At 62.3% G+C, this 83,635-nt stretch carries 77 protein-coding genes and 1 tRNA gene; 42 read left to right on the top strand and 36 right to left on the bottom strand.

Annotated features, from left to right (window positions below; all coding sequences use genetic code 11):
- Window positions 1-704: transaldolase (locus RT582_RS14890; protein ID WP_313478188.1), on the top strand; the 704-nt coding region annotated here is incomplete at its 5' end.
- Here the strand turns inward: RT582_RS14890 and rssC are convergent.
- Together rssC and rssB are read right to left on the bottom strand one after the other, a co-directional pair.
- Window positions 705-1,187, bottom strand: a complete 483-nt coding sequence (gene rssC / locus RT582_RS14895) for an anti-sigma factor antagonist RssC (protein WP_003301853.1) — start codon at window positions 1,185-1,187, stop codon at window positions 705-707.
- On the bottom strand, window positions 1,184-2,368 hold the full coding sequence (gene rssB / locus RT582_RS14900; RefSeq protein WP_014820050.1) for a two-component system response regulator RssB: 1,185 nt from the start codon (window positions 2,366-2,368) through the stop codon (window positions 1,184-1,186). The genes rssC and rssB overlap by 4 nt, the downstream gene beginning before the upstream one ends.
- A 193-nt stretch (window positions 2,369-2,561) precedes the next feature.
- On the opposite strand from rssB, the gene RT582_RS14905 reads away from it, so the two are divergent.
- The gene (locus RT582_RS14905; RefSeq protein ID WP_014820049.1) at window positions 2,562-2,861 is read left to right on the top strand and encodes a PilZ domain-containing protein; all 300 of its coding nucleotides are present in this window, start codon (window positions 2,562-2,564) and stop codon (window positions 2,859-2,861) included.
- Window positions 2,862-2,900: 39 nt separating this feature from the next.
- Here RT582_RS14905 and RT582_RS14910 read toward each other — a convergent pair whose 3' ends face one another.
- Window positions 2,901-3,602, bottom strand: coding sequence for an MlaA family lipoprotein (locus RT582_RS14910; RefSeq protein ID WP_313478190.1), 702 nt, complete (start codon window positions 3,600-3,602; stop codon window positions 2,901-2,903).
- Between the two features lie 229 nt (window positions 3,603-3,831).
- Between RT582_RS14910 and RT582_RS14915 the strand changes: the two genes are divergently transcribed.
- Window positions 3,832-4,098, top strand: coding sequence for a DUF4404 family protein (locus RT582_RS14915; RefSeq protein WP_011912816.1), 267 nt, complete (start codon window positions 3,832-3,834; stop codon window positions 4,096-4,098).
- 39 nt (window positions 4,099-4,137) lie between these two features.
- Here the strand turns inward: RT582_RS14915 and queF are convergent, their stop codons facing one another.
- The 8 genes from queF to RT582_RS14955 form a co-directional block, all read right to left on the bottom strand.
- A complete protein-coding gene (gene queF, locus RT582_RS14920; protein ID WP_313285741.1) occupies window positions 4,138-4,968 on the bottom strand; it encodes an NADPH-dependent 7-cyano-7-deazaguanine reductase QueF in 831 nt (276 codons plus the stop codon).
- 93 nt (window positions 4,969-5,061) lie between these two features.
- A complete protein-coding gene (locus RT582_RS14925) occupies window positions 5,062-5,841 on the bottom strand; it encodes an ABC transporter permease (protein ID WP_014820047.1) in 780 nt (259 codons plus the stop codon).
- Window positions 5,838-6,767 carry an ABC transporter ATP-binding protein gene (locus RT582_RS14930; RefSeq protein WP_023447139.1) on the bottom strand — a complete coding sequence of 310 codons (930 nt, stop codon included), beginning with the start codon at window positions 6,765-6,767 and terminating at the stop codon, window positions 5,838-5,840. The genes RT582_RS14925 and RT582_RS14930 overlap by 4 nt, the downstream gene beginning before the upstream one ends.
- 92 nt (window positions 6,768-6,859) lie before the next feature.
- Window positions 6,860-7,852 carry a succinylglutamate desuccinylase gene (locus RT582_RS14935; RefSeq protein ID WP_313478193.1) on the bottom strand — a complete coding sequence of 331 codons (993 nt, stop codon included), beginning with the start codon at window positions 7,850-7,852 and terminating at the stop codon, window positions 6,860-6,862.
- A gap of 12 nt (window positions 7,853-7,864) precedes the next feature.
- On the bottom strand, window positions 7,865-8,146 hold the full coding sequence (locus tag RT582_RS14940; RefSeq protein ID WP_003282913.1) for a hypothetical protein: 282 nt from the start codon (window positions 8,144-8,146) through the stop codon (window positions 7,865-7,867).
- Between the two features lie 57 nt (window positions 8,147-8,203).
- Entirely contained in the window at window positions 8,204-9,424 is a 1,221-nt protein-coding gene (locus RT582_RS14945) for an aspartate aminotransferase family protein (RefSeq protein WP_221103160.1), read from the bottom strand.
- Between the two features lie 139 nt (window positions 9,425-9,563).
- The gene (locus tag RT582_RS14950) at window positions 9,564-10,253 is read right to left on the bottom strand and encodes a crotonase/enoyl-CoA hydratase family protein (RefSeq protein ID WP_312143461.1); all 690 of its coding nucleotides are present in this window, start codon (window positions 10,251-10,253) and stop codon (window positions 9,564-9,566) included.
- A 130-nt stretch (window positions 10,254-10,383) separates the two neighbouring features.
- Window positions 10,384-11,670, bottom strand: coding sequence for an HD-GYP domain-containing protein (locus tag RT582_RS14955; protein WP_221103158.1), 1,287 nt, complete (start codon window positions 11,668-11,670; stop codon window positions 10,384-10,386).
- Window positions 11,671-11,876: 206 nt separating this feature from the next.
- Between RT582_RS14955 and RT582_RS14960 the strand changes: the two genes are divergently transcribed.
- Both RT582_RS14960 and RT582_RS14965 read left to right on the top strand, forming a co-directional pair.
- Window positions 11,877-11,966: transfer RNA gene (locus tag RT582_RS14960), tRNA-Ser, on the top strand.
- Window positions 11,967-12,120: 154 nt separating this feature from the next.
- Window positions 12,121-12,558 (top strand): DUF1810 domain-containing protein, encoded by a 438-nt coding sequence (locus RT582_RS14965; RefSeq protein WP_090518902.1) that lies wholly within the window; start codon window positions 12,121-12,123, stop codon window positions 12,556-12,558.
- Window positions 12,559-12,570: 12 nt separating this feature from the next.
- Here the strand turns inward: RT582_RS14965 and RT582_RS14970 are convergent, their stop codons facing one another.
- Window positions 12,571-13,083, bottom strand: coding sequence for a hypothetical protein (locus RT582_RS14970; protein WP_312918108.1), 513 nt, complete (start codon window positions 13,081-13,083; stop codon window positions 12,571-12,573).
- Between the two features lie 348 nt (window positions 13,084-13,431).
- Between RT582_RS14970 and RT582_RS14975 the strand changes: the two genes are divergently transcribed.
- The 7 genes from RT582_RS14975 (at window position 13,432) to pdeM (ending at window position 23,991) form a co-directional block, all read left to right on the top strand.
- Window positions 13,432-13,788, top strand: coding sequence for a rhodanese-like domain-containing protein (locus tag RT582_RS14975; protein WP_014820040.1), 357 nt, complete (start codon window positions 13,432-13,434; stop codon window positions 13,786-13,788).
- Between the two features lie 132 nt (window positions 13,789-13,920).
- Window positions 13,921-15,060 carry a mechanosensitive ion channel family protein gene (locus tag RT582_RS14980; protein WP_046621128.1) on the top strand — a complete coding sequence of 380 codons (1,140 nt, stop codon included), beginning with the start codon at window positions 13,921-13,923 and terminating at the stop codon, window positions 15,058-15,060.
- A gap of 113 nt (window positions 15,061-15,173) precedes the next feature.
- Window positions 15,174-17,618, top strand: a complete 2,445-nt coding sequence (locus tag RT582_RS14985; RefSeq protein WP_313478200.1) for an acyl-CoA dehydrogenase — start codon at window positions 15,174-15,176, stop codon at window positions 17,616-17,618.
- A gap of 120 nt (window positions 17,619-17,738) precedes the next feature.
- Window positions 17,739-18,755: a ligase-associated DNA damage response exonuclease gene (locus RT582_RS14990; RefSeq protein ID WP_313478202.1), complete on the top strand. Its 1,017-nt coding sequence runs from the start codon at window positions 17,739-17,741 to the stop codon at window positions 18,753-18,755.
- A 79-nt stretch (window positions 18,756-18,834) separates the two neighbouring features.
- The gene (locus tag RT582_RS14995; protein WP_313478205.1) at window positions 18,835-20,544 is read left to right on the top strand and encodes an ATP-dependent DNA ligase; all 1,710 of its coding nucleotides are present in this window, start codon (window positions 18,835-18,837) and stop codon (window positions 20,542-20,544) included.
- Window positions 20,541-23,273 (top strand): ligase-associated DNA damage response DEXH box helicase, encoded by a 2,733-nt coding sequence (locus tag RT582_RS15000; RefSeq protein ID WP_313478207.1) that lies wholly within the window; start codon window positions 20,541-20,543, stop codon window positions 23,271-23,273. Before RT582_RS14995 ends, RT582_RS15000 begins: the two co-directional genes overlap by 4 nt.
- Before the next feature lie 28 nt (window positions 23,274-23,301).
- The gene (gene pdeM, locus RT582_RS15005) at window positions 23,302-23,991 is read left to right on the top strand and encodes a ligase-associated DNA damage response endonuclease PdeM (protein ID WP_044315303.1); all 690 of its coding nucleotides are present in this window, start codon (window positions 23,302-23,304) and stop codon (window positions 23,989-23,991) included.
- On the opposite strand, the gene RT582_RS15010 is transcribed toward pdeM, so the two are convergent.
- Entirely contained in the window at window positions 23,969-24,202 is a 234-nt protein-coding gene (locus RT582_RS15010; RefSeq protein ID WP_313478210.1) for a hypothetical protein, read from the bottom strand. The two genes, pdeM and RT582_RS15010, sit on opposite strands and share 23 nt — an antisense overlap.
- A gap of 192 nt (window positions 24,203-24,394) precedes the next feature.
- Here RT582_RS15010 and RT582_RS15015 point away from each other — a divergent pair, with 192 nt between their 5' ends.
- Window positions 24,395-25,729 (top strand): erythromycin esterase family protein, encoded by a 1,335-nt coding sequence (locus RT582_RS15015; RefSeq protein WP_313478213.1) that lies wholly within the window; start codon window positions 24,395-24,397, stop codon window positions 25,727-25,729.
- A 62-nt stretch (window positions 25,730-25,791) separates the two neighbouring features.
- Here RT582_RS15015 and RT582_RS15020 read toward each other — a convergent pair whose 3' ends face one another.
- The 7 genes from RT582_RS15020 to RT582_RS15050 form a co-directional block, all read right to left on the bottom strand.
- Complete coding sequence (locus tag RT582_RS15020; protein ID WP_023447123.1) at window positions 25,792-25,953, bottom strand: hypothetical protein; 162 nt, start codon at window positions 25,951-25,953, stop codon at window positions 25,792-25,794.
- A 108-nt stretch (window positions 25,954-26,061) separates the two neighbouring features.
- Window positions 26,062-26,601 (bottom strand): DUF2058 domain-containing protein, encoded by a 540-nt coding sequence (locus tag RT582_RS15025; protein WP_014820031.1) that lies wholly within the window; start codon window positions 26,599-26,601, stop codon window positions 26,062-26,064.
- A 111-nt stretch (window positions 26,602-26,712) separates the two neighbouring features.
- On the bottom strand, window positions 26,713-27,543 hold the full coding sequence (mazG, locus tag RT582_RS15030) for a nucleoside triphosphate pyrophosphohydrolase (RefSeq protein WP_313478215.1): 831 nt from the start codon (window positions 27,541-27,543) through the stop codon (window positions 26,713-26,715).
- A 180-nt stretch (window positions 27,544-27,723) separates the two neighbouring features.
- Window positions 27,724-29,967, bottom strand: coding sequence for a GTP diphosphokinase (gene relA, locus RT582_RS15035; RefSeq protein ID WP_313478217.1), 2,244 nt, complete (start codon window positions 29,965-29,967; stop codon window positions 27,724-27,726).
- A 106-nt stretch (window positions 29,968-30,073) separates the two neighbouring features.
- Window positions 30,074-31,426: a 23S rRNA (uracil(1939)-C(5))-methyltransferase RlmD gene (gene rlmD / locus RT582_RS15040; protein WP_313478220.1), complete on the bottom strand. Its 1,353-nt coding sequence runs from the start codon at window positions 31,424-31,426 to the stop codon at window positions 30,074-30,076.
- Window positions 31,427-31,511: 85 nt separating this feature from the next.
- Window positions 31,512-32,414 (bottom strand): cysteine synthase CysM, encoded by a 903-nt coding sequence (gene cysM, locus RT582_RS15045; protein WP_003303986.1) that lies wholly within the window; start codon window positions 32,412-32,414, stop codon window positions 31,512-31,514.
- A gap of 115 nt (window positions 32,415-32,529) precedes the next feature.
- The gene (locus tag RT582_RS15050) at window positions 32,530-33,423 is read right to left on the bottom strand and encodes an HTH-type transcriptional regulator ArgP (protein WP_125897253.1); all 894 of its coding nucleotides are present in this window, start codon (window positions 33,421-33,423) and stop codon (window positions 32,530-32,532) included.
- A gap of 140 nt (window positions 33,424-33,563) precedes the next feature.
- Between RT582_RS15050 and RT582_RS15055 the strand changes: the two genes are divergently transcribed.
- The 5 genes from RT582_RS15055 (at window position 33,564) to RT582_RS15075 (ending at window position 40,674) form a co-directional block, all read left to right on the top strand.
- Entirely contained in the window at window positions 33,564-34,190 is a 627-nt protein-coding gene (locus RT582_RS15055) for a trimeric intracellular cation channel family protein (RefSeq protein WP_023447120.1), read from the top strand.
- Window positions 34,191-34,281: 91 nt separating this feature from the next.
- Entirely contained in the window at window positions 34,282-37,029 is a 2,748-nt protein-coding gene (locus tag RT582_RS15060; RefSeq protein WP_313478224.1) for a response regulator, read from the top strand.
- Between the two features lie 71 nt (window positions 37,030-37,100).
- The gene (gene mnmC / locus RT582_RS15065) at window positions 37,101-39,083 is read left to right on the top strand and encodes a bifunctional tRNA (5-methylaminomethyl-2-thiouridine)(34)-methyltransferase MnmD/FAD-dependent 5-carboxymethylaminomethyl-2-thiouridine(34) oxidoreductase MnmC (protein WP_313478227.1); all 1,983 of its coding nucleotides are present in this window, start codon (window positions 37,101-37,103) and stop codon (window positions 39,081-39,083) included.
- Between the two features lie 104 nt (window positions 39,084-39,187).
- Window positions 39,188-39,745: a Tll0287-like domain-containing protein gene (locus RT582_RS15070; protein ID WP_014820024.1), complete on the top strand. Its 558-nt coding sequence runs from the start codon at window positions 39,188-39,190 to the stop codon at window positions 39,743-39,745.
- Window positions 39,746-39,918: 173 nt separating this feature from the next.
- Entirely contained in the window at window positions 39,919-40,674 is a 756-nt protein-coding gene (locus RT582_RS15075) for a sulfite exporter TauE/SafE family protein (protein ID WP_044315309.1), read from the top strand.
- Here RT582_RS15075 and RT582_RS15080 read toward each other — a convergent pair.
- The gene (locus RT582_RS15080; protein ID WP_313478312.1) at window positions 40,668-40,904 is read right to left on the bottom strand and encodes a DUF1127 domain-containing protein; all 237 of its coding nucleotides are present in this window, start codon (window positions 40,902-40,904) and stop codon (window positions 40,668-40,670) included. The two genes, RT582_RS15075 and RT582_RS15080, sit on opposite strands and share 7 nt — an antisense overlap.
- Window positions 40,905-41,000: 96 nt before the next feature.
- On the opposite strand from RT582_RS15080, the gene RT582_RS15085 reads away from it, so the two are divergent.
- Window positions 41,001-41,855: a LysR substrate-binding domain-containing protein gene (locus RT582_RS15085; protein WP_313478236.1), complete on the top strand. Its 855-nt coding sequence runs from the start codon at window positions 41,001-41,003 to the stop codon at window positions 41,853-41,855.
- A 12-nt stretch (window positions 41,856-41,867) separates the two neighbouring features.
- Here the strand turns inward: RT582_RS15085 and RT582_RS15090 are convergent, their stop codons facing one another.
- The gene (locus RT582_RS15090) at window positions 41,868-42,245 is read right to left on the bottom strand and encodes a transcriptional regulator (protein WP_313478239.1); all 378 of its coding nucleotides are present in this window, start codon (window positions 42,243-42,245) and stop codon (window positions 41,868-41,870) included.
- A 144-nt stretch (window positions 42,246-42,389) separates the two neighbouring features.
- Here RT582_RS15090 and RT582_RS15095 point away from each other — a divergent pair, with 144 nt between their 5' ends.
- On the top strand, window positions 42,390-42,683 hold the full coding sequence (locus RT582_RS15095) for a hypothetical protein (protein ID WP_313478242.1): 294 nt from the start codon (window positions 42,390-42,392) through the stop codon (window positions 42,681-42,683).
- 16 nt (window positions 42,684-42,699) lie between these two features.
- Here the strand turns inward: RT582_RS15095 and RT582_RS15100 are convergent, their stop codons facing one another.
- On the bottom strand, window positions 42,700-44,031 hold the full coding sequence (locus RT582_RS15100; RefSeq protein WP_003303968.1) for a DEAD/DEAH box helicase: 1,332 nt from the start codon (window positions 44,029-44,031) through the stop codon (window positions 42,700-42,702).
- A gap of 149 nt (window positions 44,032-44,180) precedes the next feature.
- Here RT582_RS15100 and RT582_RS15105 point away from each other — a divergent pair, with 149 nt between their 5' ends.
- Window positions 44,181-44,615, top strand: a complete 435-nt coding sequence (locus RT582_RS15105; protein ID WP_313478245.1) for an anti-virulence regulator CigR family protein — start codon at window positions 44,181-44,183, stop codon at window positions 44,613-44,615.
- 46 nt (window positions 44,616-44,661) lie between these two features.
- Here the strand turns inward: RT582_RS15105 and RT582_RS15110 are convergent, their stop codons facing one another.
- Window positions 44,662-44,982, bottom strand: coding sequence for a hypothetical protein (locus tag RT582_RS15110; protein WP_023447110.1), 321 nt, complete (start codon window positions 44,980-44,982; stop codon window positions 44,662-44,664).
- A gap of 61 nt (window positions 44,983-45,043) precedes the next feature.
- Between RT582_RS15110 and RT582_RS15115 the strand changes: the two genes are divergently transcribed.
- From RT582_RS15115 to RT582_RS15125, 3 genes are all read left to right on the top strand, one after another.
- On the top strand, window positions 45,044-45,952 hold the full coding sequence (locus RT582_RS15115) for a LysR family transcriptional regulator (protein WP_014820018.1): 909 nt from the start codon (window positions 45,044-45,046) through the stop codon (window positions 45,950-45,952).
- 28 nt (window positions 45,953-45,980) lie between these two features.
- Window positions 45,981-46,535 carry a peptidylprolyl isomerase gene (locus tag RT582_RS15120; RefSeq protein WP_003303960.1) on the top strand — a complete coding sequence of 185 codons (555 nt, stop codon included), beginning with the start codon at window positions 45,981-45,983 and terminating at the stop codon, window positions 46,533-46,535.
- Between the two features lie 96 nt (window positions 46,536-46,631).
- The gene (locus RT582_RS15125) at window positions 46,632-47,054 is read left to right on the top strand and encodes a DUF6306 domain-containing protein (RefSeq protein ID WP_125878048.1); all 423 of its coding nucleotides are present in this window, start codon (window positions 46,632-46,634) and stop codon (window positions 47,052-47,054) included.
- 9 nt (window positions 47,055-47,063) lie between these two features.
- On the opposite strand, the gene RT582_RS15130 is transcribed toward RT582_RS15125, so the two are convergent.
- The 3 genes from RT582_RS15130 to tcdA all read right to left on the bottom strand — a co-directional run bounded on the left by RT582_RS15130 (window position 47,064) and on the right by tcdA (window position 50,548).
- Window positions 47,064-48,194: a GNAT family N-acetyltransferase gene (locus tag RT582_RS15130; RefSeq protein ID WP_313478247.1), complete on the bottom strand. Its 1,131-nt coding sequence runs from the start codon at window positions 48,192-48,194 to the stop codon at window positions 47,064-47,066.
- Window positions 48,195-48,277: 83 nt separating this feature from the next.
- Window positions 48,278-49,570 carry an OprO/OprP family phosphate-selective porin gene (locus RT582_RS15135; RefSeq protein WP_313478250.1) on the bottom strand — a complete coding sequence of 431 codons (1,293 nt, stop codon included), beginning with the start codon at window positions 49,568-49,570 and terminating at the stop codon, window positions 48,278-48,280.
- 168 nt (window positions 49,571-49,738) lie between these two features.
- Entirely contained in the window at window positions 49,739-50,548 is an 810-nt protein-coding gene (gene tcdA / locus RT582_RS15140; protein WP_179484444.1) for a tRNA cyclic N6-threonylcarbamoyladenosine(37) synthase TcdA, read from the bottom strand.
- A 127-nt stretch (window positions 50,549-50,675) separates the two neighbouring features.
- Between tcdA and dapE the strand changes: the two genes are divergently transcribed.
- Genes dapE through RT582_RS15155 form a run of 3 tightly spaced genes read left to right on the top strand, consistent with a single transcriptional unit; the run spans window position 50,676 to window position 53,052 of the window.
- Window positions 50,676-51,824, top strand: coding sequence for a succinyl-diaminopimelate desuccinylase (gene dapE, locus RT582_RS15145; protein WP_313478254.1), 1,149 nt, complete (start codon window positions 50,676-50,678; stop codon window positions 51,822-51,824).
- On the top strand, window positions 51,818-52,624 hold the full coding sequence (locus RT582_RS15150; RefSeq protein WP_313478257.1) for a putative RNA methyltransferase: 807 nt from the start codon (window positions 51,818-51,820) through the stop codon (window positions 52,622-52,624). Before dapE ends, RT582_RS15150 begins: the two co-directional genes overlap by 7 nt.
- A gap of 56 nt (window positions 52,625-52,680) precedes the next feature.
- Window positions 52,681-53,052, top strand: a complete 372-nt coding sequence (locus tag RT582_RS15155) for a hypothetical protein (RefSeq protein ID WP_003303949.1) — start codon at window positions 52,681-52,683, stop codon at window positions 53,050-53,052.
- A gap of 99 nt (window positions 53,053-53,151) precedes the next feature.
- Here the strand turns inward: RT582_RS15155 and RT582_RS15160 are convergent, their stop codons facing one another.
- The 4 genes from RT582_RS15160 to RT582_RS15175 form a co-directional block, all read right to left on the bottom strand.
- Window positions 53,152-53,361 carry a cold-shock protein gene (locus tag RT582_RS15160; protein WP_003283763.1) on the bottom strand — a complete coding sequence of 70 codons (210 nt, stop codon included), beginning with the start codon at window positions 53,359-53,361 and terminating at the stop codon, window positions 53,152-53,154.
- A gap of 204 nt (window positions 53,362-53,565) precedes the next feature.
- Entirely contained in the window at window positions 53,566-55,401 is a 1,836-nt protein-coding gene (locus tag RT582_RS15165; RefSeq protein WP_313478260.1) for a GldG family protein, read from the bottom strand.
- Window positions 55,402-55,411: 10 nt separating this feature from the next.
- Window positions 55,412-56,143: an ABC transporter permease subunit gene (locus RT582_RS15170; protein ID WP_014820009.1), complete on the bottom strand. Its 732-nt coding sequence runs from the start codon at window positions 56,141-56,143 to the stop codon at window positions 55,412-55,414.
- Window positions 56,140-57,063 (bottom strand): ABC transporter ATP-binding protein, encoded by a 924-nt coding sequence (locus RT582_RS15175; protein WP_313478263.1) that lies wholly within the window; start codon window positions 57,061-57,063, stop codon window positions 56,140-56,142. Before RT582_RS15175 ends, RT582_RS15170 begins: the two co-directional genes overlap by 4 nt.
- A gap of 270 nt (window positions 57,064-57,333) precedes the next feature.
- Between RT582_RS15175 and RT582_RS15180 the strand changes: the two genes are divergently transcribed.
- The 5 genes from RT582_RS15180 (at window position 57,334) to RT582_RS15200 (ending at window position 61,347) form a co-directional block, all read left to right on the top strand.
- Window positions 57,334-58,668: a serine hydrolase domain-containing protein gene (locus RT582_RS15180; RefSeq protein ID WP_376785690.1), complete on the top strand. Its 1,335-nt coding sequence runs from the start codon at window positions 57,334-57,336 to the stop codon at window positions 58,666-58,668.
- Between the two features lie 40 nt (window positions 58,669-58,708).
- Entirely contained in the window at window positions 58,709-59,278 is a 570-nt protein-coding gene (locus tag RT582_RS15185) for a GNAT family N-acetyltransferase (RefSeq protein ID WP_313478265.1), read from the top strand.
- 95 nt (window positions 59,279-59,373) lie between these two features.
- Window positions 59,374-60,156 (top strand): class D beta-lactamase, encoded by a 783-nt coding sequence (blaOXA, locus tag RT582_RS15190; protein ID WP_313478267.1) that lies wholly within the window; start codon window positions 59,374-59,376, stop codon window positions 60,154-60,156.
- Window positions 60,157-60,225: 69 nt separating this feature from the next.
- Window positions 60,226-60,936, top strand: coding sequence for a class I SAM-dependent methyltransferase (locus RT582_RS15195; RefSeq protein ID WP_313478270.1), 711 nt, complete (start codon window positions 60,226-60,228; stop codon window positions 60,934-60,936).
- Between the two features lie 48 nt (window positions 60,937-60,984).
- Window positions 60,985-61,347, top strand: coding sequence for a hypothetical protein (locus RT582_RS15200; RefSeq protein ID WP_313478272.1), 363 nt, complete (start codon window positions 60,985-60,987; stop codon window positions 61,345-61,347).
- A gap of 17 nt (window positions 61,348-61,364) precedes the next feature.
- On the opposite strand, the gene katG is transcribed toward RT582_RS15200, so the two are convergent.
- Complete coding sequence (katG, locus tag RT582_RS15205; RefSeq protein WP_313478274.1) at window positions 61,365-63,596, bottom strand: catalase/peroxidase HPI; 2,232 nt, start codon at window positions 63,594-63,596, stop codon at window positions 61,365-61,367.
- A gap of 414 nt (window positions 63,597-64,010) precedes the next feature.
- Here katG and plsB point away from each other — a divergent pair, with 414 nt between their 5' ends.
- A complete protein-coding gene (gene plsB, locus RT582_RS15210) occupies window positions 64,011-66,509 on the top strand; it encodes a glycerol-3-phosphate 1-O-acyltransferase PlsB (protein ID WP_313478275.1) in 2,499 nt (832 codons plus the stop codon).
- Window positions 66,510-66,514: 5 nt separating this feature from the next.
- On the opposite strand, the gene RT582_RS15215 is transcribed toward plsB, so the two are convergent.
- The gene (locus RT582_RS15215) at window positions 66,515-66,943 is read right to left on the bottom strand and encodes an N-acetyltransferase (protein WP_313478277.1); all 429 of its coding nucleotides are present in this window, start codon (window positions 66,941-66,943) and stop codon (window positions 66,515-66,517) included.
- A 191-nt stretch (window positions 66,944-67,134) separates the two neighbouring features.
- Between RT582_RS15215 and RT582_RS15220 the strand changes: the two genes are divergently transcribed.
- A complete protein-coding gene (locus tag RT582_RS15220; protein WP_278400126.1) occupies window positions 67,135-67,806 on the top strand; it encodes a DUF4197 domain-containing protein in 672 nt (223 codons plus the stop codon).
- Window positions 67,807-67,831: 25 nt separating this feature from the next.
- On the opposite strand, the gene RT582_RS15225 is transcribed toward RT582_RS15220, so the two are convergent.
- Entirely contained in the window at window positions 67,832-69,448 is a 1,617-nt protein-coding gene (locus tag RT582_RS15225; RefSeq protein ID WP_313478280.1) for an ATP-binding protein, read from the bottom strand.
- 11 nt (window positions 69,449-69,459) lie between these two features.
- Window positions 69,460-70,176, bottom strand: a complete 717-nt coding sequence (locus tag RT582_RS15230; protein WP_110777546.1) for a winged helix-turn-helix domain-containing protein — start codon at window positions 70,174-70,176, stop codon at window positions 69,460-69,462.
- A 700-nt stretch (window positions 70,177-70,876) separates the two neighbouring features.
- Here RT582_RS15230 and RT582_RS15235 point away from each other — a divergent pair.
- From RT582_RS15235 to RT582_RS15255, 5 genes are all read left to right on the top strand, one after another.
- Window positions 70,877-73,759 (top strand): ribonucleoside-diphosphate reductase subunit alpha, encoded by a 2,883-nt coding sequence (locus RT582_RS15235; protein WP_313478284.1) that lies wholly within the window; start codon window positions 70,877-70,879, stop codon window positions 73,757-73,759.
- Between the two features lie 190 nt (window positions 73,760-73,949).
- Window positions 73,950-75,155 carry a tyrosine-type recombinase/integrase gene (locus RT582_RS15240; RefSeq protein ID WP_313478286.1) on the top strand — a complete coding sequence of 402 codons (1,206 nt, stop codon included), beginning with the start codon at window positions 73,950-73,952 and terminating at the stop codon, window positions 75,153-75,155.
- Window positions 75,148-76,605 carry a site-specific integrase gene (locus tag RT582_RS15245; protein WP_313478289.1) on the top strand — a complete coding sequence of 486 codons (1,458 nt, stop codon included), beginning with the start codon at window positions 75,148-75,150 and terminating at the stop codon, window positions 76,603-76,605. Before RT582_RS15240 ends, RT582_RS15245 begins: the two co-directional genes overlap by 8 nt.
- Entirely contained in the window at window positions 76,598-78,706 is a 2,109-nt protein-coding gene (locus tag RT582_RS15250) for a hypothetical protein (RefSeq protein ID WP_313478291.1), read from the top strand. The genes RT582_RS15245 and RT582_RS15250 overlap by 8 nt, the downstream gene beginning before the upstream one ends.
- Window positions 78,707-79,117 carry a hypothetical protein gene (locus tag RT582_RS15255; protein ID WP_313478294.1) on the top strand — a complete coding sequence of 137 codons (411 nt, stop codon included), beginning with the start codon at window positions 78,707-78,709 and terminating at the stop codon, window positions 79,115-79,117.
- A 6-nt stretch (window positions 79,118-79,123) separates the two neighbouring features.
- Here RT582_RS15255 and RT582_RS15260 read toward each other — a convergent pair whose 3' ends face one another.
- Window positions 79,124-79,924: a hypothetical protein gene (locus RT582_RS15260; protein WP_313478296.1), complete on the bottom strand. Its 801-nt coding sequence runs from the start codon at window positions 79,922-79,924 to the stop codon at window positions 79,124-79,126.
- Window positions 79,925-80,693: 769 nt separating this feature from the next.
- On the opposite strand from RT582_RS15260, the gene RT582_RS15265 reads away from it, so the two are divergent.
- From RT582_RS15265 to RT582_RS15275, 3 genes are all read left to right on the top strand, one after another.
- On the top strand, window positions 80,694-81,941 hold the full coding sequence (locus RT582_RS15265) for a ribonucleotide-diphosphate reductase subunit beta (RefSeq protein WP_101274155.1): 1,248 nt from the start codon (window positions 80,694-80,696) through the stop codon (window positions 81,939-81,941).
- 122 nt (window positions 81,942-82,063) lie between these two features.
- Window positions 82,064-82,489, top strand: coding sequence for a hypothetical protein (locus RT582_RS15270; protein WP_313478300.1), 426 nt, complete (start codon window positions 82,064-82,066; stop codon window positions 82,487-82,489).
- A gap of 141 nt (window positions 82,490-82,630) precedes the next feature.
- Window positions 82,631-83,332, top strand: a complete 702-nt coding sequence (locus RT582_RS15275; protein ID WP_313478303.1) for a hypothetical protein — start codon at window positions 82,631-82,633, stop codon at window positions 83,330-83,332.
- Window positions 83,333-83,635: the final 303 nt, after the last annotated feature.

The following is an 83,635-nucleotide window of genomic DNA, read 5'->3' on the forward strand; positions in this document are numbered from 1 at the left end:
GCAAGCAGATTCTGGAACTGATCCCCGGGCGCATCTCCACCGAGGTCGACGCGCGATTGTCTTTCGACACTCAAGCCATGGTCCAGCGCGGTGAGCGCCTGATCGGCCTTTACGAGCAGGCTGGCATCAGCCGCGAGCGCGTTCTGATCAAGATCGCTTCGACCTGGGAAGGCATCCGCGCAGCCGAACAGTTGGAGAAAGCCGGCATCCAGACCAACCTTACCCTGCTGTTCTCCTTCACCCAGGCCGTGGCATGCGCCGAGGCCGGCGTCTTCCTGATCTCGCCATTCGTTGGCCGCATCTATGACTGGTACAAGAAGCACGAAGGACGTGATTACCAAGGCGCGGAAGATCCGGGCGTGCAGTCGGTCAGCCGCATCTACGACTACTACAAGGCTCACGGATACAAGACGGTAGTGATGGGCGCGAGCTTCCGCAATGTCGGACAGATCGAGGCACTGGCCGGTTGCGACCGGCTGACCATCAGCCCGGAACTGCTCGGCGACCTGGCCGCAGCCAGCGGCGCGCTGGAACGCAAACTGCAGCCCGGCTGCGAGTCAGAAGCGCGTATCAGTCTGGATGAAAAGAGCTTCCGCTGGGGCCTGAACGAGGATGCGATGGCGACCGAAAAGCTTGCCGAAGGCATCCGTCAGTTCGCGCGGGACCAGGAGAAACTCGAAGCCCTGCTGGCCAAGCTGGCCTGATCAGGACCGCTCCAATGCGGTGACGAGGTCATGGAAGGCCTCGCGGTTGGATTCGTTGAGGCTCATCAGGATGCGGTGAGCCTCGAGCACCTTGGCCTTCACCACCTCTTCGGACTGATCCTGCGATGGCAGATCGGCCAGGCATTCCGGGCAAGGCAACGGCGTATCGACGATATTGAACACCTGATCAAAGCCCATAGACTGCAACAGCCGGGTGATGTCCGGGTGGGTGGTGACCAGCGTCGGCAACATACCCACCTTCTGCCGCGACAGTATCGACAGCTTGGCCAACAGGCCCAAGGTGGTGCTGTCAATGCTTCGGCTTTCGGTCAGATCAATGACAATCGAAGAAAAATTGCGCGACGAGAAGATCTTCTCGATCGTTGCATCCAGCGCCGAACAGAGCGTCAAACGGATTTCACCTATGAACTTCAGAACAAAGGTGCCATCCATCTCGGCGAACTGGATTCTACCAGTACTCATGCAAGGTTCCTGCTCAACACCAGCAAGGCGATATCGTCGGGCATGTCAGCCAGCTCGGCCAACCCGAAGACTCGACGTAATCCATCCAGCGTGCCACCGGCATCGGTAATCAGACCGGGCAGCGCGGACTCTTTTTCTTTGAGTGTGTCGCCGGGCAAAAGGTCCAGAATGCCGTCGGAGAGCAAGGTCAAGCTAAAGGTCTCGGGCAGCTTCAGCTCGAAATTCTGATAGGTCGCCTCAACGAACAACCCGACCGGCAACCCGCGCCCTTCTAGATAGTGCGCGCCCTCTCCCGTGTACAGCACCGGCATAGGCAGATGACCGCCAATGCTGTAGTGCAGCACGTCATGCTCCTGATCGATAACGCCGCCCAGCATGGTCACGTGCTTGCCCAGCTTGCAATTGATCAGCCCGCGGTTGATGTGATCTAGCACTTCCGACGGTTTGAACTCGCGCAGCGTGCCGCCACGGCGCGACTCGTACAGCAGGCGGGTCGTCATGAACTTGAGCAGCACGGTCACGAACGCCGAGGAGGCACCATGGCCGGAAACATCGGCCAGGTAGAAACCGATGCGCCGCTCATCCACGCGAAAATAGTCGACGAAGTCACCGGACAGGTACAGCGATGGGATGATCTGGTGGGCGAAGTCGAAGCCATCGACGCTCCAGGGCGTCACCGGCAGCATGTTCATCTGCACTTGGCGACCGGCGTCCTGGTCTTCCTGCAACAGGTGCAGGCTGGCTTGCAAATCACGATTGGCCGTCTCGAGCTGTTCACGATAGCGGCGATTTTCCAGCCGCAGACGAGAACGGTCCAGCGCCCGGCGTACCGAATGCTCAAGCATCGCCAGGTCTTCGAGTGGCTTGATCAGGTAGTCGGCAGCACCCAAGCGCAGGGCCTCCACCGCGTCGCTCATCACGCCGGCACCGGAAACCACGATCACGGGGAGGTCGAGCTGGCGCTCACTGATCTGACGGATCAGCTCAAGGCCATCCATCTGCGGCATGCGCAGATCGCAGATCACCAGATCGGGCTGCTCCGACTCGAAGAGCTCCATGCCCTGCGGGCCATTGCCGGCCTGCAAGACACGAAAACCACTGTCATCCAGATAGGCAGCCAGACTGGCTCGAACCACATCGTCGTCATCTATGATCAGCAGCGTCGCGCTTGGTTTATGCATGTTCCTACCAGGCGGGGTCGCCAGGATGATTGGCGAAAACATTGGCCCCGCATGACGCCGGGCTTGGGTTCGTTTCAAGGCGCAGACGGTACTCCCATACGATCGGGGTTTCAAGCCGACCGGCTGGCGCCTTTACAGGTCGAATTGAGGGGAGCTATAAGAATGCCGCAGCCATATATAAAAGGTTGAAACCATGAGCCAGAAAGACCGCGATTACAGTGAAAAACGCGATTTCATCCGAATGCAAATCGAAACCACCGTTGCGCTGGAACATGGCGATACAAAACTGAGCGGCACCTGTATCGACCTCTCCAGTACCGGCATGCAGGTTCTGGCCAGCGCCCAACTACGCATGGGCGACAAGGTCCGCGTACTCATTCCATCCGAGCACAGCGAACTGAAAGGACTGGACGCGCAGACAGAAGTCGTACGCGTCAGCCAGCTCGACGATGGCCGGCAGAGCCTGGGTCTGGCAATCCTTTCGATGTCCTGACCCTGCTCCAGCGATGGCCGCAGCAAATGCGGCCAGGCTTCAGAAGTCGTCTTCGACTTCCCCGTCCTTGACCCGGAATTCGCGATTCTGAAGGTAGGCGTTGCGTACGAATATGTAGCGATCACCCTGAATCATCTTCTCGGCTGACAGCAGCCCTGCGCGCGTATCGATCAGGTCCACACTCCGCGTCACGTTGCGGGTCGGCACATGATCCATGTGCGGATACGGTTCGAGGAAGGAATCCGGCACCCGGCCGACGGCATCACGCACCGTGCTTGGCCCAAGCAGCGGCAGCACGACATACGGCCCACTTCCCACCCCCCAGGCACCCAGCGTCTGGCCGAAGTCCTCATCGTTCTTGTGCAGCCCCATACGGGTGGCAACGTCGAAGAAACCGAGCACGCCGAATGTGGTATTGAACAGGATGCGACTGGTGTCGATGCCGGCATCGCGGACCTTGCCCTGCAGCAGGTCGTTGGTCAGCACCACCACATCACCGAGATTACTGAACACATTGCCGATGCCGTCCTCGAGGAAGCTCGGCGTCACTTTCTGGTAGCCCTGGGCCAAGGGCTTGAGGGTGTAGGTGTCAACGGTGTCATTGAAACGAAACACCGCGCGGTTGACGCCTTCCCACGGATCTTCTTCGGCCGCTAACGCAGGCGCTGCGCCAAGCGTGGCGATCGTAGCGACGAAACTGGCCTTGAGCACGGCGATCCAGGCCGTAGCGATCTTGGGCATCACTTTTCTCTCCCTTAGGTATTTGGTGCATGCGGCGCACCGACGCAGACCGCGCAGTATAGAGTGAACATCCTGTTTTCGGCAGTCAGCCGGATATTCGGCTTTCGTGGCACAGGCCGGCGCTTGCGCCAGCGCCGGTAAAGGCACAGACAAGGCCTGGCCGCTGGTTTAACCTTCAGCTATCGACGTTCATTACACGCCGCCCGTAAACCCATGAGAGGGAAGCAAAATGCCGGAACATGATCTGCAGTCGCAGCTCGAAGAGCTGCGTTATCAACTGGCCCAGGACACGCCGCTGACCGATGAGGAGCGGGCTTCGCTGCAAGCGATCGCCCAGGACATCGAAGTTCGCCTGGCGACGCAGGGCAGCACCGACCACAACGACTCGCTGGTGGATGGCGTCAACCTGGCCGTCGAGCGCTTCGAGGTCAGCCACCCAAGCATGGCCATGACGCTGCGCAACATCATGCAGACCCTGGCCAACATGGGCATCTGAAGCAGGTCACGGGTCGCGCTGCGACCCTGACTCGCTGCGTTACTGGCGCACCAGACGGCGATTGTCCACGACCATCGCCTCGGTACTGCGGTACGGATTGATGTCCAGCCCGCCGCGGCGCACGTAACGCGCATAGACGGTCAGCTTCTCCGGCTGCAGCAAACGCTGCAGATCGAGAAAGATGCGCTCCACGCATTGCTCGTGAAAGTCGGCATGCTGACGGAAGCTCACCAGATAGGCCAACAGGCTCTCCGCCTGCAACGCCGCGCCACGGTACTCGACGACTACGCTGCCCCAGTCCGGCTGACCGGTCACCGGACAGTTGGACTTGAGCAAGTGGCTGTGCAGCGACTCCTCGACCATATGCCCGGCATCACAGGCCAACAGTCCCGGTTGAGGATGGTCGTAATGCTCGATGGTCACGTCCAGATCGTCGACGCAGCGCCCCGGCAGCGTCGCAACACCCTCGGCCGCCACCTCATCCAGCGTGCGCAGGCGCACCTTCACCGGCTTGCCGACTGCCGCAGAAAGATCGCTGCTCATCACCTCGGCCAGCGCTTCCCGCGACTCGAACACCGACTGGTTCAGCGAGTTCAGATAGAGCTTGAACGACTTGGATTCGATGATGCTCGGCGAGTCCGCCGGAATCTCGAATTCACCGATCGCCACCACCGGCTTGCCGGAAGGCAGCAACCATGACAGTTCGTAGCAATTCCACAGATCCACGCCCTGGTAGGGCAGCGTCTCGGCGGTGAGACCAAGCTCGGCCCACTTCGGCGCGCGCGGAATCGGAAACAGTAGGTGCGGGCTGTAGGTGGCGACGTAGTCACTGGACTTGCCCAGCGGAGAATGTTCGGCGGGATGCTGCATGGGGAATGGACCTGAACGAGAAACGCCGCGAAGTTTAGCGCTTCGCGGTGTTCTTTTCAGCGGCATCGGCGCAGTCGCCGAACGGTCGGCGGTCTATTGCCGCATCCCGCGTCCACTCTTGAGCAGCCCGACGGAGACCAGATAGAGCGCCGCCACCGCCACCAGCATGAAGCTGATCGCTACACCGATGCGGATATCGGATACGCCGAGGATGCCGTAACGGAAAGCGTTGACCATGTGCAGCACCGGGTTGGCCAGCGACAGCGTCTGCCAGAACGGCGACAGCAAGTTGATCGAGTAGAACACCCCGCCCAGGTAGGTCAGCGGCGTCAGCACGAAGGTCGGGATGATCGAGATATCGTCGAAGTTGCGCGCAAACACCGCGTTGATGAAGCCACCCAGAGCGAAGATACTCGCCGTCAGGGTGATCACCAGCACGGTCACGCCCAGATGGTGCACCTGCAGATCGGTGAAGAACATCGACAGCAGCGTGACGATTACCGCAACCGCCAGCCCACGGGTGATACCACCCAGGGCAAAACCAATGACAATCACATGCGGCGAGACCGGCGAGACCAGCAGCTCCTCAATGGAGCGCTGGAACTTGGTGCTGAAGAAGCTCGATACGACGTTGCTGTACGAGTTGGTGATCACCGACATCATGATCAGCCCCGGCACGATGTAATCCATGTAGCTGAAGCCGTCCATGTCGCCGATCCGCGCGCCGATCAGGCTGCCGAAGATGACGAAGTACAGCACCATGGTGATCGCCGGCGGCAGCAGCGTCTGCGGCCAGATGCGTGTATAGCGACGAATCTCGCGCTGGACGATGGTCTGCAGCGCGACCAGGTTGGGACGCAGTTCGCCGCTCATGACTTCACCTTCAGGTTGTTCTCCACCAGCGACACGAACAGCTCCTCCAGTCGGTTGGTCTTGTTGCGCAGGCTCAGCACTTCGATGCCCTGAGCGCTGAGCAGACGGAACAGTTCGGTCACGCCCTGACTCTTCTCCACCTGCACCTCGAGGGTGTGATGATCGATCAACTGCGCCGGATAGCTGCCCAGCTCCGGCGCGACCAGTTGCGACTCCTTGAGGTCCAGCAGAAAGGTTTCCACGTGCAGCTGCGAGAGCAGCTCGCGCATGCTGGTGTTCTTGACGATCTGGCCATGGTCGATGATGCCGATGTTGCGGCACAGCTGTTCGGCCTCCTCCAGATAGTGGGTGGTGAGGATGATGGTGATGCCTTCACGATTGAGCTCGGTGAGGAACGACCACATCGAGCGGCGCAGCTCGATATCCACACCCGCGGTGGGCTCGTCGAGAATCAATAGCCGCGGTTGATGGATCAGCGCCCGCGCGATCATCAGGCGGCGCTTCATGCCGCCGGAGAGCATCCGCGAGGAAACATCACGCTTGTCCCACAACCCCAGCTGGTTGAGATAGCGCTCCGCGCGCTCCTTGGCAATCTTCGCCGGGATGCCGTAGTAGCCGGCCTGGGTGACCAGGATGTCGAAGGCTTTCTCGAACTGGTTGAAGTTGAATTCCTGCGGCACCACGCCCAGGCAGCGCTTGAGCCCGGACGGGTCGCGATCCAGATCGTGACCGAACACGTTGACCGTGCCGCCGCTCTTGTTCACCAGGGTGGAGAGGATGCCGATGGTGGTGGACTTGCCGGCGCCATTGGGCCCGAGCAAGGCGAAGAAGTCGCCTTCGGCCACGTCCAGATCGATACCCTTGAGGGCCTGGAAGCCGTTGCCGTAGGTCTTGGTCAACTGCCGGATGGACAGAGCAGTACTCATAAGAAGGTGCACACAACGCGAAGGGAGTGAAGCTAGATAAGGGCGCAAGTGACCAATTGCAACCGCCCATTTCCGGAGCGAGCGCCTCAGTGCTACGTGTCGGACTGCTCCAATGGCACAACGATCAATGCAGCACGCTGTCCTTCGGCAACATCGGCCATGGGGAAAAGAATGCGCGCGTCCAGCTCATCGACCACCCAGCGCATGCCGTCGTCCTCGGCAAGCAGGCTGCCAAGCGGCAATGGCGCAAAGTTCTCGATGTCAGCGGGTAGACACAGCCGAAACCGCGAGCTGCGCTTGATGATCTCTCGAGAAATACTCAGCAGCTGCGGTTGCGCCTCTGCACCCGCAGACAACTCGCGCCCCTCGATCATTGCGATCAGCTCCTGCTCGAACTGCAGCACTGCCGGCGGCAGGGCCTCGTCCTTGCCTTCGGCAAGCTCCAAGGTAAACGCCTCGGCGCCATGAAGCGTGGCGGTCATGGCGCTGAAGGTAGAGCTGGGCTGGCGCTGCAACACGACGCCGTCGATTGCCAGAGCATGCAGTCGGGCCAACGCATTGGGTTGTGCGCCCCCTCCCTCGCGCCAAGGGCAGATCGCAAACTGGGCGAGACGCGACGGGCGCATCGCTGAGTGCAGGTCATAGTGCCGGCGCTGGCGTCCGGACACGCTGAAGAAGCCTCCGACCAATGCCTCAAGCTCTGACGCACGAATGGCTTCGCCGCCCCATACATCAGCATGGGCACCGAGAAAGAGACGGTTAAGGTCATGTTCGATGTACCGAACCATGCGACGCATCGCTGCAGGATTGGCGAACAGCAGCAACAGTCGCGCACCGGGCTGCACATCGCCCCGTGCGAGCGCACGGATCAGGCGATCCAGGACATGTATGGGGATGAGTTCATTGCCGTGTATGCCGGCCGACAGGACCAGGTCGACGCCTTGATCCTGGCCGCTCGGCGGCGATACCAGCAGCGCGCCCTCGGCCAGCCAGTGCAGCTTCACCCCGCGCGGGGTGAGCTGGACTTTCTCGCAGGGCTCGCGCCCGGCCAGGGTCAGTTCCAGCAGCTTGCCGATGGCGAGCATGCCGGTCTGCCGTCAGTGATTGCAGTCAGGGCCGTGGACGTGCTCGTCGTCATCGGCCTCGACCGGCTCCATTTCCAGCTGCAGGCTGACCAGATTGGTGGCCAACGGACGCAGCACCAGATTGGCGTACTCGGTGTCGCCGTCCTCGACGTCCACACCGATCATCAGCTGACCGTTGCCGACCTGCTGAATCCAGACCTCGCGGCCCTGCCAAATAACGGCAAAACGGGTGCAGGAAGTTTCCAGTTGGGTTCCGTCGACATCTTCCAGAACCAGTTGCAGGCTATCGCTCATTGAATTGCTCTCGCTAGTAGAACGCGCGACGCCCGCGGCGCCGCGCATGGGGAATGGTCAGGCCTGGGTCAGCGTCGCGACGGCGCGCTCGAGGCGATCCAGCCCTTCGTCGATATCAGCGTCGTCGATGACCAGGCTCGGCGCCAGGCGCACCACGTCGGGGCCGGCCTGCAGCACCATGAGAGCTTGCTTCTCCGCGGCGGCGCAGAAGGCACCGGCCTTACCCTTCCAGGCCTCGCTCAACACACAGCCGATCAGCAGGCCACGGCCACGCACCAGGCTGAACACGCCATAGCGCTCACCGATCTGCATCAGGCGCGCCTTGAAACGCTCGTGTCGCGCCTTAACGCCTTCGAGCACCTGCGGCGTATTGACGATATCCAGCACCGTTTCGGCAACAGCGCAGGCCAGCGGATTGCCGCCATAAGTGGTGCCGTGGGTGCCGACGCTCAGGTGCGCGGCGATCTCGTTGGTGGTCAGCATCGCGCCGATGGGAAAGCCGCCGCCCAGGCTCTTGGCGTTGGTCAGGATATCCGGCGTGACGCCGTAGTGCATGTAGGCGAACAGCTCGCCGGTACGGCCGAGGCCGGTCTGCACCTCATCGAAGATGAGCAGCGCGTTGTGCTCGTTGCACAGCTGGCGCGCGCCTTCCAGATAGGCCTGGTCGCCCGGCAGGATGCCGCTCTCGCCCTGGATCGGCTCCAGCACCACCGCGCAGGTCTTGTCGGAGATCGCCGCTTTCAGGGCGTCGAGATCGTTGAAGGGTACATGGGTAATCCCTTCGATCTTTGGCCCGAAGCCGTCGGAGTACTTCGACTGCCCGCCCACCGTGACGGTGAACAGGGTGCGGCCGTGGAAGCTGTTCAGCGCCGAGATAATCTCGAATTTCTGCGGCCCGTAGACGTCATGGGCGTAACGACGGGCCAGCTTGAACGCCGCCTCGTTGGCTTCCGCGCCGGAATTGCAGAAGAACGCGCGGTCGGCGAAGGTCGCTGCCGTCAGCTTCTTCGCCAGGCGCAGCGCCGGCTCGTTGGTATAGATGTTGGAAATGTGCCAGAGCTTGCCAGCCTGCTCGGTCAGCGCCGCGACCATCGCCGGATGCGCATGGCCCAGTGCGTTGACCGCGATGCCGCCAGCGAAGTCCACCAGTTCTCGCCCGCTCTGATCCCATACTCGCGAACCCAGGCCACGTACCGGTACGAAGGCTGCTGGGGCGAAGGTGGGAACAATGACCTGGTCGAAATCGGCGCGTTCTACCGGGGTGTGCGGGGCGGACATCGGGGCTCTCCTGCGAGGCGACACGGAATGAGAAATGAAAACGCCCCGCCATCGGCGGGGCGTCACTCGCGCAGTGTAAACGCAGGGCCGGCCCTCGTGCGCACTCGAGAAGAAATTCTCTTGCGCCCCGCGCGCTCTTTCAGCCGAAGTGCTGCTGGTCCAGCGCGATCGCTTGGTCCAGGGTTTCCAGCAGCGCCTTGCGCACTTTGAGCTTGGTGTTCTTGTGCGCCACCATGTTGATCTTCTTCAGCTGCTCGGCCGCGGCTTTGGCGACTGCCGGCAGCTCACCGGTCGGCACCACCTTGTCGAGAAAACCGGCATCCACCGCGCCAATCGGATCGAACATCTCGCCGTTGATCACCGAGCGATGGAAGGCTGAATTGCGCAAACGGTCACGCGCCAACTCGATGCCTGCATGGTGCATGGTCATGCCGATCTGCACCTCATTGAGGCCTATATGGAATGGCCCTTCGACACCAATGCGGTAATCGGCGGACAACAGTAGGAAGGCGCCTTTGGCGATCGCATGCCCTGGGCACGCCACGATGATCGGGAACGGGTGTGCCAGCATCCGGCGGGAGAAGGTCGAACCGGTAGCGACCAGCGTCATGGCGTTCTGCGGGCTCGACGTCATGACCTTCAGATCGTAGCCGCCGGACAGGATGCCTGGCTGCCCGGTGAGAATCACGACGGCACGGTCCTGCTCGGCGCGATCCAGCGCGGCGTTGAGCGCCTCGAACACGGCAGGCGAAAGGGCGTTGACCTTGCCATTGCACAGCGTCAGCGTGGCAACGCCGTCTTCGAATTGGTAGGAGACCAGCTCACTCATGACGAGATTCCTTGTTTTTAAAGTGGGCAGACGTTACCCAGCGCTCAGGCTCAGGTAAAGCGCGATGACCGACCGGCCGGTCACGCCAGAGGCGTCAAAGCCGCACCGAAACGTATCTGTACAGAAGGGATCAGCTCGATTCGAAGTCGGCCAGTGTCTCGGGGTGCAGGATGGCCTGTAGCTCGGGGTCGGCGAGATGAAGCCCGAAAGAGCCATCCGGCAGACCGACGGATATCCGGTAAGGCGCACCCTCCTCGTCCACGGTGATCTGCGCCAGATCCAGATAACGCGGCGTGCAGCGCTGCTTGGCGGCATCGCGCAACACCACGACACGGGGGCGGAGTTGGTATTGCCGATGTTTTTCCACTACCACGGCGACCTCGCCGGTGTGCAACTCGACGAGCGTACCCACCGGGAAGGCTCCCAGCCAGCGGATGAATTCGCTCACCAGGTCCTCGTCGAACTGCCTGCCGCTGGCGCTGCGCAGGATCTCGAAGGCCGATTGCACCGGTCGCGCGCAATCGTAGGCCCGGTGGCTGGTAATGGCGTCGAAAGCGTCGACAATGGTGATGATGCGCGTCATGTAGGAAATCTGCGCCGGCCCCGAACCCAGCGGATATCCAGTGCCATCGAGTCGCTCGTGATGGCCATACGCGGCGTGCAGTGCAGCTTCCGGAATACCGGGTTGCGCTCGCAGCGCTTCCAGGCCGAAGACCGGATGCCGCTTGATCACCTCGAACTCCTGCGCGGTGAGCTTTCCGGGCTTGTTGAGAATCTCAGGATCAATGCGCATCTTGCCGACGTCATGCAGCAACCCCGCCATGCCCAGCAGCTGGAGTTTGTCGTCCTGCAGGCCGAGATGATTGCCAAAGCCCATCGCCATGATCGACACCGACAAGCAGTGCAGGCTGGTGTAGAGATCCTTGTTCTTCAGCCGGACCAGCCAGAGCATGGCGCTTTCATTGCGCAGCATGCTGGCCAGGTTGCGCTTGACGGCGCCATGGCATGCGCGGGTGTCGATCACTCGTCCATGCTGTACGTCGGCCAGCACCTGTTCGATCAGGCGGGAGCCATCCAGATAGGCTGCGCGGGCCTCTTCCACCTCGGTCGAAAGCGCGTGCTGCGGTCGCTCTATCGACTTGCGAACACGCGGCCCGGCGACCGGAACCGGCGTATCGTGCTGCAAGCGAACTCTGCGCGTATCGTCGACATAGACATACTCGCAACAGTTGCGTAGCGCGCGTATCTCGGCGGGCTTCAGCAGCGGAAAACCCTGGAACGCAAAGTTCGTTTCATTCCACGGCCGATCCAGCTCGCAGACGTACATACCCAATTCCAGGCGGGCGACAGCAACCCGACGCCGGGTCGGCACCAGCAAGGTATCGATATGCTTACCTGACTTGCTTGTCAGTTTCATGGAACAGGTGAGCTCCGCTCGGCTTCTTATTCAAAATAACCCAGGCATCGACCAAGGCTGCAATCAGGAGTCTAGCGGAACGTGCAGCCTGTCACCTGAGCGAGACGAATTTGTTAAGCGCATGAATAAGCTAAAAAAGTTTTTGCCAAAGGCACAGGGTTCGATTACATTAGCGCGCCTCGATGGACATGAACCTCCGTCGATCCGGTGAGGTGTCCGAGCGGTTGAAGGAGCACGCCTGGAAAGTGTGTATACGAGAAATCGTATCAAGGGTTCGAATCCCTTCCTCACCGCCATATTCGATTCAAGCAGAACCCCTGACTTCCCCGAAGTCAGGGGTTTTTGCGTTCTAGAGCCCCGATCCGAGGGCACCATACGTCCGTCAGCGATTGTCGTGCCGTCTGGCCTGCTGCAGATTGCTCGCAGTCCTTTCATGCCGCAATCACTTCCATGGCCGATCCCTACCACCTGCAGCGCTTCGTCGACGCTCAACAACTCCAGTATCAGCAGGCGCTGGCAGAACTGCGCAGCGGGCGCAAACGTACGCACTGGATGTGGTTCATCTTTCCGCAGCTGCAGGGGCTTGGCCGCAGCGCCATGGCACAGCGCTACGCGATTTCGGGCCGAGCCGAGGCTGAAGCCTATCTGCAGCACCCGCTGCTGGGACCACGTCTGCTGGCCTGCACCGAGGCGATGCTAGGGCATCACCGCAACAGCGCACAGCAGATTCTGGGAAGCCCAGACGACCTGAAGTTTCACTCCTGCATGACCCTCTTCGCCCATGTAGCGCCAGACTCCGCCCGGTTCGAGCAGGCGCTGCAAGCCTTCTTCGACGGTCAGCCCGATCCGGCCACCCTGAGACTTCTGAGCAGCGGCGACACCAGCTGAACGCCGGCCGACTCAACGCTGGCCGGCGGCGCCACCCGTTGTGCCGCCGCTGGCCGCACCGCCGCTGCTGGCTCCGCCTGCACCGTTACCGCCACCTGTTCCGATTCCACCCGGCGGTGTGACGCCGCCCTGATTGGCGTTTCCATTGGCACCACCCGGAGCGGTCTGCGGCTGGGTGGTGCCCGGCGCAGGATTCGCGCCCACGCCACCGTTCGGCTGGCGGACATTGCTCTGCGGACTCGGCAAACCGGTCCCGGTCGGCGGGTTCGTGGCACCCGGAACGTTGGGTCGGGGGTTGTACGCATCACTCTGCACGCCCCCTCGGTTGACACCAGGCGCCTGCTCCCGAGTGGTGCCCGGCTCACGGATACGGTTGATATCGCGACCGATCTGCTGGCGATTTTCTTCCAAATCGGCACCCATCTGGTCACGCTCCTGCTGCAGTGTCATGCCCTCCTGCTGCGCCAATGCAGCGCTGGAAATGGCGGTGAGTAACAGTACTAGCGGTAACTTCGGCTTGTTCATTGTCTGTCCTCCGATGCGGTGTAAAACGGAAGACAACCAAAAGAAGCGACCAGCTCCATCTCTAGAGCGTTCGCTGGTGCGGAAATTGCTTTCTCTTGAGTCTGGGCGAATGTCCAGCACGTCTCGTTTACCGGCGTCGGATTCTGGAAACCGCGGTCACGTACCGTCTCCGCCCTTCGGCAAGGCGATAATCGCTACACACAAGAATAAAAGGCCATGTCATGCTCAAGCAGAAGAAATTTCGGCAGGCGACACTGATCGTCATTGCCACGGCAGTGATTCTCATCCTGCCCAACCTGACCCGTATATTCAGCTGAGCGCGCCACCGGCGCGCTGCGAGGAGTTCCCATGCGCGCCCCGATTCTTTCCCTACTGCTGGCTCTGAGCCTGCACGCATCGGCTGGCGAGATCGATCAGCCCACCGCCCTGCAGATGCTGCAGCGAGCCGACACCGTACTGATCGATGTAAGGACTGCTGACGAGTTCGCCGAAGGAGCGCTACCCGGCGCGGTTCGCATCGAGACTCCGGATATCGCCGAGCGGATCGGAATGCTGGCCCCGGAAAAGGACACCCCGGTCGTGCTCTACTGCCGCAGCGGCCGACGCGCCTCCGAAGCGCAGGACGTGCTCGAGAAGCTCGGCTACACACAGGTCATTAACGCCGGCGGCTACGACGAGCTCGCCACTTCCTTACCGAGCGACTGATAGCACCAACGCAACCACCGAGCCCGCTAGCACCACCCATCCGACCGCCGACATAGGGAACTTATGAGCAGCGAGGACCACTGAAAAACGTGGCCTTCGCTGCATCATGCGCACCCTTATCGGAGGATATGAATGAACTGGGACGCCCTGCTCAACGAGACACTCTGGATCAACCTGGCTATCGTGCTGGGGATCACCATCGTCAGCTACCTGGTCCTGCGCACCATCCTCGGGATCGTCACCAGGCGCCTCAACAAACTCGCAACCGGGTCCAAGACCAAGTTCCTCGGCATCACCGCCGAACTGCTTTCACGCACCAGCAATCTGCTGATCCTGGCGTTCTCACTGCTGATCGCACTGAAGACGGTTGAACTGTCGCCTCGCTGGGAATCGACAATGTCCCACGGCTGGTTCATCGCCCTCGCGTTCCAGTTCGCGCTGTGGATGGACACCGGTGTGCGCCTGTGGATGGAGAGCCTGACCCGCGACGGCAAGGCTCGCAATCCGGTCACCACCACCATCATCGGCATCATGATCCGTATCGTGGTCTGGACCATGATGCTGCTATCGATCCTCGCCAACCTGGGTGTCGACATCACCGCCATGGTCGCCAGCCTCGGCGTTGGCGGTATCGCCATCGCCCTGGCAGTACAGACGCTGCTCAGCGACATCTTCGCCTCACTGTCCATCGGCGTGGACAAGCCGTTCGAGATAGGTGACTTCGTGGTATTCGGCGAGGTGGCCGGCAACATCGAGCACATCGGCCTGAAAACCACGCGCATTCGCGCCCTCAGCGGCGAACAGGTGGTCGTATCCAACGCCGACCTGTTGCGGCAGATCGTGCACAACTACAAGCGCATGAACACGCGGCGGATCGTCTTCAAGTTCGGCATCACCTACGACACGCCAACCGAAAAGGTGAAAGAGGTGGCAGAACTGGTGAAGCGCATCATTGAAGGCATCGAAGTGGCGAAGTTCGACCGCGCGCATTTCCTCGGCTTCGACGACAGCCAGCTGACCTTCGAGGTCGTCTACATCATGCAGGTCTCGGACTACAACAAGTACATGGACACCCAGCAGGCGATCAACCTCGCCCTGCTGCAGGGCATTCGCGACATGGACGTGCAGTTCGCCTTCCCCACCCGCAGCATCGAATTCATCGGTGGGCGATTGCCGGAAATCAATGTTGCCGGCGTGCCGCAGGAAAAGCCGGCAGCCAACCAGAACGCCGACGATGCCGACACGCAAATGCTCGGCGCCCGGCCGAGCTGAACCATCCCCCGTCGCCGCCCGTTGGCCGGCGGCGACACCTCGTCCCTTCGCTGCAGCGGCGCAAGCGCCTATGCTGAAGACGGAAGCTGTTCGAACCTGAAAGGATAAGACTCATGACGCTGCTCTGGTTGCTGGTTCTACTGCTCGGCATTGCCGTAATCGCCCACCTGCGCCTGTCGCCGGTGCCGGCACTGGTGTTCGTCGCCACCTACCTGGTCTTCATGACCGCTGCCGACACCTCCGGGGTGGTGGTATTCCTGCTCTGGCTCGCCTTGATCGCCATTGCGGTGCCTCTATTGGTCGCAGACGTGCGCCGCAAGTACTTCAGCGGGCCGATGTTCGACTGGTTCAAGAAGGTGCTACCGCCGATTTCCGCCACCGAGCGCGACGCCATCGACGCCGGCACCGTCTGGTGGGACGGCGAACTCTTTAGCGGCCGCCCGGCGTGGGACACCCTGCTCGGCTATCCGAAGGCGCGCCTCACGGATGAAGAACAGGCCTTTCTCGACGGCCCTACCGAAACCCTCTGCGCCCTGGTCAGCGAATGGGATATCGCCCAGCGCATGGACCTGCCGCCCGCCGCCTGGGACTACATCAAGGCCGAAGGCTTCTTCGCCCTGATCATCCCCAAGGAATACGGCGGCAAGGGCTTCTCCGCCTACGCCCACTCGCAGATCGTGATGAAACTCGCCACCCGCAGCGGTGACCTGGCCAGCACCGTGATGGTGCCCAACTCTCTCGGTCCGGCCGAGCTGCTGATGCACTACGGCACCGATGAGCAGCGCAACCACTACCTGCCGCGCCTGGCCAATGGCTCCGACATTCCCTGCTTTGCCCTCACCGGCCCATATGCCGGCTCCGACGCCGGCGCCATGAACGACAGCGGCGTGATCTGCCGCGGCCAGTGGCAGGGCGAAGAAGTGCTCGGCCTGCGGCTGAACTGGGAGAAGCGCTACATCACCCTCGGCCCGGTGGCGACCCTGCTCGGCGTAGCTTTCAAGACCTACGATCCGGATCACTTGCTGGGCGATGAGGAAGAACTCGGCATCAGCCTGGCGTTGATCCCCACCGACACTCCCGGCGTGGACATCGGCCGTCGCCACCTGCCGCTGGGTGCGGCCTTCATGAACGGGCCGAACTGGGGCAAGGATGTCTTCGTGCCGCTGGATGCGATCATCGGCGGCCGCGACATGATCGGCAAAGGCTGGATGATGCTGATGAACTGCCTGTCGGTCGGCCGCTCGATCTCCCTGCCGGCGACCGGCACCAGCGCCGCCAAAGTCTGCAGCTACGTGAGCGGTCGCTATGCGCAGGTCCGCGAGCAGTTCAACGTGCCATTGGCCGCCTTCGAAGGCATTCAGGAGCCGTTGGCGCGCATTGGCGGCAACGCCTGGCTGATGGACGCGGCGCGTATTCTCACCGCCAACGCCGTCGACCTGGGCGAAAAGCCCTCGGTGCTCTCGGCGATTCTGAAGTACCACCTCACCGAACGCGGCCGAGCCTGCATCACCGACGCCATGGATATCCACGGCGGCAAGGGCATCATCCTCGGCCCGAACAATTACCTCGGACGCCTATGGCTGTCGGCGCCGATCTCCATCACCGTGGAAGGTGCCAACATCCTCTCGCGCAACCTGATGATCTTCGGCCAGGGCGCAATCCGCTGCCATCCGTTCGTGCTGCGCGAAATGGAGCTGGTCCACGAGCCGGATCGTGAAGCCGCTGTTGTGAAATTCGATGACCTGTTGATGCAACACATCGGCTTCGCCGTCAGCAACACGGCCAGCACCCTGCTGCTGGGTCTGAGCTTCGGTCTGATGGGGCGTGTGCCGGGGACGAGCGTCACGCAACCCTACTTCCGCGCGCTCAATCGCATCGCCGCGGCATTCGCGATGCTGGCCGATCTGTCGATGATGCTGCTCGGCGGCGAGCTCAAGCGTCGCGAGCGGCTGTCGGCGCGGCTGGGCGACGTGCTCAGCCATCTCTACCTCGCCTCCGCAGCACTCAAGCAGTTCCATGACCTCGGCCATCCGACTGAACAGGAGCCGCTGCTGCGCTGGGCGCTGGAGGACTGCCTGGAGAAGGCCGAATCCGCCCTGCAGGACGTGCTGGCCAACTTCCCCAACCGCATTCTCGGGCACCTGCTGCATGCTCTGGTGTTCCCCTTCGGTGCGCGCCACAAGGGGCCGTCCGACGTCCTAGACGCCGAGGTCGCCGCCCTCCTCGGCCGCCCGGAAGGCGATCCGGCTTTGGAGCGCATCCTCGATGGCATGTACCGCCCGCAGAATCCTGAGCAGCCGCTCGGCGCGCTGAAGCACGCCTTCGAGATCCTCGCCACCAGCCAGGACGCAGCGAAGAAGCTGGCCAAGGCGCTCAAGTCAGGCGCGGTTATGCCGGCCGCTGGCGAAAATTCGATCGATGCCGCGCTGGCTGCCGGCGTCATAGATGCCGTGGAGGCCGAGCAGCTGCAGATGGCAGAACTCGCACGGCGCAAAGTCATCGACGTGGACGACTTCGCCAAGGAGAACCTGCAGTTGCAGGAAGGACGAATCCGCTGATTTCCGACAAGCCCTGCAGCCCGTTCATTGAACGGGCCTGCCACTGCCATAGCCTGGCGAGCGAACTCCAAACGCCTCGTCTGGCTCCAACCCTGCAAGCCCATCGAACTGCCAGTCGTCATGGATCTTGTCGTTGCTCGGCCCGAAGGCCTCTACTGCCCACCCGGTGATTTCTACATCGATCCCTGGCGTCCGGTCGATCGCGCCGTCATCACCCACGCCCACGGCGACCACGCGCGCTGGGGCATGGGCCATTACCTGGCTTCAAGCGACAGCGAAGGCATTCTGCGTTCACGCATCGCCGCCGATATGCCGCTGCAAACGCTGGCCTACGGTGAGTCCGTCGAACATCACGGCGTAAAGCTCAGCTTCCACCCGGCCGGCCATGTGCTCGGCTCGGCTCAGGTGCGACTGGAATACAAGGGCGAGGTCTGGGTGGCCTCAGGCGACTACAAGGTCGAGCCGGACGGCACCTGCGCCCCGTTCGAGCCGGTGCGCTGCCACACCTTCATTACCGAATCGACCTTCGGTTTGCCGATCTACAAATGGCCGTCCCAGGCCGAGGTATTCCGCGACATCAATGACTGGTGGCGCGCCAACGCCGCGGCCGGGCGAGCCTCGGTGCTGTTCTGCTATGCCTTCGGCAAGGCGCAGCGCATCCTTCACGGATTGGATGAGAACATCGGCACCATCGTCGTCCATGGCGCTGTGGAGCCACTGAACAAGGTCTATCGCGAAGGCGGTGTCTATCTTCCACCGACCATTTATGCCGGCGACCTGAAAAAGGGCGACCCTCGGCTGAAGCAGGCCATCATCCTCGCGCCGCCGTCAGCTGGCGGGAGCACATGGATGCGTCGTTTCGGTGACTATGCCGATGCCTTCGCCAGCGGCTGGATGATGTTGCGCGGCACCCGTCGTCGACGTGGTGTCGACCGCGGCTTCGTGCTCTCCGATCACGCCGACTGGCCGGGCCTGCTCTGGGCCATCGAGCAGACCGGCGCCGAGCGGGTGATGGTCACCCACGGTTCCGTTCCGATCCTGGTCCGTTATCTGCGTGAGATGCGCGGGCTCGATGCGCAGGCCTTCGAGACCGAATATGGCGACGAAGACGACGCGAACACCCAGGAGGCCGAATGACTAGGCGGATCACCACCCCGCCTCGTAGGAGCGAGCTTGCGCGCAAACCGGCCGCACCACACCGGTACGGAGGCGCCGCATGAAAGCCTTCGCCACCCTCTATAGCCGGCTCGACGCCACCACCTCGAGCAACGCCAAGCTCGCGGCAATGCGCGACTATTTCCGCGAGGCCGATCCGGCCGACGCCGCCTGGGCGGTCTACTTCCTTTCCGGCGGTCGACCTCGCCAACTTGTGCCGACCAAGGTATTGCGCGAAACCGCCATGCAGGCCTCGGCCTTGCCGGAATGGCTGTTCGAAGAAAGTTATCAGGCCGTCGGTGACATGGCCGAAACCATCTCGCTGCTGATGCCCAAGGCCAAGCACAGCTCCGACGATGGCCTCGCCGTATGGATGCAGGACAAGCTACTGCCCTTGCGCGGTCTGCCACCAGAGGAGCTGGCCGAGCGCTTGCCGGCACTATGGGCACAGCTGGACCGGCTCAGCCTGATGGTCTGCATCAAACTGATCACCGGCGCCTTTCGTGTGGGCGTCTCGAAATTGCTGGTCACCCGTGCGCTGGCCTCGCTGGTCGATCTCGATCCGAAACGGGTCGCGCAGCGGCTGGTTGGCTATACCGACCTGTCGCACCGTCCCAGCGCCGAGGGCTACCTCGCGCTGATCGCCGACGAGTCTGAACACGAACATGCGCAGCGCGGCGGCCAGCCCTACCCCTTCTTTCTCGCCCATCCGCTGCAGGCCCCGGTCGAGGAGTTCGACACCCTGCTCAGCGCGCCGGAGAACTGGTTCGTCGAATGGAAGTGGGACGGCATCCGCGCCCAGCTGGTCAAGCGCGACGGGCAGATCTGGGTCTGGTCGCGTGGCGAAGAGCTGGTCAGCGAGCGCTTCCCGGAACTCTGCGAGCTGGCCAGCGAACTGCCGGACGGTACTGTGATCGATGGCGAGATCCTGGTCTGGAAGCACGCCCCCGGCGGGCCTACGACCAATCTTTTCGAACATTCCGATAGTGATGATTCAAAGACAGCCGAACGCTTCGGCGTGCAATCCTTCTCGCTGCTGCAGCAGCGCATCGGGCGCAAGAACCTGACCGCGAAAGTGCTGCAGGACGCCCCGGTCGCAGTGCTCGCCTACGACCTGCTGGAATGGCAGGGCGACGACTGGCGGCAGCGCGAGCACCGCGAACGCCGCCAGCAGCTCGAGGCGGTCGTGGGCCAATGCCCCAGCCCACAGCTGATGCTTTCGCCGCTGGTGAGTGGAACGGATTGGCAGGACCTGGCCCGCCAGCGCGAAGCCTCCCGCTCGCTGGGCGTGGAAGGCATGATGATCAAGGCGCGCGCCGCCCAGTACGGCGTCGGTCGGACCAAGGACGTCGGCGTCTGGTGGAAATGGAAGATCGACCCCTACTCCGTCGATGCCGTGCTGATCTATGCCCAGCGTGGTCATGGCCGCCGCGCCAGCCTCTACACCGACTACACCTTTGCCGTCTGGGACGGTGAACCGGGCTACCCCGAGCGCAAACTGGTGCCCTTCGCCAAGGCCTACTCCGGGCTGACCGACGAGGAAATGCGCAAGGTCGACGCCATCGTGCGCAAGACCACCGTGGAGAAATTCGGCCCCGTTCGCAGCGTGACGCCGACGCTGGTGTTCGAGCTGGGCTTCGAAGGTATCGCCGCCAGCAGCCGGCACAAAAGCGGCATCGCCGTGCGCTTCCCCCGCATGCTGCGCTGGCGCCTCGATAAGCCGGTGGAGGAAGCCGACACGCTGGAGACGCTGAAGGAATTGCTGGGATGAAACCAAGGCACCCGGCACCCCCTCAGCCCTCACCCCAACCCTCTCCCAGAGGGAGAGGGAGCAAGACCGGAGCCATGCCAGACGAAGATGCCGAGCAGCCACACGATCACTCCCCTCTCCCTCCGGGAGAGGGGCTGGAGGTGAGGGACGGGGCCGAGAGCCTCGCTGCGGGCTGGTTTTCCAGCCGTGCCTGGCAACCCTTCCCGTTCCAGCAGGAGGTGTGGCAAGCGATAGGCCATGACGAATCGGGGCTGCTGCACGCCACCACCGGCTCCGGCAAGACCTACGCCGTCTGGCTCGGAGCCCTGAATCGCTTTGCGACCAAGGCACCCTCTTCCACCGCGACGGACAAGGCAGCGCCTTTGACGGTGCTCTGGATCACCCCGATGCGCGCATTGGCGGCCGATACCGCGCGTGCTCTGCAAGCACCGCTAGAAGACCTCGAGATCAACTGGAGCATCGGCCTGCGTACCGGCGACACCAGCAGTTCAGAACGCGCGCGCCAGGGAAGACTGCTACCCAGCGCACTGGTGACCACGCCGGAAAGTCTGACCCTGCTGCTGACCCGCGCCGACGCACGCCAGGCCTTCGCCGGACTGCGCATGCTGGTGGTGGACGAGTGGCATGAGCTGCTGGGCAACAAGCGCGGCGTGCAGTTGCAACTGGCGTTGGCGCGGCTTCGTCAGTGGATGCCGGAGCTCATCGTGTGGGGGCTGTCGGCGACCCTCGGCAACCAGCCCCATGCGCTGGAGGTGCTGTTGCATCCGGGGAGCGGCAAGCTGGTGCAAGGTCGGGTCGACAAGGATCTGCGTGTCGATACCTTGCTGCCGCCGAGCATTGAACGCTTCCCCTGGGCCGGCCATCTCGGGCTGCGCATGCTGCCGCAGGTGGTCGAGCAGATCGACTCGGCGGCCACAACGCTGGTCTTTACCAATACCCGCTCCCAGTCGGAGATCTGGTACCAGGCGATCCTCGGCGCGCGGCCGGACTGGGCCGGGCTGATCGCGTTGCACCACGGCTCGCTCGCTCGCGAGGTACGCGACTGGGTGGAGCTGGGCCTCAAACAAGGTGCGCTGAAAGCGGTGGTCTGCACCTCGAGCCTGGATCTCGGAGTCGATTTTTTACCCGTCGAGCGGGTCCTGCAAATCGGCTCGCCCAAGGGCGTGGCTCGGCTAATGCAGCGGGCCGGTCGCTCCGGGCATGCGCCGGGTCGGACTTCCCGCGTCACGCTGGTGCCTACTCACAGCGTCGAAGTCGTGGAAGCCGCGGCCGCCCAGGTCGCGATCGCCGAACGCCGCATCGAAGCCCGCAGCGCGCCCCATCGACCACTGGACGTACTGGTACAGCACCTGGTGAGCATGGCGCTGGGCGGTGGGTTTCGTCCGGAAGAATTATTCGATGAGGTTAGGCAGGCCTGGTCGTACCGCGATCTCACTGACGACCACTGGCAATGGGCGCTGGCCTTCGTACGGCACGGCGGACATTCCCTGACCGCCTACCCGGATTACCAGCGTGTCGAGCCGGACGACACCGGGCTGTGGAAAGTACCTAGCCGCCGTGTGGCGCTGCGCCATCGCATGAGCATTGGCACCATCGTCAGCGATGCCAGCCTGACGGTGAAATTCTGGGCCAAGGGCGGCAGTGGCCGCTCGCTGGGCACCATCGAGGAAGGCTTCATTGCGCGCCTGCGCCCGGGCGACAACTTCCTCTTCGGCGGCCGTTTGCTGGAGCTGGTACGGGTCGAGAACATGACCGCCTACGTCAGCCGCGCCACGGGAAAGAAGGCCGCCGTGCCCCGCTGGAACGGCGGCCGCATGCCGCTATCGAGCGAACTGGCCGATGCGGTTGTGGAACAACTCGGTGCCGCCTCGCGTGGCCGTTTCGAAAGTGACGAGATGCGCCTGATCGAGCCCCTGCTCCGTGTACAGATGGACTGGTCCGCGCTGCCCACGGAAACCACGTTGTTGGCCGAGGTGATGAAGTCCCGCGAGGGCTGGCACCTGTTCCTCTACCCTTTCGCCGGCCGCCACGTACATCTGGGCCTCGCAAGCCTGCTGGCCTGGCGCATGGGACAGCAGCAGCCGCTGACCTTTTCGATTGCGGTCAACGACTACGGTTTCGAACTGCTTTCTGCGACCGAGGTGGACTGGCTGAAATGGCTGACGCCCGAACTGTTCAGCCAGAAAAATCTGCTGCAGGACGTGCTCGCCAGTCTCAACGCCGGCGAACTGGCACGCCGGCGCTTCCGGGAGATCGCGCGCATCGCGGGGCTGGTTTTCTCCGGATATCCCGGCGCGCAGAAGAGCGCGCGCCAGCTGCAGGCATCCAGCGGCCTGTTCTTCGACGTGTTCCGCCAATACGACCCGGCCAACCTGCTACTTACCCAGGCCGAGGAAGAAGTGCTGCGGCAGGAGCTGGAGGTCGAGCGGCTGGAGCAGACCATGAACCGGCTGCAAGGGCGCCAACTGAACATCCATCAGGTCAGACGCACCACGCCGCTTGCATTTCCTTTGATGGTCGAACGCTTTCGCGAAAGCATGAGTTCGGAAAAACTGGCCGACCGGATCCGCCGCATGGTCGCCGAGCTGGACAAGGCGGCTGGTCCCGGCGGCTATCAGCCTGAGGCGAATGCCAGCATCATGGTCGAACGTGAAACCGCGCCCAAGCGCAAAGCGCGGCAGACCAAGGACGGCACGCCACGCCTCAGGAAGCCGAAACGCGCCCCATGACGCTAGCCTCAGCACGCCCATGTCTCATATGAATCCTTACCAGCCCATCGAACTGGCCGGCAGTACGCTCTGGTTGCTTGCGGAAAAGGCCGTCTACTGGCCTGAGCAGCAGGCGTTGCTGATAGCAGATATACATTTCGGCAAGGCCGCAGCCTACCGGCGCCTGGGCCAGCCCGTGCCCCACGGCACGACCGATGCCAACCTGCGCCAGCTGGACGATCTGCTGGCGCGGTACGCCTGCCGCCAACTGATCTTTCTCGGTGATTTCCTGCACGCGCCGGAGTCCCGTGCACCATCCACGCTGGCCCGCCTGGCCGAATGGCGTGCGCAACATGCGCAACTGGAAATTACGCTGGTGCGTGGCAACCACGACCGCCGTGCCGGCGACCCACCGCGCGAGTTAGACATAAGCGTAGTCAGCGAGCCGTTACTGCTCGGCCCCTATGCCCTGCAGCATGAGCCGGACCCGCATCCGACCCATCACGTACTCGCTGGCCACGTACATCCAGCCTTTCAGCTACATGGCCGCGGCCGCCAGCGCCTGCGCCTGCCTTGCTTCTGCATCGGAGCGCGGCTCAGCCTGCTGCCGGCCTTCGGCAACTTCACCGGAACGATGACGGTGGCAGCCGAAGACAACTGGCAGATTTATGTGATCGGGGATGGAGAGGTCTGGCCGCTGAGACGCCCTGCGCCGGTCAGGCCTGGGATATGCCCGTGATGGTGATGCCATAACGCTCGGCCAGGCGTGTGGCCGGGGTGTCCTCCAGATCGGGCTCGTGCTCGTGCTCGATCTCCTGATCCGGATACAGCTCTTCTGCCTTGCGACTCACCAGTTCCACAGCCTCATCGATATCCGGCTGGTGCGCCGAGTCGATCTTCAGTGTCGCGGTGTTGCCGTCTTTGTTGTACGCAGTGATCCAAGTCGTCATGAAAGTGCCCCTCGCCTTAAAGAAACCCGAGTGGACGTAATAACGCCCATTTTGGTTTTTGTAAGTTTTTAGACCCATCCGGCGTCGGCAGTTCGGTCCCTCACTTCAAAGTTAGCAGCTTTAATTGAATTGCCAGGAACAACCATGCGGACGCCCCGGTCATCCGTATGCAAACACCATGGAGCCGGGAATATGAATGCCTCACCTCTACGCATTACCGAACCGTCCGAAGAGCATTTGGTGAGCTTGCTGCGCCAGCACGCCGAACCGCTGCCCGCTCTGGATGGCCCGCGCTTCGCCGATGCATTCGAACGCTTCGCCGACGCTCGGGTGGTGCTGATCGGTGAAGCCAGCCACGGCACCTCTGAGTTCTACCGCGCCCGGGCCGCGATCACCCGGCGCCTGATCGAGCGCCATGGTTTTTCCATCGTCGCGGTCGAGGCGGATTGGCCCGATGCCGCGCGAATCGACTGCTACTGTCGCCAGCGTGAATCGGTCGCCTGGACAGAGGATGCCTTCAAACGCTTCCCGACCTGGATGTGGCGCAATCGCGAAGTCGACGCTTTTGTCCGCTGGCTGCACGAGCACAATGCTGCACTTGATGCCGCACGGCGCGTCGAGTTTCGCGGCCTGGACGTCTACAGCCTAGGCAGTTCGATCCGCGAGGTGCTGCGTTACCTCGCCCACACCGACCCTGAAGCCGCGGCGGATGCGCGCCAGCGCTATGGCTGCCTGAGCCCCTGGCAGGAAGACCCGGCCGACTACGGTCGAAACGTCATGCTCGGCCAGCCAACCTGCGAACAGGCAGTGATCGAACAGCTGCAGGCCCTGCTCGCCCAGCGTCTCGAATATATCGGCCAGGATGGTGAACGCTTCTTCAACGCCGAACGCAACGCGCGGGTGGTACTGGCCGCGGAGAGTTACTACCGGGCGATGTACCGCGGCTCGACAGAATCCTGGAATCTGCGCGACCGCCACATGTTCGACACCCTGCAGGCTCTGCTCGACCACCGCGGGGCAAACGCGAAAGCGGTAATCTGGGCGCACAACTCGCATATCGGCAATGCTGCGGCGACTTCGATGGGCTGGGGTGGCGAGTTCAACATCGGCGAACTCTGCCGCACCGCCTTCGGTCGCGACGCAGTACTGATCGGCATGGCAACCGATCGCGGCGAGGTGGCCGCGGCGGCCAACTGGGACGAACCGATGCAAATCAAGCAGGTCATCCCGTCACGGTCGGACAGCTGGGAGCAGCTTTTTCTGCGCGCCGGCGTGCCGGCCTCGCTGACCGACTGGCGCAATAATCGCGGCGAATTTCGCAAGGCGCTCAGCCATCCACGGCTTGAGCGTGCGATTGGCGTCATCTACCGGCCGCTGACCGAGCGACAGAGTCACTACTTCCGCGCCATCCTTGCCGAGCAGTTCGATGCGTTGATCTGGTTCGACCAGACGCAGGCGGTGACGCCCATCGGCCCTCAGGACATCGATGCGAGCGTCGTACCGGATACTTACCCGTTCGGCGAGTAAGACGTCATCGCGGCGCCGGAGCGCTGCGACGCCGTCACGCAAGAAAGGAACGGTCAACCGGCTTATGCCACCGGCGCTGGCGGTGGCTGATCGGGCACGGTGGGCTCGCCGGGCTCGGACGGCTGGGTGGGAACACCTGGCTCCTCCGGATCACCCGGAATGCCGGCGGCGTGCCAGCCATCGGTTTCGGCGGCGTGGAAATAGCGATTCGATCGAGCGTCCATGACGTCCTCCACTGCATTAACCCGCAGCTGCGGGCTGGTCTGTAGTAGAGGTCGGGGCAGGCGCTTTCTATCCAACCTTCCGTCGGGCGGCCGGCCTGCCCCAGCGGATTACCACATCAGGTCGTCCGGCACCTGATAGGCGGCGTAGGGATCGTCGGCATCCGGCTCTTCGGTGCGGATGTTGAGCTGCACCACCCGCTGCGGGTCGCGCTCCTGAATCTTAAGCGCCGCTTCACGCGGGATCACTTCGTAGCCGCCGCCATGACGAACGATTGCCAGCGAGCCGCTGGCCAGCTTCTCACGCATCAGCTTGTTCACCGACAGCCGCTTGACCTTCTTGTCGTCGACGAAGTTGTAGTAATCCTCGGTGGTCAGCTTCGGCAGACGGCTGGTCTCGATCAACTGCTTGATCTGCGCTGTACGGGCCTTCTGTTCGGCCTTTTGCTGCTGCTGGCGGTTGAGTTCCTGATCGCGGGCGATCTTTTCCGCCTGCGCCTTCAGTGCCGCTTCGCGCTGCGAATCGTCCTTCTCGACCTGGCCTTTCTTCTCCAGGCGCTGCTGTTTCTGCTTCTGCTTGACGGCCTGCTTGGCCTGCTTTTCGTTGACCAGCCCGGCTTTGAGCAGCTGATCACGGAGGGAAAGACTCATGTTTCGGCTCGTCTCGTCGTGAATTCAAGTGGGACGCGGGTGGACGCTTCGGCCGCCCACCGAGCGGCATTGTGGTGGATGTGAAAAGCCACATCCACCCGGAAAGTGCAGTTAGGCGCAGGACGGCGATCGTTCGGCCTTCTTCGCCTCGCCCCAGAGCACGTCAAGCTCTTCGAGATCGCAGCTCTCGATTGGCCGCCCCGCTTCACGCAAGGCCTGCTCGATGAAGCGAAAACGCCGCTCGAACTTGCCATTCGCGGCACGCAAGGCGTTCTCCGGATCGACCTTGAGATGGCGCGCCAGGTTGACCACGACGAACAGCAGATCGCCAAGCTCTTCGGCAATGGCCTGCGGATCGTTCTCGCTCATTGCCTCCAGCACTTCGCCGAGCTCCTCGCGCACCTTGTCCACCACCGGCAGCGCCTCGGGCCAGTCGAAACCGACCTGCGCCGCGCGCTTCTGCAGTTTCGCGGCCCGACTGAGCGCCGGCAGCGCGCTGGGCACGTCATCGAGCAGGGACAATTGTTCAGGTGCGGCCGCTTTCTCGGCACGCTCTTCGGCCTTGATCTCCTCCCAGCGCTGCTTGATGGCCGCTTCATCGAGGCGCGGCAGCTCCGGCGAGCCGTACAGATCGCCATCGGGGAACACGTGGGGGTGGCGACGGATCAGCTTGCGGGTGATGGCATCGACCACCGTGGCGAACTCGAAACGCCCTTCCTCCCGGGCCAGCTGGCTGTAGTAGACGACCTGAAACAGCAGGTCACCCAACTCGCCGGGCAGATGATCGAAGTCGCCGCTTTCGATGGCATCGGCTACTTCGTAGGCCTCTTCCAGCGTATGCGGCACGATGCTCGCGTAGTTCTGCTGCAGGTCCCACGGACAACCATGCTGTGGATCACGCAGCCGGGCCATCAGGTGCAGGAGATCGTTGAGTTGGTACATGGATTCCTCAGCGAATCGAGGGCTGGTGAGGGCGCTGATGGCATCACAGTGGATGTGAAAAACGACATCCACCCTACGATTCGGTCTCGGGCAAAACGCCCCAAAACCGTATTGCATCGTAGGGTGGATGACGCTTCAACCACCACCATGGCGCAGTAGGCGCCGCCGCTGTGCTGCGCCTTACGTGGCTCTTTGGCGCTTGGCTTCGATGATGTTCGGCAGCTGCGAAATACGGCTGAGCAGGCGACCCAAGGCATTCAGCCCCGGAATCTCGATAGTCAGCGTCATCTGCGCCGTGCTGTCTTCCTTGTTCGAACGAGTGTTCATCGACAGCACGTTGATGCGCTCGTTGAGCAGCATCTGCGAGATGTCGCGCAGCAGGCCGGCGCGGTCGTAGGCACGGATCATGATTTCCACCGGATAGGTCTTCTCCGGTACCGGCCCCCAGCTGACCTGGATGATCCGCTCCGGCTCGCGCCCGGCCAGTTGCAGCACGGACGGGCAGTCCTGACGGTGGATACTGACACCGCGCCCCTGGGTGATGTAACCGACGATGGGATCGCCCGGCAGCGGCTGGCAGCAGCCGGCCATCTGCGTCAGCAGGTTGCCGACGCCCTGGATCTGCACGTCGCCGCGCTTGCCCGGCTTGTACGGCGCCGAGCGCCGCGGAATCAGCTCCAGCTGGTCGTAACCGCGCTCCGGCTCGACCAGCTGTTGCGCCATGTTGACCAGGTGCGCCAGGCGCAGGTCGCCAGCACCCAGCGCGGCGAACATGTCCTCGGCGTTCTTCAGGTTGGCTTTTTCGGCCAGCTTGTCGAAGTCCACCGGCGGCAGATCCAGACGGCCCAGTTCGCGCTCCAGCAGTGCCTTGCCGGCGGCGACGTTCTGATCACGGGCCTGCAGCTTGAACCAGTGGACGATCTTCGCCCGCGAGCGCGAGGTGGTGATGTAGCCCAGGTTGGGGTTCAGCCAGTCGCGGCTCGGCGAGCCGTGCTTGCTGGTGATGATCTCCACCTGCTCGCCGGTCTGCAGGCTGTAGTTGAGCGGCACGATGCGCCCGTTGATCTTGGCGCCGCGGCAGTTGTGGCCGATCTCGGTATGCACCCGATAGGCGAAGTCCAGCGGTGTGGCGCCCTTGGGCAGGTCGATGGCATGGCCGTCGGGGGTGAACACGTAGACCCGATCCGGCTCGATATCCACCCGCAGCTGGTCGGCCAGGCCACCGATGTCGCCGAGCTCTTCGTGCCATTCGAGCACCTGACGCAACCAGGCGATCTTCTCCTCGTAATGGTCGGAGCCGGAATTGACATCGGTGCCCTTGTAGCGCCAGTGCGCGCAGACGCCCAGCTCGGCCTCTTCGTGCATGGCGTGGGTGCGAATCTGCACCTCCAGCACCTTGCCCTCCGGGCCGATCACCGCGGTGTGCAGCGAGCGGTAGCCGTTCTCCTTGGGGTTGGCGATATAGTCGTCGAACTCCTTCGGAATGTGCCGCCACAGCGTATGCACGATCCCCAGCGCGGTGTAGCAATCGCGGACTTCCGGCACCAGCACGCGAACGGCGCGAACGTCGTAGATCTGGCTGAACTGCAGGCCCTTCTTCTGCATCTTTCGCCAGATGGAATAGATGTGCTTGGCACGCCCGTCGATGTCGGGCTGGATGCCGGTCGCAGTCAGTTCGTCCCTGAGTTGCTGCACGACGCTCTGGATGTACTGTTCGCGATCGAGGCGACGCTCGTGCAAGAGCTGGGCGATCTGCTTGTACTGCTCGGGCTCGAGGTATCGGAAGGACAGGTCCTCCAGCTCCCACTTGATATGGCCGATGCCCAGGCGATGGGCCAGCGGCGCGTAGATATCGAAGACTTCGCGGGCGACCCGTTGACGCTTCTCGTCGTCGGCCAGCTTCACCGCGCGAATGGCACAGGTGCGTTCGGCCAGCTTGATCAGCGCGACGCGCACGTCATCGACCATGGCCACCAGCATCTTGCGCAGGTTTTCCACCTGCGCCTGGGAGCCGAGCACGAGCGATTCGCGTGGGTTGAGACTGGCGCTGATCGCCGCCATGCGAAGCACGCCTTCGACCAGCTTGGCCACCACCGGGCCGAAACGCTGGTTCACATCGGCCAGCTGGATCTTGCCTTCGCGCACGCCACGGTAGATAACGGCGGCGACCAGGCTGTCCTGGTCCAGCTTGAGGTCGGCGAGGATCTCGGCGATCTCGAGGCCGATCTGGTAGCTGGAGGTGCCTTCACTCCAGAGGTTCTGCGCCGCATTGGCCTGCTGTTCCGCCTCGCGGGCAAACTCGCAGGCCTCCTTAAGAGCCGCGCGGTCGAGTGCCGGGTCCATCCCCAGCACATGATCGAGCCAGCCATCCAGGTTGATACTACCGTCCGTATTGATCGGCTGAAGCGCTCTGACCTGTACCATCTAAACCTTCCCTTCTGCGCAGCTAATGCGCCATGAACGCCGGCATTCTGCGTGCCGGTCGGTTGAACCACAGGCAATTCGCCTGTCAAGAATGCAGCGTCGAGCGCTAACCCCGCTCGAACAACGCCATGGCCTCGACGTGGGCGGTCTGCGGGAACATGTCCAGCACACCCGCACGCTTCAGGCGATATCCCTGGCTGGCCAGCTCGCGCGCATCGCGCGCCAGGGTGGCCGGATTGCATGAAACATAGACCACGCGCCGCGCCTTCAGCTTCGACATTTGTCGAACGATTTCCAGCGAGCCGTCGCGCGGCGGATCGAGCAGCACCGCGGCAAAATCATTGCGCGCCCAGGGTGCGTCAGCCAGCGGCTTCGACAAGTCGGCCCGATAAAAGTGCGCGTGCGCCAGAGCATTGCGACGGGCATTTTCCTGCGCCCGCGTAACCATCGTCTCTACACCCTCGACACCCACTACTTGAGCGCCCGAGCGCGCCAGCGGCAGGCTGAAATTGCCTAGCCCGCAGAACAGATCAAGCACTGTCTCATCCTGGCCGGCATCCAGCCATTCCAGAGCCTGAGCGACCATCGCATCATTGACCGGCGCGTTGACCTGGACGAAATCGCCCGGACGCCAGGCCAGCTCCAGATCCCAGGCATCCAGTCGGTAACCCAGCGTCGCCGCGGGATCATCCGATTCAGGCTCACCTTCGCCCTGCCACCAGAGCTGCGCTCCATTGTCGGTGGCGAAGCTGCGCAACCGTGCCACGTCTGTTTCCGACAAGGCTGCGGTGTGGCGGATCAGCACCGCCTCGGCCGTACCACTGAAGAGTTCGACGTGGCCGATAACCTGCGGCTTGCTCAGATCACGCAATGCAGCCAGCAATGCCGGCAGCAGCGACTGCAAGGGCTGTACCAGAACCGGGCATTCACTGATGGAGACGATTTCCTGGCTGGCGCTGGCGCGGAAACCGATGTCCAGCTGCTTGCGCTTGACGTCCCAGCGCACCGCCAACCGAGCGCGACGGCGATAGCCGAAAGCCGGTCCCACCAGCGGCTCGGCCCATACCTCCGGCTGCAGATCGGCCACCCGCGCGAACTGCTCGGCGAGCGTGTGCTGTTTCAGCGCAAGCTGATCGGCGACGGGCACATGCTGCAGGTTGCAGCCGCCACATCGGCGAGCATGCGGACAGGGTTCGGCCCGACGCTGCGCACTGGCCTGGAGCACGCGCTCGCAGCGCGCTTCGACGATCTGACTGCGTCCAGCCAGCACGCGCGCCTCGACCTCTTCGCCAGCCAGCGCGCCTTCGACGAACCAGGTGCGCCCCTCGATGAAGGCAATGCCGCGCCCATCATTGGCCAGTCGCTCGATAATCAGGCGCTGCTTCTTGCCGACCGGCACTTGGGGCCTGCGCTCGCCGCCGCTAGGTTGAAAGCGCAGAGCGCCGCTACGTTTGGCCATCAGCTGAAACCTGCGCTGTAGTGTTTGTTGAAAATGTCATGGGCGACGCAATGCGGCGCGTGGGAGCGCACCGCTGATGCGCGAGTCAATTGGGCGCGTCATACACACCGGTCGACAGATAGCGGTCGCCGCGGTCGCAGATGATCGCCACGATCACCGCGTTCTCGACCTCCTGCGACAGACGCAACGCCGCGGCAACGGCGCCACCGGAGGACACGCCACAGAAGATGCCTTCTTCGCGGGCCAGACGGCGCATGACCTGCTCGGCCTCGGCCTGGGACATGTCGACGACGCGGTCGACGCGCTCGGCCTGATAGATCTTCGGCAGGTATTCCTGCGGCCAGCGGCGGATGCCGGGGATGGCCGCCCCCTCCATCGGCTGTAGGCCGACGATCTGCACCGCGGCGTTCTGCTCCTTGAGGTAGCGCGAGACGCCCATGATGGTTCCGGTGGTACCCATGGAGCTGATGAAATGGGTGATGCTGCCGTGAGTCTGCCGCCAGAGCTCCGGCCCCGTGCTGTTGTAGTGCGCCTCCGGGTTGTCGCCATTGGCGAACTGATCGAGCACCTTGCCGCGACCTTCAGCCTGCATCTTCAACGCCAGGTCGCGGGCACCCTCCATGCCCTCTTCCTTGCTGACCAGGATCAGCTCGGCGCCATAGGCGGTCATCGCCGCCTTGCGCTCGGCCGTGGAGTTGTCCGGCATGATCAGGACCATCCGGTAGCCCTTGATCGCCGCCGCCATGGCCAGGGCGATCCCGGTATTGCCGGAGGTCGCCTCGATCAGGGTATCGCCGGGCTGGATGTCGCCGCGCATCTCGGCACGGTTGATCATCGACAGCGCCGGGCGGTCCTTGACCGAACCGGCCGGATTGTTGCCCTCGAGCTTGACCAGAATGGTGTTGCTGGTCTTACCCGGCATCCGCTGCAGGCGAACCAGCGGGGTGTTGCCGATGCAATCGGCAATGGTCGGATAGTGTGTAGTCATGGCGTCGCACGGCAGCGGAAAAGGTTGCCATGATACCGGCAACGCTCGACGACGGGCAGACCGTCTCTGCCTGTCCGGCACGACATCGGCTCACCCACCGCCCCTCCCGATCAGGCTATGGCCGCGCGAGGATCTTCGGCGCCGCTTCGATGATCTGCCGCGAAAGGTGCTCCATACGCGGTGATTGCACCTTCCACGTATGCCAGTACAGGGCGATTTCCAAGGGCTCGTCGGCCGCCAGATCGACCACCTCACCAGTCTGCAACGCATCATGCAGCAACAGTTCCGGCACCATCCCGTACCCCAGCCCGTAGCGGATCGCGCTGAAATGCGGTTCGGCACCGGGGACGAAATGGCAGGGATAGGCGCCCTCCGGCAGCCCGAAGCGGCGCAGCAGGAACGACGACTGCAGGGTGTCCTTGCGCGTGTAGGCAACCACCGGCGCCTTGCGCGCGGCGTTGCGGGTCAGCCCGTTGGCAAAATGCTTCTGCCGGAACTCGCTGGATGCCACCAGTCGGTAGCGCATGCTGCCCAGCGGGCTGGCCGTGCAGCCACGCATCGGCTTGGGCTCGGTGCTGATGCAACCGATCGCCAGCCCCGTCTCCAGCAGGCTGTAGGTGTGATCCTGGTCCTCGACGGTGAGATCGAGCAAGACCCGCTCGCGGATCAGCACCTCGGCCAGCGCCGGAAAGAACCAGGTGCCCAGGCTGTCGGCATTGAGCGCCGCGACCACGACCAGTGGCGCATCGCTACGCTCGGCGAGGTCCGCCAGCAGATCGGCCTCGAGCAGGGTGGCGCGTTTGAGGTACTGCAGCAGGCGCTGACCGGTTTCGGTGGGTCGGCAGGGTCGACTGCGCACAACCAAGGCGCTGCCCAGCGCACTCTCCAGTGCGCGCACCCGCTGTGAAATCGCCGGTGGCGTCAGGTGCAGGCGCTGCGCAGCCTGTTCGAAGCTGCCAGTACGGATCACCGTGCGAAATGCTTCAGTCTGCTTCGGATCGAGATTCATGCGACCTGCCGATTAAGAAAATGTTTGGATGGCCTAAAAATACTTAGCCACGACAAATTTAACCAGCATTGCTCCATAATCGCGCATCCCCCGCTGCAGCGCCCCACTGGTGTGCAGCCCAGCCCGTCCGGAGTATCGTCGTGGAACTGCTGCACACCATCTACCTGATCGCCATCACGGCCGAAGCAATGTCCGGCGCCATCATGGGCATGCGCCGCGGCATGGACCTGTTCGGCATCTGCCTTCTCGGCACCGTGACGGCGCTGGGTGGCGGCACCGCGCGGGACGTGCTGCTCGGTCATTATCCGGTCGGCTGGATCGCTCACCCGGAGTATCTGACCTTCACCATCGGCGCGGCGATCGTCACCGGCTTCATCGCCCGCCACCTGCATCACCTGCGCATGGTCTTCCTGCTGGTGGATGGCCTCGGCCTGGTGGCGTTCACCGTGATCGGCTGCGATGTGGCAATGGGCATGGGCGCGCACCCGTCCATCGTCGTACTGGCTGGCGTGATCACCGGTATCTTCGGCGGGCTGATGCGCGACGTGTTGTGCAACCAGGTGCCGATGGTGCTGCAGCGCGAGCTGTACGCCACCGTCGCGCTGTTCACCGGCGTGTTCTACGTCGGCATGCTGTGGCTGGAGATCAATACCACGCTGGCCACTCTGGCGGCATTGGGCTGCGGCTTCCTGTTCCGCGTACTGGCGATGACCTTCCACTGGAAACTGCCGGACTTCAACGGCAAGGAAATCCGCGGCCTCGACTGAGGCTGCGACGCCACGGCAAGACCTGGCGTGCAGATTCCACCGAGCCGAGTCGCTACACTAGCGCGCTGCAATCAGGATCGGTGGACGGACTGTGCTGAAAGACCTAGGAATTCGTGGCCGCGTGCTGATGCTGACGCTGCTGCCCAGCACCTTGCTGGCGGTGGTGCTCGGTGCCTACTTCACCTGGATGCAGCTGTCCGAGATGCGCCACCAGCTCGACGAACGCGGCCAGCTGATCGCCGAGCAGCTGGCGCCACTGGCCGCGCCCGCCATGAATCTGGGCTACGACAAACGCCTGCAGCGCATCCTGACCCAGGTGCTGGATCAGGCCGACGTCCGCGCCGTGACCATTCTCGATCCCGAACGCGTTCAACGCGTACACGCCGGCCCGCGAATGCTGACCCCGCCTCCGCCGAGCGATCCGGAGAGCCTGACCCGCGTCAGCAGCATGGACCACACGCGCATTCTCATGCCGGTGCTCAGCCGCCACCTCAACCTCGCCGACGAAACCCGCGGGCCGGACGAAAAGCTGATCGGTTGGCTGGAGCTGGAACTGTCGCACCACAACACCCTGCTGCGTGGCTATCGCAGCCTGCTGACCAGCCTGTTTCTGGTGAGTGCCGGCCTGATCATCACCGCCCTGCTGGCTCTACGCATGAGCCGCGCCATCAGTCTGCCGCTTCAGCGTGTCAAAGGCGCCGTCGCGCAGCTCAAGGACGGCCACCTGGAAACCCGCCTGCCACCATTGGGCAGCCATGAAATGGACGAGCTCGCGTCCGGCATCAACCGCATGGCCGAAGCACTGCTCAGCGCCCGTGAAGAACTGCAGCAGAGCATTGATCAGGCCACCGAGGATGTGCAGCAGAACCTGGAAACCATCGAGATCCAGAACATCGAACTGGACCTGGCGCGCAAGGAGGCCCTGGAGGCCAGCCGGATCAAATCCGAATTCCTCGCCAACATGAGCCACGAGATCCGCACGCCACTGAACGGCATCCTCGGCTTCACCCAGCTGCTGCAGAAAAGCGACCTCACTCCGCGCCAGCAGGATTATCTGGGCACCATCGAGCAGTCCGCCGACAGCCTGCTCGGAATCATCAACGAGATACTCGACTTCTCCAAGATCGAGGCCGGCAAGCTGGTGCTCGACAGTGTCCCGTTCAACCTCCGTGATCTGATCGAGGACACACTGACCATCCTCGCCCCGGCTGCACACACCAAGCATCTGGAGCTGGTCAGCCTCGTCTATCGCGACACGCCGCTGTCGCTGCTGGGCGATCCGCTGCGCCTCAAACAGGTGCTGACCAATCTGATCAGCAACGCCATCAAGTTCACCAACGAAGGCACCATCGCCGTCCGCGCCATGGTCGAGGACGACAATACCGATCGCGCCCAGCTGCGCATCAGCGTGCAGGACACCGGCATCGGCCTGACCGATCAGGACCTGCGCGCGCTGTTCCAGGCCTTCAGCCAGGCGGACAACTCCATGTCGCGCCAGCCCGGCGGTACCGGCCTTGGACTGGTCATTTCCAAACGACTGATCGAGCAGATGGGCGGCGAGATCGGTGTCGACAGCATCCCCGACGAAGGCTCCGAGTTCTGGATCAGCCTCAGCCTGCCGAAGGCGCGGGATGACATCGAAGACCTGCCGCACCCGGCCTTGCAGGGCCGGCGGATCGCATTGCTGGAGCAGCACCCACTGGCCCGCCAGGCATTGCAGCATCAGCTGGAAAGCCTCGGCCTCGAAGTGCACACCTTCGATACCCTCGACCAGATGCAGGAAACCATCAGCGCTCAGCGCCAGGGCAGCCAGCTGATCGACCTCGCCGTGCTCGGCGTCACCGGCCGCGAAATCGAGCCGGACGCTCTCAGCCGGCGCCTGATGGAAATCGAGGCGCTCGGCTGCAAATGCGTGGTGCTGTGCCCGACCACCGAGCAGGGCCACTACCACGACGCCCTCCCGGTAGCCCACAGCTATACCCAGCTGCAGGGCAAACCCGCCTGCACGCGCAAGCTGCAACGCGTACTGGTGGCGCTGGTACGCCCCAACCAAAGCTACCCGGAACCCACCGCAGCTGCGCCCGACCGGCCGGCGCGTGTGCTTTGCGTGGATGACAATCCGGCCAACCTGCTGCTGGTAAAAACCTTGCTCGGCGATATGGGCGCCGAAGTCGTTGCGGTGGATAACGGCCCCGCCGCGCTGGACGCGGTCAAGCAGCATGCGTTCGACCTGATCCTGATGGACGTGCAAATGCCCGGCATGGACGGCCGACAGGCCACCGAAGCCATTCGCCACTGGGAGCACACCAACAACAGCGCGCCGTTACCGATCATCGCGCTCACGGCTCATGCACTGGCGAACGAGAAACGCTCGCTGCTGCAGAGCGGCATGGACGACTACCTGACCAAGCCGATCAGCGACCGGCAGCTGGCCCAGGTGGTGCTGAAGTGGACCGGCCTGGCCCTGCGCAGCCAGCCGCAGCGTGCAGCGGAGCCGCCGCAGCAGGCTGAACCGAGCCTGAAAGTGCTGGATGAGGAAGAAGGCCTGCGCCTGGCGGCAGGTAAGGCCGATCTCGCCGATGACATGCTCGGCATGCTGCTGCAGTCACTGGAAGGCGACCGCCGAACCATTCGCGAAGCCCGCCAGGCAGGGGATCGCCAGGCGCTGATCGAGCGCCTGCATGGCGCCACCCGTTATTGCGGCGTGCCGCAGTTGCGCAACGCCTGCCAGCAGAGCGAGACCCTGCTCAAGCAGAACCATCCGGACAGCGAGGCCGCGCTCGATGAGCTGGACGCCGCCATCAGCCGCCTGGAGCAGGAAATCCAGGTCGACGGCTGATCGACCGTGCCGGGCGCTTCATCTGCGCCCGGCGACGCCCATCGCGTTGCACCGTTCTTTCAGGAACCAGCATGAACGACCACCCCGCTTCCGACGCCTTCCAGCATGCCGAACTCGACTGGGACGAGAACGGCCTGCCGCAGTCCCGCCAGTACGGCGACGTGTACTTCTCCCGCGCCAGCGGCATGGCCGAGACCGAACATGTGTTCCTCACGCAGAACGATCTGCCCCAACGCTTCGCCGCGCTACAGGACAACCAGCGCCTGGTGATTGGTGAGACCGGCTTCGGTACCGGGCTGAACTTTCTTTGTGCATGGCATCTGTTCGAGCGCGTAGCCCACCCGCAGGCGCGGCTGCACTTCATCAGCGTCGAAAAACACCCGCTGACCCGCGAGGACCTGCAGCGCGCACTGGCGCTGTGGCCGGAGCTGCGAGAGCAGTCCGAGCAACTGCTGCAACAGTACGTGGCGCTGAATCCGGGCTATCAGCGTTTCGTCTTCGCTGGCGGCCGCGTTGTGCTGACCCTGCTGATCGGCGACGTGCTCGAATGCCTGCCGAGCCTGGATGCGCAGGTCGATGCCTGGTTCCTCGACGGCTTTGCCCCGGCGAAGAATCCGCAGATGTGGCAACCGATGCTGTTCGCCGAGCTGGCCAGGCTTTGCGCGCCCGACGCAACGCTGGGCACGTTCACCAGCGCCGGCTTTGTGCGGCGCGGCCTGATCGAGGCCGGCTTCGACATGCAGCGGGTGCCCGGCTACGGCCACAAACGCGAGATTCTGCGCGGGCGCCTGCGAGCCGCCAACGTCAGCATTTCGGACAAGCCCTGGTTCGCTCGCCCGGGCTATACGACGGCCGAACGCCACGCGGTAATCATCGGCGCCGGCCTGGCCGGCTGCGCGACGGCTGCATCGCTGGCCGCTCGCGGCTGGAAGGTGACCGTCCTCGAGCGGCACGCCGCGGCGGCACAGGAAGGCTCAGGCAACCCGCAAGGCGTGCTCTACCTCAAGCTTTCTGCCCACGGCACCGCACTGTCGCGGCTAGTGGTCAGCGGCTTCAGCTACACGCGCCGGTTGCTGAGCAATCTGCAAGCAGGCCAGGACTGGCAGGCATGCGGCGTACTGCAACTGATCTACGACGAAAAGGAGCGCGAACGCCAGGCCGAGCTGGCGGCAGCCTTCCCGGCCTCGCTGGTCCATCCGCTGTCGCGCGAAGCCGCTGAGGCGCTGGCAGGAGTGGCCCTGGCCGAGGGCGGATTGTTCTACCCCGAAGCCGGCTGGGCCAACCCACCGGCGCTATGCCAATGGCTGCTGCGGCGACCGGGAATCGAGCTGTACAGGCATCATGAAGCGCTCGAATTGCGCCGCAACGGGCAATCCTGGCAGGTGCTCGACGGCCAAGCATTGTTGGCCGAAGCGCCCGTGGTGGTCCTGACCGGCGCGGCGGACGCCGCGCGTTTCAGCCAGAGCGCCTGGCTGCCGCTCAAGCGTATTCGCGGGCAGATTTCCTGCCTGCCGGCAAACACCCAGAGCGGCCAGCTGCGCACCGTGCTGTGCGCCAAGGGCTACGTCGCGCCACCCCGAGATGGCACGCACACGCTGGGTGCCAGCTTCAACTTCCAGCAGACCGACGATACCCCCAGCGTCGCCGAACACCAGGCGAATCTGGAAATGCTCGAGCAGATTTCCGCGGATCTGTACCAGCGTCTGCAGGCGGACCCGCAACGTACCGAGGAGCTGGACGGGCGCGTGGCATTTCGCTGTACCAGCCCGGACTATCTGCCGCTGATCGGGCCACTGGCCGAGCCCGAGGCCTTCGCCGAAACCTATGCGGCGTTGGGCAAGAACGCCCGTCAGTCGCTGCACGCGCCCTGCCCGTGGCTCGACGGGCTCTACGTCAATACTGCACATGGTTCGCGCGGAATGATCAGCGCCCCGCTGTCCGGCGAGCTGCTGGCCGCCTGGCTGGACAACGAACCGTTGCCGCTGCCTCGGGACGTCGCCGAAGCCTGCCACCCCAATCGTTTCCTGCTACGCAAGCTGATTCGCGGCACCTGAGACGTTCCGATGCCCGAGCCGCTGCCTACCGCAGGCTGTGGCTTGCATCGTGCGTTGCCTGCACGGATACTCCCCCCACTATATTTCACATCCTGGGAGGCATCATGAAATCACTGTCTTTGCTGACGCTCGGCTGGTTTGCATTGCAGGCCCACGCCGCGCCTGACGTCGATACCGAGCAGCTGCGCGGCGAGGCTGCCAGCCTGATTCCACCGTTCCAGCAGCAGTTGCTTGGCACGGTCAAGCAGGCGATGGCAGACGGTGGCCCGGCGGAAGCCGTCAAGGCATGCCGTCTTCTCGCGCCGGAAATCGCCAGCCAGCATAGCCAGGCGCCCTGGAAGGTAGGCCGCACCGCGCTGAAGCTGCGCAATCCGGACAACGCGCCAGACACCTGGGAGCGCTCGGTGCTGGAGCAGTTCGCCAAGCGTTCGGCTGCAGGTGAACCGATCGAACAGCTCAAGCATGGTGAGATAGTGGCAGGCGAGTACCGCTACATGCAGGCGATCGGCACCGCTGAGGCCTGCCTGGGTTGTCACGGCGAAAAGATCAAGCCGGAGCTGGTGGAGCTGATCGACCAGCACTACCCGCAGGATCAGGCCCGCGGGTTTCGCGAGGGCGATCTGCGCGGCGCCTTCACCCTCAGCCGTGCCCTGCCACGCTGATAGGCCGTACACTCCGTCGGCGGGTGCGTGGCACCGCTGCGACCCGCCGTTCATCCAAGAAACGCTCGCCAGCGCGAGCGTACCAACGATGGACGATGGAACGCTGACGACGGAGCACGCATGCAAACCGATACGGTCCCTACCATTCCCCTGGCATCCGGCAGCTTTGCCTGATGGACGTTCTACTGCTGGAAGCACTGGGCATCGGCCTCATTCTCGGCCTGTTGCTTGGCCTCACCGGCGCCGGTGGCTCGTTGGTCGCCCTGCCCCTGCTACTCAGCCTGCACCTGCCATTGCGCGATGCCATCGGCGTCAGCCTCGGTGCGGTGGCCATGTCCGCACTCATCGGCGCGATTCCGCGGGCACGGCTCGGCCAGATCGCCTGGCGCCCGGTCATGCTGCTGGCTGTCTGCGGCTTGCCGGGCAACGCTACCGGTCAATGGCTCGGGCAGTTCATACCGGAGCGCGCACTGATCATCGGTTTCTGCCTGTTGGTGCTGTGGTCCGCCTGGCGCATGTGGCGCGGCGCCAACCTGCCGGCCAAGGAGAACGTCGAGGACCGACAGATGGCGCTGCTGGGCATCGGCGTTGGCGTTGGCCTGCTCTCCGGGCTGATGGGTGTCGGCGGCGGCTTTCTCATCGTCCCGGCGCTGCTCTGGTTTACTTCGCTATCGCTGCTCAGCGCCATGGCCACCTCGATGGCGGTGATCGCCGTCGTCAGCGGCGGTGGCTTCCTGCTCTACCTCACCGATGCCGAGCCACCGCTACCGCTGCTCGGTGGCCTGGCGCTGGGCGGTGCCTTCGGCGTGCTGGCCGGTAACCGCCTGGCGCAATACCTCAACAGCAGTCTGCTGCAGCGCCTGTTCGCGCTGATGTTGGTCACCGTCAGCCTGTCGCTGGGGATTCAAAAGCTGGTGCTGGGTCACTGACGATCAGGGTCGTCCCAAAACGGCCGGTTCGCTTCCCATTCGATGTCGGCACGGCTGCGGCCGATGTCCTTGAGCATGTCTTCACCGAGCGCGGCCAGCTGGCGCCGTTGGCGTGCCAGTTCGTTCCAGCGCTGCAGCTTGTGCCAGGCCTGTCGCAGCAATCCCGGCGCGGGTGCCCGAAGTGCCTTCGGCAGATGGAAAGATTGTAAAGCGACTTTGTGCATGTTCATCACGACGCCCTCCAGTTGGGTTGGCGTCAGTCTCGCGCCCGGATTAAGATCAATCCAACGAATGTTCCTGATGCCTTGCATCTCGAGGATTGATGAATGGCCAACTACCCGAATATCGACACCGAACTGCTGCGCAGCTTCGTGGCCATCGCTGACCACGGTGGCTTCACCCGTGCCGCAGCCGCGGTGAACCGCACCCAGTCGGCGGTGAGCATGCAGATGAAACGCCTGGAAGAGGATGTGTTGCAGCGTCCGTTATTCGAGCGCAACGGTCGGCAGGTCAGGTTTACTGCCGAGGGCCAGATACTGCTGGGCTACGCGCGGCGCATTCTCAAACTGCACGGCGAAGTCATGACCACCCTGCGCCAGCCACACATGGTCGGCGCGGTACGCATCGGCACGCCGGACGACTATGTCATGCGCTTTCTACCCGGCATTCTTTCGCGCTTCGCCCAGGCGTATCCGCTGGTGCAAGTCGAGGTGCATTGCGAGCCATCGACCCAGTTGTTGCAGCGACGGGATCTGGACCTGAGCATCGTCACCCGCGAACCGGGCACCGAGATTGGCCAGTTGTTGCGCCAGGAGCACGTCGTCTGGGCCGCCGCCCCGGGCTTCGACCTGCATGAGCATCGCCCCCTGCCGCTGGCAACGTTCAATACCGATTGCTTCTGTCGCGCCTGGGTATGCAATGCGCTGGATGCGCGGGAAATCGAGTACCGGATCGCCTATAGCAGCCCGAGCCTGTCGGCGATCATGGCGATCGTGGGTGCGGGATTGGCGCTGACCGCGCAGCTGCAGAGCCTGATTCCTGCCGATCTGCAGATACTCGGTGAAACGGAGGGCCTGCCGCGCCTGCCTCAAACCAGCATCGTGCTGCTGCGCAACCCGCAGCAGCAGTCGCCGGTCAGCGAAACGCTCGCCGGCTACATCGCCGATGGCTTTCGCCTGTAACGACAACGCCGGTCATGGGCGACCGGGCGCCATCTCGTCGAACACTTCCGGCACCAGCGCCGCATCGCCCTTGTCCGCCAGGTGCTGGCGCTGCGTCTCCTGCGGATCGTCAAGGATCGAAAGCAAACGCGAGCCGCGCTCGGTAAGGACGAAATTCTCGCCATTGCCGCCCTCCTCCTCGGGCCGCGACACGATGAAGCCACCTTCGAATAGCAAGCTTTCGTAGTCGGCCGCCTCGGCACGCAGGCTGTCAAGATTCGGCATCGGCTGACCTTCACTTTCCATCTGCGTCGCATGTTCTTCGGCGTAGTGGCGTGGCTTGAAACTGTCATTGGCGCCGCGTTGAACTTCATGCAACAGACGCTGGATAAGGCCCCAGTTATAGCTCATGGTCGTTCTCCCTCAGCAGATGTCCGCCTCACGAATGAGGCGCCTACTGATTGGGACCTTTCACCACGTCGACCGGTTCGTTGTCTGAACTAAAGTGGCGGCGCTGCGATCCACCGTTCAGACCGATTGAACGAGGAGCGAGCCATGAAATTGCTGATGATTGCCCTGACCGCCGCCGCACTGGCCAGCCCGACCGTGCACGCCGCGTGCACCCCGGACGAAGTGAATGCCAAGGCCGAACAGCTGGCCGAACGCGTCAATCAGCTCACCAAGAGCAATCCGGAGCGCGCCAAGGAAATCAATGAGGAGATTCGCCAGATGGAAGCCAAGCGCACCGCCGACCAGTTGGGCGACGAGTGCGAGGCCTATGACAAGCGTCTGAAGCAGATCGAGGAAGCGGAGCGCGAGGCAGATATGCCGGCTGACGCTCAGCGCTGAGGCTGAAGGCCGACGGTTACTCGGCCGTCGGCTTCTTGCGCTTGAGCGGTGCCATTCCATCCTGGCTCACCACCGGCGATGGTGACTCGCGCTTTGCGCCGTTCGGGCGCTTGCCGGCAGGTTTGGATTTCTTCTCGGTGCCTTTCTTCTTTTCGATCTTTTTCTTCTTGGTGCCAGCGGCCTTGCCCGAGGCTTTCAGGTTCTTCGGGCCCATGTAGCTACCTTTTAGCCCCTTGATCACCCGTCGCTCGAAGCGCTGCTTGAGATAACGCTCGATGCTCGACATCAGGTTCCAGTCGTTGTGGCAGATCAGCGAGATCGCCAGCCCTTCGCCACCGGCGCGCCCCGTACGACCGATACGGTGCACGTACTCGTCACCCGAGCGCGGCATGTCGAAGTTGATCACCAGATCCAGCCCTTCGATATCCAGCCCGCGCGCCGCCACGTCGGTCGCGACCAGCACCTTGACGCCGCCTTCCTTGACCCGGTCGATCGCCAGCTTGCGGTCTTTCTGGTCCTTGTCGCCATGCAGCACGAACGCCTTCACGCCCTCGGCAACGAGCCGGCCGTAGAGGCGGTCGGCCTGTACGCGGGTGTTGGTGAAGATCACCGCCTTCTTGTACGTCTCGTTGGCGAGCAGCCAGTGCACCAACTTTTCCTTATGTTCGGTGTTTTCGGCAGTGATGATCTGCTGGCGCGTGCCTTCGTTGAGTTCGCTGACGCGGTTGAGCTGCAGGTGCAGCGGATCGCGCAGCACGCTGGCGGTCATCTCGCGCAGCGCGGCGCCGCCACTGGTCGCGGAAAACAGCAGCGTCTGCTGGCGTTTGGCGCACTCGCCGACCAGACGCTGCACGTCCTCGGCAAAGCCCATGTCGAGCATGCGGTCGGCTTCGTCGAGGATCAGCATCTCGACATCCTTGAGGACCAGCGTGCCGGCATTCAGGTGCTCGATCATGCGCCCAGGCGTGCCGATGAGGATGTCCGGCACCTTGCGCATGACTGCGGCCTGGACCTTGAAGTCCTCGCCCCCGGTAATCATCGCCGACTTGATGAAGGTGAATTGCGAGAAACGCTCGACCTCCTTCAGCGTCTGCTGCGCCAGCTCTCGGGTCGGCAACAGAATCAGCGCCCGAACATCGGTGCGCACCACGGCATCGCCAATCAGCCGATTGAGCATCGGCAGTACGAAGGCGGCGGTCTTGCCGCTGCCAGTCTGTGCCGTCACCCGCAGGTCACGCCCTTCCAGCGCCGGCGGAATGGCCGCCACCTGCACTGGAGTCGGCTCGACGAATTTGAGTTCGGCGACAGCCTTTAGCAGGCGTTCGTGCAGGGCGAATTGGTCAAACAAGGGAGCTACCTCGGAGGTCGAAAAAAACAATGGCATAGGGTAACTCGTCTGCCGGGCAAAGGCGCGTTCTGTAACGGTCGCCATGTTTTCCCAGGCAAACACAGGCTAAGCTGAGGAAATCGAAGCGGCTTAATACCCAAGAGGTTCGCATGATGTCCAAAAAGCGAGTGGTACTGCTGACTGGCGCGCTTTCACTGGCGCTACACACCGCTGCCGGCGCAGCGCAGCCGAACAGTGATCACCCTGGCAAGGGCAAGCCCGACCGCGCACAACAGCATCAGCCTTCGGCACAGCCGCCGCATCGCTACCAGGGTCCGTCGGTGGACATCGGTTCGGTTCGCATCACCCTGCGTAGTCATCGCGATCTGCTAGCGCCGGTCTCGTCTCTGCCACCGGGCATCCAGAAGAATCTGGCGCGCGGCAAGCCGCTACCGCCGGGCATCGCCAAGAACATGGACAGCCGCCTGCTGGGACACCTGCCGCGCTACGAAGGCTACGAGTGGAAACAGATTGGCCGCGACGTGGTTCTGGTCGCCATCGCCACCGGCATCGTTTACGAAATACTCGAGAACATACTGGATTGATCGGTTCGCGTTCAGGCAGCCCGCGCGATGAGGGCAGCCTAGCGTCCTATTCTGGCTGGCAGGTCAACTTGATGCGCAGGCGAATCACGTCGCGCTTGAACTTGGACGTCAGTGCCTTGCGCTCACCTGGTTGCAACTCCGTGCGTCGCGTGCGCGGCGCTTCCGGGCCGTTCTGGAACACGGCGGTACACACCGCAGCCGTGCCCCCATAGTTGAGCAGCAGTAGCCCGGCGAGGTCACGATCAATGGTCTGCGGGGTGACGGTGATCTCCGCGCCGTTGAGCTGCTGCTCGACGTCTACCGGATAAGTGACCGCATTGGCCGTGAGTGGCAGCAAGGCGACGAGTAGGTAACCGATTGTTTTCATTTTGACTGGGCTCCTCTACAGAGTGGCCAGCCTAACAGACCTTGTTAAAGGAACCGAAGGAATGAAAGTGCCCCGTGTGACCCTCGATCAGTGGCGCACCCTGCAGGCGGTCATCGATCACGGCGGCTTCGCCCAGGCGGCCGAAGCGCTGCATCGGTCGCAGTCGTCGGTCAGCTACACCGTGGCACGCATGCAGGAGCAATTGGGCGTACCGCTCCTGCGCATAGACGGGCGCAAGGCAGTGCTGACCGAGGCAGGAGAAGTCCTGCTGCGCCGGTCGCGACAGCTGGTCACACAGGCCAGTCAGCTGGAAGAACTGGCGCACCACATGGAACAAGGCTGGGAAGCCGAGGTGCGCCTGGTTGTCGATGCCGCCTACCCCAGCGCCAAGCTGATACAGGCCCTCACCGAATTCATGCCGAAGAGCCGCGGCTGCCGGGTGCGCCTGCGCGAGGAAGTGCTCTCCGGGGTCGAGGAAGTGCTCAAGGACGGCACCGCGGACCTCGCTATCAGCGGCCTGGACATCACCGGCTATCTGGGCAGCGAGCTCAGTACCGTGGAGTTCGTCGCCGTGGCACACGCCAATCATGCCCTTCACCAGCTCGGCCGCAAGCTCAGCGTGCAGGACCTGCAGAGCCAGATGCAGATCGTGGTGCGTGATACGGGCCTGCGCCAACCTCGTGATGCCGGATGGCTGGGTGCCGAACAGCGCTGGACGGTGGGCAGCCTGGCGACGTCGGTGGCCTTCGTCAGCAGCGGGTTGGGCTTCGCCTGGCTGCCCCGGCATCTGATCGGGCGCGAACTGGCCGAGGGCATACTCAAGCCGCTGCCACTGGTCCAAGGCAGTATTCGCCGGCCACTGTTCTATCTCTACACTAACCACGACAGACCGCTCGGGCCGGCTACCCGGATTCTCATCGAGCTGATCAAGACGTACGATGCTGGCCAGGCCACTCCACTGGCCGGCTGACAGCTTCCCCAACATCAGGAAAGACATCATGTTGAAACGCATTGCCCTCGCCGCCTGTACCGTTCTGCTGGCCGGCAACCTGTTCGCCGCGGAAAACCCTCGCGTACTGCTGACCACCAGCCTGGGCGAGATCGAGCTGGAGCTCGAAGCGGAAAAGGCACCGATCAGCGTCGAGAACTTCCTCGGCTACGTCGACAGCGGCTTTTATGACGGCACCGTGTTCCACCGCGTCATTCCCGGTTTCATGGTCCAGGGCGGCGGCTTCGGCGAAGGCCTGAACCAGAAGCCGACCAAGGCCCCGATCAAGAACGAGGCGGACAATGGGCTGCACAACGTGCGCGGGACCGTCGCAATGGCTCGGACCCAGAACGTGAATTCGGCTACCAGCCAGTTCTTCATCAACCATCGCGACAACGATTTCCTCGATCACGGTGGCCGCGACTTCGGCTACGCGGTGTTCGCCAAGGTCGTACGCGGCATGGAGGTGGTCGACCAGATCGCCCAGGTGCCCACCGGCAACCGCGCCATGATGCAGAACGTGCCGCTGACCCCGGTGAAGATCATCACCGCGAAGAAACTCTGATCCCCGAGGGGCCGGTTCACCGGCCCTTTTCATTTCTGCCGGCACTACCCGGCTGCCGCCAGCGTGCGAAACCCTCAACCGACAGGAGATCGCGACATGACCGAACCACAAAGCCCACTGAACACCCCGGAAGGCGAAGCCCAGCTGCTGCAGGACCTGCTCAGCGCGGAGCGCGCCGGGGCCAAGGTGGCCGGCGACTCGTTGCAACAACCCTGCACACCGGAGCAACGGCAACTGCTCGAGCAGGTCCGCCAGGGCGAAATCGAAAGCTGCAAGTTGCTGCTCAACTGCCTGCAGCATCTGGGGCTGGAACCCAACAAGGACACCGGCGCCTTCTACGGCAAGGCGATGGCTATCGAATCGCTGGACGAGCGTCTGCCCTTCATCGACAGGGGCCAACAATGGGTGATCCGAAAATTGCGCGAGTACCTGCCTGGATGCCAGGACCCGCTGCTGCGTAGCGAACTGCAACGCATGCTGCTGATCCACGAGGAGAACAGCGCCGCCTCCCACGCCTGAGACAAACGACTAGCTGCCGGCCTGCCGGTACGGCAGCGCCTGGCGCGCCGCCTCGGCGTACGCCAGCACCCCCGCACGTTCCTGCTGGAGGAAATCCGCTACCGCGGCGCGCAAACCGGGGTGCTGCAGATAGTGCCAGGAGCGCGTGATCACCGGCTCGAAGCCACGAATGAGCTTGTGCTCACCCTGCGCCCCGGCATCGAACCGCTCCAGGCCGCCCGCGATGGCCTGATCGATACCCTGGTAGAAGCACGTCTCGAAGTGCAGCCGGTCAAACTCCGCCAGACAGCCCCAGTAACGACCGTACAGGCCAGACGCACTGCGCAGGCTGAAGGCCATCGCCACCGGCCTCGAACCCTGTAATGCCAGCACCACGCGAATCGCCTGCGGCATGCGCTCGGCCAGCAGGCTGAAGAACTGCCGAGTCAGATAGGGCGCCTGGCCGCGGACCTGATAGGTGTTGGCGTAGCAGGCATAGACGAAATCCCATTCCGCCTCGCTGAGCTGGTGCCCATCGCGCCACTCGAAGCTGATGCCCTGCCCCGCCACCTGTTCGCGTTCCTTGCGCAACTGCTTGCGCTTGCGCGAGGTCAGCGCATCGAGAAAGTCCTGAAAATCCCGGTAACCACGGTTGTGCCAATGAAACTGGCAGCCGATACGCTCCAGCCAGCCCTCCCGCCCCGCCAGCAGCTGATCGGCCAGCGGCTCGGTGAAATTCACGTGGAGCCCCGACAGTTCCTGCCTTTCAAGCCCAGCGGTGAGTACATCGAGCAGCTCACCGGCAGCCTGTACGTCGCCCAGCAGGCGACTGCCGGTGACCGGGGTGAAAGGCACCGCGCAAAGCAGCTTGGGGTAGTAGGCGATCCCGGCTCGTTGGCAGGCATCCGCCCAGGCCCAATCGAACACGTACTCACCGTACGAATGAAACTTGCGATACAGCGGCAAGGCTGACTGCAGCGCGCCCTGCGGGTCGCGCAGCAGGAGATGGGCAGGTTGCCAGCCGCTACGCCCACCCACGCTGCCGCTGTCTTCCAGCGCGCAGAGGAAGGCGTGACGAAGGAAGGGCTGATCATCGCTCAGCAGCGCATCCCATTCGGCGGGAGGCAGTTCGGCGAGGCAATACAGTGTCTGGATAGGCATGCGCGCAGTCTGGCCTGTCCCGCAGGCGAAAAAAAGCCCCGCCAGGGCGGGGCTCAATGGAGCATCACGGATGAGGTGATGTTTTAGAACACGTACTGGGCGCGCAGGCTGATGGCGTCGCCGTCGTCGTCGCCATTGGCGTTTACCACGTCGTCCACGCTGGTCTTCAGGTAGTTAGCCGAGAGCTTCACCGACTCGTTGGCGTACCAGTTGAGACCGATGGTGTGGGTCTTCGCACCAGCTTCTGCGCTGTCCAGCGCGCCGACATAACCGCTCGGTGCAACACCGGTTTCATCGACGGTGATGTCGTCGAAGCGGTAGAACACTTCCCACGCACCGATCTGCTTGTTCTCCGGCTTGATCTTGTCGAACTTGCCGCCATCGAGCTTGTAGGAGCGCGACTCACCGGTGAGGGTGTACGCCAGCTGGACGTTGTAGCCGGTGGCTTCGAGGTCTTCGAAACCTTCCATGGCGTCGACGGTACGGGTCAGGTACTCACCCTGAACCGAGAACGGGCCGATCATGTAAGCCGCTTCCAGACCCCAGGCCTGATCGCTGCCGTCGGTGCGAGTGCCGCCGAAGGTGGCGCGGTTGCCGTTGGCACCACTGACTTCGGTGGTGCCACGCACGGACAGACGCGGACGGATGCGCTCCAGGTAACCTTCTTCCACGTCACGCTGACCGAAGCTCGCGCCCAAGTGCAGCACCTGGTCCTTCTCGACGATCGGGGCGATCACGCCACGCAGCACGAAGCTGGTGTTGTTGGCGCCATCTTCGTCCTCGAGCATGTCGACGCCGTCGCCACCATCCTGACGATAGGCACCGGCCTCGCCGTGGAACATGCCGACAGTGGTACGCACGCGGATGCCTTCGCCGTCTTCGTGGTCGTTCAGCCAGGGCGCCAGGTCATAGATCGCCGAGCGCTCGATGGCGGTGATCCACTTGGAGCTGACGGCTTCTTCCAGGCCGAACGTCGGGTTGATACGACCAACCGAAACCTGGACCGGCTTCCAGCCGTTGTAGTGGATGGCCAGCTCTTGCCAATCGCTGGAATCGTTGCCAAAGTTGCGGTGGAAGGTGTAGCCCCAATCGGTGAAGGCAACACCGGAAATCTCCAGACGCGCACGACGGAAATAGGTCTCGTCTGCGCGCTCGCCGTTCTGGGTGTAGAAACCATCGAAGCTGTCGGCATCAGCCTGCAGGCGGCCATTGATCTTGAACGAGAACTCCTTGTCGGTGGTTCCGACCTCCAGGCCGCCCTTGGTCTTGATAACGAGATCGGCGCCATCGGTGGTGACGGTACCGGCGAAAGCCTGGGCGGAAACGGCCAGAGCGAGGGCGCTGGCGGCGAAACCGGCGAAGTGCTTACGGATCATCCAAAATTCCCCTTTATGTTTAGCGTCGGAAACACACGAGATGGGCTCTTTGTGTTGGGGGCAATCTTGGCGGCGGCGTATGTCAGCCAAATGGCTGATATGTAAAGCTTTTGTGACAGCGGAACTTTCCGTGGAGCCGCATCACAGAGCGGCTGCGGCACTTTTTCGTCAGCTGCGAACGTTGCGCTCGCTGGGGCGTCGGGCTCCGGCGACCAGCTTGTCGACGGCCCTGGCGGCTGCAACCATGCCGAAACTGGCGGTCACCATGGTCACCGCGCCGAAGCCTCCGGCGCAGTCGAGCTTGACCCCCTCGCCAACGAAGCTCTTGCTCTGGCACACGCCGCCGTCCGGCTTCGGGTAGCGCAACTGCTCCGTGGAGAACACACAGGGCACGCTGTAGGTGCGCCCCGGCGTGCGCGAGAAGTTGTATTCGCGGCGCAGCAGCGAGCGCACCTTTGCCGCCAGCGGATCGTTGAAGGTCTTGTTCAGATCAGTGACCTGGATATGTGTCGGATCGACCTGCCCGCCGGCGCCGCCGGTGGTGATGATCTGGATCTTGCGGCGCTTGCACCAGGCGATCAGCGCCGCCTTGGCCGGCACGCTGTCGATGCAGTCGATGACGCAGTCCATGTCTTCGGTGATGTACTCGGCCATGGTTTCGCGGGTGACGAAATCCGCCACTGCATGAACCTGGCAGGCCGGGTTGATGGCGCGAATACGTGCGGCCATCTCGTCGACCTTGGCTTTGCCCACTGCGCCATCGAGGGCGTGAATCTGCCGGTTGGTATTGGTGATGCACACATCGTCCAGGTCGAACAGGCTGATCTCGCCTACCCCGCTGCGCGCCAGCGCCTCGGCCGCCCACGAGCCGACGCCACCGATGCCGACCACCGCGACATGCGCAGCCGTCAGCCGCTCGAGGCCGACGCGGCCATACAGGCGGGCAATACCGCCGAAACGCTGATCATCGATAGACATGCCGACTCCCCGGAAAAAACCTGGCGATTATAAGACCTCAGCACGCCACGGCCACTGCATCCAGCCGTCACCGCAACCGCGCCTTTGCTTTAATATGGCGCCCTTTCCCCGCCGCACCGGAGCCCTGATGACCGCGCCTGCCCTCTCCCCGACGCTCGAACTCGCCTGCGAGCTGATCAATCGCCCATCGGTGACGCCGCTGGATGAAGGCTGCCAGCGGCTGATGAGCCAGCGCCTGGCGGCCTGCGGCTTCGCCATCGAGCCGATGCATATCGAGGACGTGGAGAACTTCTGGGCCATTCGCGGCAACGAAGGCCCGGTGCTGTGCTTCGCCGGCCACACTGACGTGGTCCCTACGGGCCCGCTGCAGGCCTGGCAGAATCCGCCGTTCAGTGCGCGCATCGACGAGCAGGGCATGCTCCACGGCCGTGGCGCGGCAGATATGAAAGGCAGCCTGGCGGCGATGGTCGTGGCAGTGGAGCGCTTCACCGCCGATCACCCGAATCACAAGGGGCAGCTCGCCTTTCTCATCACCAGTGATGAAGAAGGCCCTGCGCACCACGGCACCAAGGCCGTCGTCGAGCGCCTGCGCGAGCGTGGCCAGCGCTTGGACTGGTGCATCGTCGGCGAACCGTCGAGCACCGCCTTGGTAGGTGACGTGGTGAAGAATGGCCGCCGCGGCTCACTCGGCGGCACCCTCACCGTACGTGGCCAGCAGGGCCATGTGGCTTATCCGCATCTGGCGAAGAATCCCATCCACCTGGCCGCGCCTGCGCTGGCTGAGCTCGCCGCAGAGCACTGGGACGACGGCAATGCCTTCTTCCCGCCGACCAGCTTCCAGATCTCCAACCTGAACGCCGGCACCGGCGCCACCAACGTCATTCCCGGCACGCTGGAAGCGGTGTTCAACTTCCGCTTCTCCACCGAATCCACCGTCGAACAGCTCAAGCAGCGCACCGCCGCGATTCTCGACAAGCACGGTCTGGACTGGAACGTGGACTGGGCACTGTCCGGCTTGCCGTTCCTCACCGAACCGGGCGCGCTGCTCGACGGCGTGGCCAAGGCAATCCGCAGCGTCACCGGCCGTGAGACCACGCCGTCCACCAGCGGCGGTACCTCGGACGGGCGCTTTATCGCCACCCTCGGCACCCAGGTGGTCGAGCTCGGCCCGGTCAACGCGACCATCCACCAGGTCGACGAACACATCCTGGCCAGCGATCTCGACCTGCTGACCGAGATCTACTACCAGACCCTGGTGAACCTGCTCGCATGCTGATCTGCCCGATCTGCCAGGCGCCGCTGAGCGCGCTCGACAACGGTGTGGTCTGCGCGGCCAACCACCGTTTCGACCGCGCGCGTCAGGGTTACCTGAACCTGCTCCCGGTGCAGCACAAGAACAGCCGCGATCCGGGCGACAACCAGGCCATGGTCGAAGCACGGCGACGCTTTCTCGACGGCGGCCACTATGCGCCGCTGGCCCGACGCCTCGCCGAGCTGGCCGCCGAACGCGCGCCGCAGCGCTGGCTGGACATCGGCTGTGGCGAGGGCTACTACACCGCCCAGTTGGCCGAGGCACTACCGGACGCCGAAGGCTATGCACTGGACATCTCCCGCGAAGCGGTCAAGCGCGCCTGCAAACGCGCGCCGCAACTGGAATGGCTGGTGGCGAGCATGGCCCGCGTGCCGCTTGCCGATGCCAGCTGCGACCTGCTCGCCAGCGTGTTCAGCCCGCTGGACTGGCAGGAGGCGCAACGCCTGCTCGCACCCGGCGGCGGACTGCTGCGCATGGGACCGACCCGCGAGCACCTATGGGAGCTACGCGCCCGGCTCTACGACGAGGTACGCGACTACGATGACGAGAAGCACCTGTCGCTGATTCCCGAAGGCATGCGCCTGGCCCACAGCGAAACCCTCAGCTACGAGCTGCAGCTGGACAACGCCCAGGCCCGTGCCGACCTGCTGGCGATGACCCCGCACGGCTGGCGCGCCAGCGCCGAGCGCCGCGCCGCCGTGATCGACAGTCACCTCAGCGTGCGGGTTGCGATACGCTACGACTGGATCGAACGCACACCCTAGCGTTCGTATATTTGCCTACGACCAAAACCTCGCACCACCACATAAGGCAGTCGCCCATGCGTCAACCCGATATCGAGATCTACCTCAGGGATGCCAGTCAGGAGGCCGTCGGCGAGTGGCTGGCCCAAGCCATTGGCTCATGCTCCGCCTGGCAACAGAAAGGCCAGACCTTCAAGTGCAGCGCCGCCGGCATTCCGGTGACCTGGCTGCCGAAGGCGGTGGGCAAATGGCATTGTCTGCTGTTGGAAAGCGATGCCACCCCCTGGGACGATGACCTCGCCTGCGCCCGCGCGGCGTATCAGGCTTTGGGTGTGGAAATCCGCTGCGCGCCAGGCGGCTGGCAGGAAGAGGAAGCCGTTGAAGAGGCCGACCGCTGGATCCGCATCAGCGATGACGGTGAAGAGGAAATCGTCTGGCGGACGGGCTGATCGGCATCGGCCGTATCGCTCATCCGTGGTGGACCGAAACCACCGGATAGCAAAACAAAGCCCGTCACTTGGACGGGCTTTGTCATTGTGCAACCGAAGTTACACGCCGGCGACGTCTTCGGCCTGCAGGCCCTTCTGGCCCTGGGTTACCGAAAACTCCACCTGCTGCCCTTCGGCCAGCGAGCGGTGGCCGTCGCCACGGATCGCGCGGTAATGCACGAACACGTCGGCGCCATTACCCCGCTGAATGAATCCATAGCCTTTTGCATCGTTGAACCACTTGACGGTTCCGGTCTCGCGCTCAGCCATTACCACTTCTCCAACTCGCTTTTTGTTATTCCTCAGAAGAGGGGTCGACGGTCAGGCCTTCGTGCATTCGGCTCCGGCGCAAATGCGACTCGAACGCGACCGTTGCCGGAGTATAAAACAACGATTTTCGCTGTCAGCCTCTTTTTTCCGCTGCGGATTTGACACCCTCACCCGCCCCGGCCAATGCCGGAACGGGTGCTCTGTTCAGGCGCTCCGGCGGCGTCGCCATAGCCACAAGGCGAGCACGCCCAGGGTCAGAAGCAAGGGCACCAGCGCGATGTTGGCGAACTTCAGCGTACGCCCCAGCGCTTCGATATCGGCATTGAGCTGGTAGCGCACCTCACGCAACTCCTTGCGGATACGCGCCTTCTCCTGCTGGAACTGACGCAACGCCTGCTCCTGCTCAGCCGTCAGCTCCAGCGCCTGCTCCGGGTCCGGACTCTGCAGCTCGGCCAGTTGCTGCTCGGTATCAGCCAGGCGCTGCTGCAGCACTTCTTCCTTCTCGCGGAAACGATCTTCGGCCTCGCGCTGCAAGGTTTCTACCATCACGAACGGACGGGTGAAGCGACCACGCGAACGCACGCTGATCAGCGCATCGGTGCCGGAAAGGTTGTCCAGCGCATTGATCACGAACGCGCCATTGTCCGCCCACGGCTGCGGAACGCGCTGGCCGAAGAAGTCCTGCACCTGCACCCACATGCGGTCACTCAGCAGATCGGTATCGGCGACGGCGATCACGTTGATGTTCTGGCTTTCCTTGATGCCCTCTTCACGGCCTTCGATGCCGTCCGGAAAGGCAGTTTTCGCCGGCCCCTGGATGCGCGCCGCCAGGGTGTAGCGCTCGCCGGTCGGCTCGAGACCAAGCAGCAGGGTTTCCGGGTTGTCCAGCGTGGCGAAGCGCTCGGCCTCCACCGGCATGGCGTAGTCGGAACTGCCGAACAGCGGCGTGAAGCGCGTCGTCGCGTCCTCCAGCGGCTCCAGAATGCCGGCGCTGGCGATGGTGATGTTTTCCAGCGCGGCGGTGGTCACGTCATCCTGATCCAGCGCGTTGCGCGGCAGGCTCAACCAGCCTGCGTGGCGCACCGGACGGCGCTCCGCACCGACGCCAACCGACATCGCGTAGGCTGCATCGACCAGCGCCTGTTGCGGCACCATGCGCACGCCCCAGGCCTTGAACAGTGGCTCGAGGTCGGACGGACGCTCCTCGCCGAATTCTCCTGGACCGATGCCCATGCCCGGATCGGCCTCGCTGTGCGGATCGACGAATACCAGCAGCTTGCCGCCACGCAGGACGAACTGGTCGATGGCGTACAGCGTCTGCTCGGGCAGATCCTTCGGGTGAATCAGCAGCAACACCGAGACGTTGGTCGGGATCATGTCCACATCGCGGCGCAGGCTTTCGATATGGAACAGCTGGCGGACTTCCTCCAGCACCATCCACGGCGGCGTCGCCTGCTGAGTCCGCATGTCGAAACCGCCGGTCAGCTGCAACCCTGACAGCACGCCGACCACCGGCAGCTCGCCACTAGCCAGGCCCTGCACCAGGCGGCTGATCTCGTACTCGAGAAACTCTTCCTGATCCAGCGGGAAGAACGGAATGATCTGCGTGCTGCCCTCGGCATTGGTGCCGGCGAGGCCGAAGTAGATCTTGTCGCCGCCCTGGTTGAGCGGCACCGCCTGCAGGCCGAACTCGGCGGCACGGTCCTCCTCTTCGGAGAACGGCTGCGGGTCGATCACATGCAGCTTGAGCTTGCCAGCGGAGGCCCGCTCGTAGGCCTTGAGCATCTCCTCGACGCGACGTGCGTAGTTGCGCAGCGCCACCAGCTCCTTGGAGGTCTCGTCCGAGTAGAAGAAGTGCAGTTCGATCGGTTCCTTCAGGCCGTCAAGAATGCGCTCGGTGCCCTCGGAAATGGTGTAGAGCTTCTGCTCGGTCAGGTCGAGCCGCGCATTGGTGAACAGCATGCCGGACACGCCGTTGAACAGCAGAAATGCCAGTGCGATCAGCAGCAGCCCGGCACCGGAATAGATGATTCGTTTCATGTCTGTTCCCTCAGGCGGCTTTCTTCAGATCGACGACCACGGCAGTGGCAGCCAGCCAGGCGACGATCAGCGTGACGAAATACAGCAGGTCACGCAGGTCGATCACACCCTTGCTGATGGAATCGAAACGGATCAGGAAGCTCAGCGAAGCCACCGCATCGATCAGCCACTGCGGCGCCCAGGCGAAGGCATCCAGCACCATCGGCAGGCCGCTGACGATGAACAGGAAACACACCGCCACCGCGAGGATGAAGGCGATCACCTGGTTCTTCGCCAGCGCCGACATGCACGAGCCGATCGCCAGAAACGCACCCGCCAGCAGCCAGCTGCCGAAATAACCAGCGACGATCACACCGTTGTCCGGCTCGCCCAGGTAATTGACGGTGATGACCATCGGGAAGGTCAGCAGCAGCGCGATGCCAGCGAATACCCAGGCGGCGAGGAACTTGCCGGTAACCGCCTCGAAGCGGGTGATCGGCAGCGTCATCAAGAGCTCGATCGAGCCGGACTTGCGCTCCTCCGCCCACAGGCGCATGGCGATCGCCGGCACCAGGAACAGGTACAGCCAGGTATGGAAGCTGAAGAACGGCGTGAGGTCGGCCTGGCCGCGCTCGTAGAAACCGCCCAGGTAGAAGGTGAACACCCCGGAGAGCACCAGGAAGATCACGATGAACACGTAGGCCAGCGGCGTGGCGAAATAGCTGCCCAGCTCGCGCTTGAAGATAACCGGCAACTGGGTCATAGCGACTCCCCGCGAGTCAGGTTACGGAACACCTCATCCAACCGGCCGCGTTCGACGTCCAGCTCCTTCACCACCCAGCCATGCTGGGCGATCAGCGCACTGACCTGGGGGAAAATCACCTGCCCCGGCTGCGCCAGCAACGTCAGGCTGTGCTCGGGCTCGTTGAATTCGACACCGGCCACGCCGGGCAACGCGGCCAGGGCAACGTCGTCCAGCGGACCGTCGCTGACCAGCGTGACGGCCTGGTGATATTTCGACCGGCTCTCCAGCTCCAGCGGCGTGCTGTCGGCCACCAGTCGGCCCTGGGCGATGACCACCGCGCGGGTGCAGACCGCACTGACCTCTTCGAGGATATGCGTGGAGATGATGACAATCTTGTCCTGCGCCAGCCCCTGGATCAGCTGACGCACCTGGTGTTTCTGGTTCGGATCGAGGCCATCGGTGGGCTCGTCGAGAATCAGCACCTGCGGATCGTGCAGGATCGCCTGGGCCAGGCCGACGCGACGCTTGAAGCCCTTGGACAGCGTCTCGATGGACTGCCCCAGCACGTTCTCCAGCTCCACCTGGGCGACCGCGGCTTCGACCCGCTGGCGCTTGTCCGCACCACGGAAGCCGCGGACTTCAGCGATGAACTCGAGAAAACCGCGCACCGTCATGTCGCCGTAGCAGGGCGCGCCTTCGGGCAGATAACCGATCTGCCGCTGGGCCTGCAGGGTCTGGGTGCGAATGTCGTGGCCGAGGACGCTCGCCGTGCCCGACGTCGGCGCGAGAAAGCCGGTCAGCATCTTCATAGTGGTGGACTTGCCGGCACCATTCGGGCCGAGAAATCCCAGCACCTCGCCGCGCTGGACCTGGAATGACAGGTCGTCGACCGCGGTGTGCTGGGCAAAACGCTTGGTCAGGTTGCTTATTTCGATCATGGACTCTCACCAGTGCACCAAAGGCCCTGGCGTGCCGCCGCGCGACCCGAGCCAGGTCCTGCAAAAATGCCGGCGGCACTATAAGAACAGCAACCCGACGAATGCAACCAGTCCCTAGACTGAGAGGACTACGCTGGTCATCACCGCTCTGCGCGCAATTCGCTATAAGGCCATGCCGCACGGATCGCAGACGCCCAGAATGCCGGCAGAGATTGTGAGACTTCCAGGCCGGCATGCCGCGAAACGCCAAGCCATTAGCAAGGACAAACCATGAAACTACGCAGGTCCAGAGAGCTAGCGAAAGTACATCTCTGCTGTTTGTTTGGCGCCATGGCGTGCTCAGCGTACGCCAGTGAGCCTACGGAGTTTCCAGACGCACAAACCAGTGATCCAGCGACAATGGGATGGATGGTTGGCTCGCCGCCACCGGCTGATCGAATCCTGCGCTTCGAGGATGGCAGCTATTTTCGCTTCCCGCAGATGCGCTGGAGCGTCGCCAATTTTCGACAGCTGATGCCTACCGTCAATGTCTCACGCGGCCTAGGTGAGTCTTCACTACTCGAGCACCAGCCAAGCAACGAGATCGATGCGCTGACATTCGTCCCTCTTGGTGGGGGCGAGCCAATGACCTGGCAGCAATCGCTGCAAGCCAATTACACCGACGGCATCATCATCCTTCACCGAGGGAAATTGGTGTACGAGCGCTATTTCGGCATATTGAAGCCGCAAGGACAGCATGCTGCCATGTCGATTACGAAAACCTTCACCGGTACATTGGCGGCGCTTCTTGTGGCCGAAGAAAAGCTGGATCCCGAACGTCTGGTCGCTGATTACGTTGCCGAGCTGGCAGCGTCGGGTTTTGGCGATGCCAGCGTGCGTCAGCTGATGGATATGACCACCGGCATTCACTTCAGCGAGGATTATGCGGACCCCAAGGCCGAAGTATGGGCGCACGCCGCCGCCGGCAATCCGCTGCCGAAACCCGCTGATTACCAGGGGCCACGGACCTATTACGAATTTCTGCAAACGGTCAAACCGCAAGGTCGCCATGGCGAGGCCTTTCATTACCGCACCGCAAATTCCGACGCTCTCGGCTGGGTAATTGCGCGAGTGAGCGGCCAGAACGTCGCACAGCTGTTGTCGGAGCGCATCTGGAGCCGATTGGGCGCGGAACAGGATGCCTACATGTCGGTAGACTCCATCGGTACGCCGTTTGCCGGTGGCGGCCTGAATGCCAGCCTGCGCGACCTTGTGCGCTTTGGCGAAATGATGCGTAACGAAGGTCGATACAACGGCACTCAGATCCTGCCGCCGGAAGTCGTGGCAGATATCCGTGGTGGAGCAAATCGAGACGACTTTGCGAAAGCCGGTTATCGACTGCTACCCGGCTGGAGCTACCGCAACATGTGGTGGGTCAGCCATAACGAGCATGGCGCTTTCATGGCCCGCGGGGTCCACGGACAAGCGATTTATGTAGATCCGCTGGCGGAGATGGTGATCGCACGGTTCGCCAGCCATCCAGTGGCGGGCAACGCAGCAAACGACCCCACCTCGTTGCCGGCATTTGAGGCTGTGGCGAAGCATCTGCTAGAACAGCGTCAATAGATTGCTGAAGCTACAAACACCCCCGGATGAACGACTCGCAGTGACCGATCCGATCGAATTCCAGACCACACGTCTGCTCTTACGGCAATGGACGCCAGCTGATCGCGCACCGTTCGCCACGATGAATGCGGACCCCAGGGTCATGCGGCACTTCCCCGCCCTGCTCAGCCGGGCAGAGAGCGATGCAATGGCTGACCGCTGCCAGGCGCTGATCGAAGAACGCGGCTGGGGGTTCTGGGTAGTCGAGCTGAAGGCCAGCGGCACATTCATCGGCTTCGTTGGCCTTCATACACCGGCGGCAGCTTTGCCGTTCTCGCCGTGCGTGGAAATCGGCTGGCGTCTGGCCGCTGATTACTGGGGCCAGGGATTGGCCAGCGAGGCTGCGCGGGCCGCGCTTGAAGTGGGGTTCGGCCGGCTCGATCTTTCTGAAATCCTGTCCTTCACCGCTATCGAGAACCGGCGCTCACGTGCGCTGATGGAGCGCCTTGGCATGCGTGAAACGGAGGAGTTCGAGCATCCAGGGGTGCCAATCGGCCATCCGCTTCGCCGGCACTGCCTGTATCGACTGGATCGCGAACGCTTTGCGGCGCAGTTGGCTGCAGCGGAATGACCGTTCATTCACGATTGGCTGGACTTCGCTGGAAACCCTGTTAGAACGGCACGCGCATAGCCGGACCCTCATCCCCACCCTACGGATATTCTTCAATGCCTCAGCTGTTCCTCGCGCTTCTGTTCCTCGGCTTTTCCGGCTTCGCTCATGCGGAAGATGCCGATATCGCCCGGCTGTTCGACGAGGTTGGCGTGGGCGGAACACTGGTGATCGAATCGGCTGAAACCGGCCAGCGCTACGTTCACAACGAAGCCCGCGCGAAGCAGCCGTTCACCGCCGCCTCCACATTCAAGGTGCTGAATACGCTGATCGCGCTGGAGGAAGGCGCCATCGCCGGCGCCGACGAGATCATCCCGTGGGACAACACCCGTTACGAGATCGAGGACTGGAACCGGGACCAGACGCTGAAGAGCGCCTTCCAGGTCAGTTGCGTCTGGTGCTATCAGTGGCTGGCGCGGCGGGTGGGTGCGGCAGACTATCCGCCACACATCCGCCAGGCGCATTACGGCCAGCTGCGCGAGCCCTTCAACGCTACCGAGTTCTGGCTGGATGGCTCGCTGACCATCAGCGCAGAGCAACAGATCGAGCTGCTCAAACGCGTGACCGCGCGCAGCCTGCCGTACCGCACCAGCAGTTACGACACATTGAAGACGGTGATGCTCACCGAAGCCGCCAAGGACTATCGTCTTTACGCCAAGACCGGCTGGGCCGCCCGCAGCACGCCAGGCACCGGCTGGTACATCGGCTACGTGGAGACTGGTGAGAATACCTGGCTGTTCGCCTTGAACCTGGACACCCGAACCGTCAGGGACCTGCCGTTGCGTCAGCAGATCGCCCTGAACGCATTGCGAGCCAAAGGCATTCTGCCGGCGGACTGAAGCAACTCAGCAGCAACCCGGGTGGTGCGCCTAGGCGCCCATCCTGAACAACCTCCTGGGAAATCCGCCATGCGCAACGATGAAATCAAGGCCATCTTCGACCAGCAGGCAACCAGCTACGACGAGCGCTGGGCGAGAACCGCGCCGATTCGCGAGGCCCTGCATTTCCTTCTGGAAGCCGTGTTTGCCGACCTCCCAGCCGATGCCCGGATTCTGTGCGTCGGTGCCGGCACCGGCGAGGAAATCGCATACCTGGCGAGGCGCTTCCCGCGCTGGAGCTTCACCGCCGTCGAGCCCTCCGGTGCAATGCTCGAGGTGTGCCGCAACAAGGCGATCGAGGGCGGCTACGCCGATCGCTGCCAGTTTCATGAGGGCTATCTGCAATCGCTGCCCGAGCAGGACGCCTTCGATGCCGCGACGTGCTTTCTGGTGTCGCAATTCATTCTGGAGCCTGGGGCCCGTGCGGAGTTTTTCCGTGCCATCGCTAGCCGGCTTCGCCCGGGCGCACGCCTGGCCAGCTCCGACCTGGCATCGGATATCGCCTCGGCCGAATACACGGCGCTGCTCGAAACCTGGATGAACATGATGACCGTGGCTCGCATCCCGGCCGCCGGCGTGGAGCAGATGCGCGCAGCCTACTCCCGCGATGTGGCGGTGCTGCCTCGCGAGCGGGTCGCAGCGATCATCGAATCCGGCGGCTTCACCGACCCCGTCCTGTTCTACCAGGCCGGGCTGATTCACGCCTGGTACTCGACGCGGTCAACGGTCGATGCGCAATAACGCCGCGGCATGGCGGCTGTATCCGACCGGCCGAGCATGAAGCGATCCGTGTTGCGTTCGTTTCTTCTCGCCACGTTGGCCGGTGCGGCGATCTGGAGCCTGTCGCCGCTGCTGACGGGCCACGTCGAGCCCTGGGATGCCGGCGGCCTGTACTACACCGTAGCGCTGGCCCTGGGTGGCTGCTTGTGTGGCTCTATCGCGCCGAAACCCTTGTGGCCGCTCTACGTTGGCTGTGTGGCCGGGCAAATTCTGTATCTGCTCGGATGGTTGCCGACCGGGCCATTGCTCCCCGTCGGGCTGGTGTTCGTGCTGCTGTGCTCCCTGGTCTTTCTCGCCGGAGCCTATGTCGGCTCCCGAGCCCGAACCGGATGGCAGGCTCGAAAGCAGCAGCTACCCCGTGGCGGCGCCTGATGGCGCCGCCGCGAGCTCTAGGCTGAGAGCTTCTGGCTGAAATTATCGGCGGGCTTGCCGATATCGAGCCGGTCCACGTTCATTACCTTGTCCCAGGCTTTGACGAAGTCCTGCACGAACTTCTCGTTGCCGTCGGCCATTCCGTATACCTCAGCCTGGGCACGCAGCTCCGATTGCGCGCCGAAGATGAGGTCCACGCGGGTGGCGGTCCAGGTGGGCTGGCGGGTCTTGCGGTCGAGGCCCTGGAAGCGGTTCTTGTGCTCAGTCGCGACCCACTCGTTCTGCATGCTCAGCAGGTTGACGAAGAAGTCGTTCGAAAGCGTGCCCACGCGCTTGGTGAAGACGCCTTCCCTGCCGCCATCCGCATTGGTGCCCAACACACGCATGCCGCCGACCAACACGGTCATTTCCGGCGCGCTCAGCCGTAGCAGGTGGGCCTTGTCGACCAGCGCTTCCTCGGGCGCCATGAAGTGGGACTCGTGGTAGTAGTTGCGGAAGCCATCGGCGACCGGCCGCAGCGCTTCGAACGAGGGCCCATCGGTCCACTCTTCGAGCGCATCCATCCGCCCTGGCGTGAAGGGCACGGTGACGGCCACGCCGCCGTCCTGTGCCGCTTTCTCGATGGCAGCGCAGCCGGCGAGCACGATCAGGTCCGCCATGGAGACCTTTTTGCCCCCGCTGGCCGAGCCGTTGAACGTGTTCTGGATCTCGCCGATTTTCTGCAGCACGCGATCCAGCAGGGCTGGGTTGTTGATCTCCCAATCCTTCTGCGGCGCGAAGCGGATACGAGCACCGTTGGCGCCTCCGCGCTTGTCCGATCCGCGATAGGTGGCGGCCGAAGCCCAGGCTACCGACACCAGCTCGGACACGGAAAAGCCCATACCGAGCAGCTGCTGCTTCAGCGCGGCGATGTCCGCCTCGTCGATCACCGGGTGGTCACGTTCGGGAATCGGGTCCTGCCAGATCAGCTTTTCCTGCGGCACCAGTGGCCCGAGGTAGCGGCCGATGGGCCCCATGTCGCGGTGGGTGAGCTTGAACCACGCCTTGGCGAAGGCATCGGCGAACTCGTCCGGGTTTTCCAGGAAGTGGCGGGAGATTTTTTCGTAGATCGGGTCGAAACGCAGCGCCAGGTCCGAGGTGAGCATGGTCGGCTTGCGCTTTTTGTTCGGGTCGAAGGGGTCTGGAATGATTTCCGGTGCGTCCTTGGCTTCCCACTGATGCGCGCCAGCCGGGCTCTGGGTCAGCTCCCATTCGAAGTTGAACAGGTTCTCGAAGAAGTAGTTGGACCACTGCGTCGGGGTCTGACTCCAGATGACTTCCAGGCCCGAGGTAATGGCGTCTGCACCGGCACCGGACTGGAACCTGCTGCGCCAACCCAGGCCCTGGTCTTCGATCAGGGCGCCTTCCGGGTCTGGCCCCAATAGCGAAGGGTCACCCGCGCCGTGGGTCTTGCCGAAGGTGTGGCCCCCGGCGATCAGCGCCACCGTTTCATAGTCGTTCATCGCCATGCGGCCGAAGGTTTCGCGAATATCGATGGCCGAAGCTTTGGGGTCGGGGTTGCCGTTGGGGCCTTCCGGGTTCACGTAGATCAAACCCATCTGCACCGCGCCCAGCCCCGGATGCAATTGCCGCTCGCCACTGTAGCGTTCATCACCCAGCCAGGTGCCTTCGGGGCCCCAGAAGAGCTCTTCCGGCTCCCAGGTATCCGCGCGTCCGCCGGCAAAACCAAAGGTCTTGAAGCCCATGGATTCCAGCGCCACGTTTCCCGTGAGCACGTAAAGGTCCGCCCAGGAAATTTTACGGCCGTACTTCTGTTTGATCGGCCAGAGCAGGCGCCGAGCCTTGTCCAGCGAGGCGTTGTCCGGCCAGCTGTTGAGCGGTGCGAAACGCTGCTGTCCGCCACCGGCGCCGCCGCGGCCATCGGTGATCCGATAGGTGCCGGCGCTGTGCCAGGCCAGGCGAATGAACAGCCCGCCGTAATGGCCGAAATCCGCCGGCCACCAGTCCTGGGAATCGGTCATCACCTGGTGAAGATCAGCAATCACAGCGTCGAGATCGAGGGAGTTGAATTCCGCGGCATAGTCGAAATCGCCACCGTAGGGATTGGAACGTGGCGAATGCTGGTTGAGCGACGTGAGGCTCAGTGCTTCAGGCCACCAGTCGCGATTGCCCGGGCGTTTGCGGGGCGCACCAGCGCCATGACCGAATGGGCATACACCGCCCGCCTTTTCGCCAGTCTCTTCGTTCATATTCTGCTCCTCACGGTTGTCGATGACGCGATCAGGCGCCGCTTGAAACAACCTAGCACCGAGCTCATGAACGAACAAAAGGCCAGGGCGGCGTTTTCAGGGCTGCAGGAACGAGGCTGAAAACGGCGCCAGCGCAGCAACCAAGCGGTTTCTAGCTACCCGGACTGCGGCTGAAATGGCGCGTACGGAATTTCCCTATCGGCCCGATAGGCGCAGCCTCAAACAGCGCATCCAATCGCCCCATTTACGCCTCACACTCCAGTGTCCGCGTTAGGTCTGCGCAGAGAATCCGGGCGCCGAGTAGCCCTGCCGATCGCTGGCGGTTCGCCGGCAGAGAGTTTTGCCCGCCCTCCCCGCTTGCGGCACACTTGCCGCCTTCGAGGGCATTGCCCCTTCCATAGCCGAATCTGCCGTATGACTCGCTCCCCCCTTCGCCGTCTGATCTTCTCCGTATTGCGCCGCGTGCTGTACTTCTGGGTGCGCTCGGAGACCATCAACCAGTCTGCCTTCACCCTCAAGCTGGACCGCAGCAAGCCGGTGTTCTACGTGCTGCAGCAACCCTCGCTGAGCGATCTCGCGGTGCTGGACGTCGAGTGCAGCAAGGCCGGGTTACCACGCCCGGTGGCCGATGTGGCGGTGGGCGACCACGTCGAGCCGGCCGCGTTCTTCTTTCTCAATCCGGCAACGAGCTGGTTTGGCCGACGCACGCGTCTGGTGGCGCCGCCAACGCTGGTCCGGCTGGTCGGCGCACTGGAGCACAACGCGGTGGAAAACGCGCAGATCATCCCGGTCAGCGTGTTCTGGGGGCAGTCGCCGAATCGCGAGACCAGCGCCTGGAAGCTGCTGTTCGCCGACAGCTGGGCGGTCACCGGGCGCCTGCGCAAACTGCTCAGCATCCTGGTTCTGGGGCGCAAGACCCGCGTGCAGTTCTCCGCACCGATCCAGCTCAACGAGCTGATCGCACTGAACAAGGGCCACGAGCGCACCCTGCGCATGGTCCATCGCATGCTGCGCGTGCACTTCCGCAACCAGAAGACCGCCGTGATCGGCCCCGACCTGTCGCACCGGCGCAATCTGGTCAAGGGCCTGGTGCACGCACCGCAGGTCCGGCAGGCGATTCGCGACGAGGCCGAGCGCGAGAACTTTTCCATCGAGCGGGCCGAAGCCAGGGCGCTGCGCTACGGCAACGAGGTGGCCTCGGACTACGCCTACACCGCCGTGCGCTTCCTCGAAGTGGTGCTGTCCTGGTTCTGGAACAAGATCTACGACGGCATCCGCGTCAACCATATCGAGCCGCTGCAGGAAGCCGTGCGCGGCTACGAGGTGATCTACGTCCCCTGCCATCGCAGCCATATCGACTACCTGCTGCTGTCCTACCTGCTGTTCCGCAACGGCCTGACGCCGCCGCACATCGCCGCCGGCATCAACCTCAACATGCCAGTCATTGGTAGCCTGCTGCGCCGCGGTGGCGCCTTCTTCATGCGCCGCTCGTTCAAGGGCAACCCGCTGTACACCTCGGTGTTCAACGAATACCTGCACAACCTGTTCACCCGCGGCTTCCCCGTCGAGTATTTCGTCGAGGGCGGCCGTTCGCGCACTGGCCGCATGCTGCAACCCAAGACCGGCATGCTGGCCCTGACCCTGCGCAGCTACGTGCGCTCGTCACGCCTGCCGATCCTGTTCGTGCCGGTCTACATCGGCTACGAGCGCGTGCTGGAAGGCCGCACCTACCTGGGTGAACTGCGCGGCGCGGCGAAGAAGAAGGAATCGATCTTCGACATCTTCAAGGTCATCGGTGCGCTCAAGCAGCGCTTCGGCCAGGTCTGGGTCAACTTCGGCGAACCGCTCAAGCTCAACGAATTCCTCGACCAGGAGCAGCCTGGCTGGCGCCAGCAGACCTACGCGCCGGACTACCGTCCCGAATGGCTGAACGACGCCACCAATCGCCTGGCCGAGCGCATTGCCCAGCGCCTGAACGAGGCGGCGGCAGTCAACCCGGTCAACCTGGTGGCGCTGGCGATGCTCTCCACCAGCCGCCAGGCCCTGGACCAGCAATCCCTGGCGCGGATTCTCGATCTCTATCAGGCGCTGTTACGTGCGGTGCCCTACTCGCCGCACACCACGCTGCCGGAAGGCGACGGCAACGCGCTGATCGCGTACGTGAAGAGCCTCGACCTGCTCGCCGAACAGAAGGACGCGCTGGGCAACATCCTCTATCTGGACGAGCAGAACGCCGTCCTGATGACCTACTACCGCAACAACGTGATGCACATCTTCGCGTTGCCGGCACTGCTGGCGAGCTTCTTCCAGAGCAGCTCGCGCATCAGCCGCGAGCAGATCCAGCGCTTCACCGAGGCGCTGTACCCGTACCTGCGTGCCGAGCTGTTCATGCGCTGGGAAGTCGAGGAGCTGGAAGCCGTGGTCGACCAGTGGCTGGCGGCCTTCGTCGAGCGCGGCCTGCTCAAGGTGGACGGCAACCACTACGTGCGCCCGGCCCCGAGCTCGCGGCAGTTCGTCCTGCTCACTCTTCTCGCTCGCGTCGTGGTGCAGACCCTGCAGCGCTTCTACATGGCCACCTCGCTGCTGCTCAACAGTGGCCAGCACAGCCTGAGCGCCGAGGAGCTGGAAAACCTCTGCACGGTCATGGCCCAGCGCCTGTCGATCCTGCATGGGCTGAACGCGCCGGAGTTCTTCGACAAGGCGCTGTTCCGCCATTTCATCCAGAGCATGCAGGAACAGGGCGTGGTCAGCCCGGACGAAAACGGCCGCCTCGGCTATCACGAAAAGCTCGCGGAACTGGCCGAGGGCGCAGCCAAGCGCGTGCTACCGGCGGAGATTCGCCTGTCGATCCGTCAGGTGGCACTGGAACGTCATCACGACGATTCCGATTCGACGCCTCCCGAGGCCGCCTGACGCGGTCAGTCCCGCTGCCAGGCCATCGCCAGTTCAGGATGGCCGGTGTGCGGGTCTAACTGTTCGCTGATCACGGCAAAGCCATGTCGGCGATAGAAGGCGACGCTGGCGGAATTGGCGCTGTAGACCGTCAGCTCGAGCCGCTCACGCACGGTCTTGGCCTGCTCGATCAGCGCCGAGCCGATACCGCTGCCCTGGGCGCTCGGCGCCACGAAGATCGCCGCCAGGACGTCCCCGACCAGCGCGACGAATCCCAGCACCTCGTCTTCACGCTCATCGACCCAGATCTGCGCCGCCGGCAGATAGATATCACGCATGTCATCCAGCTTCGACGCCCAGAACGCCGGGGCAATGAAGTCATGGGCGCGGATCGATGCAGCCTGCCAGATCGCCAGCACCGGCTCCAGGTCATCGGGGCGAAAGGGACGGATCATGCGAGTCGGCTCCATAACGACGGGGGCCGCAACCTTAGCGCATCAGTAACAACCTGTCCCCCGCCTGCCTGACCCATACTGCTGGTAAACGCCTGCGCCTTGCCCGGCATTGCTTTAGCATCGGCGCCAGACCATACGGCAGTTAGTAGCCCGCTGCTTCCGCACCATTCAATGATCATGAGGTTAACGCCATGTTGCGCATCACCACTCTCGTTGCAGGCCTGGCACTTTCCGCCAGCGCTTTCGCCCTTTCACTTTCCGACCTGACCCAGAGCGACGCCAGCGCCGGCCTCAAGGATGCCTTGAGCCAGGGCGCCAAGGTCGCCGTGCAGCAGCTCGGTCGCCCTGGCGGTTTCAGTAGCGATCCGGACGTGCGTATCGAGCTGCCGGGCAACATCGGCAAGGCCTCGCGGATGCTGAAGATGCTCGGCATGGGTGCGCAGGTCGAGCAGCTGGAGAACAGCATGAACCTCGCCGCCGAGAAGGCCGTGCCGGAAGCCCAGCAACTGCTGCTGGATGCCGTGCGCAAGATGACCGTGCAGGACGCCAAGGCCATTCTTGCCGGTGGCGATGACTCGGCCACCCAGTACCTCGACCAATCCAGCCGCGAGCAGATTCGCGCGAAATTTCTGCCCATCGTCAAACAGGCCACCGACCAGGTCGGCCTGGCGCAGCAGTACAACGCCGTCGCCGCCAAGGTGCCGGCTGGCATGAACGGCAGTTACGCGAATATCGAAAGCTATGTCACCGAACAGGCGCTCGATGGCCTGTTCACCGTGATCGCCGAGCAGGAAGCGAGCATTCGCAAGAACCCCGCCGCCGCGGCCACCAGCCTGGCGAAAAAGGTGTTCGGACTGCTTTGAGAGATTGGGTCGAGCTGCGCTGGCTTCAGCCAGCCGCTGCTCGGTCCGCCCTGCGCCGCGGCCAGACCAGGCTGAAACGCGCGCCGCCCAGGTCGCTGTGCCCCAGCTGCGAGCGACCGCCGTGCCAGTAGATGATCCGCCGCACGATGGACAAGCCCAGCCCGTGTCCGCCCGAGGCGCGGGTACGGCTGTCGTCCAGGCGCAGGAACGGGGTGAAGACCTTTTCCCAATCCGCTTCCGGCACGCCGGGGCCATCGTCGTCCACCTCCAGCCGCACCGTTTGCCCATCGATGGCGAAGCTGACCTGCACCCGACTCTCGGCATGGCGCATGGCGTTGTTGATCAGGTTGCTCAGGGCGCGGCGCAGGTATTGCGGCTCCGCCTCGGCCCAGCAACTGCCATCGGCTGCCGTTGTGCATTCGCCACGGCTGACGCTGACATCGGGACGTAACGGCGCCAGCTCACCGATCACCTGATCGACCAGCCCACCCAGGTCGACCTGCAGGAAATGCAGGGTCGGCGAGCCGCGCTCCAACCGCGAATACACCAGCATTTCATCGACCAGCGCATCGAGGTCGTCGATATCGCCGTCCATGCCTTCCAGGTACTTGCGCCGGGCCTCGTCGGTCTGCGCCTCGGCGCTCATTTCCAGGCCGAAACGCAGGCGCGCGACCGGCGTGCGCAGTTCATGGGCCACCGCGCTGACCATCTCCCGCTGCACCGCCAGCAAACGCTGCAGATGCCTGGCCATCCCGTTGAACGCCGCCGCCAGGCGCCCGACCGAATCGGTACCGACATCCGGCACGCGGGTTTCCAGATTGCCCGCGGCGATACGGGTCGCCGCACCTTCCAGCACGCTCAGGCGCTGCTCCAGCTGGCGCACCAGCAGGTACACGGTAAGACCGATCAACGACAGGCCGAGCAGGCCGATCAAGATCAGCAACTGCGGCGGATAGGGATTCATCTGGTACAACGGACCGAGCTGCATGATCCAGCCGGTGCCGGCGATAGCCGCAAACACCCGCACGGCATCACCGCCGCGAGCGAGCGCCATCACCGTGTCGCCCTCGTCCAGCCGCCGACGCTGGTCGTCATCGAGGTTGGCGCTGTCGCGGGTCAGCAATTCCAGATTGAAGCCGAAACCACGCGCCTGCTTGAGCGCGGCCAAGCGCTGCGGCTGTTCGGCTTCGGGATAGCGGATCAGCTCGTCGATCAGCAGATAGATGGTGGCGCGCGCCAGCTGTTCGCTGAGCTGCTCGACTTCACCGGTAAGCACCAGGCGATCCCGTGCACTGACCAGGCTGAAGACCGTGGTGCTCTGCGGTCGGATCTGCTCGACCAGCACCTGCCCACGCAGCAGGCGCGCCTCCAGGCGACTTTCCAGGCGAACGTCATCCAGCGTGCGCACCCGCAGCGGTATGCCCAGCAGCCGCCCCCAGAGGTTCGCCGCCTGGCGCCGCTCGATCGGCGTCATGCTGCTCATGTTGTGCGCCATCAGGCGGAAGGTGCCGCTGGCCAGGCGCTCGCGGTGATCGTCCGCGCGGTACTGGTTGAGCAGGTGCAGGCCGCCGGCGCCGAGCAGCGCCACCAGCACGAGCACCCCCAGCATGCCGCCATAGATGCGCAGGAAGATCGAATTCATGGGCGGCGGCGCTACACCATCGCCACGGCAGCTTCGGAAACAAACAGATAGCCCTTGCCGCGCACCGTCTTGATCAGCCGCGGATGATCGGGATCGTCACCGATCTTGGGGCGGATACGCGAAATACGCACATCGATGGAGCGGTCCTGACCGTCGTATTCGATGCCGCGCAGCTCGGCGAAGATTTCTTCACGGGAAAGAATGCGTCCGGGGTTGGAGGTCAGCAGCCAGAGCAGGTCGAACTCGGCGCCGGTCAGTTCGATCTGCTGTTCGCGCAGCCAGGCTTCGCGCAACGCGCTGTCGATCACCAACGGGCCGAACTGCAGGCGCTTGGCATTGGTCGGTGCTTCTGGCGGCTGACGACGCAGCAAGGCGCGGATGCGCGCCAGCAACAGACGCGGACGCACCGGCTTGCAGACATAGTCGTCGGCGCCGGTTTCCAGCCCCAACACCTGATCCAGATCGTCGGCCCGCGCGGTGAGCATGAGGATCGGGCCATCGTAGCGGTCACGCACACGCCGGCAGATCGACAGGCCATCCTCGCCGGGCAGCATCAGATCGAGCACCACCAGATCCGGACGCTCCGCGATGATGCGCTCGGCGGCGCAGGCGCCATCCGATTCGATCGACACCTCGAAGCCGCCACTGCTCTGCAGGTATTCCTGCGTCAGCTCGGCCAGCCGTCGATCGTCCTCGACGATGAGAATCCGCCACGTCTCTTGCTCCATCCCCGCCCCCTGTCAGACCGTCAGGCCACAAACGAACAGCGCGCATTGTACCCAACGCCCGGCCCGGCACGATGCACAAAAAGCGGGCAGCAGCAAACACAACATGTAGTGTCATTGACCATCATCAAAATATGCCCGGCGGCGCGTATTTCGTCGGCATTCGACCGAGCGCCGCAGCCATGCGGCCTGCGGCCGGACGCCGCGCTTTCACCCACAATCCGCACACATGTTATCCACAGGTTATCCCAGACAGCTGCCTTGCATTGGCCCGGAGCCAGCATTATCTTGTCGCTCCTGCGCGCCCTGACCCCTAGATATTGGGCCTGCGCACCGCAACTGACACAATCGAGACATTTTCGAGAGCTGGGCTATCGCCCCCATTGCTCTGCAACACCGTCGGCAGCCTCAGGTCAAGCATTAATGCAAGCCTTCGACAGTCGTCTCCCTGACTTCAAGCGCGGAACTAGCAGCTGTGCTCGGAGCCAAGACAAAACACAACATATTGTGTTGACAGTTTTTCCAGCCTGACTATCCTTCCGGCAACGACTTAGCTCGTCAGCGGCCTAGTCAGGACTATTCCTTGCGATACCACCATGCACCGCGATGCGGGGCATGGCTCATGCAGTAACGACGCCGGGCTCAACGAAGCCCGCGCAGACAGAACCAGAACCGCGACTAAAAGAGAGAATCCGGAGCCCCCATGCAGAACCCATCCACTCGCGAGAACCCGCTGTCAGCCGATGCACCGGATCTGGCGGCTACCGCCCCGGGCCAGCTGCGCGTGATCAAGCGCAACGGTACCGTCGTCCCCTACACCGACGACAAGATCACCGTCGCCATCACCAAGGCCTTTCTCGCAGTGGAAGGCGGTAACGCTGCCGCTTCCTCGCGTATTCACGACACCGTCGCGCGCCTGACCGAGCAGGTCACCGCCACCTTCCGTCGTCGCATGCCCTCCGGTGGCACCATCCATATCGAAGAAATCCAGGACCAGGTCGAACTGGCCCTGATGCGTGCCGGTGAGCAGAAAGTCGCGCGTGACTACGTGATCTACCGCGAAGCCCGTAGCCAGGAGCGCAAGAGCGCCGCGGCCAACGACATCGCCCAGCCGCACCCGAGCATCCGCGTCACCCGCGCCGATGGCAGCCAGCAGCCGCTGGACATGGGTCGCCTGCAGACCATCATCACCGAAGCCTGCGAAGGCCTGGCCGAAGTCGATGGCGCGCTGATCGAGCGTGAAACCCTGAAGAACCTCTACGACGGCGTGGCCGAGAAGGACGTCAACACCGCCCTGGTGATGACTGCCCGCACCCTGGTCGAGCGTGAGCCAAACTACAGCCAGGTCACCGCGCGCCTGCTGATGGACACCCTGCGTGCCGAAGCCCTGGGCTTCCTCGGCGTTGCCGAAGCCGCCACCCATCACGAGATGGCCGACCTCTACGCCAAGGCCCTGCCGGCCTACATCGAGAAAGGCGTCGAGTTCGAACTGCTCGATTCCAAGCTCAAGAGCTACGACCTGGCCAAGCTGGGCGCCGCACTCAACCACGAGCGCGACCAGCAGTTCACCTACCTCGGCCTGCAGACCCTGTACGACCGCTACTTCATCCACAAGGACAATGTCCGCTTCGAGCTGCCGCAGATCTTCTTCATGCGCGTCGCCATGGGCCTGGCCATCGAAGAAGAGCAGAAAGAAGCCCGCGCCATCGAGTTCTATAACCTGTTGTCGTCCTTCGACTACATGGCCTCGACGCCGACCCTGTTCAACGCCGGCACCCTGCGTCCGCAGCTGTCCTCCTGCTACCTGACCACCGTGCCGGACGACCTGGGCGGCATCTACGACGCCATCCGCGATAACGCCCTGCTCTCCAAGTTCGCCGGCGGCCTGGGCAACGACTGGACCCCGGTGCGCGCACTGGGCGCCTACATCAAGGGCACCAACGGCAAATCCCAGGGCGTCGTGCCCTTCCTGAAAGTGGTCAACGACACCGCCGTCGCGGTCAACCAGGGCGGCAAGCGCAAGGGCGCGGTCTGCGCGTACCTGGAAACCTGGCACCTGGACATCGAGGAATTCCTCGAACTGCGCAAGAACACCGGTGACGACCGTCGCCGCACCCACGACATGAACACCGCCAACTGGATTCCGGACCTGTTCATGAAGCGCGTCTTCGACGACGGCCCCTGGACCCTGTTCTCCCCGTCCGACGTCCCCGACCTGCACGACCTCACCGGCCGCGCCTTCGAGGAGCGTTACGAGTACTACGAGGAGCTGACCAAGTACGGCAAGATCAAGCTGTTCAAGACCCTGCCGGCCAAGGACCTCTGGCGCAAGATGCTCTCGATGCTGTTCGAGACCGGCCACCCGTGGCTGACCTTCAAGGACCCGTGCAACCTGCGCAGCCCGCAGCAGCACGTCGGCGTGGTGCACAGCTCCAACCTGTGCACCGAGATCACCCTGAACACCAACAAGGACGAGATCGCCGTCTGCAACCTGGGCTCGATCAACCTGGTCAACCACATCAAGGACGGCAAGCTCGACGCCGCCAAGCTGGAGCGCACCGTGCGCACCGCTGTACGCATGCTCGATAACGTCATCGACATCAACTACTACAGCGTGCCGCAGGCGCAGAACGCCAACTTCAAGCACCGCCCGGTGGGCCTCGGCATCATGGGCTTCCAGGACGCGCTGTACCTGCAGCACATCGCCTACGGTTCCGACGCCGCCATCGACTTCGCCGACAAGTCCATGGAAGCCATCAGCTACTTCGCCATCCAGGCCTCCTGTGACCTGGCCGACGAGCGTGGCGCCTACTCCAGCTTCCAGGGCTCGCTGTGGTCCCAGGGCGTCCTGCCGCTGGATTCCCAGCAGATCCTCATCGAGGCCCGTGGCCAGAAGTACATCGACGTCGACCTGACCGAATCCCTGGACTGGGCGCCGATCCGCGAGCGCGTCAAGAAAGGCATCCGCAACTCCAACATCATGGCCATCGCCCCGACCGCGACCATCTCCAACATCGTTGGCGTGTCGCAGTCCATCGAGCCGACGTACCAGAACCTGTACGTCAAATCGAACCTGTCCGGCGAGTTCACCGTGATCAACCCGTACCTGGTCCACGACCTCAAGGCCCGCGGCCTGTGGGACCCGGTCATGGTCAACGACCTCAAGTACTACGACGGCTCCGTACAGCAGATCGAGCGCATCCCGCAGGATCTGAAAGACATGTACGCCACCGCCTTCGAGGTGGAAACCAAGTGGATCGTCGACGCTGCCAGCCGCCGCCAGAAGTGGATCGACCAGGCGCAGTCGCTGAACCTGTACATCGCCGGCGCCTCGGGCAAGAAGCTCGACGTGACCTACCGCATGGCCTGGTACCGTGGCCTGAAAACCACCTACTACCTCCGTGCCCTGGCCGCGACCAGCACCGAGAAGTCCACCATCAACACCGGCAAGCTGAACGCCGTGTCCAGTGGTGGCAGCGAGGCGGCGAACTCCGCCAGCGCCGCTCCGGCTGCTGCAGAGCCACAGCCGGCTCCGGTGCCGCTGGCGTGTTCCATCGATAACCCCGACTGCGAAGCCTGCCAATAACACTAAGGTGTTTGAAAACGTATACATCCAATAAGATTCACTATCTAGACCCCTGTAAACACTAGGCCTTAGTCGTTTACAGGGGGTATAGACAAAACCTATAATCCTAGGCATTACACCTAATGACTAGGAAATGTAAACATTGCAAGCCTTCTCCATTCGTTCATTCACTGCTTCGGATGGAGTAGAGATGGCTGTCTTGGTTGATGACCAGGGCAGCCCCCTCTTCCTCCCCAACGTCTACGCGACGTTCAGTTACCGCGATGTCGGTTCCTCTTCAGCAACGATCAAGAAAGCGCTCAGAGCTTTAGGCATGGCCTATCTTTGGGCCTCTGCCAGAAAGCTTGATCTGCATGCAGCCCTTAGCTCGGAAGCCTTCCTCTCCATCGAGCAGTGTGAGGATCTGGCCTTCTTCCTTCGCTTGGATAGGGCATCACAAGACCGAGAGTTGGCTATGAGCCTGGAAGAGCTGCCGTCACGGGTTGTTCGGCTTGAGCAGGTACGCGGCGGGTTCCACCAGAAAGCCGCAGAGCTCACAGCTTGCTCCGCTGAGGAAGGGGCCTATCGAATCCGTACCGTTGCATCCTTCCTTGAGTTCCAGCTGGCAAGGGTCGAGCAAGGCCTGCCGCGCCAGGCTCCAGGTACAGGGAAGGATAAGGCCGCACACCCTTCCATACGCCGACTGAAGGCGCTGATCCCCAAGGTCAGCAACGCGGATGAGAGCGACGCCCTGGAGGGCATGGATGAGGTCACGATGGCGTTCGCAGACGAGATTTTCGACCCTGCCGCCGAGATCAACCCGTTCAGCACCGACTTCATCAAGCACCGCAATCATCTGGTGTACCGGATGCTGTCTGACAGTGGTATGCGCCGGAGTGAGCTGCGCTTCGTGAAAGTCGATGACGTGAGCTATGCCAACAATCGCGTGCGTATTCGGGTCTCTAAGACCCAAGGTCGCACCGTCCCTATCTCCAGTACGACTGCGCTCGCCTTTCACCATTTCGTCGTTGAGCACTGGACGAAAATCCCTGCCAAGCAGAGGGCCCACGGCTACCTCTTCACCACCGCAGAGGGGCGCCATATCTGCGCCGACACGATCAATCTCATCTTCAGGACAGCCAGGAAGAAGGCCCACGAGCTGCCTGAGGGCTTTGCACCCCACTCGCTGAGGCGGACGTGGAATGACAGGTTCAGCACGAAGGTTGATAAGGCCCCTCCCGAAAAGCGCATCCCCAAGAACGAAGAGGAACAGGTAAGGAACCGCCTGATGGGATGGAGGAAAGACTCCCAGATGAGTGCTCGCTACTCGCGCAGAACCATAAGGGTAAAGTCCGACCAAATTGCAGAAGAACTAGCCAACGAAATTGCGACGGGCAAGAAGAAATACGATGAATAACGAAGTGCTAGTTCAACGACGCGAAGCCTCAGCACCGACAGAAACCACACTGATCTTGCTGGATGGCAGGGTAGTCACTGTCAAGATTGGAGAGTCGTTCCAGGTATACAACAGTGATGGCGAGTCGATGCGATTGCACTTCGGCATTTTTAGTGAAGGGAACACCTTTCACCAAGCGCTATTCAAAGTAATATGCGGAACCCTTTCAACGCATAGCCTAAAGTACAACGTAACCATCACGGTTGCTTTGCGACATTGGTTTGCTGTGGAGAATTTCAAGCAAGAGGACATTGTTCAAATCGATCATGTCGGTCTGATTGCGAAGATACCGCCTCATTACATCGCCTTTATCATTCCAGCACTACGGCGAATCAAAGATCAACGACTGGATGGCATATCTCCAGAGGTCATAGACTTCCTAAGCGACAATTACAAATGGGAAGAGAGAGGCAATGGGGCCTATTACACACTAATTACCAATGACCCAATAAGCGGCGCACTGACCGATCAAGAGCTTAGTAGCATTCATAGCGAGCTCAACTATGCCTACTCAAATGGCTCGATAAGCCAAGAAGCATTCACCCTTGCATGGTTCTTCATCGGCACAGGAATTCGACCTGTACAAGCCGCCCGCATGTTGAACTCAGACGTTCAAATCACAAACGGGGCCGAAGGCAAGGAAGTAACTCTAAGAATCCCTCTCGCTAAGGGTGAGGGCGGCGGAACACCTGAGTATTGGATAAGACGAGCGCCAACTGTTCTTGCTGAATGCTTAATTGAATACCTAGATAAACGAGACGAAAAGTCTAGCGACGCAAAGCTATTTAGGGGGACGCCGCACGCAATTGGAGACCGCCTAACAGAGACCTTGCGCCCCCTGAACACGTATTCGGATCGCCTTGAGCAACGCATACCTGTCACTCCTTACCGCTTCCGCTACACCCTTGCGACACGCGCCCTGGCCCATGGTGCCTCTGACTTCGAAGTGGCAAGGCTCCTGACGCACCGGAGCACTAGCTGCATCCAGTTCTACCGTGCCTCAATGCCTCAGCTCCAGAACCCTATCCGTGAGGCTATTGGGAAGGAGATGGAATTCTTCGCCAGGGCCTTCCAGGGGCGCCTTATCACGTCCCTGGACGAGTCCACACGGGCTGGGGATGAGGACTCGGTGATTGCCGACTTCCTGCGCCTAACGGGCCAGACGGTGGGGGCCTGCGGAACCCGCGCTGAGTGCCACCAGAACGCGCCCATTGCGTGCATGTACTGCCATCACTTTGAGCCCCTGCTTGATGCTCCTTGGGAGACCCTTATGGCCTCGCTGAAGGCCGACCAAGACATGGAAAAAGATGATCGCATTCGCGAGATCAACCACAACGCCATGTCAGCAATTAACGAGATCATTATCGCCCGCGATAAAAAGCGCACCACGGATGACGATAGCAATGGGTGAGTTAGTTTATTTCTCTGGCAAGGCCGATCTTACAGCCAAGCAGAACTTGAGCGACTTTAATCGTCATGCCGCAGCCAACTGCCCATTTCAAAAAATTGTGTGGACAGAGAATAGCTGGGATATCTCGACCTTTCTGATTGGACGCAACCAAGGGCGAACCAAGAAGATCGCTCACTTTAAATCACTGAGAGATAAGTCGGGCAACAAGTCTACTGTCGACACGCCATTTGATATGCCGTTCCTAGAGTTCGCCAAATCGACCTTCAGCGAAATCATGCGTCGATTTAAGCTCCAAGAGTACCGTCGATTTCTTTATGCCCTGCAAGCAATCGAGCAATCGCTACTGGATGCAGCCGTAGAACCCTGCGTAACCAGAGTAAACGCCAACATATTGGATAGCGCCTCGGATATTCTCCGGGCTCGCTTTAAGGATGCTTGGTCTGTTGGTAGGTGCCTGGAGCGTATTGTCACCGAGATCATCATTCCGGCAAGACTAGTGAACCACAACCTATCGTGGAAGTCGCCGATACCCTATCAGCAGGTAGTTAGGAATGACCGCCTTGATCCGACGATGCGTGAGGAGAACACCTCTAAGCTTCCTGATATCCAGTCAATTCTGAATCTGGCAAAGATCCACCACGAATCGAAAAACTTGTCTGATAACATCGTTACTAGCTTTGTGTCGCTGGCGATGTTTGCACCTAGCCGGGTATCAGAAATACTGACACTACCCGTCGATTGCATTACATCTGCACAGGGCGATGAAGGCGAGATGATGGGGATATCTTGGAGACCCGCAAAAGGCGGCACTCCAATGACCAAGTTCTCCACTTCGGATGCATCGGAAGAGATCGCCAAAGACGCCGTGAAATTCTTCACTGAGTTGGGTGCAAGCGCCCGCGTTGCAGCGAAGTGGTACGCGGATAACCCCGGCCAACTGTACCTGCCACCTGGCTTTGAACACCTGCGGGGTCAGCCGCTTACGCTGCGAGAGGCAAGCTTCATCCTGGGCAGGAAAACCCCTATCCAGAGCGGCCACGCCAGAAGGGTGGGCCTCGAACTTACCGGCGAGAAGACTCATGACCGTGCGCGCATGGATGAGTCGAGTGGCGCGAGGGGCACCTCCCTCTTCAGCTGGGATTCCCTGGAGCAAACCGTTCTGGCGAAGCTGCCGGCCACCTTCCCGATTCTGGATGGGGAATCAGGCCTGATGTGGCACGAAGCGCTATTCCTGATCCCTGAGCACGCCCTGAGGCCGAACGTTGAGGCCAACATGAACGTGCCGTTCACGATCACCACCAACATGCTGAACAACCAGCTGGGCTCCAACCCTGCTGGGGTAACGGTCTTCTCGCGCAACGGCATGACGCACAAGGATGGCAGCTCTATCGCCATCACGACGCACCAGTTCAGGCACCTGCTGAATACTCTGGCCCAATCCAAGCACCTGTCGGAATCTCTGATCGCATTCTGGTCGGGCCGGAAGCACATCACTCAGAACGCGTGGTACGACCATCTTCCGCAGGAAGCCTTCATCGAGGCGTACACCAAGCTAGGCGACAACGCCCCTGAATTGAGCGTGCAAGGGCCCATCGCTGGCAAGGCTAGAGCCATGGCCGAGAACAACGGCCTAACGCACAGCCAGGCCCTCAAGATCGAGCTGGGAGCCATCCATAGCACCCGGTACGGCATCTGCCGGCACGACTATGCACTGACACCCTGCCCGAAGGACAAGGACTGCACCATGTGTGGAGAGCATGCCGTTGTGAAGGGCGATGCCAGGCATCTTGCCGAGGCGAGATACCAAACGGAGATCCACGAGAAAGCCCTCCAGATGGCCCAGCAAGCCCTGGAGAACGGGGAGCCTGGGGCATCCCGGTGGATCAAGCACAACGAGGGCCGCCTGCAACGCTGGAGGCTTGTCTCGGAGCTCCTGACAGACCCTGAGACCCCGGATGGCACGTTCATCACGCTTCCGCCACCGGAGCACTCTCAGTCCAAGACCGGGCTCGCTCAGGCGGTGCGTATCGTCAACGCCGTTGAGCCTGACGATGAGTCTGCTGACGACTTGAACACCCTGCTTGAATTGGAGTTCTTCTAAATGGGTGCCCCTAAGCTCACCGACAAAGACATTGAGAAGGCTGTCCTGCTGCTTGATGGATGGTCAGGCAAGCTCACCTGGGATCGCTATCTGGCCGTGCTAGCAGTGGAGATAGGCCACACCTACACCAAGGTGGCCATGCTGCGTCAGCCGAGGATTAAGGCAGCCTGGGATCTGGCCAAGGACAGGGTACACGAGAGCGCTCCTCGCGGGGGCTATGGCAATGTCGCCATGTCGCTCTCAGCAGAGCGGATACGCGAGCTGGAGAGGCGCGTAGAGCGCCTAACGTTTGAAAACAATGAACTGCTTGAGCAGTTCGTCCGATGGGCTCACAACGCAACCCGGCGAGGCCTCTCCCTGACCGACCTCGACAAGCCTTTGCCACTAGCAGAGAAGAAGGCCACCAAGTAATAGTCGTCACTGCCTGGAGAGCAGTTCGTTTTCAATGATGTCAAAGGCCATTGCAACGACCCGAACAGCTAGCTCATAGCCTTTCCAGAGGGTATCCCGATCATCTGGGAGGTCGCGATAGCGTGCAGAGATCTCTGGGTAGATCGCGAGCTCTGCTTCGGTGAAGCTTAAGCCTGGCTTGACCTTCAGAAGCTCCGTTCTTAACGGAACAAGACCGTGGCCGAACGGCCTCTTTCGAAGCGTCTCTTCGGTATGCCCTAGCGTCAGGATGAGCACGGCCTTGATAGCGATCTCTACCGCCAGGCGCGAGTCCTCCAGCGCTTTCGCACTAGGAGGGGAACTGAGAAGGGCCGCAGTCGCACTGCTGAGCTGCCTAGAGGCCCCAATTACGAACTGTCCCGTATCTGATGGATTAGCCTCATCAAGTCGCCTGATGTTCTCCTCCATCACGAAGACTCCATAGGCATTCTGAAAATGCTGAACGTACCCTTCAAGCGAGACTGGTGAACTGGCTAAACGCTGAATCAGATGAGCAGGTACGCTCCTGAACTGCCTTAAAGGGTTTATCTGCACAGTGCCATAGACCAAAGGCATTGCAACCTCCAAGAAGCACATGTCCCAGTAGAACGCTGCTCTACCAAAAGGCTGGCTCACATGAAGCCCGTAGGCAGTGTTTCTGCTGAACCACTCCCCAATGACTCGGGTGGCCTCAGCGCCGAAGGCTAGGCTCTGCTTAGACTCGATGCACCACCTCCGAAATGCCTCCATCGGACGACGCTCAGGGATAAATCCCTCCTTGGCCAGCATCTCGTTGATACCTTCAAGCCATGACTCCGTTGGCAGCTTTATCCCTGACACTGCTTGTCCCTCCCTCAGATCAATATGTGAGCGGAATAATGGCACAAGCGGTCGTCATACTTGCCTCAAATTTGCGTATACTTTGGCCACCGTAAAAGGCGGTCGAAGGCAGCAATGTTTACGATTTTCCGCTGTTCCCGATGTCGTCCTTTCTTAACCTTCCATCTTAAAGGAGTTCTGAAGAATGTTTACGAAATCGGCATCGGCGTTTTGCCAATAACTTCAAAGTCGCGGCCCCCAGAGCGGTCCGCGCGTTGTTGCCCGCCAGCCCGGCCCCCATCACGTACATGCGTACGCTCAGGGGCTCCGGACTGACGGGCGCCTAGCGCGACCTCGCTCTGGAACCCGCTCACACCGAGCGGTTTTTTAAGAACGAAGCGAACGGCCCGTTCTCGCTTGCCAGGTACCCACAGCCAACGCGGTGGCTATCGATCGAACAAGCCAGACGCCAACACCAAACCAGTCCCCTCGCCCCTCTGGGGAGAGGGTTAGGGTGAGGGGCAACCCTCCAGACAAACACAAGCGGTCGGACCAGACACCTGACCGTCCCCTCGCCCCTCCGGGGAGAGGGTCAGGGTGAGGGGCAACCCCAACCAGACGATACAAAAGGCCGGACCTATCTCGGCCCAAACCAAATACCCGCTTTTGCGTGCAAACCAAAAGCACCCAAACACATCCGACCGGCCAAGCCCCGGTCCCCGATCAGGAGCTATCGCACATGCTGAGCTGGGACGAATTCAACGAAGAAGACACCACCACCGCCGCGCCGGCCCCCGCTGCCGCGCAGCCGGCAGGCCAGACCGCAGCCAAGCTGGACAACGACGCCGCCGGCTCCGTGGAAGAAGCCCGCGCCGTTGCCGCCAGTGACTCCGACGCCATCGCCCGCGCCAAGCGCGCGCTGGACGACCTGGACATCCAGGAAGGTCTCAACGAACTGGAAGGCGAATCGGCCCGCGTACGCGTCGACGAGAAGCGTATGATCAACGCCCGCGCCGACCTCAACCAGCTCGTACCCTTCAAGTACGACTGGGCCTGGCAGAAGTATCTGGATGGTTGCGCCAACCACTGGATGCCGCAGGAAGTGAACATGAACGCCGACATTGCCCTGTGGAAGAGCAAGGACGGCCTCAGCGAAGACGAGCGCCGCATCGTCAAGCGCAACCTCGGCTTCTTCTCCACCGCCGACAGCCTGGTCGCCAACAACCTCGTGCTGGCCACCTACCGCCTGATCACCAACCCCGAGTGCCGCCAGTACATCCTGCGCCAAGCCTTCGAAGAGGCGATCCACACCCACGCCTACCAGTACTGCATCGAATCGCTGGGCATGGATGAAGGCGAGATCTTCAACATGTACCACGAGATCCCGAGCGTCGCGAAAAAGGCCAGCTGGGGCCTCAAGTACACCCGCTCCATCTCCGACCCGACCTTCCAGACCGGCACCCCGGAGACCGACAAGCAATTCCTGCGCAACCTCATTGCCTACTACTGCGTACTCGAAGGCATCTTCTTCTATTGCGGCTTCACCCAGATCCTCTCCATGGGCCGCCGCAACAAAATGACCGGCACCGCCGAGCAGTTCCAGTACATCCTGCGCGACGAGTCCATGCACCTGAACTTCGGCATCGACATGATCAACCAGATCAAGATCGAGAACCCGCATCTGTGGGACGCCGAGATGAAGGACGAAGCAACCCAGATGATCCTCCAGGGCACCCAACTGGAAATCGAATACGCCCGCGACACCATGCCCCGTGGCGTACTCGGCATGAACGCCGCGATGATGGAGGACTACCTCAAGTTCATCGCCAACCGTCGTCTGACGCAGATCGGCTTGAAGGAAGAGTATCCAGGCACTACCAACCCGTTCCCATGGATGAGCGAGATCATGGACCTGAAGAAGGAGAAGAACTTCTTTGAGACGCGGGTTATTGAGTATCAGACTGGTGGGGCTTTGAGCTGGGATTGAGTTCCTGGGTCTTGACCGTTAGGACAGATTAGAAACGCTTTGCCGGAAATGGATATTCGGGGTAGCGAGAGAAACCAAAAGCCCCGCCTAGTGCGGGGCTTTCTTAATTCAGGACCAAAAACATGATTCAAGAACACCACAAACGAGATGATGTATTCGGTCTCTCTCGCGATATTCCTCTGAACTATGTGACTAGAGAATACGCAGATAAAAAATTCCTAACTAACCTCCGCTCCCAAAAACATGTCGTGCTCTACGGCGGATCAAAGCAAGGGAAGACATGCCTTCGGAAGCACTGCCTCGCCCCAGACCAATACATTTTGGTTCAGTGTGTAAATGGACTAGATAGCGCCGGCCTGAACGCCAGCATCCTAAAAAGAGCCGGCTTTGAAATCACTCAATCTCAAACAAAAACTGCCGCAGGCAAAAACAAAGTCACCGCAGCATTCAAAGCAAAGTTACTGGACATCGGAATTGAGCTAGGCGGTGAAAAAGGGACAGAAACGCAAGTATCAGTTGTCACCGCACCACTTGAACTTGACCTTTAAGATGTCAATGACGTAATTCAAGCGCTGACATCAATAAACTTCTCAAAAATAATCGTCCTTGAAGATTTTCACTACCTACCCACCGAAACGCAGAAGGACTTTGCATTCTCTCTAAAGAGCATTCCATGAAATATCCAAACTGTGTTTCGTGATTGTTGGGGTTGGCTGGAAGACAACAGGCTTATTGTCTACAACGGAGACTTAACAGGCCGAGTAATTTCTGTAAACGCAGACATCTGGCATAAGTCCGAGCTCCAAGAGGTTATAGACCACGGCGGAGCTCTACTAGGAATAACTTTTGACAAGAACTTTTCCGCCGAACTAATCCAGAGATGCAAAGATAGCGTATATATCTTACAAGAAGCCTGCAGAAGAACATGCGAAAAGAATGGCGTTGATGAAACACTAGACACACCCAAGGAAATCGGGCGCGGTGAAAACGTCCAACAACTTGTAAAAGAAATTGTCAATGAGCAGTCTGCTCGTTATAACTCATTTCTCACAGCATTTTCTGACGGCTTCCAAGACACCGAATTAGAAATGTACAAGTGGTTGCTCTACCCTCTACTCACGGCAAATATCGACGAACTAGAACAGGGACTCTTGTATAGAAGGATCAGACAAGTTCTTTCCGAAAAACATCCTAAAGGCGAAGCTCTAAACCCTGGAAACATTACACAGGCACTACAGTCCGCTTCATCACTGCAGGTCAAGCGAGATATTAAGCCCATCATCATCGACTACGACCAAACAAACAAAAAGCTCAATATCGTTGATAAAGGATTCCTCGTTTGGCTTGCCCACCAAGACATTCAAGAAATTCTGAATGATATTGGCTACTAACAATAATGAAAAAAGAGGAAAAAAGGGGACCAGGAAAAAAGGGGACAGATTTATTTTCTGCTGCCGGCTCGCTGTTCCGCGTCCCCCGCCACGCTTTCCTTGGTCCCACCGACAGGTTTCGCCTTGGGGCGAGTCACTTCTCTTGTCTGGCCAAGAGAAAGTAACCAAAGAGAAGGCCACCTCGGCATCCGGGTCTGGCCTGCGGCCAGACTTCCCTCGCTCCGGCGCTGCTACGGAGGCCGGCTTACAAGGTAAGCGCTCCATAAACTCCATCTTCAAACGAGCAGGCAGTCGGCCGATTCT

Source organism: Stutzerimonas kunmingensis (assembly GCF_032106285.1).
Taxonomy (GTDB): Bacteria; Pseudomonadota; Gammaproteobacteria; order Pseudomonadales; family Pseudomonadaceae; genus Stutzerimonas; species Stutzerimonas kunmingensis_B.

What these genes read in the sequence shown, in the direction of transcription:
- rlmD (WP_313478220.1), bottom strand. Translation starts at nt 31,426, where the DNA reads ATGGCCAAACGTAGCGGCGCTCTGCGCTTTCAACCTAGCGGCGGCGAG.
- mazG (WP_313478215.1), bottom strand. Translation starts at nt 27,543, where the DNA reads ATGTACCAACTCAACGATCTCCTGCACCTGATGGCCCGGCTGCGTGAT.
- RT582_RS14925 (WP_014820047.1), bottom strand. Translation starts at nt 5,841, where the DNA reads ATGAGCGGCGAACTGCGTCCCAACCTGGTCGCGCTGCAGACCATCGTC.
- cysM (WP_003303986.1), bottom strand. Translation starts at nt 32,414, where the DNA reads ATGACTACACACTATCCGACCATTGCCGATTGCATCGGCAACACCCCG.
- blaOXA (WP_313478267.1), top strand. Translation starts at nt 59,374, where the DNA reads ATGCCTCAGCTGTTCCTCGCGCTTCTGTTCCTCGGCTTTTCCGGCTTC.
- RT582_RS15025 (WP_014820031.1), bottom strand. Translation starts at nt 26,601, where the DNA reads ATGAGTCTTTCCCTCCGTGATCAGCTGCTCAAAGCCGGGCTGGTCAAC.
- RT582_RS15150 (WP_313478257.1), top strand. Translation starts at nt 51,818, where the DNA reads ATGCTGATCTGCCCGATCTGCCAGGCGCCGCTGAGCGCGCTCGACAAC.
- RT582_RS15135 (WP_313478250.1), bottom strand. Translation starts at nt 49,570, where the DNA reads ATGATCCGTAAGCACTTCGCCGGTTTCGCCGCCAGCGCCCTCGCTCTG.
- RT582_RS14965 (WP_090518902.1), top strand. Translation starts at nt 12,121, where the DNA reads ATGGCCGATCCCTACCACCTGCAGCGCTTCGTCGACGCTCAACAACTC.
- RT582_RS14985 (WP_313478200.1), top strand. Translation starts at nt 15,174, where the DNA reads ATGACGCTGCTCTGGTTGCTGGTTCTACTGCTCGGCATTGCCGTAATC.
- RT582_RS14905 (WP_014820049.1), top strand. Translation starts at nt 2,562, where the DNA reads ATGAGCCAGAAAGACCGCGATTACAGTGAAAAACGCGATTTCATCCGA.
- dapE (WP_313478254.1), top strand. Translation starts at nt 50,676, where the DNA reads ATGACCGCGCCTGCCCTCTCCCCGACGCTCGAACTCGCCTGCGAGCTG.
- RT582_RS15255 (WP_313478294.1), top strand. Translation starts at nt 78,707, where the DNA reads ATGGGTGCCCCTAAGCTCACCGACAAAGACATTGAGAAGGCTGTCCTG.
- RT582_RS15165 (WP_313478260.1), bottom strand. Translation starts at nt 55,401, where the DNA reads ATGAAACGAATCATCTATTCCGGTGCCGGGCTGCTGCTGATCGCACTG.
- RT582_RS14935 (WP_313478193.1), bottom strand. Translation starts at nt 7,852, where the DNA reads ATGCTCGCCATCGGCAAGCTGCTGGAACTGACCCTGGCCGGGCGCGAG.
- RT582_RS15000 (WP_313478207.1), top strand. Translation starts at nt 20,541, where the DNA reads ATGAAACCAAGGCACCCGGCACCCCCTCAGCCCTCACCCCAACCCTCT.
- RT582_RS15125 (WP_125878048.1), top strand. Translation starts at nt 46,632, where the DNA reads ATGACCGAACCACAAAGCCCACTGAACACCCCGGAAGGCGAAGCCCAG.
- RT582_RS14970 (WP_312918108.1), bottom strand. Translation starts at nt 13,083, where the DNA reads ATGAACAAGCCGAAGTTACCGCTAGTACTGTTACTCACCGCCATTTCC.
- rssC (WP_003301853.1), bottom strand. Translation starts at nt 1,187, where the DNA reads ATGAGTACTGGTAGAATCCAGTTCGCCGAGATGGATGGCACCTTTGTT.
- RT582_RS14950 (WP_312143461.1), bottom strand. Translation starts at nt 10,253, where the DNA reads ATGAGTGAGCTGGTCTCCTACCAATTCGAAGACGGCGTTGCCACGCTG.
- RT582_RS15260 (WP_313478296.1), bottom strand. Translation starts at nt 79,924, where the DNA reads ATGCTGGCCAAGGAGGGATTTATCCCTGAGCGTCGTCCGATGGAGGCA.
- RT582_RS15015 (WP_313478213.1), top strand. Translation starts at nt 24,395, where the DNA reads ATGAATGCCTCACCTCTACGCATTACCGAACCGTCCGAAGAGCATTTG.
- RT582_RS15270 (WP_313478300.1), top strand. Translation starts at nt 82,064, where the DNA reads ATGATTCAAGAACACCACAAACGAGATGATGTATTCGGTCTCTCTCGC.
- RT582_RS14915 (WP_011912816.1), top strand. Translation starts at nt 3,832, where the DNA reads ATGCCGGAACATGATCTGCAGTCGCAGCTCGAAGAGCTGCGTTATCAA.
- RT582_RS15120 (WP_003303960.1), top strand. Translation starts at nt 45,981, where the DNA reads ATGTTGAAACGCATTGCCCTCGCCGCCTGTACCGTTCTGCTGGCCGGC.
- RT582_RS14955 (WP_221103158.1), bottom strand. Translation starts at nt 11,670, where the DNA reads ATGAAACTGACAAGCAAGTCAGGTAAGCATATCGATACCTTGCTGGTG.
- tcdA (WP_179484444.1), bottom strand. Translation starts at nt 50,548, where the DNA reads ATGTCTATCGATGATCAGCGTTTCGGCGGTATTGCCCGCCTGTATGGC.
- RT582_RS15105 (WP_313478245.1), top strand. Translation starts at nt 44,181, where the DNA reads ATGATGTCCAAAAAGCGAGTGGTACTGCTGACTGGCGCGCTTTCACTG.
- RT582_RS15265 (WP_101274155.1), top strand. Translation starts at nt 80,694, where the DNA reads ATGCTGAGCTGGGACGAATTCAACGAAGAAGACACCACCACCGCCGCG.
- RT582_RS15240 (WP_313478286.1), top strand. Translation starts at nt 73,950, where the DNA reads ATGGCTGTCTTGGTTGATGACCAGGGCAGCCCCCTCTTCCTCCCCAAC.
- RT582_RS15180 (WP_376785690.1), top strand. Translation starts at nt 57,334, where the DNA reads ATGAAACTACGCAGGTCCAGAGAGCTAGCGAAAGTACATCTCTGCTGT.
- RT582_RS15220 (WP_278400126.1), top strand. Translation starts at nt 67,135, where the DNA reads ATGTTGCGCATCACCACTCTCGTTGCAGGCCTGGCACTTTCCGCCAGC.
- RT582_RS15095 (WP_313478242.1), top strand. Translation starts at nt 42,390, where the DNA reads ATGAAATTGCTGATGATTGCCCTGACCGCCGCCGCACTGGCCAGCCCG.
- RT582_RS15215 (WP_313478277.1), bottom strand. Translation starts at nt 66,943, where the DNA reads ATGATCCGTCCCTTTCGCCCCGATGACCTGGAGCCGGTGCTGGCGATC.
- RT582_RS15250 (WP_313478291.1), top strand. Translation starts at nt 76,598, where the DNA reads ATGGGTGAGTTAGTTTATTTCTCTGGCAAGGCCGATCTTACAGCCAAG.
- RT582_RS15155 (WP_003303949.1), top strand. Translation starts at nt 52,681, where the DNA reads ATGCGTCAACCCGATATCGAGATCTACCTCAGGGATGCCAGTCAGGAG.
- RT582_RS15050 (WP_125897253.1), bottom strand. Translation starts at nt 33,423, where the DNA reads ATGAATCTCGATCCGAAGCAGACTGAAGCATTTCGCACGGTGATCCGT.
- RT582_RS15115 (WP_014820018.1), top strand. Translation starts at nt 45,044, where the DNA reads ATGAAAGTGCCCCGTGTGACCCTCGATCAGTGGCGCACCCTGCAGGCG.
- RT582_RS15225 (WP_313478280.1), bottom strand. Translation starts at nt 69,448, where the DNA reads ATGAATTCGATCTTCCTGCGCATCTATGGCGGCATGCTGGGGGTGCTC.
- queF (WP_313285741.1), bottom strand. Translation starts at nt 4,968, where the DNA reads ATGCAGCATCCCGCCGAACATTCTCCGCTGGGCAAGTCCAGTGACTAC.
- RT582_RS14940 (WP_003282913.1), bottom strand. Translation starts at nt 8,146, where the DNA reads ATGAGCGATAGCCTGCAACTGGTTCTGGAAGATGTCGACGGAACCCAA.
- RT582_RS14910 (WP_313478190.1), bottom strand. Translation starts at nt 3,602, where the DNA reads ATGCCCAAGATCGCTACGGCCTGGATCGCCGTGCTCAAGGCCAGTTTC.
- RT582_RS15090 (WP_313478239.1), bottom strand. Translation starts at nt 42,245, where the DNA reads ATGAGCTATAACTGGGGCCTTATCCAGCGTCTGTTGCATGAAGTTCAA.
- RT582_RS15235 (WP_313478284.1), top strand. Translation starts at nt 70,877, where the DNA reads ATGCAGAACCCATCCACTCGCGAGAACCCGCTGTCAGCCGATGCACCG.
- RT582_RS15075 (WP_044315309.1), top strand. Translation starts at nt 39,919, where the DNA reads ATGGACGTTCTACTGCTGGAAGCACTGGGCATCGGCCTCATTCTCGGC.
- RT582_RS15020 (WP_023447123.1), bottom strand. Translation starts at nt 25,953, where the DNA reads ATGGACGCTCGATCGAATCGCTATTTCCACGCCGCCGAAACCGATGGC.
- mnmC (WP_313478227.1), top strand. Translation starts at nt 37,101, where the DNA reads ATGAACGACCACCCCGCTTCCGACGCCTTCCAGCATGCCGAACTCGAC.
- plsB (WP_313478275.1), top strand. Translation starts at nt 64,011, where the DNA reads ATGACTCGCTCCCCCCTTCGCCGTCTGATCTTCTCCGTATTGCGCCGC.
- RT582_RS15110 (WP_023447110.1), bottom strand. Translation starts at nt 44,982, where the DNA reads ATGAAAACAATCGGTTACCTACTCGTCGCCTTGCTGCCACTCACGGCC.
- pdeM (WP_044315303.1), top strand. Translation starts at nt 23,302, where the DNA reads ATGAATCCTTACCAGCCCATCGAACTGGCCGGCAGTACGCTCTGGTTG.
- RT582_RS15170 (WP_014820009.1), bottom strand. Translation starts at nt 56,143, where the DNA reads ATGACCCAGTTGCCGGTTATCTTCAAGCGCGAGCTGGGCAGCTATTTC.
- RT582_RS15085 (WP_313478236.1), top strand. Translation starts at nt 41,001, where the DNA reads ATGGCCAACTACCCGAATATCGACACCGAACTGCTGCGCAGCTTCGTG.
- katG (WP_313478274.1), bottom strand. Translation starts at nt 63,596, where the DNA reads ATGAACGAAGAGACTGGCGAAAAGGCGGGCGGTGTATGCCCATTCGGT.
- RT582_RS15175 (WP_313478263.1), bottom strand. Translation starts at nt 57,063, where the DNA reads ATGATCGAAATAAGCAACCTGACCAAGCGTTTTGCCCAGCACACCGCG.
- RT582_RS15070 (WP_014820024.1), top strand. Translation starts at nt 39,188, where the DNA reads ATGAAATCACTGTCTTTGCTGACGCTCGGCTGGTTTGCATTGCAGGCC.
- RT582_RS14945 (WP_221103160.1), bottom strand. Translation starts at nt 9,424, where the DNA reads ATGTCCGCCCCGCACACCCCGGTAGAACGCGCCGATTTCGACCAGGTC.
- RT582_RS15195 (WP_313478270.1), top strand. Translation starts at nt 60,226, where the DNA reads ATGCGCAACGATGAAATCAAGGCCATCTTCGACCAGCAGGCAACCAGC.
- RT582_RS15160 (WP_003283763.1), bottom strand. Translation starts at nt 53,361, where the DNA reads ATGGCTGAGCGCGAGACCGGAACCGTCAAGTGGTTCAACGATGCAAAA.
- RT582_RS15010 (WP_313478210.1), bottom strand. Translation starts at nt 24,202, where the DNA reads ATGACGACTTGGATCACTGCGTACAACAAAGACGGCAACACCGCGACA.
- RT582_RS14980 (WP_046621128.1), top strand. Translation starts at nt 13,921, where the DNA reads ATGAACTGGGACGCCCTGCTCAACGAGACACTCTGGATCAACCTGGCT.
- relA (WP_313478217.1), bottom strand. Translation starts at nt 29,967, where the DNA reads ATGGTACAGGTCAGAGCGCTTCAGCCGATCAATACGGACGGTAGTATC.
- RT582_RS14930 (WP_023447139.1), bottom strand. Translation starts at nt 6,767, where the DNA reads ATGAGTACTGCTCTGTCCATCCGGCAGTTGACCAAGACCTACGGCAAC.
- RT582_RS15130 (WP_313478247.1), bottom strand. Translation starts at nt 48,194, where the DNA reads ATGCCTATCCAGACACTGTATTGCCTCGCCGAACTGCCTCCCGCCGAA.
- RT582_RS15080 (WP_313478312.1), bottom strand. Translation starts at nt 40,904, where the DNA reads ATGAACATGCACAAAGTCGCTTTACAATCTTTCCATCTGCCGAAGGCA.
- RT582_RS15245 (WP_313478289.1), top strand. Translation starts at nt 75,148, where the DNA reads ATGAATAACGAAGTGCTAGTTCAACGACGCGAAGCCTCAGCACCGACA.
- RT582_RS14975 (WP_014820040.1), top strand. Translation starts at nt 13,432, where the DNA reads ATGCGCGCCCCGATTCTTTCCCTACTGCTGGCTCTGAGCCTGCACGCA.
- rssB (WP_014820050.1), bottom strand. Translation starts at nt 2,368, where the DNA reads ATGCATAAACCAAGCGCGACGCTGCTGATCATAGATGACGACGATGTG.
- RT582_RS15230 (WP_110777546.1), bottom strand. Translation starts at nt 70,176, where the DNA reads ATGGAGCAAGAGACGTGGCGGATTCTCATCGTCGAGGACGATCGACGG.
- RT582_RS14990 (WP_313478202.1), top strand. Translation starts at nt 17,739, where the DNA reads ATGGATCTTGTCGTTGCTCGGCCCGAAGGCCTCTACTGCCCACCCGGT.
- RT582_RS14995 (WP_313478205.1), top strand. Translation starts at nt 18,835, where the DNA reads ATGAAAGCCTTCGCCACCCTCTATAGCCGGCTCGACGCCACCACCTCG.